Origin of the sequence: Janthinobacterium fluminis, from assembly GCF_028595325.1 — a bacterium.
GTDB lineage: Bacteria > Pseudomonadota > Gammaproteobacteria > Burkholderiales > Burkholderiaceae_D > Janthinobacterium > Janthinobacterium fluminis.
This window is the reverse complement of record NZ_JAQQXR010000001.1, coordinates 567,138-679,519: the sequence shown is the minus strand read 5'-3', so window position 1 is coordinate 679,519 and position 112,382 is coordinate 567,138. Positions and strand designations below refer to the sequence as shown.

Below are 112,382 nucleotides of genomic sequence, written 5' to 3'. Positions count from 1 at the left end.
CGGCATCTACAAGGCGCTGCACATCCTGTACGGCGACAAGTTGGCCGACGAATGGGTGGCGCTGCCCAACACCAACGCCGTGTTCGCCGGCCGCACGCCGTTGGCGCACATGCTCGGCGGCGGCCTGCTGGCCATGCAAACCGTGCGCAAACTGCTCGACGCCCGCCGCGGGGGCCTGTAACTTGGCCAAGCCCGCCCTGCCGCCGCTGACCGCGCTGCGCCAGTTCGACACCTGCCGCCTGATCCCGTCGCGCTTCGCCGGCACCGAAGACTCCGTGCTGGCCCCGCTCGCCGAAAACAACGCGCAACTGCGCGACCTGTTCGAGCTCGACAACGCCACCAACGCCCGCCTGATCGCCGAATCGGGCGGCGCCCCCGGCATCGGCGTCGACGAGCTGGTCTTCGGCGTGGCCAACTTCCGCATCATCAACGCCGCCTTCACCTACGCGCGGCCGGAGGGCAGCCGCTTCAACGACGGCGAGCGCGGCGCCTGGTACTGCGCCTTCGACGCCGCCACGGCGCTGGCCGAAATCACCTTCCACAAAACCGTCGAATACCAGGAAATCGGCCGCTTCGAGGACAGCGTCAGCTACCAGATGATGCTGGCCGACTTCACGGCCGGCTTCCACGACCTGCGCGGCCGGTCCGGCTACGCCGCCTGCCTCGACCCGGCCAGCTACATCGACTCGCAGCAACTGGCGGCGCGCCTGCTCGACGCCGGCTCGATGGGCCTGATTTTCCCCAGCGTGCGGCGCGCCGGCGGCGTCAACCTGGCCTGTTTCCGGCCCGCATTGGTGGGCAATGTTCGCAAAGGCGACGTCTATCGGTTAACATGGGAGGGAACGCCAACGCCGCGCGTCGCCATTGACTGAACGCGGCCGGCCCCCTATGACAGCAACCGAGTACAAGCATGCAAACCAAACCTGAAAACGACACCGACCTGCGCACCAAAGTGAACCGCGAAACGGCGCGCCTGCCGTGGAGCGAACTGGAAAAGCATTTCGCGGCCGGCAACGTCGTCTACGTCGCCAACGACCTCGACCTGGTCGACGTGGCCGTGCGCATTTCCCACGACGACAAGGCCACCATCGTCCAGTGGATGGCCGACGGCAAGGTGATGAAAGTGTCCGACCAGCAGGCGCTGCGCTGGCAAGAGGCCGAGGCCTCGCTGTGGGCCGTCGTCGTCAGCCCCTTCATCCTGGTGCAAGAGGAAAAACCCCGCGCGCAATAGGATCGCCGCGCGCCGACGCGCTTGATATTCCTGGAAAACTGACGAAGAATGACAAGAGGCGGCGGCAGCGCGCGCCAGGCGACTCAGGAGAAGCGGCATGACTATCCAACTGGACCACTTCATCGTACCGACGCACCATCAGATCGCCTCGGCGCGGCAACTGGCGGAACTGCTCGGCGTCGCCTGGGAGAAAACCAGCATCGGCCCCTTTTCCCCCGTCTACCTCAACGACGGCCTGACGCTCGACTTCCTCGAAACGGATGAGCCGTTTCCCGTCCATCACTACTGTTTCCGCGTCGGACAGGCGGAATTCGACGCCATTCTTGGGCGCATCCAGGCGGCCGGCATCCCGTACCGCAGCACGGTGCGCGGCCCCGACGACATGCAGATCAGCACCCAATTTGGCGGCAACAGCTTCTACTGGAACGAACCCGACGGACACCAGTGGGAGCTGTTGACCGTCAGCTACGCGCGGCCGCCAGCCTAAGCCCGGCACCGCTCGACAGCGGCGGCCATCCAGGCGCCTCACGCAACCATCAAGGCTCGGCCGGACGGTGCCGCAAGGCGTGCGCCGCCATCCGCAACTGCTGCTCGGCGCGCTCCGGATCGCGGCCGAAGCCCATCGTGCCGTCGCGCAAGCCCTGCGCCATCAACAGCGCCGCCGCCGGATACTCCAGCGCGGCCGCCTTCTCGACCCAGGCCCGGGCGGCGGCGTCGTCGCGGGCCACGCCATCGCCGCCGTAGAGCATATTCGCCAGGACAAACATCGCGGCGGGAAGCTGCGCCGCCGCGGCGGCCTCCAGATAACGCACGGCGGCGGCGCTGTCGCGCGCCGTCCCCATGCCGTTCTTGTGCATCAAGGCCAGATAATAGGCGGCGGCGGAACTGCCTTGCCGCGCCGCGCCGTCGAACAGCGCCAGCGCGCGGGGCCAGCCATCCGCCCCTCCCCGCAGATACACCTTGCCCTGCGCCAGATCGGCGGCCTGGTCGGCGCGGGCCGGCCCAACCGCCAGCGCGGCCAACAGCAATGCCAGCGCCGCCCGGCCGCGCGCGCTCATTTCGCCAGATCGACGCGATACAGGGCGAAACCCTTGCCCGCGCCATCGTCCGCCTGCAGCAGCGTGACATTATCCAGCCCGGCCGCCTGCGCCAGCGCCAGCACACCGGGCGCCGAATGGAACACCACCGGCCCCTTGGTCGCCACCGGCGCGAAACGCCAACTGCGTGCCGAACCGTTGCCGGCCCGCGTCAAATGCTTTGCCGCCGCAATATAGGCGATCAAGACCTCGCGGTTGTCGTCGGGCGAGGCCAGCACCGTCTTGCTGCCGTCCAGGCCGGGGAAATTTCCGCCGCCGCTGGCCCGGTAATTATTCGTCGCCACCAAAAACTCCTGTTCCGCCGCGACCGGCCGGCCCCGATAGCGCAAATCCTTGATGCGCCGGCCCGGCGCCTGCGTCACATCGATCAAATAACTGATGTCGGCGCTCGTCGGCGCATCGAAGTTATAACTGGGATGGGCGGGATTGACCAGCTCCTGCGGCGCGCTGCGCTGCGGGTCGATGGTATTGAAACGCTCCGCCGCCCGCTCCAGCCAGGCAGCCAAATCGGCGCCACTGAGTTTGACGCCATACAGCGAATTCGGATACAGATACAAATCGGCGGCATGGTTCAGCGCCACATTGCCCGCCTTGACATCGGTATAGTCGCCCACGCCGGCCGAACCGCTCTTGAACGGCGAGGACATCGACAACACCGGCAAATGCGCATACTGCGGCAAATTGGCGCGCACGTACCGGGCCAGGTACGCGCCCTGCGCCTGGTTCACCACCTCGATCGCGCTGACGTCGCCGACATCGGCGAAATACGAAGACATGCGGAAATCGGTGGCGCCAATCGGCGTCTGCACATAGCGTATCGTCTCGGCGTGCTCCTGCGCCACCAGCGCGGCGATCGCCGGATCGGGCGCGACAAAGCTCTTGTCGGCGCTCTGGATCGAACGCGCCTCGACCGTCGTCAGCCCCTTCTCGACGGCCCAAGCCTTGCCGTCGAAGCGCAAACGCAAGCCGATCACACCCAGATGCTTGCCCCACAAATTGGCCATCACCGTCGGCACGCCATGCACCGTGCCCTTGACCTTATCCACGCCGGGCAGGTTAAACTGCGGCACCGTGCTGGCCGGATCCGGAAACACCTGATGCGAATGGCCGATCAACATCGCATCGACCCCGGGCACCTGCGCCAGATAGAAATTACCGTTTTCCATAGACGGCGAATACGGGCTGTCATCCAGGCCGCCGTGCGAAATCGCCACCACCAGATCGGCGCCCTTCGCCCGCATCTCGGGAACATACTTCTGGGCCGTCTCGCGCAGCCCCTCCGTATACACCCGGCCCTCCAGCCAGCGCTTGTCCCAGGCCAGAATAGCCGGCGGCGCGAAACCGATAATGCCGACGCGGACCGTCGCGCTGAGCGGCGCGCCGTCCGGCCCCGTCGCGCTGACGCGCTTATCGATGATATGGTAAGGCGCGAACAGCGGCTGGCCGGTCTTGACGCTATACACATTCGCCAGCACCTGCGGAAACTGCGGCCCGGCGCAGCGCGGCTTGGCCGCCTCGACGCCGTCGACCTGAAACTGGCTGCCCGTCACCTGATTTAGAAACGGCAAACCATAATTGAACTCATGGTTACCGATACCGCTGCCGTCCACGCCCAGCGCATTCATCGCCTTATAAATAGCCAGCGTCTGATCGCAGCGCAGCGGCTGCACCAGCGCCTGATAATCGGCCAGCGCCGTGCCCTGGATCGCGTCGCCGTTATCGAACAACAGCGTATTGGCGAACTGCCGGCGCGCCTGGGCGATCAGCGCGGCGGTGCGCTCGATACCGATAGACGGTTCCGGGCGCAACTTATAGTAGTCATAACCGAGCACATTCGCGTGCAAATCCGTCGTCTCCAACAAAGCCAGCGTCGCGCTGCTGCCGACGGGCGCCGGCTGCGGCGGCAAAGCGCTGCAAGCGCACAGAAAAAGGGACAGCAAAGGCAGACAACGGCAACAACGCATAATCGAATCCGGGAAAGGAAAAATGACGGCAGCATAATACCAACATTGGGGTCAGGTCTAGACATGGCGGTTTTCGCCGAAAAACAACGCCTTTGCAATCCATTAACTGCATAAAAATCCAGAAAACCGCCATGTCTAGACCTGACCCCAGTCTTGCGCTCGCGTATAATGTAAGGTTTGATTTCACCATAGAAGACCGCCATCATGGAAGCCGAACGCATCAACTCCCTCTCCGCCCTGCTCGCCGATCTCACGACGCGCGAAGCCGAACTTCGGAGGTATCTTTGACTTCGATAAAAAGTCAGAGAAGCTTGAGCAGGTAAACGAGGAATTAGAGGATCCTACCGTCTGGAACGATCCGAAGCGCGCCCAGGATCTGGGCAAGGAAAAGAAGGCGCTGGAGGCGATCGTCTTCGCGCTGACCAAGGCCGACGCCGATCTGCGCGACACCGGCGATTTGTTCGCCATGGCGCGCGAGGAGCAGGACGACGACACGCTCGAAGCGATCATCGGCGACGTCGAGGACATCAAGAAGGTCATCGAGGGCATGGAGTTCCGCCGGATGTTCAACAATCCGATGGACCCGAACAACTGCTTTATCGACATCCAGGCCGGCGCCGGCGGCACCGAGGCGCAGGATTGGGCGTCGATGCTGTTGCGCCAGTATCTGCGCTATTGCGAGCGCAAGGGTTTCAAGGTCGAGATCCTGGAGCAGTCCGAGGGCGAGGTCGCCGGCATCAAGACCGCCACGCTGAAGGTCGAGGGCGATCACGCCTATGGCTTCCTGCGCACGGAAACCGGGGTCCATCGCCTGGTGCGCAAGTCGCCCTTCGATTCGGCCAACGGCCGCCACACCTCGTTCACCAGCCTGTTCGTCTACCCGGAGGTGGATGATTCGATCGAGATCGACGTCAATCCGGCCGATATCCGCGTCGACACCTATCGCGCGTCCGGCGCCGGCGGTCAGCACATCAACAAAACCGACTCCGCCGTCCGCATGACGCACGCGCCCACCGGCATCGTGGTGCAGTGCCAGAACGACCGCAGCCAGCACCGCAACCGCGCCGAGGCGATGGAGATGCTGAAGTCGCGCCTGTACGAGCACGAGCTGCGCAAGCGTATGAGCGAGCAGCAGAAGCTGGAAGACTCGAAGACCGACGTCGGCTGGGGCCACCAGATCCGCTCCTACGTGCTGGACCAGTCGCGCATCAAGGATTTGCGCACCGGTTTCGAGACGGGCAACACCAAGGGCGTGCTGGACGGCGATATCGACGAGTTCATCTCCGCCTCGCTCAAACAGGGCGTATAAGCGATGACTTCTCCGCAGCGCGCGTTCATCTTCGACATGGATGGCACGATCGTCGACAACATGGCTTTCCACACCCGCTCCTGGATGACGTTTTTCCAGCGCCGCGGCCATGCGCTCGACGCCGACGCCTTCTTCCTCAGCACGGCCGGCCGCCAGGGGCACGAGATCATCCGCAGCTACCTGGGCGAAAGCGTCAGCGACGCCGACCACGCGGCGCTGATGGCGGAGAAGGAGGCGGTCTACCGCGAGCTGTACGCGCCGCACCTGGCCACCGTGGCCGGTTTCGACGCGCTCATCGGCGCCGCCCGCGAGGACGGCGTCGCGCTGGTGGTCGGCACCGCCGCGCCCGACGAGAACATCGCCTTCACCCTGGACGGGCTGGACCTGCGGCGCCACTTCGACGCCATCGTCGGCGCCGCCGACGTCCGGCGCGGCAAGCCGAATCCGGACGTGTTCCTGATGGCGGCCGAGCGCGCCGGCGCCCTGCCCGAGCACTGCATCGTGTTCGAGGACGCGCCGCTGGGCGTGGAGGCGGCGCGCCGCGCCGGCATGCGCGCGGTGGTCCTGAGCACCACGCTGCCGGCCGAAGCCTTCGCCCAGTTCGACAACGTCATTTGCGTCGCCAGGGACTTCAGCGGGCTGTCGATCGCCAGCCTGTTCGCCAGCACCCCGGCCGCACCGATTATTTAATTACCTAAGACAGAACAACATGACAACGGATATCCAAGAACAAGCCGCAGCGCCGGACGAGAACAAAATCATCGCCGAGCGCCGCGCCAAGCTGGCCGCGCTGCGCGCCGAAGGCGTCGCCTTCCCGAACGATTTCCGCCCGCAGCACAAGGCCGCCGACCTGCATCTGCAGTACGGCGCCAAGACGCGCGAAGAACTGGAAGCCGAGCCGGTGACGGTGGTGCTGGCCGGCCGCATGATGCTGAAGCGCGAAGCCGGCAAAAAAGCCGCCTTCGCCACGCTGCAGGACGCCTCCGGCGCGAAGGCCGACGGCCGCATCCAGATTTACGCCACGCTCGACCTGACCGGCGAAGCGGCGATGGCCGCGCTGCACCACTACGACCTGGGCGACATCCTCGGCGTGACCGGCACGCTGTTCAAGACCAAGACCGACGAACTGACGGTCAAGGTCAGCGAACTGCGCCTGATCACCAAGTCGCTGCGTCCGCTGCCGGACAAATTCCACGGCCTGGCCGACCAGGAAACCAAGTACCGCCAGCGCTACGTCGACCTGATCATGAACGAAGACACGCGCCGCACCTTCAAGGCGCGCACCGCCGCCATCGCGTCGATCCGCCGCTTCATGGAAAAGAACGAGTTCATGGAAGTGGAAACGCCGATGCTGCACACCATCCCCGGCGGCGCGGCGGCCAAGCCCTTCACCACCCACCACAACGCGCTCGACATGCAGATGTTCCTGCGCATCGCGCCCGAGCTGTACCTGAAGCGCCTGGTGGTGGGCGGCTTTGACCGCGTCTTCGAGATCAACCGCAACTTCCGCAACGAAGGCGTGTCGATCCGTCACAATCCGGAATTCACGATGATGGAATTCTACGCCGCCTACACCGACTACAAGTGGTTGATGGACTTCACCGAGGCGGTCATCCGCCAGGCCGCCGTCGACGCCCACGGCACCGCGACGCTGACCTACGGCGGCCGCGAGCTGGACCTGGCCAAGCCCTTCCACCGCCTGACCATCGTCGGCGCGATCAACAAGTACGCGCCGCACTACACCAACGAGCAACTGCACGACGCCGAGTTCATCAAGGCCGAGCTGCTCAAGTTCGGCGTCAAGCCGCACGCGCACGCCGGCCTGGGCGCGCTGCAACTGGCGCTGTTCGAGGAAACGGCCGAGGCCCAGCTGTGGGAACCGACCTACATCATCGACTACCCGGTCGAAGTGTCGCCGCTGGCGCGCGCCTCGGACACGGTGGCCGGCATCACCGAGCGCTACGAACTGTTCATGGTCGGCCGCGAGATCGCCAACGGCTTCTCCGAGCTGAACGACGCCGAAGACCAGTCGGCGCGCTTCCTGGCGCAAGTGGCGGCCAAGGACGCCGGCGACGAAGAGGCGATGTTCTACGACGCCGACTACATCCGCGCGCTGGAATACGGCATGCCGCCGGCCGGCGGTTGCGGCATCGGCATCGACCGCCTGATCATGATCATCACCGACTCGCCGAACATCCGCGACGTGCTGCTGTTCCCGCACCTGCGCCGCGAAGAATAAACGCGACGCACATAAAAAAAGCCGTCCGGCGCAACCGGGCGGCTTTTTTACGCCCAGCAGTTACATTGGCGACATGCTTGCGCATCTTGCAAGCGCCGATGCGCGCGTGCTACACTGCGCGCTCACCCAAACGAGGACCGAAGACAAAGTGGACCAATAAGCCTTCCCGAAAAAACCATACCGCCCGGCCCTCAGGCGCGCCGGCGGCATTGATTGCCCATTTTTCCGGAGGTGCGGATGACTTATGTCTCGCGTCTGTCTTACCTGGCCGCCCTGCGCCAGCTCAGTTTTCAATTCGCCGACGGCTTTACGCTGTTCCATGCCGTCGACCTGACGATCGACCACACGCCGACAGGCATCGTGGGCCGTAACGGCCTGGGAAAAAGCGTACTCGGCCGCCTCATCGCGGGCCAACTCCAGCCGAGCTCCGGCAGCGTTGCGCGCAACGGCGCAATCGCCTACCTATCCCAGCACAGCCTTGCCGTTCCCGGCGAAACCGTGGCGCAACTGGCCGGCATGGCGGGAACCCTGGACGCCCTCGATCGCCTGGCGCGGGGCGCGGCCGACACGGACGACATCGAGCGCGTCGGCGAGCGCTGGGAGCTGGCCGGACAATTCCAGCAAGCCCTGTCCGACGCCGGCTTTCCCGGATTGCACGCGCGCTCCGCCGCGCATGGCCTGAGCGGCGGCCAGCGCGCGCGCATCGCCTTGCTGGGCGCCTTCCTGTCCGGCGCGGCCTTGCTGGTCCTCGATGAACCGAGCAACCACCTCGACGGCGCGGGGCGCGCCTGGCTGCTGGACATGCTCGGGCGCTGGCAAGGCGGCGTCGTCATCATCAGCCACGACCGGCACTTGCTGGCCCATGTGGGCCGCATCGTCGAAGTCACCCCCGCCGGCCTGCGCAACTACGGCGGCAACTACACGGCCTACCGGGCGCAACGGGCCAGCGAAGACGGCGCCGCCGTCGCCGCGCTCGACCATGCGCGCACCGAACAACGGCGACAACAACAGCGCCTGCAGCGCGAACACGACACGATACAGCGCCGCGCCGCCGTCTCGCGCAAGAACGCGGACACGGCCAACGTCTCCCGCCCCGAGCGCTACGGCATGAAGAATGCGGCCAAGGAAATCATGGGGCAGGTGCGCAAACAGCAGCAAACGCTCAAGGACGACTTGCGCATGCGCGTGCGCGAAGCGGCGGCGCGCGTGCTGGACAAGGAAGCGGTCCTGCTGTCGCTGCCGGAAGCTGGCGTTGCGTCGCACAAGCGCGTGCTCGAACTGAGCGGAGCGCGGCTGCCGTGGCTGGCCGAGCACGACCCCGCCGCGCGCATCGACTGGACCCTGAGCGGGCCGGCCCGGGTTGCCGTCACCGGCCCCAACGGCTGCGGCAAGACGACTTTGCTGCGCATGCTGGCGGGCGAACTGCTGCCCGAACACGGCCTATGCACGACCCACGTGCCCAGCGCCTACCTAGACCAGCAACTGGCGTCGCTGGACCCGGCGCTCTCGCTCATCGAACAACTCGCCGTCCTCGACACGCCGCTGCCGGAAAGCGAGCTGCGCACCCGGCTGGCGCTGCTGCGGCTCGACGCGATGCGCGTGACCCAGCCCATCGGCAAGCTCAGCGGCGGCGAACGCCTCAAAGCGGCCACCGCATGCGCGCTCTGGCGCAAGCACCCGGCCCAGCTACTGCTGCTCGACGAACCGAGCAACCACCTCGACCTTGAATCGATACTCGCATTCGAAGCGGCGCTGGCCGACTTCCCCGGCGCCATCGTCGTCGTTTCCCACGACGAGCACTTTCTCGCGGCACTGGGACTGACGCACCGCCTGCGCTGGACAGACAGCGGCTGGCGCTTCGAACTGGCGCCCGACGCCTAGCCGCAAAAAAGCTGGGGACAGACCACGATTTCCGAGAAAGCTTTCTCGGAAATCGTGGTCTGTCCCCAGCTGGTGGTTTACTGGATGACCCGGTAGCAAGGCGTGTAGGCCTTGCCCGCCAGTTTCATGCGGTGCTGCGCGACGAAGGAGGACAGCAAGGCGTCCATCGGCCCCATGATGGCGGCGTCGCCGTGGATTTCGAAGTGGCCGTATTTTTCGATGGCCCGTATGCCTTCGTCCTTGACGTTGCCCGCCACCACGCCCGAGAAGGCGCGCCGCAGGTTCGCCGCCAGCAAGTGCGTTTCCTGGTTCTTGTGCAGGCTCAGGTTGCGCATGTTTTCATGCGTCGGCGCGAACGGCCGCTGGAACTCGCGGTCGATCTTCAGCAGCCAGTTGAAGTAATAGGCGTCGCTGTGGGCCTTGCGGAATTCGCGGACTTGTTTAATGCCGTCCTGCATTTCGCGCGCCACCAGTTCCGGATCGTCGATGATGATCTTGTAGCGCAGTTGCGCGTCCGGCCCCAGCGTGTCGCTGATGAACTGGTTGATCTGGACGAAATACTCGCGCGACGTTTCCGGTCCCGTGAAGATCAGCGGGAAGGGCATGCCGGCGTTGTCCGGGTGCAGCAGGATGCCGAGAATGTACAGTATCTCCTCGGCCGTGCCGGCGCCGCCGGGGAAGACGACGATGCCGTGGCCGGCGCGCACGAAGGCTTCCAGGCGTTTTTCGATGTCCGGCATGATGACCAGGTCGTTGACGATGGGATTCGGCGATTCGGCGGCAATGATGCCCGGCTCGGTGATGCCCAGGTAGCGCCCCGTTTGCAGGCGCTGCTTGGCGTGGCCGATGGTGGCGCCCTTCATCGGGCCCTTCATCGCGCCCGGGCCGCAGCCGGTGCAGATGTCGAGGCCGCGCAAGCCCATCTGGTAGCCCACTTCCTTCGAGTAATTGTATTCGGCCCGGTTGATCGAGTGGCCGCCCCAGCAAACCACCAGGTTCGGGTTCAGCTGCGTCTGCAGCACGTTGGCGTTGCGCAGGATGTGGAACACGGCGTCCGTCACGCCCTCGGTCGTGGCCAGGTCGAATTTCGGGTTGCCCGTCACCTCGTCGCTGACGAAGATGATGTCGCGCAGCACGGCGAACAGGTGCTCGTGAATGCCCTTGATCATTTTGCCGTCGACGAAGGCGATCGCCGGCGCACCCTTGATTTCCAGCTTGATGCCGCGCTCGCGCTGGATGATGCTGATGTCGAAGGATTGATAGCGTTCCAGCAATTCCTTGCCGTCGTCGATGGTGCTGCCGCAATTGAGTACGGCCAGCGCGCAATTGCGGAAGGTGTTGTAGAGGCCGCCCTGACTGGTGTCGAGCAATTTATTCACTTCCGTTTTGGAGAGCACGTCCAGGCGGCCCTCCGGCGAAACCAGGGTATCGACAACGTCATGTTCCATGATGCGAAAATCCTTTAAGAATGCGATTCCGGAAGGCGCGGCGGTGCCCCGTCCCCCTTCCAGTGATGAGATTGCAATGCCAATATACGACAAGTCGGCCCGGTTGTGGCCCGCAAATGCGGAAAATACCCGGCCGCGCCGCCCGTCGTGGCCGCATTTGCAACGATATGATTAAGGCATTCTTGATTATGCAAAGGGAAATCTTCGCCTACGGCAATTTGTAGATTAGAATGCCTGCCTATTGGAACATTCCGGCGACAATGGTGCTTCAACAGAGCTTCCACCCCCGTCCGGTGCATCCATATTTTTTATCCACTATAAAAATTTTTCAGGAGAAACCGCATGAGCGGTGCTACTACGTCAACCAAGGAAGCCACCCTTCCCGAGTTTAAGCAGATTATGGGTCACCCTAGCCCACTGTGGATGTTGTTCATGACCGAGTTCTGGGAGCGCTTCGCGTTCTACGGCATTCGCTGGGCCCTGGTGCTCTACATCGTCGCCCAATTCCACGGCGGCGACGCCTCCGGCGAGGCCGTCGCCAACCTCACCTATGGCTCCTACCTGGCGCTGGTGTACGCCGGCGCCCTGTTCGGCGGCTACATCGCCGACCGCGTCATCGGTTACCAGCGCTCGATCCTGATCGGCGCCTGCTTCATGGCCATCGGCCTGTTCGCCATCTCGATCCCCGACCCGGACGTCTTCAAGCTGGGCCTGGCCACCATCATCGTCGGCAACGGCATGTTCAAGCCGAACATCTCGACCATGGTTGGCAAGCTCTACAGCACCGCCGACACGCGCCGCGACAGCGGTTTCACCATCTTCTACATGGGCATCAACATGGGCGCCTTCCTGGCCCCCCTGTTCACCCAGGTGTTGGCGCAACACATCTTCGGCAGCAACGGCATGCCCGCCTATAAGGTGGTGTTCATTTCGGCCGGCATCGGCATGCTGATCAGCCTGGTGTGGTTCGCCATCGGCCGCCGCTCGCTGCAAGGCATAGGCGCCCCGGAACCGCAAGCGCAAAGCCGCCTGCGCATGGCCTATGTGACCATCGGCGCGCTGGTCGTGATTCCGCTGGTGTACTTCCTGCTGGCCGTCGGCGCCACCAATCTGCAATATGTGCTGTCGGTGCTGTTCATCGGCCTGAGCGTCATGCTGCTGGTCGAAGGCATCAAAAACGGCAAGGTCGCGCGCGACAAGGTCATCGCCATGCTGCTCATTTTCACCTTCAACATCCTGTTCTGGATGTTCTTTGAGCAGGCCGGCAGCTCGTTCACCTTCCTGGCGGAAAACATCGTCGACCGCAAACTGGGCGGCTTCGTCTTCCCGACCGCCTGGTTCCAGAGCGTCAACTCGATCGCCATCATCGCCTTCGCGCCTGTCATCGCCTTCGTCTGGATCCTGCTGGGCCGCCGCGGCGCCAACCCGTCCATCCCGCGCAAATTCGGCCTGGGCCTGCTGGGCAACGCGGCCGCCTTCGGTTTGCTGATCTACGCGCTGTCGAACCTGGTCGACGTCGGCAATAAAATCCCCTTCTGGACCCTGTTCCTGGTCTACGTGATCCAGTCCATCGGCGAACTGTGCCTGTCCCCTATCGGCCTGTCGATGGTCACCAAACTGGCTCCTGTGCGCCTGGTTGGCCTGGGCATGGGCGGCTGGTTCCTGTCCACCGGCATCGGCAACAACCTGTCGGGCATCTTCGCCAGCTACGTCAGCGGCGAAAGCGGTCTGTCCGTGACGTCGGCGCTGGCCGGCTACACATCGGGCTTCTGGTCGCTGGCAATCGCCGGCGCGATCCTGTTCCTGATCGCACCGCTGATCAACAAACTGATGCACGGCGTCAAATAAACGCCGGCGCTACGCTGGAAACGACAACGGCGGCCTTTGCGGGCCGCCGTTTTTTTTGACTACTGCCAGGCGGCTATCCATGGCCCGCCCTTACTGCGGGGCGCCGCCCCCTGCCAAGCCGGCATCCGCCGTCCTCTTGCCGGCAACGCAGCGATAGCGTTGCCGGCCATCTGCGCAGCCTTGCAAATATCTAGCTTGCGCTTCGCCGCGCTTTCAATTAGCTCGGCGGCCCCTTCTTCAGTGAGGCCGAACCTAGCAATCGGAGCACTTTTTCGCGCTGCCGCTTGGTCAGCGCGTCAAGTTGGGCAAGGAGATTCTCGAAGTCTCGCGCGTTCATTTACTGCTCCCAAGGTCGTTCTCATATAAGTAAGACCTCGGCAGTTGGAAGCAGTTCCATACTTGGCGGGGACATAAGAAAAAAAATGCCGCTGAACCTGAGTTCAGCGGCATTTTTTACCTTGGCTGCGACCGGCTTACGCTGGCTTCTTCTCGCGCGCCACCCAATACAGCAACACCATGATAACGGCGTAAGGCAGCATCGACAGCGCGTCCGAGTTGATGCCCTCGTAGAACGGGTTGCTATGCTCGGCCCAGTTCGCCATCGCCTGGTCGAAGTTGGTCAGCACGCCCGCCGTGATGGCGATGATGATGCCGGCCAGCGCGCCGCCGGCGATGTAGCCGGACGCCAGCAGCACACCCGAGCTGCGGTCGCCGGCCGCCTGCTTCTGCTCCGCCGTCAGTTCGGCGTTGTGGCTCAGCTGGTTGTTACGGCGGTCCACCAGCCAGCGGATGCCGCCGCCGATGAAGATCGGCAGGGTCGAGGACAGCGGCAGGTAAACGCCGACGGAGAACGCCAGCGAGGCCACGCCGGCCATTTCCAGCACGACGGCGATCATCACGCCGAACAATACCAGCGTCCACGGCAGTTGCTGGTCGAGGATGCCTTTGATGATGTAGGACATCAACACGGCCTTGGGCGCGTCGTATTTCTTCACTTCCGTGCCGTCCGGACGCTTGTGGTAATTGCCATTAATGCCAGGATCGACCAGATACACCAGTTTGCCATCGTCGGCCACCAGGTATTTGCCGGCGGGGCCGCCGACAGTGTCGGTTTTTTGCCAGACTTTATAGGTCTTGCCGTCCGTTTCCGCCTGCGGGCCTTGCAACTGCGCCGTTTTCAGCAGCTTCGACGCATCCGTCGTCAAGCCCGGCGCCACATGGGCGGCCGGCACGTAGATGGTGCTGGCGTCATTGAGCTTGAGCAGGATGGGGCCGAGGATCAGCGCCGACGACAGCGCGCCGGCCAGGATCGCGTATTGCTGCAGGCGCGGCGTGGCGCCGACCAGGAAACCGGTTTTCAAGTCTTGCGAGGTGGTGCCGGCGTTGCTGGCGGCGATGCAGACGATGGCGCCGACGGACAGCGCGGTCACGTAGTACTGGCCGCCGGTCCACCCCATGATGAGGAAGATCAGGCAGGTGAACAGCAGCGTCGCCACGGCCATGCCGGAGATCGGGTTCGACGAGGAGCCGATTTCGCCGGTCAGGCGCGACGACACGGTGGCGAACAGGAAGCCGAACACGAGGATCAGCAGCGCGCCCAGCAGGTTCATGTGCAACGGCGTGGCGACGGTGATGACGGCCAGGATGGCCAGGCAGCCGATGATGACCCATTTCAATGGAATGTCTTGCTCGGTGCGCAGCGTCGACGCGGGCTTGCTGCCCTTGCCCATGCTGGCCAGGCCGACCGACAGGCTGCGCCAGATCATCGGCAGCGAACGGACCAGGCTGATCAAGCCGCCGGCGGCGACGGCGCCGGCGCCGATGTAGAGCACATAGGCGCCGCGCACGTCGTGCGGACCCATTTCGCTGATCAGCTTGGTGCCCGGGGACACCAGCACGGTCAGCTTGTCGCCGAAGAATTTAATCATCGGAATCAGCAGCAGGTAGGACAGCACGCCGCCGGCCGCCATCGTCGCGGCGATGCGCGGGCCGATGATGTAGCCGACGCCCAGCAGTTCGGGGGAAATCTCGGCGCCGATCGAGCCGGCCTTCAGCGGCGCGCCGAACTCGACGCCCGGCGTGTCCTTCCAGCCCTTGAACGAGACGTTGAACACCTTATACAACAGGCCGATGCCGAAGCCGCCGAAGATGATCTTGGCGCGGCGCTTCGCGTCCTGCGCGGCGGCCGAGTCCTTCTGGATGCTTTCGCCGGCGGCGATGCGCGAGCTGTCGGTGGCGGCCGCCTTCAGCACTTCGGCGCAGGCCGTACCTTCCGGAAACTTCAATTCCTTGTGCTGGTCGACGATCATCGTGCGGCGCATCGGGATCATCATCAGGATGCCGAGCAGGCCGCCGAGCACGCCGACGAGCATCACGCGGGAAATTTCCAGGTCGAAGCCGAGGATCAGGATGGCCGGCATGGTCACGCCCAGGCCGAAGGCGATCGACTCGCCGGCCGAGCCGGCCGTCTGCGTGATGCTGTTTTCCAAAATCGAGGAATCCTTGCCGCCGACCTTCTTGGCCAGGCCGAACAGGGTGATGGCGATGACGGCGACGGGAATCGAGGCGCTCACCGTCAAGCCCACCTTCAGCACCAGGTAGAGCGAGGAGGCGCCGAACACCATCCCCAGAATCACGCCCATCAACAGCGCGCGAAAGGTCATCTCCGGTAGTTGTGCCTCGGCCGGAATATACGGCCGTACAGACGTCGATAGTGCATCTTTTGGCATTGATCAATCCTCGTTAGTTATATTTTTTAGATCGAAAGCGGCAGCGCCGGCGGCGCGGGCGATTTCGTGCAGCCGAGACTATCGCACAAGCGTGCGGCGATGGAAAGCGTTTTTGCGCCGCCGTCCGGCCGCTGCGGAACGGCCGATTCTTTCGTCTATAATTGCCGCACCGTGCCCCGCACGCCCCCTTGAGAACCCACTTTGAGCGCTTCCCGCAACGCCCCCGTTTCCCGCCTGTCCAGCCGCGGCTTCATCCACCTCCTGGTGCTCGCCGGCGCCGCCGCCCTGCTCTGCGCCGCCCTGCTGGCCGCCTACCTGCTGCTGTTCGTCGCCCCGAAACTGCCGGCGCTCGACGTGATCACCGACTACCGCCCAAAGATTCCGCTGCGCATCTACACGGCCGACGGCGCGCTGATCGGCGAGTTCGGCGAGGAGCACCGCGACTTCGTCGCCATCAAGGACGTGCCGGAGATGATGAAGAAGGCGCTGCTGGCCATCGAGGACACGGAGTTCTATGCCCACAGCGGCATCAACTACGTGCGCGCGCTGGGCGCGGCCAAGGCCAATCTGGGCGGCGGCTCGCGCCAGGGCGGCTCGACCATCACGATGCAGGTCGCGCGCAATTTCTTTTTGACGCGAGACAAGGTGTATTCGCGCAAGATCAACGAAGTCATGCTGGCCTATAAAATCGAGGCGGCGCTCAGCAAGGACCAGATCCTCGAACTGTATATGAACCAGATCTACCTGGGCCAGCGCTCCTACGGCTTCGGCAGCGCCGCCCAGACCTACTTCGGCAAGCGCCTGCAGGAGCTGTCGATCGCCGAGATGGCGATGCTGGCCGGCCTGCCGCAAAATCCGGCACGCCACAACCCGGCCGTCAATCCGAAGCGCGCCAAGCAGCGCCAGCAACTGGTGCTGAAGCGCCTGCGCGCGCTCGACTACATCAGCGAGCCGCAATACCAGCAGGCGCTGGCCGAGCCGCTGCGGGTGAACCAGCGCGGCATGGAGTTCGACACCCACGCCGAATACGTCGCCGAGCTGGCGCGCCAGGCCGTGTTCGCCCAGTTCAAGGAAGAATCCTACACCAAGGGCATCAAGGTCTACACGACGATCCTGAAGGCCGACCAGGACGCCGCCTACGAGTCGCTGCGCCGCAACGTGCTGGCCTACGACCAGCGCCACGGCTACCGCGGCCCGGAAGCCTTCATCACGCTGCCGGACGCGGCCGAGGAGCGCGAAGACGCCATCGACGAGGCGCTGCTGAAGCGCCCCGCCAGCGACGGCCTGATCGCCGCCGTCGTCACCTCGGTGGCGCCGGGCAAGGTGACGGTCGACATCGGCGCCGGCGAGGACATTGCCATCCGCGGCAACGGCCTGCGCTTCGCCGCCGCCGCGCTGGCGCCGAACGCCAACGCCGCCATCAAGCTGCGTCCGGGCGCGCTGGTCCGCGTCAGCCAGAAGGACAGCAAGTTCTGGTCGATCACCCAGGTGCCGCAGGTGGCGGCGGCCTTCGTCTCGATCGACGCGGCCAGCGGCGCCTACCACGCGATGGTGGGCGGCTTCGACTACAAACTGCAGAAATTCAACCACGTGACCCAGGCCTGGCGCCAGCCCGGCTCCGCCTTCAAGCCCTTCGTTTATTCGGCGGCGCTGGAAAAGGGCTTTTCGCCGGCCACGCTGATCAGCGACGCGCCGCTGGAAATGAGCGGCCCGGACGCCGGCGGCCAGAACTGGCAGCCGCAGAACGACGACGGCAAGTTCGAGGGGCCGATCCGCATGCGCTACGCGCTGGCGCAGTCGAAGAACGTCGCCTCGGTGCGCATACTGCGCGCCGTCACGGTCCCCTTCACGCATAATTTCCTCGGGAAGTTCGGCTTCGACGCGGCCAAGCACCCGAGCAACCTGACGATGGCGCTGGGCACCGGCGCCGTCACGCCGGGGCAGATGGCAGGCGCCTACGCGCTGTTCGCCAACGGCGGCTTCCAGGTCCAGCCCTATTTGATCAGCCGCATCACCGACGCCCAGGGCGCGCTGCTCTCCGAAACCAAGGCGCCCGAGGCGGCCCAGGAAAGCGCGCGCGGGCTGGACGCGCGCAACGCCTATATGGTCGACAGCATGCTGCGCGACGTGGTGCGCTCGGGCACCGGCGCGGCGGCGACGCAGCGGCTGGGGCGCGCCGACATCGCCGGCAAGACCGGCACCACCAGCGACGCCATCGACGGCTGGTTCGCCGGCTATGGCGGCGGCATCGTCGGCGTGGCGTGGATGGGTTACGACGAGCCGAAGTCGCTGGGCGGACGCGAGTTCGGCTCCTCGGTGGCGCTGCCGATCTGGATCGACTACATGAAGACGGCGCTGGCCAAACGGCCGCAGGCGGAACGCGCCGTGCCGGCCGGTTTGAGCCGGGTCGACGGCGACTGGATGTACGACGAATTCATCGGCAACGGCGAGGTGCGCGCGCTCGACATCGCGCCGGCGGACATGCCGGCGCAGGCGACTCCGCTGGAAAGCAACTGAGGCGCCGCTCCGGCGGCCGCCCCCGGCCGCGCGCCTAAGGCGCCGCCGGCCCCAGGTAACTGCGCACCGCCAGCACCACGCTGTCGGCGAAGTCGTCAACATGCACCTTAGCCGCCCGGTACTTCCAGCGCTTCACATACCAATCCTGGAACAGCGCCAGGCAATGCGCCGCCAGCAAGGTCGGGTTGCCGGCCGGACGGGGTTCGATTTCCGCGATGACGTCGGCGATCAGGGTCTGCACGTACAGCTCGGAATTCTTCGCCATGCTGCGCTGCTCGGCCTGCAGCACGCGCGAATCCATGTAGACGAAGTAAAACCAGGGCTGCAGGATCTCCGACAGGTAGATCGAGGCGCGTATCAGCGCCTCCAGCCGGTCCAGCGGCACCGCCACATGGCTGAACACGGGCGGCATCTCGCGCGTGGCGTGGCACACCACATCCTCGATCATTTCCGCCAACTGGTCCTTGCTGGCGATGTAGCCGTACAGCCCGCCCATCGACAGCCCCGTCTCGCGGCACAGGTCGCGCAAGCTCATCGCCCGGAAACCGACGTCATTGGCCAGCCGGAAGGTCGCGCCGAAGATGCGCTCCAGATTCTCCAGCGCCGGCTTGCGCCGCTTCACGCCTATGCTCCCGGCATGGCGGTCCAGGATGTAGCTCCAGATGTTGTCGCCATTGAGCGGCGTCATGTGCTGAAAGTGCTCGAAGTTGAAATGGGTCGACAAGTGCATTCCCAAAAACGTTGGCGCGCGCGGCGGAGATAGTGATGCGCGGCACGATTATAGCTCAGGAAAACAACTGTTTAGCTTGTTAAGAAAATAAGGCCGGCGGATATTGCGGTGCGTCATGCTATTTGCATAAGGCGGTGCTACATTTTGAAAACCGAGCGTCCGCTTTATTTGTTTCCGCCGCCAGAGTGGAACGAAAAAATGCGGCCCCGGCGCCCCGGGCGGACACGGCTGCGGCCGCGGCAGGCCCGGGTTTCCAGCAGCATTCATGACACCATCACGGAGACAGCATGAAACAAGCTTTTTGGAAATATCTAGCCATTCCCCTCGCCGCCCTCGCCTTCCTGCCCGCCCCGTCCTGGGCGGCCGGCTACACCCAGACGAAGTACCCCATCGTCCTCGTCCACGGCCTGTTCGGCTTCGACAAACTGGGGCCGGTCGAATACTTCTACGGCATTCCGGCGGCGCTGCGCAGCGGCGGCGCCAGCGTCCACGTCACCTCCGTGTCGGCGGCCAACAGCAGCGAGGTACGCGGCGAGCAGTTGCTCAGCCAGGTCAGGCGCATCCTCGCGGCCACCGGCGCCGCCAAGGTCAACCTGATCGGCCACAGCCAGGGCAGCCCGACGGCGCGCTACGTCGCGTCGGTGCGGCCGGACCTGGTCGCCTCGGTGACCGGCGTGGGCGGCCCCAACAAGGGCTCGAAGGTGGCCGACGTCCTCATCGGCGCCGCGCCGAACGTGTCCGAGGCCATCGCCAAGGCCCTCGCCAGCCTGATCGACTTCCTGTCGGGCGGCGCGGGACTGCCGCAAAACGCCCATGCCGCGCTGACCTCGCTGAGCTCGGCCGGCAGCCTGGCCTTCAACAGCCGCCATCCGGAAGGCGTGCCAACCACGGCCTGCGGCGAAGGTGCCCACCAGGCCCGCGGCGTGTACTATTTTTCGTGGAGCGGCAACCAGCCCCGCACGAATATCCTGGACGGCAACGACGCCCTGCTGGCGCTGACCTCGCTGGTCTTCCCCGGCGCCAACGACGGCCTCGTCAGCACCTGCTCCAGCCACCTGGGACGCGTCATCCGCGACGATTACGCGATGAACCACCTCGATGAAGTCAACCAGCTGGTAGGCATCGTCAACCTCTTCGAAACGAGCCCCGTGACGGTGTTCCGCCAACAGGCGAACCGGCTGCAGGGCCTCGGACTGTAAGGGGGGGGCGGCGATGCGCACAAACGCGACAATTTTCCGGCTCGCCGTCCTGGCCGGCGCCGTCGGCGTGCTCTACATCACGCTGGCGCAACCGGAAGCGGCGCCGCCGCTTCCGCCCGCCGAAGCGGACCATTTCGCGTTTGTGCCGTCGATGGCCGGCACGCGGCCGGACGGCGAGCTGCGCGTCGACGCCGCCGACGGCCTGGTGGTGGACGCCGAGCTGGGCCACCTGTTCGATTACTACCTGGCCGGACTGGGCGAGAAGAGCATGGCGGAGGTCCGCGGCGGCATCGAGCGCGAGCTGGAGCGCCGCCTCAAGCCGGCGCCGGCCGCGGCGGCCAAGCGCCTGCTCGGCCACTACCTCGACTACAAGCGCGCGCTGGTCGGCGTCGAGCAGGCGCTGCCGCGCACCGGCGACCTGGCGCGGGCGGCGCGGGCGCGCATGGAGGCGATGCGGCAGTTGCGCCCGAGCTACTTCAGCGCGGCGGAAACGGCCGGCCTGTTCGGCGCCAGCGACGCGCGCGACGCCGACGCCCTGGCCCGCCTTGAAATCGGCCAGGATCCGTCGCTGGACGCGGCGCAAAAACAGCAAAAGCTGGCGCAACTGGAGCTGCGCCTGTCGCCCGCGCTGCGCGAAGAGCGCGAGGCGCCGGCGCGCATCCTCCACATCGAGGAATCGGTGCGCAATATGCGCGCCCAAGGGGCCGGCGACAATGAAGTCTACCGCGCGCGCGCGGCCGCGCTGTCGCCCGCGGCGGCGGACAGGCTGGCCGAACTGGACCGCGACGAGGCGGCGTGGCAAAGCCGCATCGACGCCTATCTGGCGCAACGGGCCGCCGGGATGGACGCGGCGGCGCTACAGCGGCTGCGCGACGCCCACTTCAAGCCGGACGAGCAGCGCCGCCTGGGCGCCTACGAGTGAAGAGCGGGAGCGCCGTCAAAACACTTCCCAGTCTTCCTCCTTGGCGGCATGCTGCTTGGTTCCGGACACCATCCGCAGCGCCGGTTTGGCGGCCGGCTTGGCGCGCGCCACCGGCGCCGCCGGCGGCGCTTTTTTCGCCGTCCCCGCGCGGGACGCCGCCATGCCGGCCGACACGCCGTCGAGCTTGAAGACGCCGACGACATCGGCCAGCTTGCCGGCCTGTTCCTGCAGCGACTCCGCCGCCGCGGCCGCCTCCTCGACCAGCGCCGCGTTCTGCTGCGTCACCTGGTCCATCTGGCCGATCGCCACATTAATCTGGTCGATACCGGAACTCTGCTCCTGCGTCGCCAGGCTGATCTCGGCCATGATGTCGGTCACGCGCTGCACGCTGGCGACGATTTCGCCCATCGTGCTGCCGGCCTCCGCCACCAGCTTGCTGCCGGCGCCGACCTTGTCGACGGAATCGCCGATCAGGGTCTTGATTTCCTTGGCCGCCGAGGCCGAGCGCTGCGCCAGATTGCGCACCTCCGAGGCGACGACGGCGAAACCGCGTCCCTGCTCGCCGGCCCGGGCCGCCTCGACGGCGGCGTTCAGGGCCAGGATATTCGTCTGAAAGGCGATGCCGTCGATGACGCTGATGATGTCGACGATTTTCTTGGCCGAGTCGTTGATCGACTCCATCGTGTCGACCACGCGGGCCACCACCTCGCCGCCCTTCACCGCCACGCCGGACGCCGTCGCCGCCAGCTGGTTCGCCTGCTGCGCGTTGTCGGCGTTTTGCCGCACCGTCGACGTCAGTTCCTCCATCGACGAGGCGGTTTCCTCCAGCGAGCTGGCCTGCTCCTCCGTGCGCGAGGACAGGTCCAGATTGCCGCTGGCGATCTGCGTCGACGCCGTGGCGATCGTGTCCGTGCCGCCGCGCACCTGCCCGACGATGCTGATCAGGCTATCGTTCATATCCTTCAGCGCCTGCAGCAACTGGCCGGTTTCCTCGGTTGTGCCGACCTCGATGCGGCTGGTCAGGTCGCCCGAGGCGACCGTCTGCGCCACCTTCACGGCCGTATTGATCGGCTCCGTGATGGTCTTGGTGATATAGAAGGCGCACGCGACGGCGACGGCGGCGGCCACCAGCGCCGAAATGAGCATCACCAGTTCGGAGCGGATCACGGCCGCGGCGCCGGCCTTGATGCTGGCCTGGGAGATGCCGTCATTGAGTTCGCTGATCTTGTTCAGCGAGCCCTCGGCCTTCGAGAACAGCGGCCGCGCCGCGTCGTACAGGCGGTAGAACTCGACGAACAAATCCTTTTGCTTTTGCTCGTCCTTGTTCTGCGCCAGCGCGGCGATGGTGGCGGCGACCTTCTCGTCGGCGCCCTTCCAGGCCGCCCACTCGTCGAGGAACTGCTTCCACATCACGGCTTCTTCGGGCGACTGCGGCAGCGGCTCGTATTTTTTCCAGCCCCGCTCGATACTGGCCCAGGCCTTCTGGCGCAGCCTGATGGCCTCGGCAAACTTATCCTGCGACTGGTAATTGTTTTCGTAGATGGCCGTCGTCAGCGTGGCGGCCGACACGGCGGTCTGGCCCTCGCTCATCGTCAGCAAGCCCTGGATGGACGGCAGGCGCACGACGCCGATTTCATTGACGGCCTCGCCCACGGTGGCGATGCCGGAATAACCGCTGAAACCGACCACGGCCAATGCGACCATCATGATGGCGACCAGCGTTGCCAGTTTCCATTTGATCAGTAAGTTCTTAAACATCATGCTACCCCTTCATATTATCTATCGATAAAGCTGGCGAAATACAAGCTTGCTTTTATGTGGAAAACGGGCTGCCGAGTTAGATTTGGAGAGAATTGGCGCACTCACAAATATCGTCTTTTAGTTGACGCCCGTCAATCTTTTTCTTTTCCCTTGTGTTACATAGCGCACAGATAAGGGCAAACGAAACATGTCCTGGAACGCCGGCGCCGGCCATTTCAGATAAGATAGCGGCCAAGAAAAACCACTTCCCGGGGCACAGATGGCCTACCAAATCGAACAAAAACTCGTCATCGGCATCGCCTCCAGCGCCCTGTTCGACCTCAGCGAATCGCACCAGATATATTTAGACAGCGGCGCCGAAGAATATCGAAAATACCAGGAACAGAATATCGATTCGATACTCGGGCGCGGCGTGGCCTTTCCATTCATCCGGCGTTTTTTAAGTATCAATAAACATTTCGCGCGCCAGGCGCCGGTCGAGGTAGTGCTGTTCTCGCGCAATTCGCCGGAAACCGGCTTGCGCGTGCTGCGCTCGATTGCCCATTACGGGCTGGACATATCGCGTGCCGCCTTCGTGACCGGGCAGTCGCCGTATACTTATCTGCCGGCGTTCAACGCCTCGCTGTTTTTGAGCGCGAACGAGGGAGACGTCCGTAATGCGCTGGCCAACAAGTTTCCGGCCGGCCTGGTGCTGCCCTCGCGCATCGAGGACGACGAAAACGACGGCGAACTGCGCGTCGCCTTCGATTTTGACGGCGTTATCGCCGACGACGAGGCCGAAACCGTCTTCAAGCGCAACAATGACGTTGAGGAATTCCACGCGCACGAAACCAAGCATGTCGCGACGCCGCACCAGCCGGGGCCATTGGCCGACCTGTTCCAGAAGCTGGCCGTGATGCAGCGGCTCGAGGAAAAGGCGCAACGGCGCGACCCCGCGTACAAGAAGATTTTGCGCATCGCCATCATCACGGCGCGCAACGCGCCCTCGCACGAGCGCGTCGTGACGACGCTGAAAAGCTGGGGCGTGTCGGCCAACGAGACATTTTTCCTTGGCGGCATGGACAAGGCGCGGGTGCTGGCCGTGTTCAAGCCGCACATCTTCTTCGACGACCAGCTCAGCCACCTGAAATCGGCCGGCGGCACGATTCCGATGGTGCACGTGCCGTTTGGCGTGGCCAATCTCGTCGCGCCGGCATGAGGCGCCGCCGGCCGAGCTAGGCTAGCGCGCGGGCGACGCGGAAGCCGACGATGTCGTTGCCGAGCACCGCGGAAAAACCGTTGCGCAAGGCCGAACGCAGGTAGCGCGGGTTGTACAGCCACGAGCCGCCGCGCAGGATGCGGCGGCTGGCGTCGCCGCCCTCTTCCCAGGCGCGGCCGTCGGCGGGCGCGCCCTCATAGTTGTCGTGCACGACGTCCTGCACCCATTCCCATACGTTGCCGTGCATATCGTACAAACCCCAGGGGTTGGGCGGAAAGTCGCCGGCCGCGCTGCTGCCGCCGCGATACTGCCCGCGCGCGCTGCCGTTGTAGGTGTAGTGGCCGTCGTAGTTGGCGTGCTCGGTGCTGATCTCGTCGCCGAAGCTGAACGCGGTCTTGCTGCCGGCGCGGCAAGCGTATTCCCACTCGGCCTCGCTGGGCAAGCGGTACACCTGGCCGGTCCGGCCGCTCAGCCACTCCAGATACAGCTGGGCGTCGTGCCAGCTGACGCCGACCACGGGATGGCGGTCGTTCTGCACGAAGCCGGGGTTTTCCCAATCCGTCTCGGACTGCGCCACCCAGCCGGTGGCGCGGACGAACTGGCGCCACTGGCCGACGCTGACCGGATGCCGCCCCAGCGCGAACGACTGCTCGATGCCGACCCAGTGCTGCGGCGTTTCGCGGTCCAGCCAGCTTTTTTGCGAGCCGGCCGCCATCGCGATCTTACGTTCGTGTTCGGGCGATCCCATCTGGAAGCGACCGGTCGGGATCAGCACCAGTTCCGGCCCTTTGCCGCTGCCGTCGAGGAAGCTGTCGCGCAGCACGCCGTCGGCGTCCGCCACCGGGCTGGCCGGCGTCGGCATCTGCCGCGCCAGCTCGGCCGCGGCGCGGCTGGCCAGTTCCTTGCGGGCGCGCTCCTGCTCGGCGCGGTAGGCCGCCTCGGCCTTCGCCTGCTGCGCCTTGCGCTGCTGCTCCTGGTGTTCCAGCAGCGCGGCGGCGGCGTCGGCCTCGCGGCGCGCGCGCAGTTGCTCGCGCAGCGTCTCCTTGCGCGCCTTGCGCGCCGCCTCCGCCTCAAGGTGGCGCCGGGCGTCCTGCGCCTTGCGCAACTGCTCCAGGCGCAGCTTCTCGGCGGCCGCCGCCTCGGCCTCGGCCTTGCGCTTGGCGGCCAGCTCCTGCTGGCGTTTTTTCTCGATCAGGCGCGCCTGCTCGGCCAGCGCCGCCACCTCCTTCTGCCGCTGCGCCTCGCGCGCGCGCGCCTGCTCGGCCTGCTCGGCCAGCTCCGCTTCGGACGGGCCGGCGGCGCGCTCCAGCTTGTCCAGCAGGGCCTGCACCGACGCCGGCCGCAGCTCCGCCGTCAGCGAGAAGCCGTTCTGCAGCACCTGCCACTGGGCCGCGTTCAAGCCGCCCGGCGCCGACGGCAAATGACCGGCGCCGCGCGTGTCGTCGAAGGGCATTTTCCCTTCCAGCATCTGGTAGACCATCACGGCAACGGCGTACACGTCCAGGCGCGGGCTCGGTTGGCGCTGGTGCGTGCCGGACTCCGGCGCCCGGTAACCGCTGGTGCCGGCGTTCGGCGTTTGCAACCCGATGCTGCTGCCGGCGTTGCGCACGCGCGAGGCGATGCCGAAGTCGAGCAGCTTGATGTCGCCCTTCTGCGTCAGGAAGACGTTGCCGGGCTTGATGTCGCGGTGCACCAGCTTGTGCTTTTCCCACGCATACGACAGCGCGTCGGCCACCGGCAGCAGCATCTGCCGCACCGTTTCCAGCGGCAGCGGCCCCTGCCGGCCCAGATAGTTGTCGAGGTCTTCGCCCTCCAGGCATTCCATGATGATGAAATAGCTGGAGGTGGCCGGGTCTTGCGCCCATTCGTAGACGCGCACGATGTGTTCGTGCGCCAGCTTGCGCGCCTGGGTCGCCTCCTCGATCAGCAGCTTGGCGTGGGTGGCGCTCTGCGTCAGTTGCGGCGGCAGGATTTTCAGCGCCACCATTTCGCTATTGCCCAACTCGGCGTGCGTGGCCAGGTCGGTGGCTTGCCAGACCTGGCCCATGCCGCCCTGCGCGATCAGGCGCTCCAGCCGGTAACGGCGGTTTTGCGGGCCGATTTCCTGCCCGGCCATCAGGCCCAGCTCGGTGCCCTGGCGCGGCGCGGCGGTGGCGGCGGGCGCAGGCGCGCCGGCCGCCGCCGGCGGCGCGTATTCGGCGTCGAGGATGGCGTTCTTGCGACTGTCGAATTCCTGCTGGCTGAGCAGGCCGTCGTCGTGCAGGGCGCGCAGTTCGCGGAGCTTGTCTCTGGCGGTTTGCATCATCAAGGCTGGTGGTTCGCTTCCATCATGGCTGCAGGGGCGCGCCGCAGGTGGCGCAGAATTTGTCGTCGGGGCCGGCCGGGTGGCCGTTGGCGCAGCGGCGCGCCGTTACGCCGTGGTGGTGGTGCACGGTGGCGCCGGCCTGGGCCACGCCCACGCCCAACTGCGCCTGCGCCGACAGCGCGTGGCTGTGCGCCGCGTTTTGCAGGTTGATCAGGTCGAGCTGGTGGCGTCTGTCCTTGTCGGCCTGCGCCTCCATATGGGCGCGCTCCTCCAGCACGCGCTCGTGCGCCATGCGCAGCGCGTCCAGCGGCGCGATGCTGTTCTCGGCGGCGGCGACGGCCGCCAGCGCATGGATCTGCTCGGCGCTCATGCCGGCCTGCACCTGGGTTTTCAGGATCTGCGCCAGCGCCGCCGCGTTCGGCGCGTCGGCCAGCGCCACCTTGCCGGTGTCGCTCAACTGGCCGATGGTTTCGATGCGCTCGATGTCGATGCGCGCCAGCTCGGCCGCGTGGGCCTGCCGCGCGATCAGCAGATCGTACTCGCCCTTCCAGCGCGCATAGTCCTGGTCGCGAGCCTGGGCCAGCGCCTGCAACTGGCGCTGCCACTGCGCCTCCTGCTCCTGCTGGCTGAGTATCTGGCGCTGTTCGTCGATGTCGAGCTGGTCGAGCTGGGTCTTGTGCTGGTTCTGCTGCAGCTGGCGGGCGTGGATGGCGTCGGCCTCGATGGTGCGCAGCAGCTTTTCATGCTGGGCGATGGCCTCCGCCTGCGCGCCGGCGCGCTTGAGCGCCTCGATCTTGTCGCCGACCTCGGCCACCTGCACCTGCGTCGCCGCGTCCTTGACGGCGTCGGCGCGCAGCAGATCGCGCTGCTGGCCCAGTTGCAGCTGGTCCTGCCACTCCTGCACGCGCTCGGCCTCGCGCTTGCGCGCCGCGCTTTCCAGCGCCGCGCCCTGCCAGCGCGCCTTGTGCTGCTCCGCCTCCATCTGCGCCTCGCGCTGGGCCGCCTCGGCCTGGCTCTGACGCAGCCGCGTCAGCTGGGCGCGGCGGTAAGCCTCGTCCTCGATCACCAGCGCCTGGGCGATCTGGTTGTCGATCTGCTGCAGGTGCAACTGGTGCGAAAAGCGCTGCTGGGCCAGTTGCATCTGCTCGCGCCCCGACTGCTGCGCCAGCTCCAGTTCGGTGCGCATCTTGATGCCGGCCAGCGCGCGCACATGCTGCCACCCGGCGGCGGCGTCGGCGCGCACGGCGTTCTGCTGCGCCAGCTCGTGCTCCAGCTCGGCCAGCGTGGCGCCGGCGCCGCGCTCCAACGCCTGCTTGCGCGACGTCGATTCGAGGATGCGGCCGTACAAATCGACCTGCCGCGCGCGGATCGCCTGCACCCGCTCGGCCTCCTGCTGCGCCAGCTCGGCCTTCTCGACGCTGGCGTCCTGGCGCAACTCGGCGCGGCGGTAATCGAGCCGCATAGTCTGTTCCTGGCGCCAGATGCCCTGCCACTCCTGCTCGTCGTAGAGCTGGTCGAGCTGCTTGACGTGCTCAAGCTGGGCGTGGCGCTCGTCGGCCACCAGCCACAAGGTGCCGACGCGGGCGCGGTTGGCATCGAATTTATCGTGACGCAGCGCCAGCGTGTCGACCCGCACGGCCGCCAGCCCGTACTGCGCCAGGCGCAGCTTGAGCGCGCCCTGCAGCCGCTCGTCGAGCTGCGCGCGCAGTTCGGCGTTGCCGGCCATGTCGCGCATCGAGCGCCCGCCGACGAACTCGCCGGCCAGCTGGCGCACCGAGGGCGCCAGCAGGTCGTGCAGGTGCTGCGTCGTCACGGTGCCCGGCGCGGTCATGAAATGCTGCGCGAAGGCGGCCACCTGCTCGACCTTGATGCTGACGGTGAAGCGCGCCGACACTTTCAGGTATTCGGCCGTGGCCAGATCGGCGAATTCGAACGCGACCGGCAGCGCCGTCATGCGCGTGATGAGGATTTCCGCGTGCTGGTCGCGCAGCAGGTGGTTCAAGCGGGTGAAAAAACCTTCGATTTCGTACTCGCCCTGCGGCACCTCGGTGGCCTTGTCGCCCTGCAGGATATAGGCGCGGCTGGCGGCCGGCACGCGCAGCGTCTTGTTGAAGACGCCGGACAGCTCGCGCACGCCGAAGAACACGGCCAGCTCATCGGCGGCCGGCACCCAGCGGTTCTCGCGCAGCACCGGCTCGCTGTGCGGCGCGCCCAAGGTCAGGCCGCAGGCGCCGCAGTAGCCCGACGCGTCGGCGTTCTTATGCTCGCACCGCGGGCACTTGACGCCGCCAAAACCAAACATTTGGAACATGTCAGACTCCTCATCTATTCATTTGCCGCCGGGCTGGCCCGCCGATTTTAGCAGGGGCACACCCGAATCACTAATGCGCACGCGTCAAATGACGCCGATACGCTCTATCCACGCCACCGAGGCGCCTTTTGCCTTCAGCCCGGCGGAAAAATCGCCGCCGCCATCGCGCCAGTCGGCCGGCAGCAGCACGCGGTCGCCCGCCACGGCCAGACGCAGTATCAAGTCGAGCTTCGGCGCGCGCCCCTCGACGCTGTCGACGCGGCCGGCGTGCCAGGCCGACGAACAGCCGCTGGCGATCACGCGCCCGCGCGGCACGAACTCGCGCCCGCGCGCCAGCCGGTCCGCCAGCACCAGCGCCAACTCGTAGGAACTGCCCTGGAAGCGCGTTTCGCCGAAGCGCACGACGGTGCGCCAGCGCCCCAGCGCGCGGCCGTCGAAGTGGCGCGCGCCGACCAGCGCCTGGCGCACCGCCAGCTGCGCCGCCAGATCCAGGCCCGGCACGGCGATCGCGCCCTCCTCGTCGTCGCCGGCTTGCGCCAGCGGGTGCACGCTGACCTCGACCCAGCACAGGCTGTCGTTGACGCCGCCGCTGTGCAGGGGGAACCAGGCGCGCGCGCCCGACACGCAGGCGGCCGGGTCGGTGTGGCCGCTCAGGCCGCCCAGGTGCGTCAGGCGCAGGCAGTGCGCGCCCGGGCTCGCGCCTTCGCCGCCGAGTATCAGCGCGGCCGCCTGCGGCAATGGCGCCACGGGCGCTTGCGGCGGACCGTCGACCTGCCCCAGGTGCCAGGCATCGGACCAGCCGCACGCGTACACGACGCCCTGGGCGCTCAGGTATTCGCCGCGCACCATGCGGTCGGCCAGCACGGCCGCCAGCTCCCAGTCGCGCTGCTGCGGCTGCGGCGCGATGTCCATGCTCAGCACCACCTGGTCGCGGCTGTCGAGGCGCGCCTCGGTGTGGCGCGCCAGGCGCACCACTTCCTGCATGCGCTCGCACGCGGCAGGCGCGCCCGCGACGGTGCACTTGACGTCGGCGCGGTTGCCGCGCGGGCGGCGCGTCGCCGTGACAGTCAGCACGCGCCCGTCGGCGAGCACGCAGCGGCATTCGGCGCTGTCCGGTAAATCGATCATGACGGTTCCTTGCGCTCGTCCTGCTGCAGCGCGGCGAACGGCGCGCGCCGCATGTCCAGGCAATGCTGCAGATTCGACAGGATGCGGTCGGCCTCGTCCAGCAGCGCCGGCAATTGCGCCGGCGCGGCCAGTTGCAGGCGCGCCAGCAGCGCCCAGCCCTCGTCCAGCGCGTGCGCGGCGGCGGCGCTTGCCGCCGTGCGGCGCGCCTGCTGGGCGGCGGCGAGGCGCTGGCCGGGCGCGGCCCATTCCAGCGACGGCATCGTCGCCACGCCGGCGCCGGCCAGGTCGAGGCGCTGCAGCAGCGCGCCGTGGGCCAGGAACAATGCCTGGCCGGGCGGCAGCGCCAGCAGACGCAGCGCGCTGGTGGCGGCCGGCAGTTCGAGGAACAGGCGGCGCAGCGACTGGGCGTCGCCGGCCGGCGGCTGCGGCGCCGCCGCGCCGGCCGGCACCGGTGCCGGCGCGACAGCGGCCGGCTGCGCGCGCGCCCGCAACATGGCGGCGAAATCGACGCGCTCGCCCAGGTCGGCCGGCAGGCAATCCTCGACGGTGACGCCGAAGCGGGTGTACAGCAACTGGTTCAGGCCGCCGCGAAACGCGTGCCACTCGTCCAGCGAGGTGCAAGGCGGCAGTTCCAGGTTGCCTTGGCTCAGTTCCAGTTGCAGCGCGGCTTGCAGGGCCGCGCCGAAACGCGCCAGCGCAAGGCGCGGTTCACCGTCCGCCTCGCTGAGCAGGAACAGGTCGAAGCGCTGCAGCGCGACGCGCGGATCGGCGGCATCGATGACAAACTGCAGCGACAAACCCAGCTCCGGCGCGGCCGCGAACGGCGTCAGATCGACGCTGTACGGGCCGGGGTGGAAGCACCAGGCGCGCTCGCCCCGCGCCAGCGCCACGCGCGCGGCCGTGCGCCGGCGCGCCTGGTTGGCGGCGTCGAAGATGACGAGCACGCCGCCTTCCGGGACGCTGTCGCCGTCGCCGAGCCGCAGCGCGATCACGCCCGCGTGGGCGCCCAGCGCGGCGCTGTCGGCGGCGCGCTGGGCCGGCCAGTTGAACAGTGCCATGTCAGGCCGGCGCCAGTTCGACGGCGAAGACGGCGCCGTACATATGGAAATGCGATGCCGGCGCTGTGTCGAAGGCCCAGCGGCACTCGCATTCGCCGTCGCCGTCAAGCCGGCCCTGCAGGATGACCGCGCCGCCGCCATCGACGACGCGCAACAAGGGCCGCTCACGCATCAGGCGCGCGGCAAACGGCGCCACGGCCGCCAGCTTCAGGATGATCTGCCAGCCATCGGCCTGCGCCAGGAAGTGCAGGCTCCAGCAGCCATCGTCGGTGCCCAGTTGTTCCAGGGCGGCGCCGTCCGCGGCGGCGCGCAGCATGCCGCCGCTGCCGTGCCAGGCGACTTCATTGGCCGCGGCCGCCGCGCCGCGGCGCCGCTCCAGCGTCAGGTGGCGGAAACGGCGCAGCGTCAGTGGCGACTGCGCCAGCGCGCGCCGCTCGTTCATCGTCAGCGCGCGCGAACCGTCGAGCGCGGCCAGCATCGTGGCGTCGGCCAGCATCAGGCGGTCGCCGTCCACCGCGCGCGCCAACAGCAGGCGCTCGCGCAGTTTGCCATCGACGGCCTTCGGACCTTGCTGCGTTTTCGCATTCACATCGTTCTCCTTGAATTTGTCGCCGCGTTCTCCGCCACGTTTGCCGCCTGCAGCCTGGCGATGGCCTGGTTGCGCCGCTTGCGCAGCGTCGGCATCGAAATCCGCTCCAGCGCCGCCAGTTGCTGCAGGGTCGGCAGCGCGCCGGTGGCGGGATCTCGCCATGCGTCTGGATAGGTATCGTCCGCGCCGCCGAGTATTTTCTGGTACACCGCCAGCCGGATCGGCAGCGACTCCTCCTTGAGCATCCGCAGCGCCCAGCTGCCGGCGTCCTGCGCCGCGCCCGCCAGTTCAATATAGCGGAGGGGCAGGGAAACGCCAGCGGCGGCGGCCTCGTCGCGCGCCGCCCGCTCCGGGCTGGCCGCCGCTTCGGGCGGCGCGGGCTCGTCCTCCTCCGGCGCGGCCTCGAATTCCTCGGGCTCGGCCGCCAGGATGCGGTCCTCGGCGCCGTCCGGCTCCGGCTCGCCCATCACGCGCCAGTAGTCCTCCAGCCACAGGGTGGCTTCGCCGGCGTCGCCCTGCCAGTCGTCGGCGCCGTCCAGATTGGCCGACAACTCCTCGTAGTCGCCGATCTCGGCCAGCATCGCCCCTATCGTCGCAGGATTGTTTTTCAGGCTGGCGAAGCGCTTCGAGCGGGTGTGCAAGGGGCCGGGCGCGCCGCCGAAGCGCTCCAGCGTCTCGCTCCAGCGTATCACCCACTCGGGCTTGCAGCCGGCCACCGACTTCATTTGCCGGGTTTCGATCGGCACGCCTTGCAGCGGCCGCCCGAGGATGGCGGCCACCTGCTCGCCATGCTGGTGCCAGCCGGCGAACAGCGCGGCGATCTCGTGATAGGCCGTGTCGAGCATGCGGTAGGTGTAGATCTTGTTCGGCGAGCAGGCGCGCCCCGACGCCACCTGGTAGCCGTCCGAGTCGACCTTGTCGCGCAGGCCGGCGTACATGTCGTTGACCTTCTTGCGCAGGATGCCGTCGGCGCCGGCGTCCAGCCAGAACGCGCCGGCGCGCTCCAGCGCCGCGACGAAACTGTCCCAGTAGCCGGGCTGGGCCTGCAGCTCATAGAGCAGGCTCAAGGCCAGCTCGGCGACGCTCTCGCCATAGCTGTTGCCGGCGGCGTCGGCGCGCGCGCCGCGGGCGCGCCGCAAGCCGGCCGACACGGCCTCGGTGTACCAGTCCAGCAGCGGCTCCGCGCCGCCGGCCAGCAATTGGCCGGCGGCGGCCTGTTTGAATACCTGTAAAGAGCACTGCCCAAGTAGTTTGCGTACTTGTTCCCAGCCGTGTTCCTGATATCTGGTGCCTGGCAGGCGCATAATTCCCTATTCATCAAAGCGCGCCGAAAGGCTTCGACGGACGCGTCGAAATCATGCCACATATCGACCTGCGCCATAGTCCGGTTTACAAGGCTATTTCGCCCTCTGTTCGGGCTTCTGCGCGAGCAGCGTGGACAGCACCGCCGCCACCACCGGCGCGGCGTGCTCGCCGCCGCTTCCCTCGGAGTGGCTGACAAAGGCCGCCACGGCGATGCGGTGCCGGCGTCCCGGCAGGCGCCCCGGCTCCAGCCAGCCGGTGAACCAGACCGTCGCCAGTTCGCGCCGGCTGCCGTCGGGCAGCGCCACGCTGGACGGCGAGGTGCCCGTTTTGCCGTACAGGCCGGGCCGCAGCGGCGCCAGCGCCGCCGCGCCGAACGCCCCGGCGGCGGTGCCGGCGTCGACGACGCCCTTCATGCCGGCGCGGATGCGGTCGAGGCGGATCGCCAGCGCCGGCGCCGCCGCCGTCTTGCTGTCGGCGCCGTCGAGCGCCAGCAACAGGCGCGGCGCCACCACCCTGCCCTGGCCGATGGCGGCCGAGGCCAGCGCCATTTGCAGCGGCGTCGTCTGCATGCGCAGGCCGATCGCCATCTGGCGCAACTCGTGGCGCGTGTGGATGGTGTCGATGTGCGACGGCGTCGCCTGCAGCGCGTCCCAGGCGGACCAGTTGAAGTCGTCCGGCAGCAAGCCGCCGTCCAGCCGCAGCGCCTGTTCAAAACCGAGCAGGTGGGCGGCGCCGACGATCGGGCGCACGCCGTCCAGCGCCGCCGGGTCGAGCGCCTGTAGGTCCGGCGCGCCGCCGTCGGGGCGGCCGAACAGGCTGCGGTCGCTCAATTCGCCGGTCCAGGCGAACCAGGTGTTCAGGCTGTAGGTCAGCGCCTGCGCCAGGCCGAGGCGGCCGTCCTGGGCGCGCCGGTCCAGGCTTTGCTCGCGGTAGTTGGTGATGTGGGCCAGGCGCGTGTCCTGCGGATAGGTGGCGGCGTCGGTCTGGAAGGCGAAGCCGCGCTGGCGCGCCACGCGGTTAATCGCCGGCAGCGGCTGCCCCGCCAACAGCGCCTCGACGGCGGGATCGTTTTGCGCCGCCAGTTCCAGGCCCAGCGCGCTGATGACCTTGAAGGTCGAGCCGGGACTCTGATGGGCGCCGCCGTCGTGCTGCAGCGCCGGCAGCCGCAGCGGGCTGCGCGCCGGGTTGGCCTGGTCGAAGTCGCGCACCTCGGCCCAGTTGTCGTCGTTGACGGCGCCCGCCCCGGCGCCGGCGGCGGCCAGCACGTCGCCCGTTTCCGCGTCGAGGAAGACCAGGCCGGCGCGGCGCCCCGGCGGCGGCGCGTGGCCGCCGGCGCAGGCGGCGCCGTCCCAGCGGCCGCGGCGCATGCCGACGCAGTCGAGCGCGCGCTGGCTCAGCGTCTGCAGCGCCAGGTCGAGCGACAGGCGCGCCGTCGCCGCCCGGGGCAAGCGCCCCAGCATGCCGGCCACGCTGCTGTGGTGCTGCGCGTTCAATCCCAGCAAAGGCGCCAGGCCGGCGGCCACGGCCGGCCCGGTCGGCGCGCCGTCGGCCCACAGCAGCGTGCCGTCGCGGTCGCGCAGCAGCACCGGCGCGACGCCGGGCGGCTTGGCCGGCGCCGCGCCGCCCGTTTCCAGCGCCTGCCACACCAGCTTGCCGCCGACCACGCGCAGGTGGCGGTATTGCTGGTCTTTCTGGCCGTTCAAGCTGGCCGCGTCGAGCGGACCCACGTCCAGGCGCAGCGCGCGCGCACCCGGCAAGGGCGTCAGGGTCAGCGCCTGCACCGCGTCCGGCGCCGGACAGGCGCGCCCGCTGCAGGCCGGCTGGGCGCGCACGCTCGCGCCCTCGACGGCGAGCAGGCGCCCGGCCAGCATCAGCGCAACCGGCGCCGCGCCGGCCGGCAGCGCCAGCGTCAAGCGCAGCGGCGCCGCGCCGCCCGCCTGCGGCTGCGCCACCCGCTGCCACGGCGCCCAGCCTTGCGGCAGCTCGGCGAACAGGCGCGCCGCCGCCGGCATGTGCGCCGTCGTCGCCACATCAAGCCCGCCCGCACTGGCCTGCCAGCGCCCGGCCGGGCCGGCGCCGGCGCCGGCGCGCCAGGCCAGCAGGCGCAACTCGTCGTTGAAGATGTCGATCTGCTGGCGCACATAGGCGCCGTCGGCCTGCTGGTATAAGCGCTTGATCAGCTTGGCGCCACCGGCGTCGAGCGGCACGCCGCTCCAGCCGGACAGCTCGACGGCGCGCCCGGATACGGGCGACGCCAGCCACTGCGGCAGGTCGCGCGGCGCCAGCTCGACCGCGCCGGCGGCGGACAGGCGCACCAGGCCGCGCGCCTGCAAATCGAGGAACAATGTCTGGTCCTCCAGGCCGGCGCGCGCCGCCTGCGGCACGCGGTAGGAACCGGGCGCGAGATAGGCGCTGACGGGTTTGCCGCGCGCCGGGAAGGCCGTCACCAGCGCCTTCGCCGCCGCGGCGCCGGGCGCGGCGCGATACAACTGCAGCAGCAGTTCGCCGGCCTGCGGGCAGGCGACGCTGGCGCGGCGCTCAAGGCGCAAGGCCGAGTCCGCGCCCCACATCAGCCAGCCGTGCTGGCGCAGCGCCACCTGGGCGCTGGCGGCTTCGACGATCTGCCCCAGGCTGGCGTCGCCGACCCAGCGCGCCCCGCCCTGCCCGCTGCGCCAGTTCAGTTGCAGCGGCTGGCTGTGCGGGTCGGCGAAGTCGGGCAGCGCCATGCCGCTGATCTGCACCTCGGGCATCGCGGCGCCCGCCGCCGCGCCGTCGCCGACCAGCAGCACATTGCGCAGCGTGACGGCGCCGGCCGCGCCGTCGTTGCGCGCCACCCAGCGGCGCACGTCGTCGAAGCGGTAGCCCAGACGCAGCGGCGACAGGCGCGGCCGGGACGGGTCGAGCAACTGGCTGCACAGGTCGACGCGCACCGGCTTGGCCGCCTGCATGCCGGCGGCGATCAGCAGAACGCCGCCATCTTCGCGCTGCAAGCTCAGCCCTGAACCGGCCGGCACGCTGAAGGCGGCGCCCGGCACGACTGCCTGATAGGTGCGCAAGGCGCGCGCCTCGTCGGGCGCGCGCGCCGCCACCGAACCCAGGTGGCGGGCGTGGCCGGCGATCAAGGCCGCGCCCGCCAGCGCCGCCAGCGCGCCGGCCAGGCCGAGCCGGAAACCCGCCCCACGCCAGGCCCGGCGCGGCGACGCGGCGGCGCCGGCGCGCAGATTGGCGGCGCGGCGGCGCGCGCGGCGGCGCTGGGCCAGACTCTGCGTCAGCGTGTGAATGAAGCTTGCCATCTGCCCCTCATGAGCGTGGAGTGAGCGCGTCCGGCACGGCGCCGGCGGTCTCTCCTTGCTTAGCGGAGGGCGGGGCAAAGCGCCGCCGGCACGCGCGCCCGATTCACGCCGTTTTTTTGCAGTTTATCCCGCAAAAAGCCCCACTTGTCGCAATCCCGTGGCGACGCGGGAAGCACATGGTTAAAGTGGACACATACCAACTCTCCACCCGAAAGGAAGCATCATGAAAGTGTTGAAAAATATGGAAATCGTCTTCACCGTCGCCGCCGCCCTGGCCTGCTCCGCCGCCTTCGTCAGCGTCATGCAGCCACAGGCTCCAGCCAGCGCCAGCGCGGCATTGAGCGCACCGGCCGCCAGCAGCACGGGCGAATACATGCCGGTCGTCGTCATCAGCGCAAAACGCATGACGCCAGCAGAAAAAAAGCAGTCGCTGATCGATGAGCGCAAACAGTCGCTGGTGGCGATCAACGAAAGCAAGGCTTGAGCGCGCCATGCCGCCTGGACGCCGCCGACGCGGGCCAGGCGGACAGCTGCCTGCGCCGCTGAGGGCAGCGCCCGCCAGCGCAGAAACGCCTGTACAGATTCTGTGTCAGTTGTAAAGAGTTGCTTCAATCCCGCCCAAGCGGCGAACGCCCCGCTATAGTCCATTTCACGCAACACGGAAATGGAGAACGCCATGAAACCCAGCCTATACGCCGCAGCCATGATCGCCATCAGCTCGGCCGCCTTCCTGCCAGCGCATGCGATGGCCCAGGTCGACGTCAGCATCCACGTCAGCAACGCCCCGCCGCCGCCGAAATTTGAAAGCGCACCGCCAGCGCGCCGCGGTTATGTGTGGGCGCCCGGATACTGGAACTGGGATGGCCACCGCCACGTATGGAGCGCCGGCCAGTGGCAGCCCGAGCGCGACGGCAGCCAGTACCGCGCCGCCGAATGGGTGCCGGAGCACAACGGCTGGCGCCTGAACCGGGGCGGCTGGATGGTCGTCCAGAGCCAGCCCGCGCGCGGCGACTACCTCCAGATCGCCCCGCCGCCGCCACGCCACGAGCGCATGCCGCGCGCGCGCCACGGCTACCTCTGGTCGCCGGGCTACTGGGAATGGCGCGGCCAACGCTACGCCTGGGTGCCCGGCGCGTGGCTCGCCGAGCGGCGCGGCTACGACTACAGGCAACCGAACTGGAGCCAGCGCGATGGCCACTGGTATATGGAGCCGGGCCGCTGGCATCGGCATGGCGGGCGCGGCGACCGCGACGGCGACGGCGTGCCGAACCGCCACGACCGCCACCCGGATAATCCGCGCCGCGATTAAGCGGACAGTCTGCAAGCGCCCTCTTCTGTATTACAATCCCGACACGATTTCACGCGCATCAGGGGTGTCGATGGAGGTTGCAGATATTAACTACGGTTCGGACCCGTCCGGCCTGGTCTGGGGTTTCCTGTTCGGCAGCGGCGCGCAGGTGCTGGCGCTCGACTCGGCCGCCGCGCGCGACTGGATACGCCAGCCCGAGCGGCGGCCCGGGGAATTCATCTGGCTGCATTTCAATCTGTCCAACGCGGCCAGCGAGAAATGGCTCACCAGCCATGTCAGCCTGGCCGAGGAATTTTACGAAACGCTGCACCAGGGCTCGCGCTCGACCCGCATCGAACTGGCCGAAAACACCCTGATCGCCGTCGTCAACGACGTGCTGCACAATTTTTCCTTCGAGGCGTCCGACATTTCGACGCTGTGGCTCAGCGTCACCGAGCGCATCGTCATCAGCGCCCGGCGCGCGCCGCTGCGCTCCATCGAGCGGCTGCGCCAGGCCGTCAAGAACGGCGAACCGATCCGCTCCCCCGTCGAGCTGCTGATCCACCTGCTGCGCGACCAGGCCGACGTGCTGGTCAACATCGTGCGCGACGCCGTCGCCCGCGTCGACGACATCGAGGACAAGCTGCTGGCCGGCCGCGTCATGCACAAGCGCGAAGACCTGGGCGCCTTGCGGCGCGTGCTGGTGCGGCTGCAGCGCCTGATGGCGCCGGAACCGGCCGCGCTGTTCCGCCTGCTGCTGCGCCCGCCCGTCTGGATCGCCGAACTCGACACGCAGGAGCTGCGCCAATCGACCGAGGAATTTTCCGTCGTACTCAGCGACATGTCCTCGCTGCAGGAGCGCATCAAATTGCTGCAGGAAGAGATCGCCGCCCGCGTCAACGAGCAAAACAACCGCAGCCTGTTCGTGCTGACCATCGTCACCGTGCTGGCCCTGCCGATCAACATCATCGCCGGCATGCTCGGCATGAACGTGGGCGGCATCCCGCTGGCCCAGCACCCGCACGGCTTCCTGATCATCGCCGTCATCGTCGTCACGTTCACGATCGTGGCCGGCTGGGTGGTGGTGCGCCTGCAAAGAAACCGCTAGGCAAGGGAGCATTTGCGATCACTAGACGACCGGTCTAATTTGCAGTATGATGCGATCCATGAGCACTGAATACAAAGACGTCCGCCAGCACATTCTCGACACGGGCATGGCCATCATCAGCGGCAAGGGTTACGCCGCCGTCGGCCTGAACGAGATATTGACGAGCGCGAATGTGCCGAAGGGCTCCTTCTACCACTACTTCAAGTCGAAGGAAGCGTTCGGCGAAGCCCTGCTGGACTATTACGTCACCAGCTACCTGGCCCATCTGGACGAGGTATTGCGGCCCGACGGCACCCCGGCGGCGCGGCGCCTGATGGCTTACTGGTCGCGCTGGCGCGACACGCAGTCGGACTGTTGCCCGGACGGCAAATGCCTGGTCGTGAAGCTGGCCGGCGAAGTGTCCGACATGTCCGAGGCGATGCGCCTGGCGCTGCTGCGCGGCACGACGCTGATCTGCGAGCGGCTGGCCGCCAGCATCGTCGAAGGCGTCGCGGACGGCTCGCTGCCCGGCCCCTACGATGCGCCGCACACGGCCGTGACGCTGTACCAGATGTGGCTGGGGGCTTCCCTGCTGACCAAGATCCGGCGCGACCGCAACGCGCTGGAGGCGGCCATGCTGGCCACGGCCGCCATGCTGAAACTGCCCGCCGACACGATTCACGCTTGATTTCCATCCCTGCCCCGGCGGGCCGCCACCAGCCCGCCCCGGCATTTTTTTACCGCAGCACTAGACGACCAGTCTAATTTTGGAGCGACACATGCAGAATTTTGAATTTTATAATCCGACCAAGATCGTCTTCGGCGCCGACACCATCGCCAAGCTGTCCACGCTGGTGCCGGAACATGCCCGCGTGCTGATCCTGTACGGCGGCGCCAGCGCCGAAAAAAACGGCACGCTGGCCGAAGTGCGAGCCGCGCTGGGCCAGCGCCATGTGCAGGAATTCGGCGGTATCGAGCCGAACCCCAGCTATGAAACGATGCTGCGCGCCGTGGAACAGCTGCGCCGCGAGAAACTCGACTTCCTGCTCGCCGTCGGCGGCGGCTCCGTCATCGACGGCAGCAAATTCGCCGCCGCCGCCGCGCTCTACGACGGCGAGCCATGGGAGATCATGCAAAGCTTCGGCAGCGCCGTCACGGCCGCGCTGCCTTTGGGCGTCGTGCTGACGCTGCCGGCGACCGGCTCGGAGATGAACAACGGCGGCGTCATCACGCGCAAGTCGATCCAGACCAAGCTGCCCTTCCACAGCAGCCACGTGTTCCCCCGCTTCTCCGTGCTCGACCCCAGCAAGACCTACACGCTGCCGGGCAAGCAGGTGGCCAACGGCATCGCCGACGCCTTCGTCCACATCGTCGAGCAATACCTGACCTATCCGGCCGGCGGCATGGCGCAGGACCGCTTCGCCGAAGGCTTGCTGCAAACCCTGGTCGAGATCGCGCCGCGGGCGCTGGCCCGGCCGGACGACTACGAAGTGCGCGCCAACCTGATGTGGGTGGCCTCGCTCGCCCTCAACGGCCTGATCGGCGCCGGCGTGCCGCAAGACTGGGCCACCCATTTGATCGGCCACGAGCTGACGGCGCTGTACGACATCGACCACGCCCGCACGCTGGCCATCGTGCTGCCGTCGCTGCTGCAGTCGCAGCGCGACGCCAAGCGCGCCAAGCTGCTGCAGTACGGCGCGCGGGTCTGGGGCATCGACGCCGGCGGCGAGGATGAGCGCATCACGGCGGCGATTCAACGCACCCGCGCCTTCTTCGAAAGCCTGGGCATCGGCACGCGCCTGTCCGACTACGGCCTGGGCCAGGAAGCGGTCGACGCCGTCGTCGCCCAGTTGCAGGCGCACGGCATGACGGCGCTGGGCGAGCACAAGAAAATCGACCTGGCCGCCAGCCGCGCCATCCTCCACGCCGCACTCTGATTCACCAACCGGCGGCCCGGGCGACAGCGCGGGCCGCCGCCACTCAGCCGATGCATCCACATCAGGACATGCCATGACACAAAGCAAACACAACAACCGCCACATCGTGTTGCATTCGCGCCCGCACGGCGCCCCGGACGCCAGTACCTTCGCGCTGCGCGACGGCGCCGTGCCGGCGCCCGCCGCCGGCCAGCTGCTGCTGCGCACCGTGTACCTGTCGCTCGACCCGTATATGCGCGGGCGCATCAGCGACGCGCCCTCCTACGCCGCCCCCGTCGAACTGGGCGCCGTGATGGTCGGCGCCACCGTCTCGCGCGTCGAAGCGTCGCGGCACCCCGACTATGCGCCGGGCGACCTGGTGCTCGGCTACAGCGGCTGGCAGGACTACGCGCTCTCCGACGGCGAAGGCTTGAGCAAGCTGGCCGCCGACATGGCGCAGCCCTCGGCCGCGCTGGGGGTGCTCGGCATGACCGGCTTCACCGCCTACATGGGGCTGCTCGACATCGGCCAGCCGCAAGCCGGCGACACCGTCGTCGTCGCCGCCGCCAGCGGCGCGGTCGGCTCCATCGTCGGCCAGATCGCCAAGCTCAAGGGCTGCCGCGTGGTCGGCATCGCCGGCGGCGCCGACAAGTGCAGCCACGTCGTCGACGAGCTGGGCTTCGACGCCTGCATCGACCACCGCGGCGCCGACCTGCCAGGCCGGCTGGCCGCCGCCTGCCCGGACGGCATCGACGTGTATTTTGAAAACGTCGGCGGCGCCGTGTTCGACGCCGTGCTGCCGCTGCTCAAGGTCGGCGCCCGCGTGCCCGTCTGCGGCCTGGTCGCCCACTACAACGACACGGCGCTGCCGGCGGGGCCGGACCGCACCGGCCTGCTCACGCGCGCCCTGCTGACCAAGCGCATCAAGATGCAGGGCTTCATCATTTTCGATTACTACGATCAGCGTTACGGCGAATTTGTCGCGCAGATGAACATCTGGCTCAAAGCGGGCCAGATCCGCTTCCGCGAAGATGTCGTGGACGGCCTGGAACACGCGCCGCAAGCCTTCACCGGCCTGCTCGCCGGGAAAAATTTCGGCAAACTCGTCGTTCGCCTGGCCGACCGCTAAACCCATTCATCGACAGGAGTATGGAAATGAACGTCTTGATGGTATTGACCTCGCACGAACGGCTCGGCGACACCGGCCACAAAACCGGCTTCTGGTTGGAGGAATTCGCCGCGCCCTACTACGTGCTCAAGGACGCCGGCGCCAGCATCACGCTGGCCTCGCCGCTGGGCGGCCAGCCGCCGCTGGACCCGAAAAGCGCGTCGCCGGAATCGCAGACTGCGGCCACGCGCCGCTTCCAGGCGGACGCGACGGCGCAAGCCCTGCTGGCCGACACCGCGCCGCTGGCCGGCGTCGACGCCGCCGGCTATGACGCCGTGTTCTACCCCGGCGGCCACGGCCCGCTGTGGGACTTGGCCGAAGACCGCGCGTCGATCGCGCTGATCGAAGCGATGCACGCGGCCGGCAAGCCGGTGGCGGCCGTCTGCCATGCGCCCGGCGTGCTGCGCCACGCCAAGGCGGCCGATGGCGCGCCGCTGGTCAAGGGAAAAAAAGTGACGGGCTTCGCCAACACGGAGGAGGACGCGGTCGGCCTGAGCAAGGTCGTGCCCTTCCTCGTCGAGGACATGCTCAAGGAAAACGGCGGCATCTATTCGAAGGGGGCCGACTGGCAAGCGTATGTATTGAGCGACGGTAGACTGGTCACCGGCCAGAATCCGGCGTCGTCGGCGGCGGCCGCCGAGGCTTTGCTCAAGCTGCTGTAAGACACCGCGCGTCCGGCCGAGGCCGGACGCCGGGGGAAATGCGCGGCGGATAAACAAATCCGCCCGCTCCCCGCCTGCCGCTCCGTTCGCATGGCTATAATCAAAGCTGATCGATTCAAACATCCACTTAGCCCCGGAGACACAGCAGACATGGCAGACCAGGAAATCGCGAAACACACGAAGAACGTCTTCAGCCTCGTCCCGCACAAGGAATACAGCGTCTGGCATAAAGTGCGCGAAATCGCCCAGGAAATACTCATCATCGTTTTCGCCGTCACCTTCAGTATCTGGCTGTACGGCGCCGGCGAGCATTATCGCGAACAGCAGCAGGTCAAAACCTTCCTGCTCGGCGTGAAGCGCGACTTGCAGAGCGACCTCGTGCGCATCAACGAAGTCATCGTCCACAATCGCAGCGTCGACGCCAACTTCCGCTACCTGGCAGCGCTCGACACAGCCACGCCGCCCACCCGGGGGCAGCTCGACGCGGCAATCCAGCAAGCCTATGCGACGCTTCACTTTACGCCGCAACTGAGCCGCTACGACGGCTTCAAGTCCGGCGGCAAGCTGAGCAACATCGAGGACGACGCCCTGCTGGAAAAACTCGTCGCGCTATACCAGCACAATGTGAAGCTGATCGATCTCTCGGAAAGCGCCTGGAACAAGCTCCATGATGATTTCATCGCCTACATCGACGCCGGCACCGACGCGGCCGGCGCCGGCGATCCACGCCAGAAGCTGCTGGCGGCGCCGAAAGGACGGCGCATATTGAGCGCTTTGCAGGCATCGCAGCAGCGCTACGACCGCTACCAGGCTTACGCCGACCTCGGCAAGCAGATCATCAAGGACATCGAGCTGGCCTACCCCGGCGCCGATGCCCGCCGCGCTGCGGCAAGATAGGCGCGCGACGATGCCGGAATTTGAGGAATTGATCGCCGCCGCCCACCACAGCGAGCGCGTGCGGGCGCGCCGGCTGGCGCGGCACGGCGCGATGCCGGAGCGGGACGCGCTGCGCCAGACGCTGGAACAGGCCGCCGGCACCCAGGGGCTGGCCGGCCTGCTGCGGGAACGCGCGCAGGAGCGCCTTGCCGAGGCCGGGCGGCGCGCCGCGCAAACGGCGCGCAAGGCCGAGGCGCTGGCCCGCAAGCGGGCCGGCAACGCCGCGCCGGCGACGGCCTGGCAAGCCTGGTTCGACGGTTCGGCGCAGCCGAATCCGGGCAGGATAGGCATAGGCGGCTTGCTCACCAGCCCCGCCGGGCGGCGCATTGAAATCAGCCGGCGCGCCGGCCACGGCAGCAGCAGCGAAGCCGAGTACAGCGCCTTGATCGCCTTGCTGGAAGCGGCCGTGCGCGAACGGCCGGCCGAATTACTGGTGTACGGCGACAGCCGCGTGGTCATCGACGACGTCAACCGGGTCACGGCGCCGGCCGCGTCGCTGGCGCCGCAGCGCGCCCGCGCCGACGCCCTGCTGGCGCGGCTGGGGCAGGTCACGCTGCGCTGGATTCCCCGGCACCGGAATGCCGAGGCGGACCGCTTGTCGCAACAGGGCGCCGCGCTGCCGGACGGCAGCGACGCTTAGCCGCCGTTGGCGATGCGCAGTTGCTGCCGCTGCGGCGCGCGCGCGGCGGATGCCATGCCGCGTGCCGCGGCCACGCCGGCGTCGCCGCGCAGCTTGAATACGCTGACCACTTGCGCCAGGCTCTCGGCCTGCACCTGCATCGATTCGGCCGCCGCGGCGGCCTCTTCCACCAACGCCGCGTTTTGCTGCGTCACCTGGTCCATCTGGCCGATCGCCTTGTGCACCTCCTCGATGCCGACGCTTTGCTCCGTGCTGGCGGCAGTGATTTCGGTGATGATGTCGCTGACGCGCTGCACGCTGGAGACGATGTCCTGCATCGTCAAGCCGGCTTCGGACACCAGCCTGCTGCCCTGATTGACCTGGTCCACCGAGTCGCCGATCAGGGTTTTGATTTCCTTCGCCGCCGAGGCCGAGCGCTGCGCCAGGTTGCGCACTTCCGAGGCGACGACGGCGAAACCGCGTCCCTGCTCGCCGGCCCTGGCCGCTTCGACGGCCGCGTTCAAGGCCAGGATATTGGTCTGGAAGGCGATGCCGTCGATCACCGAGATGATGTCGACGATTTTCTTCGAGGCGCCGTTGATCGACTCCATCGTGCCGACCACCTGGCTGACGACGGCGCCGCCCTTGACGGCCACCTGCGCCGCCGACGCCGCCAGCTGGTTGGCCTGGCGTGCGTTGTCGGCGTTGTTGCGCACCGTCGAGGTCAACTCCTCCATCGACGAGGCGGTTTCCTCCAGCGAGCTGGCCTGCTGCTCGGTGCGGGTCGACAAGTCCTGGTTGCCGGCGGCGATCTGGGTCGACGAGGTGGCGATGTTTTCGGTGCCGGTGCGCACCTCGGTGACGATCTTCAGCAGGCTGCCGTTCATGTCCTTCAAGGCGTGCAGCAACTGTCCCGTCTCGTCGCTGGTGCTGACCTCGATATCGGCGCTGAGGTCGCCGTCGGCGACGCGGCGGGCCACCTCGACGGCCGTGCGCAAGGGCACCACGATGCCGCGCGTCAGCAGCCAGGCGCAGACGGCGCCGAAGGCCAGCGCCAGCGTGGCCAGCGTCAGCAGCTGGTTGCGGCTGGCGGTGGCGACGCGGTCGATTTCACGGGCCGTCTTGTCGATCTCGCTGCGCTGCAGCAGCAGCAAATCCTGCACGGCCTTCTGGAAGGCGGCGGCGCCCGGCACGAAGGTGGTGCGGAACACCTGGTCGGCCTGCTCGACCTGGCCCTCGCCCTTCAGTTTCGACAGCGTGTCGCGCGACGCGATATAGGTCTTGCGGTGTTCGCCGATGCGCTTGAACACCTCGGTTTCCTCGGGGCCGCTGATGAGCGCCTCGATTTTCTTCTGCAGTTCGCCGGAGACGACGCTGGAAATGCGCGCCTCTTCCGCGAAGAAAGGCCCGAGCGAGGTGTCGGAACTACGCGCGATGGCGACGGTGCGGCGCACGCCGCTGTCGATCTTGCTGTACCAGTCGGCCACCATGCGTTCCTTGGCCAGCGGCACCTCCATCATCTCGCGCGTGGCGGCGGCGACGCCCGACAGGCGCCACACGCCGATGGCGGTGATGAGCATGGAGAATGCCAGGATCACGGCGAAACCGGCGGCGAGGCGCTTGCCGATGCTGATGTTATTCATAAAGTTCATGGGAAATCCTTATATTGAAAACAATACTGCGGCGTGCGGCCAGCGCGGCGCGCGGATGACGCGCAAGGAGGCGACGCGGGATGGCGTTGTGGCATGGGGAGCTGCGGGCGGCGGCGGGCCGTCCGGCAGGCGAGGCGCGCGGGGGCGCGCCCTGGGGGGCTGTGCATGGGGCGCAAGCCTGATGCTGGTCGCGGCGGCGGCCCGCGCGGGCCGCCGGGCGCTTACGCGGCGAGGCGCTCGATCAAGCCCATTTCCGGGCTCGACATCAGCTGGTCGATGTCGACCAGGATCAGCATGCGCTCGTCGAGCGTGCCCAGGCCGATCACGTAGTCGGTGTTGAGCGCGCCGCCCATGTCGGGCGCCTGCTTGATCTGCTCCGGCAACAGCGTGGTCACGTCGGAGACGCGGTCGACCACCATGCCGACGACGCGGGTGCCGATGTTGAGGATGATGACGACGGTGAACTGGTCGTAACTGGGCTCGCCCAGGTTGAACTTGATGCGCATGTCGACGATGGGCACGATGATGCCGCGCAGGTTGACGACGCCCTTGACGAAGGCCGGCGCATTGGCGATGCGGGTGGGCGATTCGTAGCTGCGGATCTCGCTCACTTTCTGGATGTCGATGCCGTACTCTTCCTGGCCCAGCGTGAAGGCCAGGTATTCGGCGGCCTTGGCCGGGGCGGCGTCGGAGTGGGCGGCGACGTGGCTGGCGGCCGCGTCCTGGTTGACGGTGGTCATGTTGAATCCCTTTAAGAGGCCGCTGGCGCGCGCCGCCGGCGTGCGGCGGCGGCACCTGGTGCAAGCCAGCTGCGATGAAAAAATAGAAATGAGGTATTGCAATTTGGCAATGTTACCTCAATTAAATTTTCTTTGCACCAAAAACTAATTCCACATGGCAATTACACAAGGCGCCGGCGCGCCCGCCGGCGCCGGCGCCGTCAATTCAGCAGCGTCTTCGGCGAGCCCGGAAACGCCGCGCTGAAGGGAAACTCCATATTGCAGGGAACGCCGCGGCACAGGCCCGGCTTGTACTTCGCCGCCATCAGCAGCGTCGCGGCGAAGCGGGTGGTTTTCTCGCCCGGCGAACTGAGTATCTCGACGGCGCTGGCGTCGCCCTTGCTGTCGACCCGCACCACCATCCTCAGCATCCCCGCCTCCGGCAGCCTGCCCTGCGCCTCGCGGATCGCCCGCTGGATCGCCGCCATACCGTTGGCCGGGAACGGCGGCTCGTCGTCGGCGGCCAGGCTGTCATAGGCCAGGCGCAGCGCGCGCCGCTCCTCCGGACTGTTGCCGGCGCCGCGGCGGTACGCCGGCGCGGCCGCCGCGGCGTCGCGGCGGACATGCGCGCCGACGCGCACCTCGCCGTCGCGCAACGTGAACTGGGCCGGCGTGTCGTCGATCGCGCTGGCTGGCTGGCAACACAGCACGAGCGCGCTGGCAAGCCAGGCGTAAATCCGCATGTTCGTTCCTTAAATAAATGGCATAAATCGGCCGACCTTACATTTTGCGCAATAATTACTGAATTTGCAAATCTATTTGACATGTCCCCGGCCGCGCGGGCGCCCCCCGCCTGCCGATAAAAAGGCGCAAATAGCCGGCCTCGGCGCGCTTGCGGCCCGGCATTTCATGCCACAATGGCGCCGCACCGATAAAAGTTAGCCAGGAAGAACCATGAATACATTGCTGAGCCACTGGCACCCGCGCCTGACGGCATTGGCCGGCCGCGCCCTCGACGAGGACGGCGCGCACGACCTCAACCACCTGCACCGGGTCTGGCGCAACGCCGCCATTCTGCTGGAAGAGCACGCCGGCGCCGACGCCCTGGTCGTGCTGGCGGCCTGCTATCTGCACGACCTCGTCAATCTGCCGAAGAACCATCCGGAGCGCCACCTGGCGTCGCGCCAGGCGGCCAGCCTGGCGCGCGCGCAACTGGCCGCGCTGGATTTTCCCGCCGACAAACTGGCCGGCGTCGCCCACGCCATCGAAACCCACAGTTTTTCCGCCGCCCTGACGCCGGAAACGCTGGAGGCGAAGATCGTCCAGGACGCCGACCGCATCGACGCGCTCGGCGCCGTCGGGCTGGCGCGCCTGTTCTACACGGGCGGGCGCATGGCGTGCGCGCTGGCGCACGCCGACGACCCGATGGCCCTGCACCGCGAGCTCGACGACCGCGCGTATGCGCTCGACCACATCGAAACCAAGCTGGCCACCTTGCCGGGCAAGATGCAGACGGCGGCCGGACGGCGCCTGGCGCACAGCCGCCTGGCCCTGCTGACCGCCTTCCGCGACGACTTCATCAACGAATGGGCCACCGACCCGGCCACGCCCTGAGCGCCGCCCGCCCCATGCATATGACCCCTGACACCCCTGGCGCGAGCGCGCCGCCGGCACCGGCCGGCAACCTCAACTTCATCCTCGTCTGCGTCTTCATCGACATGCTCGGCATCGGCCTCGTGGTGCCGGTGCTACCCATCCTGGTCGGCGATTTCGTCGCCGGCCGCGACGCCCAGGCGCTGTGGTACGGCATCCTGGCCGCCGTCTTCGGCCTGCTGCAATTCATCTGCATGCCGATGCTGGGCGCGATCAGCGACCGCGTCGGCCGCCGCCCCGTGCTGATGTACTCGATGGCCGGCATGTGCCTGAACTTCCTGGCCACCGGCTGGGCGCCCAACCTGGCCGGCCTGTTCCTCGGCCGCGTGATCGGCGGCATCTCGTCGGCCAGCATGTCGGTCGCCTCGGCCTACGCCTCCGACATCTCGACGCGCGAGAACCGCGCGAAAAGCTTCGGCAAGGTCGGCGCCGCCTTCGGCCTGGGCTTCATCTGCGGCCCGATGCTGGGCGGCCTGCTCGGCTCCGTCAACCTGCACCTGCCGTTTTTCGTCGCCGCCGCCCTGTCCGCCGCCAACCTCGTCTACGGCTACCTGTGCGTGCCCGAATCGCTGCCGCTGGACAAGCGCGCGCCGTTTACGCTGGCGAAGGTCAATCCCTTCGCGGCCCTGGGCCGGCTGGCCCGGCGCACCGAGGTGCGCGGCGTCGTGCTGGCCTTCGGCATCATGACCTTCGCCCAGATGATGCTGCAGTCGACGTGGGTGCTGTACACCCACTACCGCTTCAACTGGAGTCCGCGCGAAAACGGCATCGCCCTGTTCTGCGTCGGCCTGTGCGCCGCCGTCGTCCAGGCGGCGCTGCTGGGCGCGCTCATCAAGCGCTTCGGCGAGGTGCGCCTGGCGCTGCTGGGCATGGCCTCGGGCTGCATCACCTTCCTGCTGTACGGCCTGGCGACCGAGGGCTGGATGATGTATGTCTTCATCCTGTGCAATCTGCTGGCCTTCGCCGCCGGCCCCGCGCTGCAGGGCATCATCTCGAAATCGGCCGAGGCGCACGAGCAGGGCGAACTCATGGGCTCGCTGCAATCGATCAGCAGCCTCGGCGTCGTCGTCATGCCGCTGGTCGGCAGCGCCATCCTCGGCGAGGTCAGCCACCTGCCGGCCAACGACTGGCGCATCGGCAGCAGCTTTTTCGTCTGCGCGGCGATGCAGGCGCTGGCCATCGGCGTCGCCTGGCGCTACTTCGACGCGCAGCGGGCGGCGCGCCGCGCGCCGCAGTAAGCCCCCCGGCAACGCCCCGGCGTCGCCGGGGGCGACGGCATACTGCAACGCCATGTCGTTAAATCTTTGAATTTAACAACAAATCAGTGACAATATAGACAGAAGTTCCTGATTCCGCGTTCGCTGCATGATTGCACAAGGTATGAGACACTTTTCCCTCCTGTTACGCGCGCCCCTGCTGGCGCTGGGCCTGGCGGCGCCGCCGGGCGCCGGCGCCGACTGCTCGCGCGACATCGTCGTGCCGGTGGCGCCGATCGGTTTGAGCGTGATCGTCAACGGCGGCGCCGTCAGCGGCATCTACCCCGAGCTGCTGCGCAGCCTGGGCGCCAAGGCCGGCTGCAATTTCGTGTTTTCGGCCGTGCCGCGGGCGCGCCTGGAGGCCATGTTCGAGGCCGGCACGGCCGACCTGCTGCTACCCGCCACCGGCACGCCGCGGCGCGACCTGCACGGCCGCTTCGTGCCGCTGATGGGCAACCGGCCGATGCTGATCTCCGTGCAAAGCCCGCGCGCGCCCATCCTCAACGTCCAGGAACTGATCGAGCGGCGCGAAATGCGCATCGCGCTGGTGCGCGGCTACGACTACGGCGAAACCTACCAGGCGCTGGTGAAGGAACTGACCCGGCAGGGCCGCGTCTACCTGGAAGTGGACACGCTGTCGGTGGCGCGCCTGCTGCACGGCGGCTTCGCCGACGCCACCATCATGGCGCCGACCATTCTGTCGGGCACCATCATCGGCGACGCCCGCGTGCAGGGCATGGCCGACCGGCTACGCCTGGAGGCGCTGCCGGAACTGCCCTGGGGCCTGAGCGGCGCCTACATCTCCAAAAAATCGCTGACGCCGGAAGACCAGACGGCGCTGCGCGATCTGCTGGAGCGGGCCGCCAAGTCGGGCGCGCTGCTCGACAGCTTCCAGCGCCACTACCGGCCGGAAATCCTCTCGTCCAGCATCAGGCCGCGCTGACGGATGCCCGGCCATGTCGTCGCCATCGTACTGTTCGCCGCGCTGCTGCACGCCGGCTGGAACGCCATCGTCAAGGCGGGCAGCGACACCTTCCTGACGACGGTGCTGGTGGCCGTCGCTGCCGCCGTGCTGTCGGCCCTGGCCCTGCCCTTCGTGGCCGCGCCGGCGCCGGCCAGTTGGCCCTTCCTGCTGGCCTCGTCGCTGACGCAACTGGCCTATTACTCGCTGCTGGCGGCCGCCTACCGCAGCGGCGACATGAGCCACGCCTACCCGCTGATGCGCGGCAGCGCCCCGCTGCTGGTGGCGCTGGCCAGCGGGCCGCTGCTCGGCGAGCACCTGTCGGCACAGCAGATGCTGGCCGTGGCCTGCATCTGCGCCGGCATTTTCGGCCTGTATTTCGCCGTCGCCGGCAAGGGCGCGGCGGCGCGCCGCAGCACCGCCTTCGCCCTGTTCAACGCCGGCGTGATCGCCAGCTACACGCTGATCGACGGCATCGGCGTGCGCCAATCCGGCGCCCCGGCCGCCTACACGATGTGGATCTTCCTGCTGACCGGCTGCGGCCTGCTGGCCTGGACCCTGGCCACGCGCGGCGCCGCCCTGTTCGCCTATGCGCGCCGCGAATGGCGTCTTGGCGCGGTCGGCGGCGTCGGCACGCTCGCCTCATATGGCCTGGCGCTGTGGGCGATGACGCAGGCGCCGGTGGCGGCCATCGCGGCGCTGCGGGAAACGGCGATCCTGTTCGCGATCGGCATCGCCGCCGTCTTCCTGCGCGAAAAAATCAGCCTGCGGCGCTACGCGGCCATCGGCATGGTCGCCTGCGGCGCCGTGCTGATGCGGCTCGCTTAGCCGTCGCCGCGCGGCACGGCCAGGCCCTTAGCGCAGGAATTTGAACAGCACGGCGATCACGCCCGACTGCACGACCACGGTCGCAAACATCAAGAGCATCATCTCGGCCTTGCATTTGTCGATTTGCGCAAGGATTTTCAGCATCAGGCGCTCCTCCATTTGCGCCATATCGTGCCTCAGACTGAGCTCGACCGCGCTCAAGCGCGCATCCACCGCATCAATTTTTTGCGTCAGACGCACCTCGACCGCTTCGATTTTCTGCGTCAAACATATCTCGACATCCTTGATTTTCTGCGTCAACCGCAGATCGACATCCTCGATTTTCTGTGTCAAACGCAGATCGACCTCATCAATTTTCTGCGTCAAGCGCATCTCGACATCCTCGATTTTCTGCGTCAAACGCAGATCGACATCGTCAATTTTCTGCGTCAAACGCATCTCGGCATCCTCGATTTTCTGCGTCAAACGCAGATCGACATCGTCAATTTTTTGGCTCAACCTTGTTTCCACGCCCCCCAGATCATTTTTACTGGCAAGCAACTTCTCTATCGCATCGGCCAGGGCGTGCGCCGCCGCCTTCGCCTGCGTCTCGCTGAAGCCCCCCTCCTCCAGCCTTTCCGCATACAGCAGGGCATTAAAGCCATTTGGCATACAGCCTCCATTGAGCAGAGCCGGCAATACAAATTAGAGAAGAAACGACTGAACTTAGTTCCATTTGCCCTGTCCCGGCAATGATCTGACGCAAGCGCTTGACAGCGCGCCGCCAAACTGCAACCATACCGGCATGAAATTTATCGAAACACATCACGTATGCCTGCATTGGTGGTCCCGCACACAGCGCGCGGCCACTTCAATGTGATGTGATTTTTTATCAACGCCGCCTCGATTGGGTGGCGTTGTTGTTTGCGCGGCTTGGTTGGGGCGGCCGAAAGGAACCCCGATGAGCTTGCCAACCCAGCCTACCACCCCGTCCGTCATCCTGACCGGCGACCGCCCGACCGGTCCGCTTCACCTCGGCCATTTCGTCGGCAGCCTGCGCAACCGCGTCGCCTACCAGCACGATTATCAGCAATTCATCATGCTGGCCGACGCCCAGGCGCTGACCGACAATATGGACGACACCGGCAAGGTGCACCGCAACGTCGTCGAGGTGGCGCTGGACTACCTGGCCGTCGGCATCGACCCGAGCAAATCGACCATCCTGATCCAGTCGCAGATTCCGGAGCTGGCCGAGCTGACTTTTTACTATTTGAACATCGTCACCGTCGCGCGCCTGGAGCGCAACCCCACGGTCAAGGAAGAAATCCGCCTACGCGGCTTCGAGCGCGACATCCCGGCCGGCTTCCTGACCTATCCGGCCAGCCAGGCGGCCGACATCACCGCGTTCAAGGCGGCGCTGGTGCCGGTCGGCGAAGACCAGATTCCGATGATCGAGCAGACCAATGAAATCGTGCGCCGCTTCAACCGCGTCGCCGACCGCGACATCCTGGTCGAGTGCAAGGCGCTGGTGCCGGAAATCGGCCGCCTGCCCGGCATCGACGGCAAGGCGAAGATGAGCAAGTCGCTCGGCAACACCATCAACCTGGGCGCCACGGCCGATGAGATCCGCGCCGCCGTCAAGAAGGTCTACACCGACCCCTTGCACCTGCGCGTGCAAGACCCCGGCCACATCGAGGGCAACGTCGCCTTCACCTACCTCGACGCCTTCGACCTCGACCAGGCCGGCCTGGCCGAGATGAAAGCCCATTACCAGCGCGGCGGCCTGGGCGACAGCATCGTCAAGGCGCGGCTCGAAGCCTGCCTGCAGGAATTGCTGGCGCCGATACGCGCCCGCCGCGAGGAACTGGCCAAGGACCGCGGCTACATCATGCAAATCCTCAAGGAAGGTACGCTGAAGGCGCGCGAAGTGGCGGCCAGGACGGCCGACGAAGTCAAGGCGGCGCTGGGCCTGAGCTACTTCTAAACCGCTGGGGACAGACCACGATTTCCGAGAAACTATTGCTTGGAAATCGTGGTCTGTCCCCGAGTCGGGTAAAATGCCCGGTTCCGCCAGGCTTTTTTGCCGCCTTCCCCCATTCCGTGAGATCTCCGCATGCAAACCTTTATTATCGGCAAAGACGCCGCCCTCGAATCGACCATCGACACCATGCAGAAGAAGCTGGCGGCGCGCGGTTTCACACTGAATGAATCTTCGCTGCTGCACGAGGTGGACGGCATCTGGTCTACCCATATGAAGGACAACGATTGTCCGATGCTGTTCTCGAACGGCAAGGGCGCGACCGAGCTGGCCGCCCGCGCCAGCGCCTACGGCGAGTTCTTCGAGCGCCTCGGCACCCATTATTTCTGGACCCACTTCCACCTCGGCGCGACGCGCGCCAACCGCCCCTTCGTCCATTATCCGCAGGAGCGCTGGTTCGCCCCGACGGAAGACGGAAAGTGGCCGGCCGAGATGCTGAACCCGGAATTGCACGCCTTCTACAACCCGGAGGGCGACATCGACGGCGAAGTGCTGGTCGATTTGAACTCGGGCAACGTCGCGCGCGGCATCTGCACGCTGCCCTACACCCGCCTGCGCGACGACAGCCAGGCGTACATTCCCGTCAATATCATCGGCAACCTGTACGTCAGCAATGGCATGGCCGCCGGCAACACGCTGAAGGAAGCCCGCACCCAGGCCCTGTCGGAAATTTTCGAGCGCGCCATCAAGTACCGCATCATCGCCGAGGGCTTGTGCCTGCCGGAAGTGCCGGACGAGATCATCGCCCGCTTCCCGAACATCCAGGCCGGCATCGCCGGGCTGCGCAAGGCCGGCTTCGGCATCCTCGTCAAGGATGCCTCGCTGGGCGGCAAGTACCCGGTCATGAACGTGACGCTGGTGCATCCGAAGGACCAGGGCGTGTTCTCCAGCTACGGCGCGCACCCGCGCTTCGAGATCGCGCTGGAGCGGGCCATGACGGAATTGCTGCAGGGCCGCGCCCTCGATTCGCTGGAAGGCTTCCCCGAGCCGGGCTTCGACATGAGCGAGATCAACGCCGTCGCCAACCTGGAAATCCATTTCGTCGATTCGAGCGGCGTGATCAGCTGGAATTTCATGGGCGACACGCCGGACTTCCCCTTTGTCGACTGGAACTTCAGCAACACCACCGAGGAGGACTACGACTGGCTGGTCGGCTGCATCCACGGCGAAGGCAAGGACATCTATGTGTCCGACTTCAGCGAGCAAGGCGCGTACAGCTGCCGCATCCTGGTGCCGGGCATGTCGGAAATCTATCCGGTCGAAGATCTGGAGTGGGAAAACAATAGCATCGGCAACGCCATCCGTCCGCAACTGCTGCGTCTGCACGAGTTGAGCGAGGCGGAAGCCGAGGACTTGCTGGCCCACTTGCAGACGTCGAATTTGAACGACGAGCGGCCGTTGTGGGAAATCCTCGGCCTGGCCATTCCGCTGGGCACGCCCTGGAAGCAGTTGCGCATCGGCGAATTGAAAACGCTGCTGGCCCTGGCCATCGGCGACAAGGAGGCGATCCTCGAAGGTTGCGACTGGATCCACCACTTCAAGGATCTGGCGCCGGCGCGCCGCCTGGTGTACCGCTGCGTAGAAAGCATGCTCAACGTCGAGGACGTGGATAACTACCGCCGTTCGCTGGTGTTGCTGTACGGCGCGGAAACCGTGCGCCAGGCCGCGGCCCTGCTGGACCGCAGCGAGCGTTTCTTCGGCCTGGAAACCCTGGGCGAGGATATGCAAGGCAGCGCAATGCACCAAACGCTGCTGGCGGCCTACGACAAGCTGTTCGCGGCCGACCGCTAAGTTGCGCCGGGCGGGGCGGCAAGGCCCCGCCGCCCACCCAAGGCCGATGCCTGCCGGTATGGAGCATCGGCCTGTTCACATCGGAACGCCATGCCATATGTATCGATCGCCGCGTTCGCGCTGCTGTATCTGGGCGTCATGCTCAGTTGGGGGATATCGCACCTGGTCGCGGCCGCGTATCTGGCCGCCAGCGCGCTTTGCCTGATTCTCTATGCCGTCGACAAGTCCGCCGCCAAGGGCGGCCGGCGGCGCACCCCGGAACGCACCCTGCTGCTGTGCGGCCTCGCCTGCGGCTGGCCGGGCGCCGTGCTGGCGCAGCAATGGCTGCGCCACAAATCCAGCAAGAAATCGTTCCGGCTGAAATTCTGGGGCACGGTGGCGCTCAATGTCGCCGCCTTCGCGGCCTTGAACTACCTGGTGTCGGCGGCGTAGGCTGGCCGCCGGGGCACTAGGCCTGCTTCTTGAAGATCGGATCGACGATGAACTGCTGCGCCTTGATGCGCAAGTCGCGTTCCTCGTCCAGCTCGGCTTTGACGTCGGCCAACTCGGCGCGCTCGGCGTCGAGCTGCGCCCTGGCCGCCGCCAGCTCGCCCTCCACCCGCGTCATGCCCTCCAGACGCAGCTGCGCCTGGATCAGCTCGGCGCGCGCCAATTCGGCCGCCTCCTCCAGCCGCGGGATGTCTTCCAGCTTGAACTGCGCCTTGGCCAAGTCCATGCGCGCCTGCTCGGCGGCCGCCTCCAGCCGTGGCAAGCTTTCCAGGCGCAACTGCACCTTGGCCAGCTCCGTGCGGGCTTGCCCGGCCACCAGGCGTTCCCGCTCCAGTTCCTCTTTCAAGGTTTCCAGCTCGGCCGCCTGAGCGTCCAGCACTTCCAGCTGGCGCTCGTTTTCCGTCGCCAGGTCGGACGCCTCCAGTTGGTGCTCGGCCATTTCCGCCTCCAGCGCGCTGCTGCTGGCGCTCACTTCCTGGCCGACGAAGTCGAGGATCGCCTGCTGCAGCACCGGCGACAGGTCGGCGACGGCGGCCACCTGGCGTTGCGCGGCGGACTTGCGGCGTTGCAGCAGCTTGCTGATCGTTCCCAGGCAACCGCTATTGCCCATGTGCTCGCGCAAGGCCCGCGACGACAGTTTCACGCCTTGGGCCTGGAGGGCGTCGGCGGCGACGTTGACTTGCTCGGCGGTTACTTTGGCTTCACGTCCCATCATATTGTGCTCATCGTGTTTGGTTAACTGATGCCGCTATCTTATATAGGGCATCAAACAGCGTAAAGTTTTTCTCCACAAATATTGCAATTTCACAATAAAACAGCGTATTGCAGACACTTTCCTTGCGGGCGCGGCGGCGCGAACTTTCAGCCGACGCCGGTATCTGATAAGGATGGTACACCTCCAGAATGCTCGCATCGTTGCCAGCGGCGCAGGTCGCATCCGGATCGAAGTGGCCCGCCTCTACCGTTCGCGCTCCCTGCAAACGGCGATAGAAAGACAATTGTCGCGGCACCACGGCATCACCGCAGTGTATGCGAATCCGCTGACGGCGCGGGTGCTGATCCTGTTCGACCCGTCGCTGCAAACCGCCCTGCTGTTGGCAGAAATCGGCATATCTGCCGTTTCCCGCCAAGCGGACGCGTCCGTCCCTGCCGCCGTGGCGGCGCCGCCGCGCAGCCCGCCACGGGCGCAGCCCGGCTATGCGCCCTGGCACGGACGCGAGGCCGCCGCCGCGCTGGCGTTTTTCGGCAGCGCCGCGCGCCGCGGCCTGGCGCAGGACGAGGCCGAGCGGCGCCTGCGCCAAGGCCAGAATGTGCTGTCGAAAGCGGCGCCGGTGTCCTCGCTGGAGATTGCGCTAAACCAGTTCAAGAACCTGCCCTCGCTACTGCTCGGCGTATCCGCCCTCGTCTCCGTCGCCACCGGCGGCCTGCCCGAGGCGGCCGCCATCGCCGCCGTGCTGGTCTTAAACGGCGGCATCGGCTTCGTCACCGAACGGCGCGCCGAATCGACGATAGCCTCGCTGTCGGAACTGGTCGACGACGTCGTGCCCGTCCTGCGCGACGGCGCCGTGCGCCAGGTCGAGTCCGCGCACCTGGTGCCCGGCGACATACTGGTGCTGACGCCCGGCATCCGCATCGGCGCCGACGCCCGCCTGCTGCAAAGCAGCGACCTGTCCATCGACGAATCCGCGCTGACCGGCGAAAGCCTGCCGGCGCCGAAGGACAGCGCGCCGCTGCCCCCAGCCACGCCGCTGCCGGGACGCCGCAACATGGCCTACCGCGGCACCGCCGTGTCGGCGGGCAGCGGCTTGGCCCTGGTGGTGGGCACCGGCGACAACACGGAGGTCGGCGCCATCCAGGCACTGAGCACGGGCACGCGCCGGCCGAAGACGCCGATCCAGCGCCAGCTCGACCACTTGGGCAACCAGCTCGTCAAGGTCAGCGGCGCCATTTGCCTGGGCATCTTCGGCCTGGGCCTGCTGCGCGGCTACCACTGGCTGCACATCCTGAAGACCTCGACCTCGCTGGCCATCGCCGCGCTGCCGGAGGGCTTGCCGGCCGTCGCCACCACCTCGCTGGCGCGCGGCATCCGGCGCATGCGCGAACACCAGGTATTGATGCGCCGCCTGCACGCGGTCGAAACCATCGGCGCGATCCAGACGATCTGCCTGGACAAGACCGGCACGCTGACGCTGAACCGGATGTCGGCGGTGGCGCTGCGCAGCCACGCGCTGCAAGCCGACCGGACGCAAGCCGACTGGCCGGCCCGCGCGGCGGACGACGCCGGACGCGCCGAACTGGCGCGCCTGCTGCAAGTGTGCGTGCTGTGCAACCAGGCCGAGCTGCGGGAGACGCCCCCGCAGGACGCCGCGCCGAACGGCTCGGCGACGGAAAACGCGCTGCTGGAACTGGCCGCCGGCGCCGGCATCGGCGCGACGCCGCTGCGCCGGCACTTTCCGCTGCTACAGACGGAGCTGCGCATGGAGGGGCGCAATTACATGCGCACCCTGCACGCCATGCCGGACGCGGCGCGGCGCTTGATCGCCGTCAAGGGCAACCCGGCCGAGGTGCTGGATTTGTGCACGCACTATCTGGCCGGCGCGCAGGCGCTGGCCCTGGACGCCGGCGCCAGGAACGCCATTGCGCGGCAAAACGAAGGCATGGCGGAGCAACAGTTGCGCGTGCTGGGCTTCGCTTTCGCCGAAGCGCCGGCCGGCGCGGACGCCGCGCCGTTGACCTGGATCGGCCTGGTCGGCCTGGCCGACCCGCTGCGGCCGGGCGTCGAACGCGTCATCGCCAGTTTCCACGACGCCGGCATCCGCACGGTGATGCTGACGGGCGACCAGGCGGCCACCGCCTATGTGATCGGCCAGTCGCTGCACTTAAATAACGGCGACGCCTTGCACATCGTCGACGCCGAGCAACTGGAGGCGATCGCACCGCAACGGCTGCAGGCCCTGGCCGACAACGCCCACATCTTCTCGCGCGTCAGCCCGGCGCGCAAACTGCAAATCGTCCGCGCGCTGCAACGCGGCGGCAAGACCATTGCCATGACCGGCGACGGCATCAACGACGGCCCGGCCCTGCGCGCAGCCGACATCGGCATTGCGATGGGCGGCGGCACCGATGTCGCGCTGTCGGTCGCCGACGTCGTACTCAAGGGCGACCGCCTCGACACGCTGCTCGAAGCCGTGCGCCAGGGCCGCACCATTTCCAACAATATCCGCAAATCGCTGCATTTCCTGCTGTCGTCGAACCTGAGCGAGATACTGGCGGTGCTCGGCTCGGTGGCCCTGGGCAGCGGCCAGCCGCTAACGCCGGTCCAATTGCTGTGGCTAAACCTACTCAGCGACATGCTGCCGGCCATAGCCCTGGTGGCGGAACCGGCGGAGGGCGACGTAATGCAGCAGGCGCCGCGCGATCCGCAACGGCCCATCGTCGGCGCCGGGGAGTTGCGCCTGTATGCGCGCGAGGCGGGCTGGCTGGCCGGCGGCGCGCTGGGCGCCTACCTGGGCGGCGTCGCCTGCCACGGCGACGGCCGGCGCGCCGGCAGCATCGCGTTCAATGCGCTGGTGCTGGGGCAATTGCTGCATGCGCTGTCGTGCCGCTCGGAGCGCCGGCGGCTGTTTGCCGCTGCCGGCGCACCGCCGAATCATCACCTGTCGCTGGCCGTCGGGGCCTCGATCGGTCTGCAGGTGGCGGCGAATCTGCTGCCCGGCTTGCGCCGCGTGCTGGGCATCGCGCCTATGGGCGCGCTCGATGCGCTGCTGGCGCTGGCGGGTGCGGGGCTGCCGCTGCTGGTGAATGAGGCGGCGAAGCCGGCAACACCGCCAGACTGAGTCGGCTGCAAAAAGCCGGGGCCGGACACGCAGGGTCAGACCCCGAATTGGCGCAGCGGACCGGCTTTGCAGTGTCGGCTCGCCGGCTCAAGGATTGGCGGCGCCGCCGCTGCCACGCTGCTGCGGGGGCGGCCGTTGCCGCGCCGTGCCCGCGTGGACGGTGTCGTCGAGCGTCTCGCCCGTCGTCGCGGCGCCGGTCCGCGCCGCCTTGGCGCCGGCGTCGGCGCGCCCCATCGCGGCGTCGGCGATTTGCCGCACGCCGCCGACGACATCGACCATCAGGTCGGCCAGCGCGTGCACGGTGCGGCTGCCGACTTCGCCGGCGGCGCCGATCAAACCGCTGGCGCCGTCCCTGACCACCCCCGTCGCGTCAACGGCGAGCTCGCGCACGCCATGCACGAGGTCCTGCGCCAGATGGGTGGCGCCGCCAACCAGGCCGCTGCCAACGTCTTCCGTGGCCGAAATGGCCTGCCTGAGCACTTGGTGGGTGACGCCCACGGCGCCGCTGCCGGCCGCGCCGGCTGGCCGCAATGCGCTCTGGCCCGGATGAGGCCCGCTGGCGCCGTCCGGGCCGCCCGCCGAGGCGGCGCCCGGCTGGGCGCCGTCGCCGTATCCGGCGGCCGCGTCCGCAGCCGCCTCGCTGGTTTGCGTCAGGCGGCTTTTGTCGCCCGACTGCGCTTCACTACTTTTGATCTCGGCCATTTTTCACTCCTATTAGTTGCGGCGCGCCGCTTGCCCGGAGCGCCTTGGCAAGTTAATCGCCGTCCCCTTCGCCAACTCCGGCGGCGGCGTCCATGACGATGGTCACTCCGGCTTGCTGGAAGGTGCTGGTCGCGTACCAGAACGCGGTGACCGCGGGCACCATCAGCCGGCCGCGTATGCTTTGCAGCAGCCCGACGGCGGAAAACAGCACTCCCGCCATAAACATCGGGTTGAGCTCGCGCCCCGTGACCAGGTTAAGCGGGCGCGCCGGCAAGGCCGGCCGCATCCCGCCGGCCGCGCCGTCAAGATCGAACAGGGCTGGCGCGCCGGCCCGCCGCAATACTTCTTGCAGGTGGCCGTTGAACTCCAGCACGATGCTGCCGGCGAGCGCATTCGTCTTGACGTTGCGCACGCCTTCTAGTCCGGAAAAACGTCTCGATAGCAGCCGGAAGTAATCGTCGTCGCCGCGTTTCTCGGGGATGGACAGCCGCACCCTCCCCGGCAACTGGTGGACGACGACGGCGTTCGTACTCATGGCATCGCGCTGCCGTTGCCGACGCTGCGCACGCCATACTCGGGCGGCGCCGCGCCGCCGTCGGGCGGCCGCGCTTCCGTGGCCGCCACGTCGGCCGGCGCCGCCTCCTGGCGGGCCGCGGCCCCGCCGTGCCGCCCGGCGTCCTCGGCGCGCACTTCGGCAATCAAGTCTTCCATCGCCTCTCCGGCCATCGCCACCGTCTCGCGGCTCTTCTCATAGAACAACATGGCGCCACGGATCAGCGACTTGGCCAGCGGCCGTCCGAGCGTGGCCAGCACGGGGGTCAGGACGGGGGCCAGCACGGTCGCGGCCAAGGCCGCGCCGACGCCCACGGCGATATTGCTTTTCAAGATATCCATCGAGCACTCCTGTTTAGATGCATAAAAATTGGACAGGATTGCGCCGGCGATGTTCCCGCCCCGGACAAAAACTACAGCGCCTGCGCCAGCGCGTGCAGCAGCAGGCCGACCAGCCCGCCCACCAGGGTGCCATTGATGCGGATGTATTGCAGGTCCTTGCCGACGTGCAGCTCAATCTTGCGCGCCGCCGTGTCGGCGTCCCATTTGCGGATCGCGCGCCGGACCACCGAGACGATGACGTCGCGGCGTTCCACGATGGTGTCGGCCAGCACGGCGCGCAGCCACGCGTTCAGTTTGCGCCGCACCGCCGCGTCACCGGCCAGCGCCTTGCCGAACACGCGCACGGCCTGCTCGGCGCCGGCCGCCAGGCGCGAGTCGGGCGCGGCTGCGTCGGCCAGCAGACGTTGCCGGACATCTTGCCAGATCTGCCCGGCATAGCGGCGCAGCAGGGGGTGGCCCAGGCCGCTGCCTATCAACGCCTGCAACTTCTCCTCGTACTCGGCGGACGTCGCCAGCTTGGCGATCAACTCCTCGGTGGCGTCCTGGAAGCGCTCGCGCCACTCGCTGTCCTCGCCCTGGATTTCGCTGAGGATCGCCTGCACCCCCTCCATCAAGCGCTCGAACAATTTCTCGTCGATGGCCTTCGGCAGCCAGCGCGGACTGTTTTCGTGCACCTTCTGGCGGATATAAGGGCGGTTCTGCTCCAGCGCCCGGGCGGCGATGCCGAGTATGCGCTCCAGCAGGACGTGGTGCTGGCGTCCGGCCACCAGCACCGACAGCACCTGCGCCAGCAGCGGCGCGAACTTGACGTCCTTGAGCGCGCTAGCCAGGGCCGTGCGCATGAAGCGCGCGGCGTCCTCGTCCTCGACGAGGCGCAGTAGCGCGGGCACGGCGCCGGCCACCTGGGCGGCGACGGCGCCGGCATTGCCGCCCTGCCCCAGCCAGCGCGCGGCGACGCCGGCGAAGTCCACCTGCGCCAGCTCTTCGCGCACCAACTCGCCGGTAATGAAATTGTGTTCGAGGAAGCTGGCGATGTTGTCGCCTATCCGGTCCTTATTGCGCGCAATGATGGCCGTGTGGGGAATCGGCAGGCCGAGCGGATGGCGGAACAGCGCCGTGACGGCGAACCAGTCGGCCAGCGCGCCCACCATCGCCGCCTCGGCGAAGGCCGCAAGGTAGACCAGGTAGGGCCGCCCCGCCTGCAACAGGCGCGCCGCGAGGAACAGCGCCGCCATCAGCGCCAGCAGGCCGGTGGCGATGCGGCGCATCCGCTTCAATTGCGCAAGCTGATCCCGTTCTCGCATTCGCTGTCTTCAGTCGCTGCCTCCCTCCATCAGACAGGACCGGCGCGGCTTGGTTCGCGCTATTCCAGCATGCCCCGCTCGGCCAGCAAGTCCTGGACCAGTTCCAGGCGCAGCACCGGGTTTTCCTGGATCAGCAGGCGCTGGCGCTGGTCGATGCCGAGCGAGAGCAATTCGCACCAGCGGTTCGCCACCCAGCCGCACTCGTCGAGCAGGAAGGGCGGCGCCAGCGGCATCTGCGCGGCCGGGATCTGGCGCTGTTGCAGCGTGCGGATCAAGGCGCCCAGCGTGTCCGCGACGTTTTGCAGCTCGGGCGGAATCGGCACGGCCTTGTCCGGCCGTTGCAGGCTCACTTCGGCCATCCACAGACCGTTCTTCAGGCGCTCACTGCTGACGATGTGGAAGCGCTCGGCGCCGACGCATTGCACCTGCAGCAAGCCGGGCATGACCATCGACCAGTCGACCACGCGGGCCAGCGCGCCGGCGGCGCTCAATGTTTCCATCTGATCCGGTTTGCGCACCTCGCTGCCGTGGCGCAGCGCGACGACGCCGAAAGGCCGGTCGGCGGCGATGCATTGGCTCACCATGTCCAGATAGCGCACCTCGAACACTTGCAATGGCAGGTGGCCGCCGGGGAACAGGCCTGTGTTAAGGGGGAATAAGGGAATCGAGGCCATCGCCCATCATGGCACGAAAGGAAATTTCGTGCTGTGGGGACATGTTGGCGCGGCAGGCAGCGCAGCGATCCGCCGCTTGCCGCGCCGCCGCTTGTTACACGGCGCTGACGTCCAGCGGCGCGCCGCTGGCGGCAATGATGTCGTCCTTCGTCACGCCCGGCGCCAGCTCGATCAGCTTCAAGCCGGCCGGCGTGACTTCAATCACGCCCAGGTCGCTGATGATCAGGTCGACCACGCCGACGCCGGTCAGGGGCAAATCGCATTGCCGCAGCAATTTGTGCGAGGTCGAACCGTCCTTGGCCGTGGCGACGTGCTCCATCAGCACGACGACGCGCTTGACGCCGGCCACCAGATCCATGGCGCCGCCCATGCCCTTGACCATTTTCCCCGGAATCATCCAGTTGGCCAGATCGCCCTTTTCCGACACCTGCATCGCGCCCAGGATGGCCAGGTTGATCTTGCCGCCGCGGATCATGCCGAAGGAATCGGCCGAGCTGAAATAGGCGCTGCCCGGCAGCGCCGTCACGGTTTGCTTGCCGGCGTTGATCAGGTCCGCATCCACTTCCGCGTCGGTCGGGAAGGGGCCGATGCCCAGCAAGCCGTTCTCCGACTGCAGGAACACCTCGATATCGGCGGGCACATAGTTCGCCACCAGCGTCGGCAGGCCGATGCCCAAATTCACATAAAAGCCGTCCTGCAGCTCCCGCGCCGCGCGCGCGGCCATTTCATCACGAGTCCATGCCATAGTAATCTCCGTATTATTCTTAGTTGGCGCGCACGGTGCGCTGTTCGATGCGCTTTTCCGGATTCGCGTTGACGACGATGCGGTGCACGAAAATGCTCGGCGTGTGCACCTCGTCCGGATCGATCTCGCCGACCTCGACCAGCTTCTCCACTTCGACGATGGTGATCTTGCCGGCCATCGCCACGTTCGGGTTGAAGTTGCGCGCCGTCTTGCGGTACACCAGGTTGCCGGCGCGGTCGGCCATATAGGCTTTCACCAGCGACACGTCGGACACGAGGCTGCGCTCCATCACATATTGCTCGCCGTCGAATTCGCGGATTTCCTTGCCGTCGGCGACGATGGTGCCCACGCCCGTCTTGGTGAAGAAGGCGGGAATGCCGGCGCCGCCGGCGCGCAGCTTTTCCGCCAGCGTGCCCTGCGGCGTGAATTCCAGTTCCAGTTCGCCGGCCAGGTATTGGCGCGCGAATTCCTTGTTTTCACCGACATAGGAGGCGATCATCTTCTTGATCTGGCGCGTCGTCAGCAACTGGCCGAGGCCGAAGCCGTCCACGCCGGCGTTGTTGGAAATGGCGGTCAGATTGCTCACGCCGGAATCGCGCAGGGCGCCGATCAGGGCCTCGGGAATGCCACACAGGCCGAAACCGCCGACGGCGATGGTTTGGCCGTCTTTGACGATGCCGGCCAGCGCCGAGGCGGCGTCAGGATAAACTTTATTCATACGTGTCCCTCTTCTTTTGTTAAGCTGTGTCGCGTCTCGTGTGTCCGATTGCAGCGTATCAGCATAAAATACGACAAGGAAAAGCACAATACCGTAGAACTACCGGCCTCTTGCCCTTACCTTACAACAGAATTGATTTCGCGCAGATGAATGTTCCGCAAGCTATCGACTACGAGACCATTTTCCTGCACGCGCCGGTCGGCATGTGCATTTCGGAAAACCGCGTCATCCAGACCTGCAACGAGGCGCTGGCCGCCATGTTCGGCTATGCGCGCGCGCAGCTGGTCGGGCAGTCGTTCCGGGTGCTGTACCCGACGATGGACGAATTCCTGCGCACGGGCGACCGCATCATCCCCATCATGAACGCCAAGGGGCGCTATTCGGACGAGCGCATCATGCGCCGCGCCAACGAGGAATTATTCTGGTGCCATGTCAGCGGCCACGCCCTGGTGGCCAACCGGCCGCTGGGCGCCGGCATCTGGACCTTCGAGGACGTCAGCGAGAAGCGCCCGGTGACGGCCGAGCTGACGCCGCGCGAGCGGGAAATCGCCGCGCTGCTGGTCGAGGGCAAGACCAGCAAGCTGATCGCGCGGCAGATCGACCTGAGCCCGCGCACGGTGGAGATGCACCGCGCCAAACTGATGCGCAAGTTCGCCGCGGCCACCTCGTCGGAGCTGGTGCACAAACTCGTCGGGCTGCAATTGCCGCGCTGACGGCCGCGCGGCGCGCCTACAGCGCCGTCATGCCGCCGTCGGCCGAAATGATGGCGCCGTTGATGAAGTGCGCATCCTCGCCCGCCAGCAACAGCAGCAAGCCGTCCAGGTCTTCCGGCTTGCCCGGGCGCTTGTGCGGCAGCATCTCGATGAGCTTCTTGCCCTGCTCGCTGGCGAAATAGTCCTCGTTGATTTCCGTCGAGATGTAACCGGGGCAGATGGCGTTCGTGTTGATGCCGTACTTGCCCCACTCCACCGCCATCGCCTTGGTCATGTGCACCATGCCGGCCTTGCTCATGCAATACACGCCGATTTGCGGCAGCACGTGCAGCCCCGCCATCGAGGCGATGTTGATGATGCGGTGCTGCTTTTTCGGGTCGCCCTTGGCGCGCGCGATCATGCGCTTGGCCGTTTCCTGGGCGACGAAGAAGGAGCCGCGCAGATTCGTGTCCATGACGAAGGCGTAGTCTTCCGGCGTGACGTCGACCAGGCGCTGCGTCGTCGACACGCCGGAATTGTTGACGAGGATGTCGATGGCCCCCGCCTCCGTTTCGGCGTGGGCGATGGCCGACTTGATGCTGGCGTAGTCCGTCACGTCCAGCGCCACGACGTGGGCGGCGCCGCCGTCGGCCTCGATTTCCGCGCGCAGCTCCTTCAGGCGCTCGGTGCGGCGCGAGGCCAGCACCACTTGCGCGCCGGCCTGGGCCAGCACTTTCGCAAAACGTGCGCCCAGTCCGCTGGACGCGCCGGTGATCAGGGCAATCTTGCCCTCAAAATTCACTTCTATGCCCACGAGCTACTCCCTGTCTTGTTGTTCGATAAGGTCATGCCAGGGGGGCGACAAGGCCGCCGCCCCTGTGTCACAGTAAGCGCAATCATTACACAAATTGTCAGGATTAGATTGCGGCGTCTAATAATGTCCCTCAAAATGGCGCCAAAGTTGCAATCCGCGCCAAAAACAAGCACACTCGTGCTTAAATTTTCAATCACCACGACGAGACCATGACACAGCCTAATAATATTGTTGAACAATACGGCCCCCGCGACACGATGGAATACGACGTCGTCGTTGTCGGCGGCGGCCCCGCTGGCCTGGCTGCCGCCATCAAACTCAAGCAACTGGCCGCCGAGGCGGGCCGGGAAGTATCGGTCTGCGTGCTGGAAAAAGGCGGCGAGCTGGGCGCGCACATCCTGTCCGGCGCCATCATGGACCCGAAGGCGCTGACCGAGCTGATACCGAACTGGAAGGAGCTGGACGCGCCGCTGCACACGGAAGTGACGGAAGACCGCATTTTGTTCCTGACCGAAACGAAAGCCATCAAGACGCCGAACTTCGCCGTGCCGGCCTGCTTCGAGAACCACGGCAACTACATCGTCTCGCTGGGCAATGTGGTGCGCTGGATGGGCCAGCAGGCCGAGGCGCTGGGCGTGGAAATCTTCCCCGGCTTCCCCGCCGCCGAGATCCTCTACAACGACGACGGCTCCGTCAAGGGCGTGGCCACCGGCAACATGGGCGTCAAGCGCGACGGCCAGCCCGGCTCCGACTTCCAGCTGGGCATGGAATTGCACGCCAAGTACACGCTGTTCGCCGAGGGCGCGCGCGGCCACCTGGGCAAGCAGTTGATGGGCAAGTACGACTTGAACAAGGGCAAGGACCCGCAATCGTATGGCATCGGCATCAAGGAATTGTGGGAAATCGACCCGGCCAAGCACAAGGCCGGCCTGGTGATCCACTCGACCGGCTGGCCGCTCGACAGCAAGACCTATGGCGGCTCCTTCCTGTACCACCTGGAAAACAACCAGGTGATGGTCGGCTACGTCGTCGGCCTGAACTACGAGAACCCCTACATGTCGCCGTACGAGGAATTCCAGCGCTACAAGACCCATCCGGCCATCCGCACCTTCTTCGAGGGCGGCAAACGCATCTCCTACGGCGCGCGGGCGATCACGGCCGGCGGCCTGCAGTCGCTGCCGAAGCTGGTGTTCCCGGGCGGCGCCCTGGTCGGCTGCGACGCCGGCTTCCTCAACATGAGCCGCATCAAGGGCAGCCACGCGGCCATCAAGAGCGGCATGCTGGCGGCCGAAGCGGCGTTCGAGGCCCTCGGCCAGCAACGCCAGCACGACGAACTGGCCGCCTACCCCCTCGCCTTCGAGCAATCCTGGTTGCACGAGGAACTGCACGTGGCCCGCAACGTCAAGCCTTGGCTGAGCAAGGGCTTGTACCTGGGTAGCGTGATGACGGCCATCGACCAGATGATCTTGCGCGGCAAGGCGCCGTGGACCTTGCGCCACAGCCACGGCGACCACGAGTGCCTGAAGCCGGCGGCCCAGTGCAAGCCCATCGTCTATCCCAAGCCGGACGGCAAGCTGACCTTCGACAAGATGTCCTCGGTGTTCATCTCGAACACCAACCACGCCGAAGACCAGCCCATCCATCTGACGCTGAAGAATGCCAGCGTGCCGGTCGACGTCAACCTGGCCACCTACGCGGGGCCGGAGGCGCGCTACTGTCCGGCCGGCGTGTACGAGTTCGTCAAGGCCGAAGACGGCGCCGACCGCCTGCAGATCAATGCGCAGAACTGCGTGCACTGCAAGACCTGCGACATCAAGGACCCGACCCAGAACATCGTCTGGGTGACACCGGAGGGCGGCGGCGGGCCGAACTATCCGAATATGTAAGCGATTGTTGGCGGCGCGGCGCCCAGGCTGCGCCGCCCGGCACGCCTCTCCTGCTGCCTCATTTCCGCCTAGAAGACTCGCCAATATTTCCAGCGACCATTATTTCCATATAGTATTATTACGTTCCCTATAATATTAATTGGTAAATCATGCTGGATTTTAAATTTCACTTTCGCGCCGCCTTTGCCGTCCTCGCCTTCGCCACCGCGCAGGCAAGCGCCACCTCAATCCCCATCCTCAACGCCTCGTTCGAGGCGGACACGACTTACGGGGTGAGCGGAGGCCAGAACAAGTACACGGTCGGCTCGCCCGCCAACTGGAGCGCGGTGGGAACCAGCGGATATTGGCACCCCAGCGACTACCACTACGGCGGCGGCATGGGGACCAAACCCGCTCCTAACGTTCCCGATGGCGTCAACGTCGGATTCATCTTTGGCGGAGGATCGCTGTCGCAGACCCTGGGCGCAACGCTGACGAGCAACACCAGCTACACGCTGTCGCTTGCAGTGGGCCACCGCATCGGGTTAGGCCAGCCCAGCTATCTAATCGAACTGCTCGCCGGCGGCAAGGTCATCGCCAGCTTTGCCAATCCCATCCACCCCTCGTCGGGCAAGTTTGGCCTTGCAACCCTGAACTATGAATCCTCCGCGCACGAGGACTATGTTGGCCGCGCCCTCGGCATTCGCCTCAGCTCCCTGAGCTCGGCTGTGGAGTTTGACAAGATCGCGCTAAACGCAGTGTCAGCGGTGCCGGAAGCGCAGACCTACGCCATGCTGCTGACAGGCTTGGGCTTGCTGGGCTTCGTGCGCCGCCGTGGCGCGCGGGGCAAGGCCAACGCCTGCGCAAGGGTGTAAATAATTTTGTGTAGACGGTCATTTGGCAGGACACTGCCCCCCCAAAGGGGAATCAATGACCGTCGCAAAGCGTAACAAGCGGGCCAAGCCCGATCCGGTGTTGCTCAAACTGAGCCACCAGCCTGCCGGCCAACCACAAAAACCCGAAGACCTGATCGGTAAAAATGGCCTGCTCAAGCATCTCACCAAGATGCTGGTGGCGCGCGCCCTGGAGGTCGGGATGACCAACCACCAGGGCCACGACAAGAGCGGCCAAGTCTGCAACGACACCGCCAATACCCGCAACGACCATGGTGGCAAAACCCTCAAAGGCGATTTCGACGCACTGCCGCTCGATATCCCCCGCGACCGCCAAGACACATTAGCCCTGCAAATCGTCGGCAAGCACCAGACCCGCCGCCACGAACATTCCCGATGGCGTCAACGTCGGATTCATCTGGGCCGGAGGATCGCTGTCGCAGACCCTGGACGCGACGCTGATGAGCAACACCAACTACACGCTGTCGCTTGCAGTGGGCCAGCGCCTCGCGTCAAGCCCGCCCAACTGTCTAATCGAACTGCTCGCCGGCGGCAAGGTCATCGCCAGCTTTGCCAATCCCATCCAGCTCTCTCCGGGCAAGTTTGGCCTCGCAACCCTGAACTATGAGTCGTCCGCGCACGAAGACTATGTCGGCCGCGTGCTCGGCATTCGCCTCCGCGCCCTGAACGAGGCGGTGGAGTTTGACAAGATCGCGCTGAGCACGGTGTCGGCGGTGCCGGAAGCGCAGACTTACGCCATGCTGCTGGCGGGCTTAGGCTTGCTGGGCTTCGTGCGCCGCCGTGGCTCGCGTGGCAAAGCCAACGCCGGCGCTTAGCGCGTAGGCGACACGGCGCACGCAGCGGTGCGCCGCGCATCGGCCTGCCTCTTGAACGCCATAGGCATGGCGCCAAAATAGGCCGGCAAATGCCGCCTCCCCCATCCCGGCAACACAGCGCGGCAGCCGCTAGGCCCGCGCTGTTTATATTATGCGAAGCATCATTTCCCCGACTGCGGCAATGCCGCCGCTCAGCCTGTTTCTGGAGTAAGCTTGTAGTCCGATACGCGCAAAATGTTTCTATTATGCACTTCTAACGGTTACAATTCCCTCTGGCAAACTTTTCCCTCCCCTTCCATCCATGAGCGCCACCGTGCCCCAAGAATTGCCACTCGAAGCAGAATTACAAGAAGCCATTGCCCACCATCAGGCCGGACGCTTTGAGCAAGCCGAGACACGCTACCTCGACATCCTGAAGGCGCAGCCCTATCATGCCATCGCCAACCACAATATGGGTTTGCTGGCGGGACAAGTCGGGCAATATGCGGCGGGCTTGCCCTATCTGCGCCAGGCGCTGTCGGTCAACCCGGACGAGGGACAATTCTGGCTGTCCTATGCGGATGGCTTAATCAAGGCGGGTCAAGCCGGGGAGGCGCTGGACATTCTCGACAGCGCATATAAGCGCGGCCTCGACAATCCATCGTCGCAAGCTTTGCGCCTACAGGCCGAAACGGCAGTATCCGAGGCCGCCAAGGCACCGTCGGATGCCGAGATCGGGCACATTGTCGCCATTTACAACAGCGGCGACTACGTGCAACTGGAAGACGCCACCCGCGCGCTGCTGGCGCAGTATCCCGAGTCGGCATTCGCCTGGAGCGTGCTCGGTACCGCCTTGCAACTGCAGGGCAAAGATGCCTTGCAGGTCTTGCAAAAAACGGTGGAACTGGCCCCGTGCGACGCCGAAGCGCATGGCAATCTAGGCAATGCATGGCAAATGCACGGGCAATTCGAGCGCGCCGTCGATAGTTACTTACGGGCGCTGGACCTCAACCCCGACTTTGTCGAGGCCCATAGAAATCTGGGGCGTGCGCTGCATGTCCAACACCGCTTAGCCGATGCCGAGCAGAGTTACCGCCGCGCCTTGGCACTGCACCCCAGCTATGCCGTAGCGCATTTAAACCTGGGCAATGTATTGAGGGAGCAGGAAAAGTTTGAGGCGGCAATTGCCAGCTACCACGATGCGTTAAAGCTGATACCTGACAACGCCGAAGCGCACAGCCACTTAGCGCTTGCCCTGGAGGAAATTGGCCAACGCGAGCAAGCACTGGCATTCCACGAACGCTCCGTGGCACTGGACCCGGAATCGGAATTGGCATTACTCTATCTAAGCGATTGTTTAAGAAAGTTGCGCCGTTTCGATGAAGCGGCCAGTCTTCTGCAAAACGCGCTGGCGAAGAATCCTGGGAATGCTGAAATGCACAACAATCTCGGTCTGATCCTGCAAAACCATGGCAAGCTGGAAGAGGCAATCGCAGCCTACCAGCAGGCGGTGGATCTGGCGCCCGATTTTGCTATGGCATACTGCAACATGGGCGCGGCGCAACAAGCCCTCAAGCAATTTGACAAGGCACAAGCCAACTACCTGCGGGCGCTGGAAAACGAACCGCGATTTGTGCTCGCGCATTTCAACTTAGCAACTTGTTGGCGCGAACTAGGCCAGTACGACACTGCACTCGCCGGCTTTCAACAGGTGATCGCAATACAGCCCAATCACATCGAAGCCTATGTTAACATTGCCGGCCTCTTGGGGGATGCCGGCAGGATTGACGAGGCGATTGACAGCTGTCGCACGGCGCTTAGCATCAACCCCACCTTTGAAAAGGCCCACAGCAGCTTGCTCTTCATGCTGTCACACAGCATCCGCGCAAGTGCCGACTCCTTGTTTGCCGAGCATCAACGCTTTGGCGACGTATTCGAAGCGCCCTTAAGAGCAAGCTGGCCTGAGCACAGCAACTCCCGCGCTCCGGAACGCTGTCTGCAAGTGGGTTTTGTTTCAGGCGACTTCAATGATCATGCCGTCCCACACTTTGTCATCCCGATACTGGAGAATTTATGCCGTTCGCCCCGGCTGTCTTTACACGCATACTACAACTGCACGCGAGAAGACGCCGTCACCAAGCGGCTGCGCGGCCTGTTTCCCCATTGGCAGCAAGTCAGCGCGCTATCCGATGCGGAACTGGCGAAACAAATTGCCGAGGATGGCATTGATGTGCTGATCGATTTGTCCGGTCACACGGCGAAGCACCGCTTGTTGACTTTTACCCGCAAGCCGGCCCCCATACAAGCGAGCTGGATCGGCTATCCGGGCAGCACGGGCTTGCAGGCTGTAGATTACTTCCTGACAGACCGTTTCGTACTTCCGCCAGGCAGGTTTGAAAGCCAGTATACAGAAAAATTCGCCTATCTACCGGCGGCGTGGCCGTACTTGCCATCCTCAGACGCTCCAGAAGTGAACAGCCTGCCGGCTCTGGCGAACGGCTGCATTACGTTCGCCAGCTTCAACAGGACCACCAAACTCAGCCGCGAAGTCATCGCCCTATGGTCGCAACTACTACGCGCAGTCCCGACCTCCCGCATGTTGCTGGCGGCGATGCCGAAGGACGGAGTCCACGAACAATGGATCGAGTGGTTCGCCAGCGAAGGCATTAGCCAAGACCGCCTCAGCTTCCATCCCCGCACAAACGTGAAAGACTACCTGGCCCTGCATCTACAGGTCGACATCGCCCTCGATACTTTCCCATACACGGGGGGAACGACCACACTGAATGGTTTATGGATGGGCGTGCCGACGCTGACCCTCGCCGGCGACACCACCGCCGGCCGAACCAGTGCCGCGATTCTTGGACATGTGCAACTGGACGCCTTTGTCGCCGAGGACGCCGAGGATTTCGTCAAAAAAGGCGCTTACATTGCCAATGATCTGGCCCTGCTGGCGAGCATACGCGGCAGCGCCAGGCAATTGCTGGCCAACTCGGCCCTGGGCCAACCGGCCCTGATCGCGGCCGGACTGGAGGCAGCCTTGCGCGCCATGTGGCAGCGCTGGTGCGCAGGCTTGCCGGCCGCCTCCTTTGAAGTCGACCAACAAACCACGCGGAATACCCTGCCATGAAGCGAGATAACAGCACACCGATCTATGTTACGCAGCCGCTCCTGCCCGATTTACAGGATTTCATCCCCTATCTGGAAAGTATTTGGCAGAACAAGATCCTGACCAATGGCGGACCATTCCACCAGCAACTGGAACAGGCGCTGTGCGACTACTTGGGGGTAAAGCACATCTGCCTATTTGCCAATGGCACACTGGCGCTGATCACGGCCTTGCAGGCATTACGCATCACGGGCGAAGTCATCACCACGCCCTACTCCTTCGTCGCGACGGCGCATTCCCTGCTATGGAACGGCATCAAGCCCGTGTTTGCAGACATTGATCCGCAAACATTCAATTTGGACCCCGAGCGCGTCGAAGCGGCTATTACACCGCAAACGACCGCCATCCTACCGGTCCATTGTTATGGCCGTCCATGCAACGTCGAGCGCATACAGAAAATCGCCGACAATTACGGCCTGAAAGTTATCTATGACGCGGCGCACGCGTTCGGCGTGCGGCATCAGGGAGGCAGCGTGCTGAACTACGGCGACCTGTCGGTTCTGAGTTTTCATGCGACAAAGGTATTCAATACCTTTGAAGGCGGCGCCATCATTTGTCCGGATGCGAAAACCAAACAGCGGATCGACCACCTGAAGAATTTCGGTTTCGTCGACGAGGTCACTGTCGTTGCCCCGGGGATCAATGGAAAAATGAGTGAAATCAATGCCGCCTTCGGCCTGCTTCAGTTGCAACATGTCGACAAGGCATTGCAGCAGCGCCAGGCAATCGACGCGCGCTACCGCGCCAACCTGGCCGGGATAAAAGGCATACGCTGCATTTCGCCAGGTTTGGAGTCAGGGGCCAACCATGCCTACTTCCCCATTTTGGTGGAGCCCGAATTTCCCTTGAGTCGAGATGAGCTTTATCAGCACTTACGTGAAAACAATATTTTTTCCCGGCGCTATTTCCACCCATTGATTAGCGACTTTCCCATGTACCGCGGCATGCCCTCATCCGCACATGCCAATTTGCCAGTCGCCCGAACGGCTGCCGAGCAGGTGATTTGCCTGCCGCTCTACCCCACCCTGGACAACGCGCAAATTGAACTGATCACCGATACCATCGCCGCCAGCGCCAAAGTGTCGGCCACGCGCTGACATCGCGGCAGGCGAGGATTGGCAATGGATACTGCCGTGGCAATATATGCAGACACTATGTCGCCGCCCACATCTGACTATGTCTCTCAGAAAGAAGCTATGAATACATCTCAAAAAGCAATTCCTCCTTCGCAAGCGATTTTAATCTTCCCTAGCTGCATGCCACGTGCACTTGAATATTTACAGAAATGCCAGCGTGAAAATATCAACGTGATTGGTTCGTCTTCGCTGACTCACGATGTTTCCCGTGACAAATACCCCGACTGGTTCTATCTCCCCTACATTACGGATGCCGCGTTTCCCGACGCGTTACGGCAAGCCATTGCCACCTTCGACATTGGCGGAATTTACTGTCCGAACCCCGTGGCCTGGGACTTCCTGAACCTGGCGCTCGGCGAGATTGCCCCCCATGTAAGCCTGGTCAACGAAGCACCGACCGATGTGGAGTTAAGCAGATACCATCTGGCGCAAGCAACGGCCCGTTCATGGATTAGCGGACCGCTCTTTCTGGCAAGCGAACTGCCCGCCAAAGCAAGCATATCGCACATGGAACTGGCTTCCCTGTTCCGTCATGCCGACCAGATACCGGGGATGTGCGACCATGAAAAAGTATTCGCCCTCTGCGAAGTGGCACGCCACAGCGTCGCCGGCGACATCGTGGAAATCGGCAGTTGGTGGGGGAAGTCAGCCTTCGTCCTGGCCAGGCTGGCACTGTGCTACGACATAGGAAAACTGCTATGCGTTGATCCTTGGACCAGCGAAAATCTGGTGCAAAACGATGAAAGCGGCATGGTTGACCGCTTGTCGGCCCAAATGGATGCCGATGGCGCATTGGCAATATTTGAAATGAATTTACTTCCATACAATCAAAAACATATCAATTATCTCAGGATGCCGTCGACCGACGCGGCGCGCCGCTACCGGGACACGCATTGCGCCGCCACCAACACATTTGGCCGCACCGAGTACTGTGGCGGAATAGCAATACTGCACATCGACGGCAACCATGCCTATGACGCCGTAAAAGCCGATGTCGAGTCCTGGGCCGAGCACGTGGTGGCCGGCGGCTGGGTCATTTTCGACGATTATGTCTGGCCCTATGGCGACGGGCCGCAAAGGATTGGCGATGATTTCCTAATGCAACAACAAGATCGCATCGGCACGGCATTCGTGATGGGTACGGCATTGTTCGTCCAACTGGCGCGCCCTCCGCGCGCATCCTGAGCAGATTGCAAGGCAACCATGGGCCTGGCATGCCCATGGCTTACAGATAACGATCGCCCGCTTGCCGGTCGCGCACTTTTTTTGCTGGCACGCCGTAACTGACACAGAATGCCTCCACCGCGTGGAGCACCACAGCCCCTCCGCCGATCACGCTGTGCTCGCCGATCACAACACGGTCGAACACGACGGCGCCTATTCCCACTGCCGTGTAACTGCCGATTCGGCAATATCCGCCAGTTGTAACGCCAGGGGCGAGACTGGAAAAATCACTCATCACAGAATCATGGTCCAGCGACGCCTTGGTATTGACGATACATAAGCGCCCCAACTGGCAACATGGGCCAAGGACAGCCCCGGCCATGACGACCGTTCCCTCGCCAATCAGCACGGCTTTGCCGATGCTGGCGTTCGGATGCACCGCATTGACAAACCGCAGTTGCGGACAGGCCAGCGCGATTCGGGCCGCCACCGCCGCCCTGGCGTGATTATCGCCAATCGCGACAATCACGCCAGCCAAATCATGCTGGCGGACCAGGGCGGGCAGATCGTCCTCGGCGCCAAGAATGCTATATCCCAGCGTTTCCTCCCCTATCGGACGGAACGAGTCAAGCAAACCGACGATGGCGTAGCTGTTCTGCTGCTCAACAATATCGATAACGGCCTTAGCCTGCCCCGACGATCCCACCACGATAATATTGTCCATTTTGCCTTCTGAATACATAGAGGCCGCCACTCGGGGCAGTCGGTAGCGTAACGCCAAGTCCGGCGCGGACACAGTCTCGGGTATCGGCACACGGCACCACGCTCAAAAACGGCTCTTACTATAGCGACGAGTGTCGCGAACATCAAGCCATGTCCCCGCTCATTGGCCGGAAAACGTGGGCGTTGCGTTTGCAACGTAAAGTCGTCGTCGCCGCGTTCAAGCCTTGGAAGTGGAATAATCAAAAAAATTTCCATAAGGCATTTAATAAAGTGCCGGGGATGGTCGTCTTGTACTTGTGAGAGCGCAAAAAACCGTTGCTCCACACTGAACCCACCAAACCAGGAGTTACACCATGCTGAGCCTTCACACAAACACCGCCGCCCTGTCCGCACAAAACTCGATCTCCCGCACTCAGCAATCGCTGTCGACTTCGATGACGCGCCTGGGCACCGGCTTCCGTATCAACTCGGCAATGGATGACGCTGCCGGCCTGCAAATTGCAACCCGCCTGAAAGCGCAAACCAGCGGCATGGCAAAGGCCATGGAAAACACCCAGAACAGCACCTCGCTGCTGCAAACGGCCGAAGGCGCGTTCAGCGAAGTCTCCAACATGCTGGTTCGCATGAAAGACCTGGCAACGCAAGCAGCCGATGCATCGTCCAGCACAGCCGACAAAACCGCTATCCAGTCCGAATACGACGCACTGGGCCAGGAATTGTACAACGTCGTTACCAATACCCGTTTCGGCGGCAGCCTGCTGCTGGGTGATGGCGCGGCTGCGGCCAGCGGCACCCTGTCGACCAGCATGACCTTCCAGATCGGCGCGGGCGCCAGCGAAAAAATGACGTTTGACGCCTCCGCTACCCTGGCTAGCCTGAAGACCACTTTGTTTGCAGCCAGCGCCAACTATGCGGCCGCTGCAGTGGCTGGCGGCGAAGTCAGCAGCGGCACGTCGGCAAATGCCGCTATCGGCGCTCTGACCACTGCAATCAGCAGCGTCGGCGCGTTGCAATCGTCGATCGGTGCAGTAGCCAACCGTCTGGACCACATCAACACCAACTTGATGAACATCTCGACCAACACCAAGGCCGCTACCGGCCGCATCATGGACGTTGACTTCGCGACGGAAAGCTCGAAAATGACCTCCAGCCAAATGTTGCTGCAAGCCGGCACCGCAATGCTGAAACAAAGCAACAGCATGTCCTCGATGGTCATGTCCCTGCTGCAATAATGCTGCACTTTTCCTGACCTTCCGGGGTCAGGAAAAAACCCGGCCAACCGCTTTGCCGGTTGGCTTTTTTTTTACCCATGCCACATGGGAGAAAACCGATGGCGATAGAGCGCATTCCCCCGACAATCCCGCTGCTGCCGCAAATTACCCAGCGCCTCGACGTCAGCAACGCCACCCCGCTGGCGGCCGACATCGTGCGCCCGCTGGTGCCGCTCGGCCCCTACATGGCGGCGCCCCCCGACGGCGGCGCCGGCGCCCTGCCGCAGGCGCAGCAGCAAGCCTTCGCCAGCCTGGCCGCCACGGTCGGCCCGGACGCGACCCCGCACGACAGCAGCGCCATGCAGCAAAATCAACTATTCTTTTCGCGCCAACTGGTCTGGCAGGCGCCCAATCCGGCCACGCTGGCCTCGTCCTGGCGCGTGATGGTCAAGACCTATGGCGAGCAGTACGCAGCCCTGCAGGAGCAGGCGCGCGGCCAGCACGTGCCGGGCATGCTGCTGATGGCCGAACATCCGGCCGTGCTGCGCGAAGGCGCCCGCCCGCCGCTGGCGATGGACACCGAGGCCTGGCGCTTCGCCGTTTACGGCTGGGGCGGCCAAAGGCTGATGCTGCGCGTGCTCGCGCGCGACGATGACGAAGACGCCGGCGCGCCGAAGCGGCAGCGCGGCAAGGTGGCGCTGCGGCTGGAACTGCTGCTCGACGACATGGGCCGCGTGCTGGTGCAAATGGAGCCGGCGGGCGACGGCATCCTGCTCGACCTGGCGGCGGCCAATCCGGCCGCGCTGCTGCACGTGCGCCGGCTGCTGCCGCAACTGGCCGAGGCGATCGCCCGCTCCGGCCTGCGCGTGCTGCGCTGCCACATCAACCGCTCGCTGCAGGCGGGCGCGGTGCACAACAACTATCCCATGCAGGCCGCCGCGGCGGCGCTGTCGCTGCCGCTGTTCCGCGCGATGGCCGAGGTGGCGCTGTTGCTGACGCGGTCGGACGAGCACGCGGCGCCGGCGCCGCAGGAAACGGCGGCCACGCCCGAGCCGGCCGAACCGGAGCTGGAGCAGGTGCTGGAGCAGGCCCTGCTGGAAGCCGTGCCGGCGCCCATGAACCTGGAGCCGGACCTGGAACCCGATCCCGAGCTGGAAATGCAGATGGAATTGCAGCTGGAATGGGAATCGGAGGCGGCGCCGCAGACGGCGCCGTGACGACCCTTGCGCCGCACAGCAAAAAGCCGACCACGAGGTCGGCTTTTTTGTTTGCCGCATCCGTGGCGGCCCATCAAGCGGGTGCGGCTAGCCGACCGTGCCGATGATGCTCACTTCACGGTTTTCCGGAATTTCATTGTAGGACAGCACATGCAGGCCGGGTGCGAACAGGCGCGCGTAGCGGGCCAGCAGCGGCCGGATCTGCGGCAGCACCAGCAGCAGCGGCGGCGTCGCCTGCTGCTTCATCTGCTCGCGCGCCACCGGCATGTTCAGTTGCAGCTGCGACAGCAGGTGCGGGTCGATCGGGTAATTGTCGAGCGCCACCTTGCCGCCCTGGCGCGCCTGGTTCAGCGAACCGAGCAGCATATTCTCCAGGTCGCCGCCCAGGTTAAATGCCTGCATCTCGGTGCGCTGGCCGAACAGGCCGCTGACGATTTGCCGGCGCAGCGCGCAGCGCACCTCGGCCGCCAACAGGATGGGATCCTTGGTCGTTTCGGCGCTGTCGAGCAGGGTCGTGGCGATTTGCACGATATCCTTCAGCGACACATTTTCCGTCAACAACACGCGGAATACCCGCAGCAACTGGGTGTGCGTGAGCGCCTTGTCGAGCGCTCCGGCCAGCTTCGGCGACAAGGCCGTCAGGCGCTCCAGCAGGGCCGGCACGTCTTCATGCCGGAACAGCTCAGGCAGGTATTCGCGGACCACTTTCGACACGTGCGTGGCGATCACGCTGGGCGCCTCGATGACCTGGTAACCGAGGCCCAGGGCGTGGGCCTTCTGGCCCACCTCGATCCACGTCACCGGCATCGCATAGGCCGGCTCGATGCCGGGAATGCCGTCGAGCTGGCCGTAGACGTTGGGCGACGGGATCGCCATCAGGCGGTCGGCCATCACTTCGGCCTGGGCGACGATGCTGCCGTTGAGCACGATCGCGTACTGCGCGGGCTTCAGCGCCAGGTCGTCGCGCACGCCGATGGCCGGCAGCAGCAGGCCCAGCGCCTCGCTCAAGCTTTGCCGCACGCCGCGCACGCGCTTGGTCAGCGGCTCGCCCTGGCTCTTGTCTATCATGCCGACCAGCTTGTAGCCCAGCGTCACCGTCAGTTGCTGCACAGCCGGCAATTGCTGCCAGTCCAGCTCGGGCGCCCGGTCTTCGCGCAGCGCCGCCTCGATGGCCGCCATATTGCTCGGCTCGGCCTGCATCACCCGCTTGCTCAGGCGCCAGCCGACGAAGCCCAGCACGACCGCGAAGGTCATGAACATCAGCCACGGCATGCCCGGCACGACGGCCAGCACGACCATCATGCCGGAGGCGCTGAACATCACCGCCGGCGAGGTCAGCACCTGGCCCGCCACCTGCTGCTCGAAGTCGCCAGAGTCGCTGATGCGCGTGACCAGGATGGCCGCCGCCGCCGACAGCAGCAGCGCCGGGATCTGCGCCACCAGGCCGTCGCCGATGGTCAGCAACGCGTACTGGCGGAACGCGTCGCCGAAGGACAGGTCGTGCATGATCGAGCCGATGGCGACGCCGCCGACCATATTGATGATCAAGATCAGGATACTGGCGACGGCGTCGCCGCGCACGAACTTCGAGGCGCCGTCCATGGCGCCGTAGAAGTCGGCCTCGGCGGCCACGTCGAGGCGGCGCAACTGGGCCTTCTCCTGGTTGATCAGGCCGGCGTTGAGGTCGGCGTCGATGGCCATCTGCTTGCCCGGCAAGGCGTCCAGCGTGAAACGCGCCGACACTTCGGAGATGCGCTCGGCGCCCTTGGTGACGACGGCGAAGTTAATGATCATCAAGATCACGAAGACGACGATGCCGACCACGAAGTTGCCGCCGATGACGACATTGCCGAAGGCCTCGATCACCTGGCCGGCCGCGCCCGTGCCCGTGTGGCCGTGCAGCAGCACGACGCGGGTCGAGGCGACGTTCAGCGTCAGCCGCATCATCGTCGTCGCCAGGATCACCGTCGGGAACACGGAGAAGTCCAGCGGCCGCTTGGCCGAGACGCTGACGAGGATGACGATCAGGGCCAGCACGATGTTGAACGTGAACAGCACGTCGAGCAGCACCGGCGGCAGCGGCAAGATAATCATCGCCAAAATCACCAGCAGGAACAGTGGCGTAGCGAACTTGTGGCGGCGCATTTCAGCAACCACGCGGTTCAGTAAATTCATGTCGGCGAGACCTCACTCAGATGAGATGGAACGACCACCTCGTTGGGAAATTGTGGCTGGGCAGTGCGCTGCCCAGTGCGGAAAGCTTTCAATTGCAGCACGTAGTTCAGCACCTGCGAGACGGCCTGGTACAACTGCACCGGGATCTGCTGCTGCACCTGGCTGGTGTTGTAGATGGCCCGCGCCAGCGGCGCCAGTTCCAGCGTCTCGACGCCGTGCTCGCGCGCCACCTGGCGGATGTACAGGGCCATCTCGTCGACGCCCTTGGCGACGACGAAGGGCGCCTCGGCGCGGTCGGTGTCGTACTTCAGCGCGACGGCGTAATGTTCGGGATTGACGATGACGACGTCGGCCGTCGGCACCGTCTTGCGCACGCTGCGCCTGGCCAGTTGCTGCTGCAGTTGGCGGATGCGCTGGCGCACCTCGGGCCGCCCCTCGCTGCTCTTGTGCTCTTCCTTCAAATCCTGCTTGCTCATGCGCTGGCCCTTGGCGAAAAAGAAGGCCTGGGCCGGCACGTCGATCAGCGCGAAGAAGATGAACACCGAGCACAGCGCCATCAAGCCGTCCAGCATCAGGCCGGCGCCCTGGGTCAGGGCCTCCAGCATGGTCTGCTTCTGCAAGCCGACATAGTCCTGCAGCGAGGCGCGGCTGACGTGCACCAGCACCCAGCCCAGCACGCTCGCCTTGCCGATCGACACCAGCAAGTCGAAGCCGTGTTTTTGCGACACCAGGCGGCCCAGGTTCTTGGCCGGGCTCAGGCGCTCGAACTTCGGCATCCAGTTCTTCGTGCTGATGACCCAGCCGCCGGGGATCATCGAGCCGAGCACGATGGCCAGCGGCACGACGAACAGCGGCAGCAGCATCTTGATCAGCAGCGCCACGGCGCTGGCGAAAATGCCCGACAGCGTGTTTTCCAGCGCGCCCTCGCTGCCCAGCGGCACGAAGCTCATGGCGAACAATTCGCGGAAACCCTGCAGGTAGCCGGGCACCAGCCAGACCAGCAATTTCAGGCTGACGAGGATGCCGATGGCCGTCGACAGGTCGCGCGAGCGCACCACCTGGCCCTCTTCGCGGGCCTTCCTGAGCTTCTGGTGGGAAGCCTTTTCGGTTTTATCGCCGGTGCTCGATTCAGCCATGGCCAGCCACCCGCATTTGTTGCTGCAACATCTCCAGCACGCGATTCGTCATGCCGATGTAATGCTCGGGCACGAAACGGACGATCTGCGCCAGCATCAGCAGGCCGAACAGCGTGATGACGGAAAAACCCAGCGAGAACAGGTTCAGCGACGGCGCCACGCGGTTCAGGAAGCCGAAGCCCAGTTGCACCACCATCGTCGAAAAGACGATGGGGATGGCCAGCAGCATCGCCGCGGCGAACACCCAGGCGACATTGTAGGCCACCGTCTGCAGCAGCAGCGGGCCATAGCCCTGCCCCAGCGGCCAGGCCTGGAAGCTGGCGCCGACGACGCCGGCCAGCACCAAATGGCCGTCTATGCTGAAAAACACGATAATGCTGAGAATCGACAGCAGCGCCGAGACGACGTCCGAGGAATTGCCGTTGACGGGATCGTTCATGACGGCCATCGACAGGCCCATCTGGCTGGACACGAGGTAGCCGAGCACGGCGATGACGGACATGCTGAAATGGAAGGCCAGCCCCATCGCGCCGCCGATCACGGCCTGCTCGATGGTGGCGACGACGGCGTGCAGCGAGAACGGGTCGATGGCGATGACGCCCTTGCTCACCGGCAGCATCAGGATCGCCAGCACCAGGGCGATCAGCACGCGCACCGTCACCGGCGTGAGCGCGTCGCCGATCACCGGCGCCGCCGTCAGCATCGCCAGGATGCGGCAGAACGGCCACCACAAGGCCGTCAGCATCGGCAGCAGCTGGGTCAGTACGTCTTCCATGGCGGTGCCGCGCTAGCCGACCAGGGTGGCCGCGCGCTGGAAAATCGAAACGCAAAAATCCATCAGGTAGCCGGTCATCCAGCGCCCCAACAGTATCATCGCCAGCAGCGTCACCAGCAGGCGCGGCAAAAAGCTCATCGTCTGTTCGTTGATCTGCGTGGCGGCCTGCACCAGCGCCACCAGCAAGCCGGTGATCAGGCCGGGCACGACCAGCACCACGGCCAGCAGCATGACCAGGTGCAGGGCTTCGACGACCAGGTCGACGGCGACATCGGGAGTGAGCATCAGTAGGCCTGCACGCTGGTGACGAGGGTGTTGACGGTGAGGGTCCAGCCGTCGACGAGAACGAAGAGCAGCAGCTTGAACGGCAGCGAAATGACCAGCGGCGACAGCATCATCATCCCCATCGCCATCAGCACCGACGACACCACCAGGTCGATGACGAGGAAGGGAATGAACAGCAGGCAGCCGATCTGGAAGGCCGTCTTCAGCTCGCTGAGCACGAAGGCGGCCAGCTTCACCGTAAACGCGTGCTCCTCGGGCTTGGTGGCGGCCGGCTCGCCGGCCAGGTGGGCAACCTGCGCCAACGCCGCCTTGCTGGTCTGCGCCATCATGAAGCGCGACAGCGGTTTTTCGGCGATTTTCAAGGCTTCCTGCAAGCCGATCTTGTCCTGGTCGTAGGGCAGGAAGGCATTCGTCCAGATTTGCTCGCCGATGGGGCGCATCACCAGCAGCGTGAGGATCAGCGCGACGCCGGTGATGATGCGGCTGGGCAGGCCCTGCTGCAGGCCCAGGGCCTGGCGCAGCAGCGACAGCACGATGACGAAGCGGGTGAAACTGGTCATCATCATGACCAGCACGGGCAGCAGCCCGAGCAGGGTCATGACGATCAGGATCTGGGTCTTGACCGTCAAGTCCGTTTTCGCGCCCGGCACTATGCCGGCGAGCAAATCGGCGGCGCCGGCCGGCGCGGCCGCCAGGGCGCCCAGCAGCAGCGCGCCCAAGCCCGCCGCCGCCAGCGCACGGCGCCGCGCGGCGCCGGACAACGCCAGCGTCATGACGTCATCATGTCGAGGTTCAGGCCGTCCAGGTCGATCACCTTCAGGCCATAGTTTTCGCCGGCGACGACGACTTCGGCGCGGCCGATCGGCGTGCCGTTGACCTTGATCACCAGCGGTTCGCCGGCCAGCATGTCGAGTTCGATCACGCTGTCGGGGCCGATGGCCATCAATTCCTGCAGCGAAATGCGGGCCGAACCCACCTCCAGCGTCAGCGTGACGGGGATCTTGCGCATCATCTGCGGAATGTCGCGCCGCGTGCGCGTGGCCGTGACGTCGCTGACGTCGCTGACGTGGTCGATGATCATGTCTTCCGTGAGGTCGCCCAACATACCCTCATCTGGATTGGTTTCGTTCATATTCATAATTATTCGACATCTTCAAAGGAGGTTAAACAGAGCTTGCCCTTGTGTTCCGACACGGCGGCCGTGAACAGGCGCGAATCGGCCAGCATGACGTCGGTGCGGTTCAGGCTGACCGGTATGACGTCGCCGACGCGCAAGTCGAAGAGTGCGCCCAATTGCACTTCCTTGCTGACCAGGCGCCCTTCCAGCGTCACCTGCAGGCGCGAAGCCAGCGGGCGCACGCTCTTCAGCGCTTTTTTCGCCTGCTCGCGCTCGGGCAGCAAGCCGTGCAGCACGTCGGCCATGGCGGCCTTGTCGAGCGAAAACCAGAACTGGCCGCGGGCGCCGGCGGCGACGTCAGCCACCGTGACGGTGACGATCCAGCCGCCGCGGGCCGGATGCACGCCCGGCTGGGCGCGCAATTCGCCGACGGCCTCGGGCACGTCCTTGGCGACGGCGGCCAGGTTGTTGCGCACGCGGCTCAGCAGCGTCGCGACGAATTGTTGCCCAAGAACAACAGCAAGCCGCTCCTCCGTGGCCGTCACGCGCACGGCGTCCGGATCGGGCGCCTCGGCCGGCTTGGCGCCGCCGCGGCCGTAGCGGTAGTTGAGGACGTCCAGCAACACGGGACGCTCCAGCGCGAAGCCGACCTGCCCCGGCGCGTTGCCGAAACTGAGCCAGCGTCCGCCCGGCGCCTCGGCCTCGACGCGGCTGAAGGCCACCGTCTCGACCTGGTAGGCGCCCCAATAGCGCCGGCTCATCGGCAGGCGCATGGCGCCCGCCAAGTCTTCCCGCAACTGCGCCGCGAATACATGCAGCAGGTGGACGGGCCGTCCCAGCAGGCAGGAATCGAGGGTTTGATGCGGCAAGGGTTGATCTGTCTTTGTAATATTCGTCATGTAATGGTCATGTCAGATCATATCGGTCTCGATGCAATTATACGGATCGCGCGCAATTACGGTGGCACGTCTGGTGACCTGCCGGACCAATTTACGCATCGTAACTTAAAGTCAGATGATCTCGGAAGTAAACGATACATCAATTTGACAATTATTGCCACGCATCAATACCTAAACCCTAAAACACCCTTTACAATATAGTTGCCAAGAGGTAAGCTTACACGCATAGAATTCCCCATAGAGGGGGCCTCCGGGCGATAGCCTGGGACTGCCTTTAACTACTGATTTTAAAGTGAATTTTAATCGCCGCTGGCGCACAGCAGGTTTATGATAGGCAGGTCGCGGGCGGCACGGCAACACAAGCCGGTTGGCGCCGCGGCGATCCTGCCTCGAATACCTTTCTTTGCGTTTGGCCAACATACTGACAATCAAAACCGATCGGGTTCGCGCCCGCGAGTCGGCAATCAAAACGCGCCTTCCCCTGCCTGTCCCGGTCCGTCCGGCCGGCCGGCAAGGGCGGCAAATGTGGCAGCCAACATCAACTAGGGGTGACAAGATGGGCAATGAACTGGCGGGCTTGATCAAAGCGGATCTGGCGGCTTTAACGAACGATGCCCAAGGGCTGGCCGCGCTGCAGGTGGCGCCGGCGGCGCAACTGCACGGCGAGGCGCCCTCCGGCATGTCCTTCGCGCAAAGCCTCAAGGATGCCGTCGGCAAGGTCGACAACGACGACCGCCTGGCCGCCGAGCGCATGGCCGACGTCGACAGCGGCAAGAGCGGCGACCTGGTCGGCGCCATGCTGGCGAGCCAGGAGGCGAGCCTGTCGTTTTCCATGCTGATGCAAGTGCGCAACAAAGTGATGGGCGCCGTTGACGAACTCATCAAGCTGCCCCTGTAAGTCCACGCGAAAGACCACTACGTGATAAACACCCTCAAGTCCCTCTTCGCGCGCTGGCGCGCGTCCGGCCTGCCGGCCGCCTCGCCGGCGCTGCTGAAAACCCTCGCCCCCCTGCTGTTGCTGGCCGTGGGCCTGACGGCCATCGTCATGATGTATTTCTGGCGCGACCAGGCCAATTACAAACCGGTTTTCGGCACGCGCGAAAAAGTCGCCGTCACCGAAATGATGGGCGCCCTGGACGCCGAGCACATCGGCTACCGCCTGCACCCGGACACGGGCCAGGTGCTGGTGCCGGAAAGCCAGCTGGGCAAGGTGCGCATGATGCTGGCGTCGAAAGGCGTCACCGCGCAACTGCCGGCCGGCCTGGAATTGATGGACAAGAGCGATCCGCTGGGCGTGTCGCAATTCGTCCAGGATGTGCGCTTCCGCCGCGGCCTCGAAGGCGAGCTGGCGCAGAGCATCATGAGCCTGGACGCCATCGCCTCGGCCCGCGTCCACCTGTCGATCGCCAAATCCACCTCCTTCGTCTCCAGCGACGGCGAGAAGTCCTCGGCCTCCGTGGTGGTCGCCGTCAAGCCGGGCCGCACCCTGGCCACCGAGCAGATCGCCGCCGTCATCAACATGGTGGCCGGCAGCGTCGCCAGCCTGAGCCCGCAGCGCGTCAGCCTGGTAGACCAGGCCGGCAACTACCTGTCGGCCCACATCGACCTGAGCGACGGCTTCGACGCCGGCAACAACGGCAACGACAACGCCAAGCGCATCCAGGACGAGATCAAGCGCAATGTGCGCGAGCTGCTCGGCCCCGTCATCGGCGAAGACAATTTCAAGGTCAGCGTCACGGCCGCCGTCGACAACGACCGCGTCGAGGAAACCGTGGAGAAATACGGCGAAGCGCCGAAGGTGACCAGCGAGGCCACCCGCGAGGAGCAAGACCGCAACCGCATGGTGCTGGGCGTGCCCGGCACGTTGAGCAACCGGGCGCCGACCGCCGCCGTGCCGGCCCCGACGGCCGACCCAGCAGACCCCGCCGCGGCGGCCGCGGCCGCGCCGAAACCGGCCGACGAGGGCACGGCGCGCAAGAACGCCACCTCGCGCCAGTTCGCCTATGACCGCAGCATCACGCAAATCAAGCGCAGCCGCGGCCGCCTGCAGAAACTCAGCGTCGCCGTCGTCCTCAACAACGGCGCCGCGCCGAACGCGAAGAGCGGCTGGAACGCCGCCCAGCTGGCGGATATGGACAAGATGCTGCGCGGCGGCCTGGGCATCAACACCGAGCGCGGCGACGTGCTGGCCGTGTCCGCCCTCGCCTTCCCGGCCAAGCCGCCCGTGGCGCAGTGGTGGGAAGAACGCGACAACGTCGTCGACATGAGCAGCTGGGCCATGTACCTGGTCGGCGCGCTGCTGGGCTTCTTCCTCGTGCTGCGTCCGCTGCTGCGCCTGCTGACGGCGCGCCTGGCGCCGCCAATGATGCAGCCGGCCGACGCCAAGCTGGTGCACGCCGGCGCCAACGGCGCGGCCGGCGCCGGCGCCGCCAACGCGGCCGCCCTGGCCGCCCCTGGCGTGGCCGGCGCGCCACAGTTGCCTGGCATGGAGGCGCAAGCCAACGCGATGCCGGTCGTGCCGCTGCTGGAAAACTATGACTTGCCGCCGGCCGGCTCGGCCGTCGACGTCATGGTCGACCACTTGAAAGTGCTGGCAGAAAAGGAACCCGAACGGGTCGCGGAAGTCGTCAAACAATGGATGCAGAAAAATGGCCGAACTCAATAATATGAACGACAACGTCGATGACGGCACCGTGCTGACGCCGGTCGAACAGGCCGCCATTGTGCTGCTCAGCATAGGCGAGGAGCCGGCCGCGGCCGTGCTGCGCTGCCTGTCGCGCGAGGAATTGCTCGAAGTGACGCAGGTGATGTCGCGCATGAGCGGCATCAAGGTCGAATCCGTCAAGCACGCGATGCAAACCTTCTTCGACGACTACCGCCAGCAAAGCGGCGTGCACGGCGCCTCGCGCACTTATCTGAAGCGTTCGCTCGACCTGGCGCTGGGCAGCGACATCGCCAACAGTGTGCTCAACAATATTTACGGCGACGCCATCCGGCCGAAAATGGCCCGCCTGCAGTGGGCTTCGCCGAAGTGGCTGGCCGAATACATCGTCAACGAACACGTGCAGATGCAAGCCGTCTTCCTGGCCTTCCTGCCGCCGGCCCTGGCCGGCCAGATCCTCGACGCCCTGCCGCTGGACGGCCGCGACCTGGTGCTGCTGAACCTGGCGCGCCTGGACGAGATCGACCGCGACCTGCTGATCGAGCTCGACGAGCTGGTCGGCCGCTGCCTGGGCACGCTCGACACGCAGAGCACCAGCGTCGAGGGCATCCGCCAGGTGGCCGAGATCCTCAACCGCATGCCGGGCAACCGCGCCGCCCTGGTTGAACTGCTGCGCGCCCACGACCCGGAAGTGGTGTCGGAAATCGAGATGAGCATGTACGACTTCTTCATCCTGTCGCGCCAGAGCGAGGTGGCGATCACCCGCATCCTCGAGGACGTGCCGCTGGAGCTGTGGGCCATCGCCCTCAAGGGCGCCGAGCCGGCCGTGCGCGACGCCATCCTGAAGACCATGCCGCGCCGCCAGGCGCAAAGCTTCGAGGACATGATGCGCCGCTCCGGCCCCGTGCCGCTGTCGCGCATCGAGCAGACGCGCCAGGAAATCATGGCCACCGTCAAGGGCCTGGCCGACGCCGGCGAAATCGAGGTGCAACTGTTCGCCGAGGCGGTGGTCGAATGAAACACGCGTTCCGCTCCTACCGCTTTCCGCCGCTGTCGCAGTTCATCGCCGCCGGCCAGCGCTCCGAGGACACCGACGGCCAGTGGCAAGCCTCGGTGGCGGAGGGATTCGAGCAGGGCCAGCGCGACGGCTACGAGGTCGGCCTGGTGCGCGGCCAGCAGGACGGCTACGACGCCGGCCGCAGCGACGGCACGGCGCGCGGCCGCGAAGAGGGCCGCAACGAAACCCTGGTCACGCTGGACCGCCTGGCGCGCCCCGTCGACGCCATCCTGAAGAACCTGCGCCAGGTGCGCGCCGACTACCGCGCCGCGCAGCGCAAGGAAGTGGTCGACCTGGTCGCCAAGGTGGCGCGCCAGGTCATCCGCGCCGAGCTGGCCTTGCAACCCGTGCAACTGCTGGCCCTGGTCGACGAGACGCTGGCGTCGATGCCGCCGACGCGCGAGGAAATCGACGTCTTCCTCAATCCGGAAGAGCTGAAACGCATCAGCGAACTCGATCCGAAGCGCGCCAAGCGCTGGAACCTGATCGCCGACGCCCGCCTCGACGCCGGCGAATGCCGCATCAAGGCCGGCGACAACGAGGTCGACGCCGGCTGCCACCAGCGCCTGGCCGCCTGCATGGAACAGGTCAGCAACCACCTGCAACTGGCCGCCGAACACATCGACGAGGAAGTCAGCTGATGCTCGCCGATACGCTGCGCAATCTCGAGATCGGCGCCGTGCCGGTCGCCACGCCGACCGGCCGCCTGGTCGGGGCGTCGGGCTTGCTGCTCGAAAGCGCGGGCTGCCGCCTGCACACGGGCCAGCGTTGCCAAATTGAAACCGTGAACGGCGAGTGGCTGGACGCCCAGGTCGTCGGTTTCCGCGAAAAACTGTCTTACCTGATGCCGTTCAAGAAAGCCTCCGGCATGACCACGGGCGCCCGCGTGCTGCCCCTGCCCGACAAGGCCAGCCTGCAGATCGGCCCGTCCTGGCTGGGACGCATGGTCAACGGCCTGGGCGAGCCCATCGACGACCTCGGCCGCCTCGGCGGCGAGCACACGCTGGAAGTGACGCCGCCGCGCATCCACCCCCTGAAGAAAAAACCCGTCACCGAGCCGCTCGACGTCGGCGTGCGCGCCATCAACGCCATGCTCACGCTGGGCAAAGGCCAGCGCGTCGGCCTGATGGCCGGCAGCGGCGTCGGCAAGAGCGTCTTGCTGGGCATCATCACGCGGCAAACCGTCGCCGACGTCGTCGTCGTCGGCCTGATCGGCGAGCGCTCGCGCGAGGTGCGCGAATTCGTCGAAATGTCGCTGGGCCCCGAGGGCTTGAAAAAAGCCGTGCTGGTGATCGCCCCGGCCGACGAGTCGCCGCTGATGCGCATCATGGCCACCGAACTGTGCCACTCGATCGCCGCGCACTTCCGCGACCAGGGCAAGCACGTGCTGATGCTGGTCGACTCGCTGACCCGCTACGCGATGGCGCTGCGCGAAGTCGCCCTGGCGCTGGGCGAGCCGCCGGCCACGCGCGGCTACCCGCCGTCGGTGTTTTCGGCCCTGCCGCAACTGGTCGAGAGCGCCGGCAACGGCGAGCACGCGGACGGCAGCATGAGCGCCATCTACACCGTGCTGGCCGAGGGCGACGACCAGCAGGATCCGGTCGTCGACACGGCCCGCGCCATCCTCGACGGCCACATCGTGCTCACGCGCGAGCTGGCCGAACGGGGCCACTACCCGGCCATCGACATCGCCGCCTCGATCAGCCGCTGCATGGCCCAGGTCATCGAAACGCCGCATTTGCTGGCGGCGCGCGCGCTGAAGGCGTCGATGGCCCGCCACGCCCGCGTGCGCGACCTGATTCCGCTGGGCGCCTACGTGCCCGGCGCCGACCCGGTCACCGACCGGGCCGTCGACCTGCATCCGCACATCGAAGCCTTCCTGTGCCAGGGGACGAAGGAAGAAGCCCCCCTGGAGCCCTGCGTAGTCCAACTTGAAAAGATGATGGCATGACAAGCTCCCATACGATCAGAAACCTGACTACCCTGGTAACGCTGCGCAGCAACGAGCTGGAGCGTCTGCAAACCGACATGGCGGCCCAGACCCAGGTGCGCGAGCGCTACCAGAAGAACCTGGAACGCCTCACCGGCCTGTACACGGCCAGCGGCGCCAGCGGCGCCTTGCCGCTGGCCCTGTCCGTCAACTGCGGCAACTACAAGCAAGCCGTGATGGAAATGGTCGACACCCACCGCACCGATCTGCACCTACACGAGGCCAATATGGCCGTGGCCCAGCGGGTGCTGAACGCCGCCTGGGCCAAGCGCGAGGTGCTCGACCAGGTGTTGACGCAAAAACAAAAGGACGCCGACGTGTCCGTGCAGCGCCGCGACGCCAAGCGCCAGGACGAGCTGGCCACGCAATTCTGGTTCCGCGGACAGGGGAAGTAATGTTCTTGCAGAAATTATTTCAGTGGGGCACCTTTTTGGTCGCCTTGTACTCGGGTACACATTGATTTTCCCTCTTTTAGGAGTTTGACATGGCAACCGCACCAGTACCGTATGACGTGAACGCCTCGGCGAAGGCGTGGACCGACAAATACACCGTCGACCGCCAGGCGGCGCTCACGGCCCAGACGCAGATCGCGAATTCGCGCGTGAAGAGTCTGGCGCAACTGAAAACGGCGATCACGAGCTATCAAGACGCCTTGACGGCCATGTCGAAGCAGAAGACCATGCTGGCGCAGTCTGCCACCTTCAGCAACACGGCGCTGGGCAGCGCCACGGCCAGCCCTACGGCGGCCACCGGCACCTACAGCTTTTTCGTCGAAAGCCTGGCCAGCACCAACCAAATCTCCCTGGGCGGCCTGAGCGGCATGGCCACGCCGGCCAGCGGCTCGCTGACCCTCACGCTGGGCAACGGCAGCAATTTCTCGGTCGACCTGGCCGCCGCCGACAAGGATAACGCCGGCGGACTGACGCCGAAGGAAATCGCCGCCGCCATCAACGCCGAGCCGCACAACGCCTCCATGATAACGGCCTCCGTGATCACCATCGGCGGCGCCGAAAAACTGGTGCTGACTTCGGGCACAGGCGGCGTCGGCGGCGCCATTTCCCTGACCACCAGCGGCCTGGCGCCCGCCGACGCGGCGCTGGAATCGGCGCTGGAAGCGGTCCCGACGCAACTGGTGCCGGCCAAGGACGCCGTCATCTGGCTGGGCGCGCAAGGCACGGGCGCCAAGATCGAGCAAGGCAGCAACACTTTCACCGGCATCGACGGCGTCAGCATGACCCTCACCAAGGCCCAGGCCCCGGGCGATGCCCCGTTCACGCTGAGCGTGGGCGTCGACACCGCCGGCACAACGGCCAAGGTGCAGAGTTTTGTCGACGCGTTCAACAAGCTCAAAGGTCTGCTCGACTCGCTGACCGACCCCGGTTCCGTCGAAAAAGGCACCCTGCCCGGCCCCTTCGCCGAAGATAGCGGCATGCACGTGCTGCGCGACCAGATGGTCCGGACGCTGCGCGAGAACAACGTCGGCGCGCTGGCGACCTTCGGCCTCACGGGCAACCGCCAAGGCCTGCTGACCCTGGATGCGACCAAGCTGGCAGCCACCTTGAAAGTCAATCCTAGCGGACTCGACGCGGCCATCGGCAGCAACGCGGTAGGCGCGCCTAGCGGCGTGATCGGCAAGCTCAGCACCTTCCTGGGGCAATGGACCAAGGTGGGAACCGGCCAATTGACGCAGCGCAATGACTCCCTGTCTAAATTGCAAGCATCGCTGAACAAAAAACAGCTCGCTTTCGAAAAAGATTATATGACCATGTACAACAAGTATAAGATGGACTTTACCAAGTTGAACGATCTGAAATTCCAGATGGCCAGCAACACCGATATGTTCGACGCCCTGTTCGGCAGCAAAAACTAAGCGGCCCGCCCGCGCCGCGCTTTCACAGTGAGAAAACAATGCTAAACCATGATGCCTATAACAGTTACCATTCAGTCAATCTGGATGCGCAGACGGCGCGCGCCTCGCCAGTCGAACTGGTGTTGGTACTCACCGATGGCCTGCTGGAAGAGTTGGCGCGGGCGCGCGGCCACATCACCGGCCGCCGTTTCGAACACAAGGCGGCCAGCCTGAACAAGTGCATCGCCATCATCAATGGTTTATCGAGCTCGCTGGACTTCGACAACGGCGGCGAAGTCGTCGTCAATCTGGCCCGGCTGTACGATTACTGCGCGGCCCGCCTGTTCCGCGCCGGCATCGAACTCGACACCGGCATGATCGACGAGGTGGAGGTGCTGCTCAACACCATTAAGCAGGGATGGCTGGGCGTACAGGCAAAAAATGCCTAGGCGCCCCGCCATCGAGCGCTGGACGCTGGCTGTGCGCAGCGCCGGCGCCGAGGCCGACTGGGACGCGCTGGCCGCCGCCTGCGCCAGCCTGGCGCGCGAGCTGCCATTGCTGGCGGCGCGCGGCGCCTGGAGCGACGCCGAACGCGCGGCCTTGCAACAACTGCGCGCCGCCCACGCGCAAGCATTTCAGATTTGCTCGGACGAAAAAGAACGCCTGGGGGCATTCCTGGGCGACATGCAGGCAAATAAAGAGGGCAGGCTGGCCTACGCCCTCATTGGCGACACCGATTCGGACGGGATTTAAGTATGGGTATCAGTATGACGAGTATGAACATGAACAATAGCGCGGCCGCGACGGTTGCGAGCAACCCCGCGCCCGTCGCGGCGGCGGCGCTGCCGAAACCGCTCGCGCCTACGCCCGCGCCCGCGCCTACGCCTGCGTCTGCGCCCGCCCCCGGCAGCGCCGTGCCGGCCGGCGCCCTGTTTGCCCAGCTGCTCGGGCTGGCCACGCTGCCGGAGGCCGGCCCCGCCGCCGATAGCGAGGCCGGCGGCGACAGCGATAGCGACGGCGAAACGGCCGACACCGGCGCCGACGGCGCGGCCCCGGCCGCCCCCGACGCCAGCCTGCTGGGGGCCATGGCGCCGCCGCTGGCGCCGCCCGTGCCGACGCACGCCGCCCACATCCAGCTTGCCGCCCCAAGCGGCGAGACGCCCTCCGACGGCGGCGACGGCGCCGCTACCCAGGCCAATCCGGCCCTGACGATCACGCTGCACCCGGCCGCGATGGCCTTCAACGCCCAGGGCGCGCTGCTGCCGAACCGCGGCGCCGCGGCGCCTGCGGCGCTGCCGCAATCGGCCGACGCCGCCAGCGCCGCGGCCAGCGCCGCCAGCGCCACCACGGCGGCGGCCGACACCGGCGCCGCAGCCGCGTCTGCGCCCCGCCCCGCCACGCTGCCCGCCGACGCCGAGCGCCCCGCCATCAACCACGCCACCCCCGCCAACAGCTTCGGCGTGACCCTGGCCAACGCCAGCGGCGCCGCCTCCGGCGACACCGTCAAACTGGCCGGCCCGGCGCCGCAATGGCAAGCCACGCTGAAGGACGCGCTGGGCGAACGCCTCCAAGTGCAACTGTCGCGCAACAGCGAACACGCGGTGATCCGCCTCGACCCACCCAATCTGGGCCGCATCGAAATTTCGATCCGCCACAGCGCCGGCGCCTTGCAGGTGAATCTGAGCGCCTCGAACGGCGAAGTGCTGCGCCAGTTGCAAACGGTGGGCGAAAGCATGCGCCAGGATCTGTCGCAGCGCCAGTTCAGCGAGGTCGCCGTGCACGTCACGGCGACGCCGCGCAGCGCCGCCGGCCAGTCCTTCGGCGACGGCGACGCGCGCGGCCGCCAGCCGGGCCGCCAGCAGGACGACAACGAACCGGGCCGCGCCCTGGCCGACGCCGGCGCCCCGGCGTCCACCTTTGCATTGAACGACAGGGAGTAATCCGTAGATGAATAAAAATATGAAACTGATCGCCGGCTTCCTCATCGTCGCCATCGTCGGTGCCGGCGCGGCCGGCGGCGCGCTGTGGTGGTTGTACCTGAAAAAGCCGGCCCAGGCCGGCGGCGCCCACACCGAAACCGTCGAAGTGCAGCCGGCCACCGGCAAGCACGCGCGCAAATACCTGACGCTGGAAAAAGTCATCGTCATGCTGCGCCGCGCCCCCGGCGACACGGAATCGCACTACCTGTCGGCCGACCTGGTGATCACCACCACCGAGGAAAAGGAAAAACACACCAAGGATCATTTGCCGCTGATGCGCAGCATCGCCGTCAAAGCCCTGTCGAGCTATCCGATGGACAAGGCGCAGATGATGACGGTGGACCAGTTCGCCGAACAGATCAACACTGCATTCGACGCCAGTTATGCCAAGGAAAAGGCGGAAAAGCCGTTTTCCGAAGTCATGATCGGCAAGCTCATCATCGAATAAGCTGTGCTGCATACAGCGGGAGTCAACGTGGGCACTGAAGTGGCGTATCAAGAGCAGTACCCCGCAATCTATGGCGGCGCCGACGGCGCCGTGGCCGTGCTCAGCGTCGCCGAAGAGCAAAAGCACCTGCTCGCCTACGCGCCGCTGGTCAAGCGCATCGTGCGCCAGCTCAATTCCCAGGTGGCCGGCGCGATCGACCGCGACGACATGGAGCAGATCGGCCTGATGGGCCTGCTGGAGGCGCTGCGCCGCTACGGCGAACCGGACGCCGCCTTCGGCAGCTTCGCCAGCCTGCGCGTGCGCGGCGCCATCCTCGACGAGCTGCGGCGCCAGGATTGGCGCCCGCGCGCCGTGCGCCAGGAAAGCCACCGCCTGCGCGACAGCGTGCGGGCGCTGACGCGCAAGCTGGGCCGCGAGCCGGCCGAAAAAGAGATCATCGCCGCCCTGGGCATCACGGCCGAGGCCTACCAGGAATACCAGTTGGCGGAAAACGCCGAGCAGATCGGCAGTTTCGACGAGCTCCTGCAGGAAGGGATGGGCCAGGCCGACAGCGCCCCCAGCCCGGAGGAGCAATTGATGGTGCGGCGCAGCCTGGAACAGGCCCTGCGCGGCCTCGACGAGCGCGAGCAGCGCGTCGTGCAAATGTATTACGAGTTCGAATTGAGCTACAAGGAAATTGCCGCCGTGCTCGATTTGACGGACGCCCGCGTCTGCCAGCTCAACAAGGGTGCGCTGGGCAAAATGAAGGCCACGCTGCAGAGCGCCTGACAAGGGCATCGACGGCAAGTGGACAGGATAACAATGACGCAGAAAGGCAAAACAAGATGGTGATTATCGGTATCTTAATCGTGTTGGGGTGTGTATTCGGCGGTTTCGCCCTGATGGGCGGCACCGTGCACGCGATCTGGCAACCGATCGAGTTGGTCATCATCATAGGCGCCGGCCTCGGCGCCCTGGTGCTGGGCAACCCGAAGCATGTGCTCAGCGAAACCATGAACCAGATCCGCAAGATCGTCACGCACAAGAAGCAGGGTTCGGAGTTCCAGCGCCAGTTGCTGCTGCTCATGTATGAATTGCTGCAGACGGCCGCCGGCGGCCTGAAGGCCCTCGACGCCCACGTCGAGGCGCCGCGCGAGAGCCCGCTGTTCCAGCGCTACCCCCTCGTGCTGGAAGAGCCGAAGCTGCTCGCCTTCATCGTCGACAACTTCCGCCTGATGGCGATGGGCAAGATCAACGCCCACGAACTCGAGGGCGTGCTGGAGCAGGAGCTGGAGGCGATCCACGACGAATTGCTGCAACCGTCCAAATCGCTGCACAAGATCGCCGAGGCCATGCCCGGCTTCGGCATCCTGGCCGCCGTGCTGGGCATCGTCATGGCGATGAACTCGGTCGCCGACGGCGCCGACGCCGCCGAAATCTCGGAAAAAGTCGGCGCGGCCATGGTCGGCACCTTCATCGGCATCTTCTTCTGCTACGGCGTGCTCGATCCGATGTGCAATATGATGAAGCAACTGGTCGGCGAGGAAAGCTCGACGATGGAATGCGTCAAGGTCGTGCTGGTCACCCACGTGGCCGGCAAGCCGCCGCTGCTGGCCATCGATGCCGGGCGCCGCCTGGTGCAGCTGAACATCAAGCCGAGCTTCGCCCAGCTGGAAAGCTGGATCAACGCGCTGGAAGGCGCCGACGCCGCCGACGAACCGCCGCGCCGCACAGGAGACCGTCGTGCTAAAGCCGCATGACAAACATGAACAGGCGATCATCAAGCGCGCCGGCCGCAAGCACGAGGACGACGACCACGGCGGCGCCTGGAAGGTGGCCTTCGCCGACTTTTGCCTGGCCCTGCTGTCGCTGTTCCTCGTGCTGTGGCTGATGGCCGCGCGCGAGCAGCAGGCGATGAAGGAAATCATGATGGAGTCCAAGGGCAGCAAGGTCAGCGAAGGCCAGGGCGTGATGCCCGAGCAGAAAGGCGGCCCCCGCGGCAGCCTGATCGACCGCTTCCCCATGCCGCGCACCGGCAGCGGCAACGCCTCCGGCCCCGGCAAGCTGATGAGCGGCGGCGAGCTCGACCCGACCGACCGCGCCAAGACCAAGGTCAGTTACGAGTCGCCGGAAGACTTGGCGGCCCTGTCGCGCGCCCTCTCCAAGCTGAGCGCCGAAGCCGGCCTGACGAGCAACCTGGAATCCGTCGTCACGCCCTACGGCTTGCGCGTCATGCTGCACGACACGGACCGCCAGGGCATGTTCGTGCGCGGCAGCGCCGTGCCGACGGACCGTTTCCGCCGCCTGCTGCGCGAGATGGGTCCGCTGTTCGCGCAAATGGAAAACCAGATGTTGATCGTCGGCCACACCGATTCTGTACAATACGCCAATACGGACTTTGAATCGTTCTCGAACTGGACGCTGTCGAGCAACCGGGCCATGTCGGCGCGCGCCAATTTGTTGGCCGGCAGCATGAACCCGGAAAGCGTGCTGCAGGTCGTCGGCATGGCCGACCGCGCCCCCATCGACACGAAGAACGCGGCCGCCGGCGTGAACCGGCGCATCGAGTTGCTGATCCTCACGCGCGGCCAGGCCAACAGCATTGCCGCCATGTTCGGCGTGGCCGGCGCCACCGAGGCGCTGGGCAACGGCGTAGAGACGGCCACGCCGGACGCGGGCGAGCTCAAGCAGCTGCGCCAGCAACTGGCGCCGGTCCGGCCGGCGCCCCGGGGCGAGCGGGGGAGCGGCGAGCGTGCACATTAATTTTGGCGGGGTGGCTTGAGATGACGATTAACACCAAAGCGAGAGGCCAGCGTATGCGCGTGAACTCTGGAAATGCCATCGGCGAAACGGCCGCGCTGAAACGCGTCGCCGACGCCGCCCCTGCCGAGGCGGCCGCCGACGCCGGCGCCGCGGCCGGCCCGGCGCTGCAGTCCGTCGTGCTGCAGCCGGCGCTGGAGGCGCTGCGCCAGATGCCCGACGTCGACCACGAGCGCGTCGCCCAGTTGCGCGACGCCCTGGCCAAGGGCGAGCTGCCCTTCGACCCGTCCAAGCTGGCCGGCCTGATCCAGCGTTTCCACGGCGGCGAGTCGTGAGCAAGCTGACCCGCCAGCAAGCCCTGGCGCGCCTGGGCGCCGGCGTCGCCGAGGACGTCAGCGCCTACCAGGCCCTGCTGTTATTACTGGAAGAACAATTCGACGCCGCCCTGCACCACCGCAGCGCGCGCCTGGCGGCCTTGGGCGAGGACGTCGTCGCCGTCGTCGAGGCGATGGAGTTGCGCCGGCGCCAGCGCGTGGCGCTGGTGCGCGCCCTGCTCGGCGCCGAGGCGACGATGGCCCAGGCCATCGCCCTGTGCGAGGGCGAGGCCCGGGCCGGCATCGACGCCGGCTGGCGCGAGCTGGCCTTGCTGGCCACCGAATGCAAGCGCCGCAACCAACGCAACAACGATTTGCTGACCGACCAATACACAATCATGCAGCGCGTGCTGCAAGGTGAGGACCAGATTTATGCGCCACGCTGACATGTTTACGGCCGCCACCCGGCCCACCCAGGCCAGCGCGCCGACGCCGGCCGCGGCCAGCCCGGCGCGCGCCACCCTGCCCGCCGGCAACGCCAGCTTCGGCAGCGTCTTCCGCCAGGTGCAGCAAGACGTCGCCACCTTCATCAGCAAGGGCGACGGCGGTGCCGCGCCCGCCCTCAGCCCCGAGGGCCGCGTGCTGCTGGGACGCAGCCAGCCGGCCGGCGCCGCCCGCGCCGACGAGGCCGAGCTGGCCGAGCTGCAACAGCAATTTCTCGCCTCGATCAAGCCCTGGGCGGCCGAGGCCGGCCGCAAGCTCGGCGTCGCGCCCGACATCATCGCCGCCCACGCGGCGCTGGAATCGGGCTGGGGCCAGCGGCCGCTGCGCCAGGGCGACGGCGGCGACAGCAACAATCTGTTCGGCGTCAAGGCCGGCGGCCAGTGGCGCGGCGACGTCACCGCCGCGCTGACCACGGAGTACGAGGGCGGCGCGGCGCTGAAAAAGACCGAACGCTTCCGCAGCTATCCGGACCAGGCCAGCGCCTTCCGCGACTATGCCCAGGTCTTGCTGGACAATCCGCGCTACCGCGCCGCCATCGGCGCCGGCGACAATGCCGGCGCCTTCGCCCAGGGCCTGGCGCGCGGCGGCTATGCCACCGACCCGGCCTACGCCGACAAGCTGACGCGCCTGGCGACCCGGCTGCAGCGGGCCGGCACCGCGGCTCAGTCGGACGACTGAGCCGCCCCCGGCAGATCGACGGGTTCCACCGTGCCTGCCGCCACCACCCTGGCCCGTATCACATTGCCGCTGGCGGCGTTGCGCACGCGCACCACGGCGTCCAGGGCGCCCGCTTCCAGCGCCTCGCCCGCCATGCTCACCTCGACCTGGGCGCGCCGCGCGACGATGCGCACGGCCTCGCCCCGCTTCACCAGCGGCAAAGCGGCAAACTGGCTTTTACGCAACAACTCACCGGCCCGCAAACTGCGCCGGCTGGCCTGCCCCAGCAGCGCGGCCAGGTCGGCCACGCTGTCGGCGACGGCAGAAATGTCGCGCCGCTCCAACACCACCTCGTCGGCCGCCAGCGCCCTGCCGGCCGGCACGGGCACGCTGCTGACGGCCACCCGCGCCGTGATGGCGGCGCGCACGACAAATTCGTATTTCCACCCGGCCGCGCCGGGGCAGACGGCGGCGAAGCGCATGCGGTTCGGCAGGCGCACGTCGAGCGGCTCGACGGCGACGGCCCGGGCGCACGGCGCCAACACCCTGCCCGTCTGCGCCACGGCCACCTCGAACTGCGGTTCGAGCAGGCCGGCGGCGTCCGCCTGGCGTGTCAATTGTGCGCGCGCCGCCCGCTCAATGTGCGATATTATATTGTCGGCTGGCAATTCTGCGCGACCTGCACTACTATATAGGCTGGCAACACTTAGTAACAGGATGGGCAGTTGCGGGCGGCGGCGCGGCGGCGGTGGATAACAGGCACCGGCGGCGCTGTGCGCGTCGGAATTGAGCATGGATGTTTTACCTTAAACAAAAGTTTTGGCGCGGCTTGCCGTTAAGATGCGTATGGGCAGTATTTTACATGCCCGGCCCGCCGCCGCGGCACCATAGACGTTCACAGACAAAGGATGACCATGAGTATTAATTTCACCGAGGCGCTGGGGGTCCACGCCGACGCGCTGCATGTGCGCGCCGAGCGCACCCGCGTGCTGGCGTCGAACATCGCCAACGAAAATACTCCTGGCTTTCAAGCCAAGGACCTCGATTTCGCCGCCGTGCTGCAGCAGGCCCAGGACGGCGCCAAGGGCGAGCTGACGCTCGACGGCGACGCCGACCCGCTGTACCGCGTGCCCTACCACCCTAGCCGCGACGGCAACACCGTCGAAATCGGCGTCGAGCAGGCCGCGTTCTCGCAGAACGCCTCCGATTTCCAGGCCAGCCTGACCTTCGTCAACCTTAAACTGAGGGGCTTGGCGAAAGCCATCGCCGGACAATAAGCATGAGCTTTAAAGACATCTCGCAAATCGCCGGCTCGGCGATGGCGGCGCAAACGGTGCGCCTCAATACCATCGCCAGCAACCTGGCCAACGCCGACTCCGTCGCCGGCTCCGAGGGCGAAACCTACCGCGCCCGCAAACCCGTGTTCGCCGCCGTCGCCGCCGGCGGCGCCGACGGCTCGGCCAGCCGGGTCCAGGTGCTCGACGTCGTCGAAAGCGACGAACCGCTGCGCAAGGTCTACGAGCCGGGCCACCCGATGGCCAACGCCGACGGCATGGTGTTTTACCCGAACGTCAACCAGGTGGCCGAGATGACCGACATGATGTCGGCGTCGCGCGCCTTTGAAACGAATGTCGAAGTGCTGGGCCGCATCAAGGGCATGCAGCAGGCGCTCCTCAAACTCGGCGAATAAAGGTCTATTATGCAAACGAATCTGTTCAACGACACCAGCACCAACAAGGCGGCCGGCAACAACGCGGCCGTCACCCCCGCCGCCGACCAGGCCAGCAAGACCAGCGACATGTTTACCAAGCTGCTGGTGGCGCAGATCAAGAACCAGGATCCGCTGGCGCCCAGCGATCCCAGCCAGTTCGTCAACCAGTTGTCGCAGCTGAGCCAGACGGAAGCCCTGCAAAACCTCGCCAAGCTGACCACGGCCAACGCCAGCGTCATGCAAAGCATGCAGGTGATGGCCCTGGGCGCCCAGGTCGGCTCGAACGTCATGGTCGTCACCGACCGCGTCCAACTGGCCGGCAACAAGATCGAGGGCAACATCGCGCTGACCACGGCCAGCACCAAGACCACCGTCTTGCTGACGGGCGCGGACGGCGCCAGCCACGAAGTGCAACTGGGCGCCCGCGCGCCCGGCAACGTCAGCTTCACGCTGGACCCGGCCAAGCTCGGCCTGCCCGCGGGCAACTACAAAATCGCCGTCAAGACCAGCACCCCGGAAATACCGGAAGTGGAGATCGTCGGCAAACTCGACAGCGTGCGCCTGTCCGGCAACGGCGGCATGGTGCTGAAGGTGGCCAATGTCGGCGAGGTGGACCCGGGCGCCATCACGGCCTTCAACGGCAAATCGGCGACCCTGGCGTCGGCAAACTAATTCACTATTTCACCGAAAGGCAGACACCATGAGTTTCGACATCGCTTTGTCCGGCATCCAGGCCATCAACAACCAGTTGAACACCGTCAGTAACAACATCGCCAACGCCGGCACCTACGGCTTCAAGAGCAGCCGCGCCAACTTCTCGTCGATGTACGCGGGCGCCCAGGCCACCGGCGTGGAAGTCGGCTCGGTGACGCAGAACATCGGCCGCAACGGCGGCGTGCTCAACACCGGCCGCACGCTCGACGCGTCCATCAACGGCCGCGGCTTCTTCGTCTCGCGCGACAGCCAGAACACCCAGCTGTTCAGCCGCGTCGGCATCTTCAAGGCCAACAGCACCGGCTTCCTCGAAGACAGCGCCGGCAACAAGGTGCAGGGCTACGGCGTCAAGCCGGGCTCCTCCGTCCTGGGCGCGCTGGGCGACATCCAGGTGCCGACCGGGCAGATTCCCGCCGTCGCCTCCACCAAGATGGGGTATGTGGCGAATATGTCGCTGGAATGGACCGTGCCGGCCCTGCCCTTCAACCAGACCGACTTGACCACCTACAATATGTCGAAGCTGTCGGTGATCTACGACTCGCTCGGCGGCAAGCACAACATCACCCAGTATTTCACCAAGACGGCGCCCAACACCATCAAGGTCAACTACAGCATCGACAACGGCCCCGCGACGGCGACCTCGAACCTGACCTTCAACGCCTCGGGCGCGCTGACGTCGCCCCCCGTGGTCGGCGTGGTCGTGCCGACCACCAACGGCTCCATCAGCGGCGCGACGGTCAACATCAACTACACGGGCACCACCCAGTTCGCCGGCGAGGCGACCACCTCAGCCGACAGCCCGGACGGCTACGCCTCGGGCAGCTTCACCGGCGTCCAGCTCGATGAAAACGGCTCCGTCGTGGCCGCCTACACCAACGGCCAGAAGCAGACCATCGCCGTGCTGGCGCTGGCCAGCTTCCCCGACGAGGGCGCCCTGACGCCAGTCAACGACACCAGCTGGGTGGCCACGGCCACGGCCGGCACGCCCCTGTTCGACCGTCCCGGCACCGGCATGGCCGGCAAGCTGAGCGTGGCCACGCTGGAGCAGTCGAACGTCGACATCACCTCCGAGCTGGTGGGCCTGATGACGTCGCAGCGCAACTACCAGGCCAACTCGAAGGTCATCTCGACCGAGAGCGCGATGATGCAGTCGCTGATGCAAGCTCTTTAATCGAAGGAAGGCCAGGCACAATGGACGCCCTCATTTACACCGCCATGAGCGGAGCCGAACGGGCTCTGCGGGCGCAACAGGTACACGCCAACAATCTGGCGAACATGGAGACGGGCGGCTTCCGCGCCAACCTCGAAGTGGCCAGCGCCCAGTCGCTGAGCAACTACGGCTACGGCTACGACGGCCGGCACATGACGCAGATGCAGGCCAGCGCCATCGCGACGCGCTCCGGCGCCGTCAAGGAAACCGGCCGCGACCTCGACGTCGCCATCACCGGCCCCGGCTATCTGGCCGTGCAGTGGCAAAACGGCGAAGCCTACACCCGCGCCGGCGCCATCAACATCGACGAGACGGGCGCCCTGAGCATCAACGGCCACGCCCTGCTCGGCGAAGGCGGCCCCATCGTGCTGCCCGAGTACAGCAGCATGTCGATCGGCGGCGACGGCACGATTTCCATCCTGCCGCCCGGCGCCACGCAGATGCAGACGATCGACAAGATCAAGCTGGTCAACGCCGAGGCCGGCGAGCTGACGAAGAACGAGGCCGGCCTGATCGTCAGCCGCGGCGGCGAGCCGCTGCCGACCGACCCGGCCGTCAAGATGCGCGACCGCCACCTCGAAGGCAGCAACGTCTCGGCCGTCGAGGAGATGGTGGCGACGATGTCGCTGAACCGCAGCTTCGAGATCCAGATGAAGCTGTTCAAGGCCGCCGACTCCATGAATGAAACGGGCAACCGCCTGCTTGGTAGCTGAGGCCGCTTTGCGGCATCCATCCAGTTTTTGACAGAATAGATAAAAGGAGCACCCCATGAATCCAGCAATGTGGATCAGCAAAACCGGCGTCCAGGCCCAGGACGCCAAGCTGCAGGCGATCGCCAACAACCTGGCCAACGTCAACACCGTCGGCTTCAAGCGCGACCGCGTCGTCTTCGAGGACTTGTTCTACCAGGTCGAGCAGCAACCCGGCACCCAGCGCGCCGACAACACCCTGTCGCCGTCCGGCGTGCAACTGGGTAACGGCACGCACATGGTCGGCACGCAGAAGGTGTTCACCACCGGCAGCCTGCAGACGACCAGCCAGCAGCTCGACGTGGCCATCACCGGCAACGGCTTCCTGCAAGTGCGCCGCCCCAACGGCGAAGCCGCCTACACCCGCGCCGGCCAGCTGCAGATGGACGCCAACGGCATCCTGATCAACGCCCACGGCTTGCCGCTGGTGCCGCAGATCACCGTGCCCGTCAACGCCACCGCCATCACCATCGGCGAAAACGGCATGGTGTCGGCCACCGTCCCCGGCAACACCGGCGCGACGGAACTGGGCCAGCTGACGCTGACCCACTTCGTCAACCCCACCGGCCTGGTGGCGCTGGGTGAGAACCTGTTCCAGGAATCGGCCGCCAGCGGCACGCCGACCGAGGGCCGCCCCGGCGAGGGCGCGCTGGGCAAGCTGAAACAGGGCGCGCTGGAAGGCTCCAACGTCCAGGTCGTCGAGGAAATGGTCGACATGATCGCCGCCCAGCGCACCTACGAGATGAACACCAAGGTGCTGTCGGCCGCCGACAATATGCTGCAGTACCTGGCGCAAGCGGCACGCTGATGAAAACCGCACTGTGCGCCCTGCTGGCGCTGTCCCTGGCCGGCTGCGCCGGCATGGCGCCGCCGCCCGTGCGGCCCGGCCCGGACGACGACGCGCCGCCGGTGGCGCGCAGCCTGCCGCGCGGCGGCACCGCCGGCGGCGTCTTCCACGCCGACGCCGGCCTGTCGCTGACCTCGGACAGCCGCGCCTTCCGCGTCGGCGACATCGTCACCGTGACGCTGCAGGAAACCACCCAGGCCAGCAAGAAGGCCGGCACCACCTTCAACAAGGGCTCGACGACGGCTATCGCGCCCATCAGCGTGCTCGGCAAGACCCTGCCCAAGACCGGCATCGACATCAGCGGCGACCGCGGCTTCACGGGCGACTCGACCAGCACCCAGCAGAACGCGCTGAGCGGCGCCATCACCGTCATCGTCCAGGAAGTGCTGCCCAACGGCTTGCTCAAGGTCAGCGGCGAGAAGGTGCTGACGCTCAACCAGGGCGAGGAATTCGTGCGCCTGCGCGGCTACCTGCGCTCGGCCGACATCGACTCGAACAACCAGGTGTCGTCGCTGCGCATCGCCAACGCCCGCATCGCCTATTCGGCCCAGGGCACGCTGGCCGACGCCAACACGCCGGGCTGGCTGACGCGCTTCTTCGTCGGCCCGTGGATGCCGTTTTAAGGCGTCGTTTTTAAGGTGAACATATGAAATTGCGTTACTCCGCCCTCGCCGCGCTGGCCCTGCTGTCCGCCCTGATACAACCGGCCACGGCCGCCCAGGCCCTGCGCAACCTGGTCAGCATCGAAGGGGTGCGCGACAATCCGCTGGTCGGCTACGGCCTCGTGGTCGGTCTGAACGGCAGCGGCGACACCACCCAGGTGAAATTCTCCAGCCAGTCCGTCGTCAACATGCTCAAGCAGTTCGGCGTCAAGCTGCCCGACGGCGCCGAATCGAAAAGCAAGAACGTCGCCACCGTCATGGTCAGCGCCGTCTTCCCGCCCGGCTACCGGCGCGGCCAGGCCATCGACGTCACCGTCTCCTCGCTGGGCGACGCGAAAAGCCTGCGCGGCGGCACCCTGCTGCTGACGCCGCTGCGCGCGGCCGACAATGAAACCTACGCGCTGGCCCAGGGCAACCTGGTGGTCGGCGGCTTGAACGCGGCCGGCAAGAGCGGCTCCAGCGTCACCGTCAACACGCCGACGACGGGGCGCATCCCCAACGGCGCCAACATCGAGCGCGAGATCGGCAGCGACTTCTCGACCAAGCCGACGGTGACGCTGAACCTGCGCCACCCGAATTTCCAGACCGCCACCAACATCGTCGACGTCGTCAACCGCCGCTTCGGCCCCGTCGCCAGCACCAGCGACGCCACCAGCGTCGAGGTGATCGCGCCGGAAAACCCGACCCAGCGCGTGGCCTTCATGGCCAAGCTGGAGGCGCTGGCCATCGACATCGGCGCCGACAGCCCGAAAGTGGTGTTCAATTCGCGCACCGGCACCGTCGTCATCGCCGACGGCCTGCGCGTGCGCGCCGCCGCCGTCACCCACGGCTCGCTGAAGGTGGTCATTTCGGAAAGCTCGAACGTCAGCCAGCCGGCCCCGTTCGGCCGCGGCCAGACCACCGTCACGCCGCAATCCAAGGTCAGCGTCGACCAGGGCTCGGGACAGATGTTCCAGTGGCCGGCCGGCGCCAAGCTGCAATCGATCATCGACGTCGTCAACAGCCTGGGCGCCTCGCCCGACGACATCATGGCGATCCTCCAGGCCCTCGACCAGGCCGGCGCCATCGAAGGCGAACTGGTCGTCATTTAAAGGAATGCCATGAATCCGCTCTCCCGCTCCGCCACCGCCCCCCTCGCCGCCGCCGACGACGCCGCGGTGGCCGGCCCCGATCCCCGCTACGTCGCCAAGGCCACCCAGGCCGCCGTGCAGTTCGAGGGCTTCTTCATCGCCCACATGCTGCACCAGATGCGCGCCGGCACGCGCGAGATGGCCGGCGAGGACAGCGTCTTCAAGGACCCCGTCAACGCCGACATGCTCGACATGGCCGACACCATGGTGGCCGACAAGATGGCCAGCCAGCGCGCCTTCGGCATCGCCGACGCCATCCTGCGCCAGTTGCTGCCGCCGGCGCCGGCCGCGCCGCAGCAGCCGGCCGCCAGCCTGCCCGGCGCGGAAAAATCTGCGGCCGGCGTTTAATGCCCTAGCGCAATCGGTCGCCTGTAGCTAGTGACAGGAAAACGGGCTGCCCTTTGGCGCCTCCGCACAAATCGTTACCAAGAAAGAACATTACACGATGAGCATCATTAACAATGCGCTGAGCGGATCGCTGGCAGCCCAGGCCGGCGTCAACGCGGCCAGCCAAAATATTGCCAACCTGCAGACCAAGGGTTACACCCGCCAGGGCGTGCTGCTGGGCGCCGTGGCCGGCCGCAACGGCGTGATGTCGGCCGGCGACGGCGTCGAGGTGATGGGCCTGATCCGCTTCAGCGACAGCTACAAGAACCAGCAGATGTGGCGCGGCGCCTCCGAGCAAGGCTTGTACACCCAGACCCAGCCCTACCTGACCCAGCTGGAACGCATCATGGGCGACGACCTGTCGAGCATCAGCAACGGCGTCGACAGCTTCTTCAAGGCCCTCAACGCGGCCGGCGTCGATCCGACGTCGACCCCGCTGCGCCAGCAGATCGTCACGGCCGCCGACGCCATGAGCCAACATTTCAACAGCATCAACAGCGTCATGAACAACCAGTTGCTGTCGGTGCATCAGCAGCGCGACGCCATCATCCCGCAGGTGAACACGACCCTGGCCAGCATCGCCGCCCTGAACGGCAAGATCACCAGCGCCGGCGCCACCGGCACCAATGTGTCGACGCTGATCGACGCCCGCGACGAAGCCATCGACAGCCTCGCCTCGCAGATGTCGCTGGAAGTGATCGACCAGCCCGACGGCAGCCGCAACGTGGCCCTGAAGACGGGCCAACCCCTGGTCATCGGCAACATCGCCGGCTCGATGACGTCAGCGCTCGACGTCAGCAACCAGCAAGTGCTGAGCCTGACGTTCACGACCTCCACCTTCATCGTCGACAACGTCAGCGTCGGCGGCCAGCTCGGCGGCCTGGGCGGCTACGAACGCGACGTGCTGCGCCCCATGCAGCAGTCGGTGCAAGGCATCGCCCAGCAACTGGCCATCGACATCAACGCCCAACTGGCCGCCGGCATCACCATGGCCGGCGCCGCCGGCACGCCGCTGTTCGTCTTCAACGCCAGCAGCGCCAGCGTGCTCACCCTGACGCCCGGCTTCACGGCCGACAAGCTGGCGCTGGCCAAAGTCGGCGGCGGCCAGGGCGACAGCACCAATCTGCAGGCGCTGATCAAGATCAAGAACAACCCCGTGACGCTGCCGGGCATGAGCCCGATGCCGATCGGCGACGCCGACACCCAGCTGGTCGGCAAGCTGGCCATCACCAGCCAGAAAAACAAGGCCCTGCTGCAGACGGCGGTGACGGTGCGCAACCAGGCCGTGGCCGACTGGAAGGCGACCAGCGCCGTGAACAAAGACGAGGAAGGTGTCAACCTGCTGGAGTTCCAGAATATGTTCCAGGCAAATATGAAAGTCATTGCGGCGGCGAACCAGATGTTCGACGCCACGCTGGCAATGATGAGCTAAGGAGAGACCCATGCGCGTAGCCACCAGCCAGTTCCAAACCCTCATCAACACCTCGATCCAGACGAATCAGGAGCGCATCAGTTATCTGACCCAGCAAATGGCCTCGGGCATGCGCATCCAGCTGCCGTCGGACGACCCGATCAGCAGCGTGCGCGTGTCGCGCCTGACCCGCGAGCAATCCATCGTCGAGCAATATATCGACAATATCGCCTCCGTCAAGACGCGCCTGATGAAAAACGAGACTTCGCTGTCGAGCATCGTCGGCGACTTCGGCGAGATCCGCGACATGCTCGTGTGGGCGGCAAACGGCACCAACGCGCCGGCCGACCTCAACGCGATGACCACCTCGCTGACCGCCTATCGCGACAGTATTTTCTACACGGCCAACCTGAAGGACCAGGAAGGCCGCTTCATGTTTTCCGGCACGGCCACGAACACGGCGCCGCTGGTCCTGGCCGCCGGCACCTACACCTATGCAGGCAACACGGACACCCAGACGGTGGTGGTGGGCAACGGCGTCAACCAGGCCGCCAACGTCGACGTCAGCGGACTGGAAACGTCCCTCAACAAGCTCACCTTGGCGATCAACGCGCTGACCGCCCCCGGCGTCAACCCGAACGACCCCGCCGTGCGCGCGCTTGTCATTGACGCCATGAATGGCACCGACACCGCCATGGACAATATGTCCTCCAAGATCGCCACCTTCGGCGGCGCGCAAAACATCCTGACGACGCTGCAGAACAACCACGAAAATGTGTCGCTGTCGAACAAGATCGCGCGCAGCGACATCCAGAAAGCCGACATGGCCGAAGGCATGACCGAACTGAACGGCTACCAACTGGCCCTGCAGGCGACCTACAAGGCTTACGCCAAGATCGGCAACATGTCCCTGTTCGACGTCATCTGACCATCATGCAAATCGCCCAACTCAACCTACCCTCGGGAATCGCCTCCAGCGGCGCCGGCAGCGCCCGCGTCGTGGATGAGGCGGCCGTTACGCTCAACGGCAGCGGCAACGGCGCGGCGGCGACAGACGCGGCCGGCGCCGCGCCGGCGCCGCTGCGGCGCGGTCTGAGCAACTGGGACCACCAGTTGCAGGGCGATATCTCGAGCGCCCAGCAAGCCCTCGACTTCCTCGAACAAAGCACCAGCCAGTTGCAGGCGCTGAAAAGCGAGCTGGCCGCCAAGCTGGCCGCGCGCCAGGGCCGCGAAGGCCAGGTCGAGGCGCGCGTGCGCCAGTTCAGCAACACCTGGCGCTCGCGCCAGCGCGCCTCCGGCGGCACGCTCGACGCGCAACTGCAGTTCAACAGCCCGCCGCCGGCCACCCAGCAGTTCCGCGTGCGCGGCCTGAACCTGGCGAATCTGCAAAACGGCGCCCGCGAAGTGCTGGCCTTCTCCGTCGGCGGCGCCAGCCAGTCGCTGCGCTCGGTGAACATCGAACCGGGCCTGTCGGCCGAAGAAATCGTCCAGCGCTTCGACCGCGCGCTGGCACCGTCGAACATCCGCGTCAGCGCCGACGACGCCGGCGAACTGCTCTTCAGCACGGCGGAAGGCGACTGGCCGGGCGTGCGCGACACGCTGTCGGTGCGCGGCGGCGGCATCCGCTTCCCGACCGGGCAGATGAACCGGGTCAGCACCGAAGAGGCGGCGCCGGCGATCGCGCCGGACAACTGGGGCACGGAAGACATCGAGGCGCTGCGCAACACGCTGCAGCAGGTGATGCACGCGCTGGCGCAGATGCAGCAGGCGCGCGACACGGTGCGCCTGGCGCTGGCCGCGGCATCGAGCCGGGTCGCCACGGCGCAGCCGGCCGACGCCGCCGTCAGCATGGACCGGCTGGCGGCGAAATTCTCCGACCAGGCCACCAAGCCCGGCTACGAATCGCTGCTGGCGATCACCTCGGCCCTCGTCGGCATCAGCCGCGAGCGCGTGCTCTCGCTGCTGGGCCTGCGCTAAGGCGGGGGCAGGCGCGCCGCCCGCGCCATCAGCGCCAGTTGCGCGGCCGGCAAGGCCGGCGCGAACACATAACCCTGCGCATAGTCGCAACCGGCGGCGGCCAGCAAATCGCGCTGCGCCGCCGTCTCCACCCCCTCCGCCACGACATCGAGCCCCAGCTTGTGGGCCATCGCGATGATGGCCTCGCACAGCGCCAGGTCGGCCGAACCCGGCTGCAACTGGCGCACGAAGGACGGGTCGATCTTCAGGTAGTCGATGTCGAGTTTCCTCAGGCAGGACAGCGAAAAATAGCCGCTGCCGAAGTCGTCCAGCGCCACCTGCAAGCCCATCTCGCGGAACTGGCGCAGGCGCTCGATGACGGGCCGCCCCTCGTCCTGCAGCACGCCCTCGGTGATTTCGATGACGATCGAGCGCGCCGGCAAGCCCTGCTGCGCCAGATGGTCGATCCAGCCCTGGTAGAACGCGGCGTCGCTGCGGAATTCGACGGGCGACTTGTTGACGCAGATCTGGAAGCCGGGGCTCAGCTCGGCCTGCCAAGACTTCAATTGCAGCACGGCCTGGCGGAACACCCAGTCGCCGATCTCGACGATCAGGCCGGCCGAGATGGCGAACGGGAGGAATTCGCCGGGGCTGAGCAAGCCGCGCTCCGGATGGCGCCAGCGCAGCAGCGCCTCGGCCCGCTCGACGGTGCCGTTGCGCAGGCTGACGATGGGCTGGTAATGGATCTCGAACTGCTGGCCGGCCAGCGCCTCGCGCAAGTCCAGCACGGTGCGCAGCCGCAATTGCGCGGCCGCCTGCAAATCAGCCGTGAAATAGCTGTAGCGGTTGCGCCCGGCGCTCTTGGCCGCGTACATGGCCTGGTCGGCGTGGCGCATCAACTCCTCGATGTCGGGCGCGTCGGACGGATACAGGGCGATGCCGATGCTGGCCGACACCAGCGCCTGCTCGCCGTCGAGCTCGAACGGCCGGGCCAGCCGTCCCACCATCTCCTGCGCCACCCGCTCGACGCTGGTCAACTGGTCGAAGCCGGCCAGGATCACCGTGAACTCGTCGCCGCCCAGGCGCGCCACCGTGTCGCTGCCGCGCACGCACTCGACGATGCGGCGCGAGGCGCCGGCCAGCAACAGGTCGCCGCGGTCGTGGCCGAGGCGGTCGTTGACTTCCTTGAAGTGGTCGAGGTCGATGAACAGCAGCGCCACGAAACGGCCATGCCGGCCCGCCTTCTTCATCTCGTTCTTCAGGCGGTCGAGGAACATGTGGCGGTTCGGCAACGCCGTCAACTCGTCGAAATTGGCCTGCTGCCAGATGCGCGCCGACGACTCCTTGCGCTCGGTGATGTCGGTCACCAGCGCCAGCGCGCCCAGGTAGGCGCTCTCGCCGTCGAAGATGGGATTGGTCGCCAGCGTCGCCCACAGCTCGCTGCCGTCGCGGCGGATGAACTTGAACTCGTGGCGCTCGGCGATGCCCTGCTGGCGCCGCGCGATATTGCGCTCCAGCATGGCGCGGCCCTCGTCGTCCATGAAGGCCACCAGCGGCTTGTCGAGCATGTCCTCGATGCGGTAGCCCAGCATCTGCGCCATCTTCGGATTGACGAAACTGGTGCGCGCCGCCGCGTCGATTTCCCAAATGCCCTCCTCGGCGCTATGGACGATGCGGCGGAAGCGCTCCTCGCTGCGCTCCAGCGCCGCCAGCTTGCCTTCGGCCAGCTCCAGCACGACGCGGAAAGCCTGGCCGCTGCCATCTGCGCTGGCCAGCAAGGTTGCCGGGAAACCCTGGTCGTGGCGCCCGCGCGTCATCTGCAACTGGATGCGCTCGGGGTGGCTGCTGTTGAGCGCCAAGTGCACAAAACTGTCGAAGTCGCGCAGGAAGGGCGCGCTGATGAAGGAGCGGAAATGGTGCAGGCCCGGATGGTCGCGGGGAATGCCCAGCAGGTCGGCGCCCACCAGGTTCACCTGCAAAATCGTGGTATCGAAGGCCAGCACGAAATAGCCGACGGGCGCCAGCAGATAAATGTCGTTGAAATACGCCTGTTCGCGTTCGAAGCGCAGGCGCTCCGGGCTGAGCGGCACCTCGTCGAAGGAGGCCTCGGGCGCAAGCTCCGGCGTGCCCCCCATCGCGGCGATCACGGCATGATGTGCCTGGATCCCGGGCCGCGCATGCTGATCTTTGTCCATATCGTTCCTTCGGGCTCAAACCGCGGGGATCGTGGCGCGCCGCATGGGCGCGCGGGGGCAATCATGACACTGTAAGACTAGCATGCAAGCCTGCGGCTGTCGAGCGTGGCGCCACGGCTGGGGACAGACCACGATTTTCAAGGAATTATTCCTTGAAAATCGTGGTCTGTCCCCAGCTTTCGAATCATAGAGGACGGTGCCGCGCCGCGCCAGAGGCGCCGCCCTGACCCAGCGCAAGGCGGGCGCGTTGCGCCGCCGCGTCAGCGGGCCAGGCCGGGCGCGCGGCGCTTGACGCCGAAATGGTGGCCGACCACCAGCGTCGTGCTCGCCACCAGGCTGCTGAGGCCGGCGATCAACTGGATCAGCTTATCGTCCGGCAATATCCACAAGGAGGTGCCCGGCGCCGGACACTGGGTGGCGGCGCAAATCAGCGGCGCCACCCAGTCGGCGTCGGCCGTCACGTCGAGAATGACGGCGCCGTCGGCGCTGGTCTGCATGAAAATCTCGCCGCCCTCGGCCAGCGTGAAGCAGACGCCGTAACCGCTCTCCGTCGGCCGTATGTGCTCCTGCAAGCTGCGGTTGTGCTCCTCGATCCACAGCTCGACGTCATACACCGTTTCCAGGTGCTGCCACGGGCAGGGGCGGAAACGCGGCCGCTGCGGGGTATCGCTATCGTTGTCTGTTGCGCCTTGCATGATGGTCCCGAATCCAGATTGCCGCCGGCCGCGCGGCCAGCCAAAGCGACATTATCCCCTGTTCGGCGGCAACACGGCAAAAATCCCTGCAACGCCGGCGTGGCGCCGCGGTCCAAGGGACAGGTGCGCAGGGAGGCAGCATGCAAGGCAAGGAAATACGCTACCGGCCGGGCCATGGCGGCTACGTGTCGGAATTCACCCGCTTCATCGACGGCTTTCTCGCCGCCCATCCGGAAGTCGGGGCAAGCCAGCGGCACGGCTGGTACATCTACTGGGACCACAACGTCGACCTGGCCGAAGAGGAGCTGGCGCGCCGGGACAGCGTGCCGCCGAAGCCCTACTCCTACGACTAGGCGGGTCTGGGCCGGGTCAACCCTTCCAAGTGCGCTTCAAGCCCGTGTCGGCGTGAATCCAGCCGCCGCGCGGGCCGGCGCGGTAGTAAAAGCCGACGCC

Annotated in this window: 108 protein-coding genes and 1 pseudogene (2 of these 109 cut by a window edge); 70 read left to right on the top strand and 39 right to left on the bottom strand. The window is 66.1% G+C overall.

The features are described from left to right. From OIK44_RS03115 to OIK44_RS03100, 4 genes are all read left to right on the top strand, one after another. Positions 1-181: the final stretch of an antitoxin Xre/MbcA/ParS toxin-binding domain-containing protein gene (locus OIK44_RS03115; RefSeq protein WP_273669212.1), read on the top strand. 257 nt of this gene lie to the left of the window's left edge; only the last 181 of its 438 coding nucleotides appear in the window; its start codon lies off the left edge, out of view; the stop codon is at positions 179-181. Position 182: 1 nt separating this feature from the next. Next, on the top strand, positions 183-872 hold the full coding sequence (locus OIK44_RS03110; RefSeq protein WP_273669211.1) for an RES family NAD+ phosphorylase: 690 nt from the start codon (positions 183-185) through the stop codon (positions 870-872). A 38-nt stretch (positions 873-910) separates the two neighbouring features. Next, positions 911-1,231, top strand: a complete 321-nt coding sequence (locus OIK44_RS03105) for a DUF2288 domain-containing protein (protein ID WP_273669210.1) — start codon at positions 911-913, stop codon at positions 1,229-1,231. Positions 1,232-1,328: 97 nt separating this feature from the next. Continuing rightward, positions 1,329-1,718 carry a VOC family protein gene (locus OIK44_RS03100; RefSeq protein WP_273669209.1) on the top strand — a complete coding sequence of 130 codons (390 nt, stop codon included), beginning with the start codon at positions 1,329-1,331 and terminating at the stop codon, positions 1,716-1,718. A gap of 49 nt (positions 1,719-1,767) precedes the next feature. Here OIK44_RS03100 and OIK44_RS03095 read toward each other — a convergent pair whose 3' ends face one another. Both OIK44_RS03095 and OIK44_RS03090 read right to left on the bottom strand, forming a co-directional pair. Then, positions 1,768-2,289, bottom strand: a complete 522-nt coding sequence (locus OIK44_RS03095; RefSeq protein ID WP_273669208.1) for an SEL1-like repeat protein — start codon at positions 2,287-2,289, stop codon at positions 1,768-1,770. Continuing rightward, positions 2,286-4,292, bottom strand: a complete 2,007-nt coding sequence (locus tag OIK44_RS03090; RefSeq protein WP_273669207.1) for a bifunctional 2',3'-cyclic-nucleotide 2'-phosphodiesterase/3'-nucleotidase — start codon at positions 4,290-4,292, stop codon at positions 2,286-2,288. The genes OIK44_RS03095 and OIK44_RS03090 overlap by 4 nt, the downstream gene beginning before the upstream one ends. Before the next feature lie 204 nt (positions 4,293-4,496). On the opposite strand from OIK44_RS03090, the gene prfB reads away from it, so the two are divergent. From prfB to OIK44_RS03070, 4 genes are all read left to right on the top strand, one after another. Then, a protein-coding gene (gene prfB, locus OIK44_RS03085) for a peptide chain release factor 2 (protein ID WP_273669206.1) occupies positions 4,497-5,601 on the top strand; the annotation gives its coding sequence in 2 pieces (ribosomal slippage) (positions 4,497-4,577 and positions 4,579-5,601; 1,104 coding nt in all). Between the two features lie 3 nt (positions 5,602-5,604). After that, positions 5,605-6,291, top strand: a complete 687-nt coding sequence (locus OIK44_RS03080) for an HAD family hydrolase (protein ID WP_273669205.1) — start codon at positions 5,605-5,607, stop codon at positions 6,289-6,291. A gap of 19 nt (positions 6,292-6,310) precedes the next feature. Beyond that, positions 6,311-7,840 (top strand): lysine--tRNA ligase, encoded by a 1,530-nt coding sequence (gene lysS / locus OIK44_RS03075; RefSeq protein WP_273669204.1) that lies wholly within the window; start codon positions 6,311-6,313, stop codon positions 7,838-7,840. A 237-nt stretch (positions 7,841-8,077) separates the two neighbouring features. After that, positions 8,078-9,721 (top strand): ABC-F family ATP-binding cassette domain-containing protein, encoded by a 1,644-nt coding sequence (locus OIK44_RS03070; RefSeq protein ID WP_273669203.1) that lies wholly within the window; start codon positions 8,078-8,080, stop codon positions 9,719-9,721. Between the two features lie 77 nt (positions 9,722-9,798). On the opposite strand, the gene ppnN is transcribed toward OIK44_RS03070, so the two are convergent. Continuing rightward, positions 9,799-11,169, bottom strand: coding sequence for a nucleotide 5'-monophosphate nucleosidase PpnN (gene ppnN / locus OIK44_RS03065; protein ID WP_273669202.1), 1,371 nt, complete (start codon positions 11,167-11,169; stop codon positions 9,799-9,801). A gap of 342 nt (positions 11,170-11,511) precedes the next feature. Between ppnN and OIK44_RS03060 the strand changes: the two genes are divergently transcribed. Further along, positions 11,512-13,017: a peptide MFS transporter gene (locus OIK44_RS03060; protein WP_273669201.1), complete on the top strand. Its 1,506-nt coding sequence runs from the start codon at positions 11,512-11,514 to the stop codon at positions 13,015-13,017. Between the two features lie 473 nt (positions 13,018-13,490). Here the strand turns inward: OIK44_RS03060 and OIK44_RS03055 are convergent, their stop codons facing one another. Continuing rightward, positions 13,491-15,746, bottom strand: a complete 2,256-nt coding sequence (locus OIK44_RS03055; RefSeq protein WP_273669200.1) for an OPT family oligopeptide transporter — start codon at positions 15,744-15,746, stop codon at positions 13,491-13,493. Positions 15,747-15,947: 201 nt separating this feature from the next. Between OIK44_RS03055 and OIK44_RS03050 the strand changes: the two genes are divergently transcribed. Further along, entirely contained in the window at positions 15,948-18,263 is a 2,316-nt protein-coding gene (locus OIK44_RS03050) for a penicillin-binding protein 1A (RefSeq protein ID WP_273669199.1), read from the top strand. 34 nt (positions 18,264-18,297) lie between these two features. Here OIK44_RS03050 and OIK44_RS03045 read toward each other — a convergent pair whose 3' ends face one another. Then, the gene (locus OIK44_RS03045; protein ID WP_420213810.1) at positions 18,298-18,987 is read right to left on the bottom strand and encodes a TetR/AcrR family transcriptional regulator; all 690 of its coding nucleotides are present in this window, start codon (positions 18,985-18,987) and stop codon (positions 18,298-18,300) included. Between the two features lie 293 nt (positions 18,988-19,280). On the opposite strand from OIK44_RS03045, the gene OIK44_RS03040 reads away from it, so the two are divergent. Then, entirely contained in the window at positions 19,281-20,192 is a 912-nt protein-coding gene (locus OIK44_RS03040; protein ID WP_273669197.1) for a lipase family alpha/beta hydrolase, read from the top strand. A gap of 13 nt (positions 20,193-20,205) precedes the next feature. After that, a complete protein-coding gene (locus tag OIK44_RS03035; protein WP_273669196.1) occupies positions 20,206-21,114 on the top strand; it encodes a lipase secretion chaperone in 909 nt (302 codons plus the stop codon). A 15-nt stretch (positions 21,115-21,129) separates the two neighbouring features. Here OIK44_RS03035 and OIK44_RS03030 read toward each other — a convergent pair whose 3' ends face one another. Beyond that, positions 21,130-22,872, bottom strand: coding sequence for a methyl-accepting chemotaxis protein (locus tag OIK44_RS03030; protein WP_273669778.1), 1,743 nt, complete (start codon positions 22,870-22,872; stop codon positions 21,130-21,132). A gap of 262 nt (positions 22,873-23,134) precedes the next feature. Between OIK44_RS03030 and OIK44_RS03025 the strand changes: the two genes are divergently transcribed. After that, the gene (locus tag OIK44_RS03025) at positions 23,135-24,073 is read left to right on the top strand and encodes a 5'-nucleotidase (protein ID WP_273669194.1); all 939 of its coding nucleotides are present in this window, start codon (positions 23,135-23,137) and stop codon (positions 24,071-24,073) included. 16 nt (positions 24,074-24,089) lie between these two features. Here OIK44_RS03025 and OIK44_RS03020 read toward each other — a convergent pair whose 3' ends face one another. The 7 genes from OIK44_RS03020 to OIK44_RS02990 all read right to left on the bottom strand — a co-directional run bounded on the left by OIK44_RS03020 (position 24,090) and on the right by OIK44_RS02990 (position 36,062). After that, positions 24,090-26,378, bottom strand: coding sequence for a bifunctional serine/threonine-protein kinase/formylglycine-generating enzyme family protein (locus OIK44_RS03020; protein ID WP_273669193.1), 2,289 nt, complete (start codon positions 26,376-26,378; stop codon positions 24,090-24,092). A 22-nt stretch (positions 26,379-26,400) separates the two neighbouring features. Next, positions 26,401-28,689: a coiled-coil domain-containing protein gene (locus tag OIK44_RS03015; RefSeq protein ID WP_273669192.1), complete on the bottom strand. Its 2,289-nt coding sequence runs from the start codon at positions 28,687-28,689 to the stop codon at positions 26,401-26,403. Positions 28,690-28,773: 84 nt separating this feature from the next. After that, positions 28,774-29,817 carry a hypothetical protein gene (locus tag OIK44_RS03010; RefSeq protein WP_273669191.1) on the bottom strand — a complete coding sequence of 348 codons (1,044 nt, stop codon included), beginning with the start codon at positions 29,815-29,817 and terminating at the stop codon, positions 28,774-28,776. Next, the gene (locus OIK44_RS03005; RefSeq protein ID WP_273669190.1) at positions 29,814-30,875 is read right to left on the bottom strand and encodes a hypothetical protein; all 1,062 of its coding nucleotides are present in this window, start codon (positions 30,873-30,875) and stop codon (positions 29,814-29,816) included. The genes OIK44_RS03010 and OIK44_RS03005 overlap by 4 nt, the downstream gene beginning before the upstream one ends. 1 nt (position 30,876) lies before the next feature. Further along, a complete protein-coding gene (locus OIK44_RS03000) occupies positions 30,877-31,464 on the bottom strand; it encodes a hypothetical protein (RefSeq protein ID WP_273669189.1) in 588 nt (195 codons plus the stop codon). After that, entirely contained in the window at positions 31,461-32,768 is a 1,308-nt protein-coding gene (locus OIK44_RS02995; RefSeq protein ID WP_273669188.1) for a hypothetical protein, read from the bottom strand. Before OIK44_RS02995 ends, OIK44_RS03000 begins: the two co-directional genes overlap by 4 nt. 93 nt (positions 32,769-32,861) lie before the next feature. Next, the gene (locus OIK44_RS02990) at positions 32,862-36,062 is read right to left on the bottom strand and encodes a penicillin-binding transpeptidase domain-containing protein (protein ID WP_273669187.1); all 3,201 of its coding nucleotides are present in this window, start codon (positions 36,060-36,062) and stop codon (positions 32,862-32,864) included. Positions 36,063-36,285: 223 nt separating this feature from the next. On the opposite strand from OIK44_RS02990, the gene OIK44_RS02985 reads away from it, so the two are divergent. The 9 genes from OIK44_RS02985 to OIK44_RS02945 all read left to right on the top strand — a co-directional run bounded on the left by OIK44_RS02985 (position 36,286) and on the right by OIK44_RS02945 (position 43,759). Further along, positions 36,286-36,546: a hypothetical protein gene (locus OIK44_RS02985; protein WP_273669186.1), complete on the top strand. Its 261-nt coding sequence runs from the start codon at positions 36,286-36,288 to the stop codon at positions 36,544-36,546. 192 nt (positions 36,547-36,738) lie between these two features. Then, positions 36,739-37,371: a YXWGXW repeat-containing protein gene (locus tag OIK44_RS02980; RefSeq protein WP_273669185.1), complete on the top strand. Its 633-nt coding sequence runs from the start codon at positions 36,739-36,741 to the stop codon at positions 37,369-37,371. A gap of 70 nt (positions 37,372-37,441) precedes the next feature. After that, a complete protein-coding gene (locus OIK44_RS02975; RefSeq protein WP_273669184.1) occupies positions 37,442-38,458 on the top strand; it encodes a transporter in 1,017 nt (338 codons plus the stop codon). 58 nt (positions 38,459-38,516) lie between these two features. After that, positions 38,517-39,125 carry a TetR/AcrR family transcriptional regulator gene (locus OIK44_RS02970; protein WP_273669183.1) on the top strand — a complete coding sequence of 203 codons (609 nt, stop codon included), beginning with the start codon at positions 38,517-38,519 and terminating at the stop codon, positions 39,123-39,125. Between the two features lie 91 nt (positions 39,126-39,216). Beyond that, positions 39,217-40,374 (top strand): iron-containing alcohol dehydrogenase, encoded by a 1,158-nt coding sequence (locus tag OIK44_RS02965; RefSeq protein WP_273669182.1) that lies wholly within the window; start codon positions 39,217-39,219, stop codon positions 40,372-40,374. 73 nt (positions 40,375-40,447) lie between these two features. Continuing rightward, entirely contained in the window at positions 40,448-41,482 is a 1,035-nt protein-coding gene (locus tag OIK44_RS02960; protein ID WP_273669181.1) for an NADP-dependent oxidoreductase, read from the top strand. A 26-nt stretch (positions 41,483-41,508) separates the two neighbouring features. Continuing rightward, positions 41,509-42,183, top strand: coding sequence for a type 1 glutamine amidotransferase domain-containing protein (locus OIK44_RS02955; protein ID WP_273669180.1), 675 nt, complete (start codon positions 41,509-41,511; stop codon positions 42,181-42,183). A 150-nt stretch (positions 42,184-42,333) separates the two neighbouring features. After that, positions 42,334-43,080, top strand: coding sequence for a hypothetical protein (locus tag OIK44_RS02950; protein WP_273669179.1), 747 nt, complete (start codon positions 42,334-42,336; stop codon positions 43,078-43,080). 10 nt (positions 43,081-43,090) lie between these two features. Then, positions 43,091-43,759 carry a ribonuclease HI family protein gene (locus tag OIK44_RS02945; RefSeq protein WP_273669178.1) on the top strand — a complete coding sequence of 223 codons (669 nt, stop codon included), beginning with the start codon at positions 43,091-43,093 and terminating at the stop codon, positions 43,757-43,759. On the opposite strand, the gene OIK44_RS02940 is transcribed toward OIK44_RS02945, so the two are convergent. The 3 genes from OIK44_RS02940 to OIK44_RS02930 form a co-directional block, all read right to left on the bottom strand. Then, on the bottom strand, positions 43,756-45,390 hold the full coding sequence (locus OIK44_RS02940) for a methyl-accepting chemotaxis protein (RefSeq protein ID WP_273669177.1): 1,635 nt from the start codon (positions 45,388-45,390) through the stop codon (positions 43,756-43,758). The two genes, OIK44_RS02945 and OIK44_RS02940, sit on opposite strands and share 4 nt — an antisense overlap. A 221-nt stretch (positions 45,391-45,611) precedes the next feature. Next, positions 45,612-46,130 (bottom strand): chemotaxis protein CheW, encoded by a 519-nt coding sequence (locus OIK44_RS02935; RefSeq protein ID WP_273669176.1) that lies wholly within the window; start codon positions 46,128-46,130, stop codon positions 45,612-45,614. 200 nt (positions 46,131-46,330) lie between these two features. Next, entirely contained in the window at positions 46,331-46,852 is a 522-nt protein-coding gene (locus tag OIK44_RS02930; RefSeq protein ID WP_273669175.1) for a hypothetical protein, read from the bottom strand. Positions 46,853-47,063: 211 nt separating this feature from the next. Between OIK44_RS02930 and OIK44_RS02925 the strand changes: the two genes are divergently transcribed. The 4 genes from OIK44_RS02925 to OIK44_RS02910 all read left to right on the top strand — a co-directional run bounded on the left by OIK44_RS02925 (position 47,064) and on the right by OIK44_RS02910 (position 50,807). After that, positions 47,064-47,723, top strand: a complete 660-nt coding sequence (locus OIK44_RS02925) for an HD domain-containing protein (RefSeq protein ID WP_273669174.1) — start codon at positions 47,064-47,066, stop codon at positions 47,721-47,723. Between the two features lie 20 nt (positions 47,724-47,743). Then, a complete protein-coding gene (locus OIK44_RS02920; protein ID WP_420213822.1) occupies positions 47,744-49,000 on the top strand; it encodes an MFS transporter in 1,257 nt (418 codons plus the stop codon). A 142-nt stretch (positions 49,001-49,142) separates the two neighbouring features. Next, a complete protein-coding gene (locus tag OIK44_RS02915) occupies positions 49,143-49,961 on the top strand; it encodes a substrate-binding periplasmic protein (RefSeq protein WP_273669172.1) in 819 nt (272 codons plus the stop codon). Positions 49,962-49,964: 3 nt separating this feature from the next. Continuing rightward, on the top strand, positions 49,965-50,807 hold the full coding sequence (locus tag OIK44_RS02910; RefSeq protein WP_273669171.1) for an EamA family transporter: 843 nt from the start codon (positions 49,965-49,967) through the stop codon (positions 50,805-50,807). Positions 50,808-50,834: 27 nt separating this feature from the next. Here the strand turns inward: OIK44_RS02910 and OIK44_RS02905 are convergent, their stop codons facing one another. Continuing rightward, the gene (locus OIK44_RS02905) at positions 50,835-51,458 is read right to left on the bottom strand and encodes a hypothetical protein (protein WP_273669169.1); all 624 of its coding nucleotides are present in this window, start codon (positions 51,456-51,458) and stop codon (positions 50,835-50,837) included. Between the two features lie 289 nt (positions 51,459-51,747). On the opposite strand from OIK44_RS02905, the gene trpS reads away from it, so the two are divergent. From trpS to OIK44_RS02890, 3 genes are all read left to right on the top strand, one after another. Next, a complete protein-coding gene (gene trpS, locus OIK44_RS02900; RefSeq protein WP_273669168.1) occupies positions 51,748-52,770 on the top strand; it encodes a tryptophan--tRNA ligase in 1,023 nt (340 codons plus the stop codon). Between the two features lie 129 nt (positions 52,771-52,899). Continuing rightward, positions 52,900-54,615 carry a 30S ribosomal protein S12 methylthiotransferase accessory factor YcaO gene (gene ycaO / locus OIK44_RS02895; protein ID WP_273669167.1) on the top strand — a complete coding sequence of 572 codons (1,716 nt, stop codon included), beginning with the start codon at positions 52,900-52,902 and terminating at the stop codon, positions 54,613-54,615. Between the two features lie 90 nt (positions 54,616-54,705). Beyond that, positions 54,706-55,047: a DUF1294 domain-containing protein gene (locus OIK44_RS02890; protein ID WP_273669166.1), complete on the top strand. Its 342-nt coding sequence runs from the start codon at positions 54,706-54,708 to the stop codon at positions 55,045-55,047. A gap of 16 nt (positions 55,048-55,063) precedes the next feature. On the opposite strand, the gene OIK44_RS02885 is transcribed toward OIK44_RS02890, so the two are convergent. Both OIK44_RS02885 and OIK44_RS02880 read right to left on the bottom strand, forming a co-directional pair. After that, entirely contained in the window at positions 55,064-55,819 is a 756-nt protein-coding gene (locus tag OIK44_RS02885; RefSeq protein WP_273669165.1) for a DNA-binding protein, read from the bottom strand. A 7-nt stretch (positions 55,820-55,826) separates the two neighbouring features. Next, complete coding sequence (locus OIK44_RS02880; protein ID WP_273669164.1) at positions 55,827-56,102, bottom strand: hypothetical protein; 276 nt, start codon at positions 56,100-56,102, stop codon at positions 55,827-55,829. Here OIK44_RS02880 and OIK44_RS02875 point away from each other — a divergent pair, their 5' ends adjacent. After that, entirely contained in the window at positions 56,103-58,940 is a 2,838-nt protein-coding gene (locus OIK44_RS02875; protein ID WP_273669163.1) for a cation-translocating P-type ATPase, read from the top strand. Between the two features lie 87 nt (positions 58,941-59,027). On the opposite strand, the gene OIK44_RS02870 is transcribed toward OIK44_RS02875, so the two are convergent. The 7 genes from OIK44_RS02870 to OIK44_RS02840 all read right to left on the bottom strand — a co-directional run bounded on the left by OIK44_RS02870 (position 59,028) and on the right by OIK44_RS02840 (position 63,977). Continuing rightward, entirely contained in the window at positions 59,028-59,642 is a 615-nt protein-coding gene (locus tag OIK44_RS02870; RefSeq protein ID WP_273669162.1) for a hypothetical protein, read from the bottom strand. Positions 59,643-59,694: 52 nt separating this feature from the next. Next, the gene (locus OIK44_RS02865) at positions 59,695-60,177 is read right to left on the bottom strand and encodes an HMA2 domain-containing protein (protein ID WP_273669160.1); all 483 of its coding nucleotides are present in this window, start codon (positions 60,175-60,177) and stop codon (positions 59,695-59,697) included. Then, positions 60,174-60,536 carry a DUF5132 domain-containing protein gene (locus OIK44_RS02860; protein WP_273669159.1) on the bottom strand — a complete coding sequence of 121 codons (363 nt, stop codon included), beginning with the start codon at positions 60,534-60,536 and terminating at the stop codon, positions 60,174-60,176. Before OIK44_RS02860 ends, OIK44_RS02865 begins: the two co-directional genes overlap by 4 nt. A gap of 71 nt (positions 60,537-60,607) precedes the next feature. Continuing rightward, positions 60,608-61,840: a DUF445 domain-containing protein gene (locus OIK44_RS02855; RefSeq protein ID WP_273669158.1), complete on the bottom strand. Its 1,233-nt coding sequence runs from the start codon at positions 61,838-61,840 to the stop codon at positions 60,608-60,610. A gap of 59 nt (positions 61,841-61,899) precedes the next feature. Continuing rightward, positions 61,900-62,514 (bottom strand): LON peptidase substrate-binding domain-containing protein, encoded by a 615-nt coding sequence (locus OIK44_RS02850; protein ID WP_273669157.1) that lies wholly within the window; start codon positions 62,512-62,514, stop codon positions 61,900-61,902. Between the two features lie 94 nt (positions 62,515-62,608). Continuing rightward, positions 62,609-63,259: a 3-oxoacid CoA-transferase subunit B gene (locus tag OIK44_RS02845; RefSeq protein ID WP_273669156.1), complete on the bottom strand. Its 651-nt coding sequence runs from the start codon at positions 63,257-63,259 to the stop codon at positions 62,609-62,611. Between the two features lie 19 nt (positions 63,260-63,278). Further along, the gene (locus OIK44_RS02840) at positions 63,279-63,977 is read right to left on the bottom strand and encodes a CoA transferase subunit A (RefSeq protein WP_273669155.1); all 699 of its coding nucleotides are present in this window, start codon (positions 63,975-63,977) and stop codon (positions 63,279-63,281) included. 146 nt (positions 63,978-64,123) lie between these two features. Between OIK44_RS02840 and OIK44_RS02835 the strand changes: the two genes are divergently transcribed. Further along, the gene (locus OIK44_RS02835; protein ID WP_273669154.1) at positions 64,124-64,690 is read left to right on the top strand and encodes a LuxR C-terminal-related transcriptional regulator; all 567 of its coding nucleotides are present in this window, start codon (positions 64,124-64,126) and stop codon (positions 64,688-64,690) included. 16 nt (positions 64,691-64,706) lie between these two features. Here the strand turns inward: OIK44_RS02835 and OIK44_RS02830 are convergent, their stop codons facing one another. Beyond that, positions 64,707-65,483, bottom strand: a complete 777-nt coding sequence (locus OIK44_RS02830; RefSeq protein ID WP_273669153.1) for an SDR family oxidoreductase — start codon at positions 65,481-65,483, stop codon at positions 64,707-64,709. A gap of 209 nt (positions 65,484-65,692) precedes the next feature. Between OIK44_RS02830 and OIK44_RS02825 the strand changes: the two genes are divergently transcribed. From OIK44_RS02825 to OIK44_RS02795, 7 genes and pseudogenes are all read left to right on the top strand, one after another. Then, positions 65,693-67,369, top strand: a complete 1,677-nt coding sequence (locus tag OIK44_RS02825) for an electron transfer flavoprotein-ubiquinone oxidoreductase (RefSeq protein ID WP_273669152.1) — start codon at positions 65,693-65,695, stop codon at positions 67,367-67,369. A 149-nt stretch (positions 67,370-67,518) separates the two neighbouring features. Beyond that, positions 67,519-68,223: a PEP-CTERM sorting domain-containing protein gene (locus tag OIK44_RS02820; protein WP_273669151.1), complete on the top strand. Its 705-nt coding sequence runs from the start codon at positions 67,519-67,521 to the stop codon at positions 68,221-68,223. Between the two features lie 55 nt (positions 68,224-68,278). Further along, positions 68,279-68,620: pseudogene (locus OIK44_RS02815) on the top strand (transposase); the annotation flags it as partial. A gap of 10 nt (positions 68,621-68,630) precedes the next feature. Beyond that, positions 68,631-69,077 (top strand): PEP-CTERM sorting domain-containing protein, encoded by a 447-nt coding sequence (locus tag OIK44_RS02810; RefSeq protein ID WP_420213821.1) that lies wholly within the window; start codon positions 68,631-68,633, stop codon positions 69,075-69,077. Positions 69,078-69,378: 301 nt separating this feature from the next. Further along, positions 69,379-72,186 (top strand): tetratricopeptide repeat protein, encoded by a 2,808-nt coding sequence (locus OIK44_RS02805; protein WP_273669149.1) that lies wholly within the window; start codon positions 69,379-69,381, stop codon positions 72,184-72,186. After that, entirely contained in the window at positions 72,183-73,322 is a 1,140-nt protein-coding gene (locus OIK44_RS02800) for a DegT/DnrJ/EryC1/StrS family aminotransferase (RefSeq protein ID WP_273669148.1), read from the top strand. The genes OIK44_RS02805 and OIK44_RS02800 overlap by 4 nt, the downstream gene beginning before the upstream one ends. 99 nt (positions 73,323-73,421) lie before the next feature. Continuing rightward, a complete protein-coding gene (locus OIK44_RS02795) occupies positions 73,422-74,546 on the top strand; it encodes a class I SAM-dependent methyltransferase (RefSeq protein ID WP_273669147.1) in 1,125 nt (374 codons plus the stop codon). A 40-nt stretch (positions 74,547-74,586) separates the two neighbouring features. Here the strand turns inward: OIK44_RS02795 and OIK44_RS02790 are convergent, their stop codons facing one another. Continuing rightward, entirely contained in the window at positions 74,587-75,249 is a 663-nt protein-coding gene (locus tag OIK44_RS02790) for an acetyltransferase (protein ID WP_273669146.1), read from the bottom strand. Positions 75,250-75,601: 352 nt separating this feature from the next. Between OIK44_RS02790 and OIK44_RS02785 the strand changes: the two genes are divergently transcribed. Then, positions 75,602-76,480 (top strand): flagellin N-terminal helical domain-containing protein, encoded by an 879-nt coding sequence (locus OIK44_RS02785; RefSeq protein WP_273669145.1) that lies wholly within the window; start codon positions 75,602-75,604, stop codon positions 76,478-76,480. Between the two features lie 98 nt (positions 76,481-76,578). Next, complete coding sequence (locus OIK44_RS02780) at positions 76,579-77,676, top strand: hypothetical protein (RefSeq protein ID WP_273669144.1); 1,098 nt, start codon at positions 76,579-76,581, stop codon at positions 77,674-77,676. A gap of 87 nt (positions 77,677-77,763) precedes the next feature. Here OIK44_RS02780 and OIK44_RS02775 read toward each other — a convergent pair whose 3' ends face one another. The 7 genes from OIK44_RS02775 to OIK44_RS02745 are packed head-to-tail and all read right to left on the bottom strand — an operon-like array spanning position 77,764 to position 84,063. After that, positions 77,764-79,851, bottom strand: coding sequence for a flagellar biosynthesis protein FlhA (locus OIK44_RS02775; RefSeq protein WP_273669143.1), 2,088 nt, complete (start codon positions 79,849-79,851; stop codon positions 77,764-77,766). Continuing rightward, positions 79,848-80,987: a flagellar type III secretion system protein FlhB gene (gene flhB, locus OIK44_RS02770; RefSeq protein WP_273669142.1), complete on the bottom strand. Its 1,140-nt coding sequence runs from the start codon at positions 80,985-80,987 to the stop codon at positions 79,848-79,850. Before flhB ends, OIK44_RS02775 begins: the two co-directional genes overlap by 4 nt. Then, on the bottom strand, positions 80,980-81,762 hold the full coding sequence (locus tag OIK44_RS02765; protein ID WP_273669141.1) for a flagellar biosynthetic protein FliR: 783 nt from the start codon (positions 81,760-81,762) through the stop codon (positions 80,980-80,982). The genes flhB and OIK44_RS02765 overlap by 8 nt, the downstream gene beginning before the upstream one ends. A gap of 12 nt (positions 81,763-81,774) precedes the next feature. Further along, complete coding sequence (gene fliQ / locus OIK44_RS02760) at positions 81,775-82,047, bottom strand: flagellar biosynthesis protein FliQ (protein WP_273669140.1); 273 nt, start codon at positions 82,045-82,047, stop codon at positions 81,775-81,777. Then, positions 82,047-82,820 carry a flagellar type III secretion system pore protein FliP gene (fliP, locus tag OIK44_RS02755; protein ID WP_273669139.1) on the bottom strand — a complete coding sequence of 258 codons (774 nt, stop codon included), beginning with the start codon at positions 82,818-82,820 and terminating at the stop codon, positions 82,047-82,049. The genes fliQ and fliP overlap by 1 nt, the downstream gene beginning before the upstream one ends. Further along, positions 82,817-83,185: a FliM/FliN family flagellar motor switch protein gene (locus tag OIK44_RS02750; protein ID WP_273669138.1), complete on the bottom strand. Its 369-nt coding sequence runs from the start codon at positions 83,183-83,185 to the stop codon at positions 82,817-82,819. The genes fliP and OIK44_RS02750 overlap by 4 nt, the downstream gene beginning before the upstream one ends. Before the next feature lie 2 nt (positions 83,186-83,187). Further along, a complete protein-coding gene (locus tag OIK44_RS02745; protein WP_273669137.1) occupies positions 83,188-84,063 on the bottom strand; it encodes a FliM/FliN family flagellar motor switch protein in 876 nt (291 codons plus the stop codon). Positions 84,064-84,619: 556 nt separating this feature from the next. On the opposite strand from OIK44_RS02745, the gene fliE reads away from it, so the two are divergent. From fliE to flgJ, 17 genes are all read left to right on the top strand, one after another. Further along, positions 84,620-84,961 carry a flagellar hook-basal body complex protein FliE gene (gene fliE, locus OIK44_RS02740; RefSeq protein ID WP_273669135.1) on the top strand — a complete coding sequence of 114 codons (342 nt, stop codon included), beginning with the start codon at positions 84,620-84,622 and terminating at the stop codon, positions 84,959-84,961. Positions 84,962-84,982: 21 nt separating this feature from the next. Further along, complete coding sequence (gene fliF, locus OIK44_RS02735; RefSeq protein ID WP_273669134.1) at positions 84,983-86,728, top strand: flagellar basal-body MS-ring/collar protein FliF; 1,746 nt, start codon at positions 84,983-84,985, stop codon at positions 86,726-86,728. After that, on the top strand, positions 86,712-87,743 hold the full coding sequence (locus tag OIK44_RS02730; protein ID WP_273669133.1) for a flagellar motor switch protein FliG: 1,032 nt from the start codon (positions 86,712-86,714) through the stop codon (positions 87,741-87,743). The genes fliF and OIK44_RS02730 overlap by 17 nt, the downstream gene beginning before the upstream one ends. Next, a complete protein-coding gene (fliH, locus tag OIK44_RS02725; RefSeq protein WP_273669131.1) occupies positions 87,740-88,423 on the top strand; it encodes a flagellar assembly protein FliH in 684 nt (227 codons plus the stop codon). The genes OIK44_RS02730 and fliH overlap by 4 nt, the downstream gene beginning before the upstream one ends. Next, positions 88,423-89,733, top strand: coding sequence for a flagellar protein export ATPase FliI (gene fliI / locus OIK44_RS02720; protein WP_273669130.1), 1,311 nt, complete (start codon positions 88,423-88,425; stop codon positions 89,731-89,733). Before fliH ends, fliI begins: the two co-directional genes overlap by 1 nt. Continuing rightward, positions 89,730-90,167, top strand: a complete 438-nt coding sequence (locus OIK44_RS02715; RefSeq protein ID WP_273669129.1) for a flagellar export protein FliJ — start codon at positions 89,730-89,732, stop codon at positions 90,165-90,167. Before fliI ends, OIK44_RS02715 begins: the two co-directional genes overlap by 4 nt. 89 nt (positions 90,168-90,256) lie before the next feature. Further along, positions 90,257-91,642 (top strand): flagellar filament capping protein FliD, encoded by a 1,386-nt coding sequence (gene fliD, locus OIK44_RS02710; RefSeq protein ID WP_273669128.1) that lies wholly within the window; start codon positions 90,257-90,259, stop codon positions 91,640-91,642. Positions 91,643-91,680: 38 nt separating this feature from the next. After that, entirely contained in the window at positions 91,681-92,070 is a 390-nt protein-coding gene (gene fliS / locus OIK44_RS02705) for a flagellar export chaperone FliS (RefSeq protein ID WP_273669127.1), read from the top strand. Next, positions 92,063-92,374, top strand: a complete 312-nt coding sequence (locus OIK44_RS02700; RefSeq protein WP_273669126.1) for a hypothetical protein — start codon at positions 92,063-92,065, stop codon at positions 92,372-92,374. The genes fliS and OIK44_RS02700 overlap by 8 nt, the downstream gene beginning before the upstream one ends. 29 nt (positions 92,375-92,403) lie before the next feature. Next, on the top strand, positions 92,404-93,561 hold the full coding sequence (locus OIK44_RS02695) for a flagellar hook-length control protein FliK (protein WP_273669125.1): 1,158 nt from the start codon (positions 92,404-92,406) through the stop codon (positions 93,559-93,561). A gap of 19 nt (positions 93,562-93,580) precedes the next feature. After that, on the top strand, positions 93,581-94,048 hold the full coding sequence (locus OIK44_RS02690) for a flagellar basal body-associated FliL family protein (RefSeq protein WP_273669124.1): 468 nt from the start codon (positions 93,581-93,583) through the stop codon (positions 94,046-94,048). Positions 94,049-94,075: 27 nt separating this feature from the next. Continuing rightward, positions 94,076-94,816 carry a FliA/WhiG family RNA polymerase sigma factor gene (locus tag OIK44_RS02685; protein ID WP_420213809.1) on the top strand — a complete coding sequence of 247 codons (741 nt, stop codon included), beginning with the start codon at positions 94,076-94,078 and terminating at the stop codon, positions 94,814-94,816. Positions 94,817-94,872: 56 nt separating this feature from the next. Then, the gene (gene motA, locus OIK44_RS02680) at positions 94,873-95,787 is read left to right on the top strand and encodes a flagellar motor stator protein MotA (protein ID WP_273669123.1); all 915 of its coding nucleotides are present in this window, start codon (positions 94,873-94,875) and stop codon (positions 95,785-95,787) included. Continuing rightward, the gene (locus tag OIK44_RS02675; RefSeq protein WP_273669122.1) at positions 95,771-96,790 is read left to right on the top strand and encodes a flagellar motor protein MotB; all 1,020 of its coding nucleotides are present in this window, start codon (positions 95,771-95,773) and stop codon (positions 96,788-96,790) included. Before motA ends, OIK44_RS02675 begins: the two co-directional genes overlap by 17 nt. Positions 96,791-96,843: 53 nt before the next feature. Further along, the gene (gene flgM, locus OIK44_RS02670; RefSeq protein WP_273669121.1) at positions 96,844-97,122 is read left to right on the top strand and encodes a flagellar biosynthesis anti-sigma factor FlgM; all 279 of its coding nucleotides are present in this window, start codon (positions 96,844-96,846) and stop codon (positions 97,120-97,122) included. After that, entirely contained in the window at positions 97,119-97,547 is a 429-nt protein-coding gene (flgN, locus tag OIK44_RS02665) for a flagellar export chaperone FlgN (RefSeq protein ID WP_273669120.1), read from the top strand. Before flgM ends, flgN begins: the two co-directional genes overlap by 4 nt. Next, on the top strand, positions 97,534-98,283 hold the full coding sequence (flgJ, locus tag OIK44_RS02660; RefSeq protein ID WP_273669119.1) for a flagellar assembly peptidoglycan hydrolase FlgJ: 750 nt from the start codon (positions 97,534-97,536) through the stop codon (positions 98,281-98,283). The genes flgN and flgJ overlap by 14 nt, the downstream gene beginning before the upstream one ends. Here the strand turns inward: flgJ and flgA are convergent. After that, the gene (gene flgA / locus OIK44_RS02655; protein ID WP_273669118.1) at positions 98,268-98,879 is read right to left on the bottom strand and encodes a flagellar basal body P-ring formation chaperone FlgA; all 612 of its coding nucleotides are present in this window, start codon (positions 98,877-98,879) and stop codon (positions 98,268-98,270) included. The two genes, flgJ and flgA, sit on opposite strands and share 16 nt — an antisense overlap. A 297-nt stretch (positions 98,880-99,176) precedes the next feature. Between flgA and flgB the strand changes: the two genes are divergently transcribed. From flgB to OIK44_RS02595, 12 genes are all read left to right on the top strand, one after another. Beyond that, on the top strand, positions 99,177-99,539 hold the full coding sequence (gene flgB / locus OIK44_RS02650; protein WP_273669117.1) for a flagellar basal body rod protein FlgB: 363 nt from the start codon (positions 99,177-99,179) through the stop codon (positions 99,537-99,539). Between the two features lie 2 nt (positions 99,540-99,541). Further along, entirely contained in the window at positions 99,542-99,952 is a 411-nt protein-coding gene (gene flgC, locus OIK44_RS02645; protein WP_273669116.1) for a flagellar basal body rod protein FlgC, read from the top strand. 9 nt (positions 99,953-99,961) lie between these two features. Continuing rightward, positions 99,962-100,645, top strand: coding sequence for a flagellar hook capping FlgD N-terminal domain-containing protein (locus OIK44_RS02640; RefSeq protein WP_273669115.1), 684 nt, complete (start codon positions 99,962-99,964; stop codon positions 100,643-100,645). Between the two features lie 28 nt (positions 100,646-100,673). After that, the gene (locus OIK44_RS02635; protein WP_273669114.1) at positions 100,674-101,858 is read left to right on the top strand and encodes a flagellar hook protein FlgE; all 1,185 of its coding nucleotides are present in this window, start codon (positions 100,674-100,676) and stop codon (positions 101,856-101,858) included. 20 nt (positions 101,859-101,878) lie between these two features. Next, positions 101,879-102,610, top strand: coding sequence for a flagellar basal body rod protein FlgF (locus OIK44_RS02630; RefSeq protein ID WP_273669113.1), 732 nt, complete (start codon positions 101,879-101,881; stop codon positions 102,608-102,610). A 55-nt stretch (positions 102,611-102,665) separates the two neighbouring features. Further along, positions 102,666-103,454: a flagellar basal-body rod protein FlgG gene (gene flgG, locus OIK44_RS02625; RefSeq protein WP_273669112.1), complete on the top strand. Its 789-nt coding sequence runs from the start codon at positions 102,666-102,668 to the stop codon at positions 103,452-103,454. Further along, the gene (gene flgH / locus OIK44_RS02620; RefSeq protein WP_273669111.1) at positions 103,454-104,116 is read left to right on the top strand and encodes a flagellar basal body L-ring protein FlgH; all 663 of its coding nucleotides are present in this window, start codon (positions 103,454-103,456) and stop codon (positions 104,114-104,116) included. The genes flgG and flgH overlap by 1 nt, the downstream gene beginning before the upstream one ends. A gap of 23 nt (positions 104,117-104,139) precedes the next feature. Further along, the gene (locus tag OIK44_RS02615) at positions 104,140-105,246 is read left to right on the top strand and encodes a flagellar basal body P-ring protein FlgI (RefSeq protein ID WP_273669110.1); all 1,107 of its coding nucleotides are present in this window, start codon (positions 104,140-104,142) and stop codon (positions 105,244-105,246) included. 9 nt (positions 105,247-105,255) lie between these two features. Then, positions 105,256-105,633, top strand: a complete 378-nt coding sequence (locus OIK44_RS02610) for a rod-binding protein (protein WP_273669109.1) — start codon at positions 105,256-105,258, stop codon at positions 105,631-105,633. Between the two features lie 97 nt (positions 105,634-105,730). After that, positions 105,731-107,104: a flagellar hook-associated protein FlgK gene (gene flgK / locus OIK44_RS02605; protein ID WP_273669108.1), complete on the top strand. Its 1,374-nt coding sequence runs from the start codon at positions 105,731-105,733 to the stop codon at positions 107,102-107,104. Positions 107,105-107,114: 10 nt separating this feature from the next. Further along, positions 107,115-108,011: a flagellar hook-associated protein FlgL gene (flgL, locus tag OIK44_RS02600; protein WP_273669107.1), complete on the top strand. Its 897-nt coding sequence runs from the start codon at positions 107,115-107,117 to the stop codon at positions 108,009-108,011. 5 nt (positions 108,012-108,016) lie between these two features. After that, complete coding sequence (locus tag OIK44_RS02595) at positions 108,017-109,060, top strand: hypothetical protein (protein ID WP_273669106.1); 1,044 nt, start codon at positions 108,017-108,019, stop codon at positions 109,058-109,060. Here the strand turns inward: OIK44_RS02595 and OIK44_RS02590 are convergent. Together OIK44_RS02590 and OIK44_RS02585 are read right to left on the bottom strand one after the other, a co-directional pair. Further along, entirely contained in the window at positions 109,057-111,234 is a 2,178-nt protein-coding gene (locus tag OIK44_RS02590) for a putative bifunctional diguanylate cyclase/phosphodiesterase (protein ID WP_273669105.1), read from the bottom strand. The two genes, OIK44_RS02595 and OIK44_RS02590, sit on opposite strands and share 4 nt — an antisense overlap. Before the next feature lie 260 nt (positions 111,235-111,494). After that, positions 111,495-111,929 (bottom strand): hypothetical protein, encoded by a 435-nt coding sequence (locus OIK44_RS02585; protein ID WP_273669104.1) that lies wholly within the window; start codon positions 111,927-111,929, stop codon positions 111,495-111,497. 140 nt (positions 111,930-112,069) lie between these two features. Between OIK44_RS02585 and OIK44_RS02580 the strand changes: the two genes are divergently transcribed. Further along, positions 112,070-112,282 (top strand): DUF3460 family protein, encoded by a 213-nt coding sequence (locus OIK44_RS02580; protein ID WP_273669103.1) that lies wholly within the window; start codon positions 112,070-112,072, stop codon positions 112,280-112,282. 16 nt (positions 112,283-112,298) lie between these two features. Here the strand turns inward: OIK44_RS02580 and OIK44_RS02575 are convergent, their stop codons facing one another. Continuing rightward, positions 112,299-112,382 carry the end of a YcbK family protein gene (locus OIK44_RS02575; protein ID WP_273669102.1) on the bottom strand. Its footprint extends 648 nt past the window's final position, so the window shows 84 of its 732 coding nt (coding positions 649-732); its start codon lies off the right edge, out of view; the stop codon is at positions 112,299-112,301.

Bases quoted from the DNA above. Each gene is read 5' to 3' on its own strand.
- OIK44_RS03105 (WP_273669210.1), top strand. From the start codon at position 911: ATGCAAACCAAACCTGAAAACGACACCGACCTGCGCACCAAAGTGAAC.
- OIK44_RS03100 (WP_273669209.1), top strand. From the start codon at position 1,329: ATGACTATCCAACTGGACCACTTCATCGTACCGACGCACCATCAGATC.
- OIK44_RS03095 (WP_273669208.1), bottom strand. From the start codon at position 2,289: ATGAGCGCGCGCGGCCGGGCGGCGCTGGCATTGCTGTTGGCCGCGCTG.
- OIK44_RS03090 (WP_273669207.1), bottom strand. From the start codon at position 4,292: ATGCGTTGTTGCCGTTGTCTGCCTTTGCTGTCCCTTTTTCTGTGCGCT.
- OIK44_RS03080 (WP_273669205.1), top strand. From the start codon at position 5,605: ATGACTTCTCCGCAGCGCGCGTTCATCTTCGACATGGATGGCACGATC.
- lysS (WP_273669204.1), top strand. From the start codon at position 6,311: ATGACAACGGATATCCAAGAACAAGCCGCAGCGCCGGACGAGAACAAA.
- OIK44_RS03070 (WP_273669203.1), top strand. From the start codon at position 8,078: ATGACTTATGTCTCGCGTCTGTCTTACCTGGCCGCCCTGCGCCAGCTC.
- ppnN (WP_273669202.1), bottom strand. From the start codon at position 11,169: ATGGAACATGACGTTGTCGATACCCTGGTTTCGCCGGAGGGCCGCCTG.
- OIK44_RS03060 (WP_273669201.1), top strand. From the start codon at position 11,512: ATGAGCGGTGCTACTACGTCAACCAAGGAAGCCACCCTTCCCGAGTTT.
- OIK44_RS03055 (WP_273669200.1), bottom strand. From the start codon at position 15,746: ATGCCAAAAGATGCACTATCGACGTCTGTACGGCCGTATATTCCGGCC.
- OIK44_RS03040 (WP_273669197.1), top strand. From the start codon at position 19,281: ATGAAACAAGCTTTTTGGAAATATCTAGCCATTCCCCTCGCCGCCCTC.
- OIK44_RS03035 (WP_273669196.1), top strand. From the start codon at position 20,206: ATGCGCACAAACGCGACAATTTTCCGGCTCGCCGTCCTGGCCGGCGCC.
- OIK44_RS03030 (WP_273669778.1), bottom strand. From the start codon at position 22,872: ATGTTTAAGAACTTACTGATCAAATGGAAACTGGCAACGCTGGTCGCC.
- OIK44_RS03025 (WP_273669194.1), top strand. From the start codon at position 23,135: ATGGCCTACCAAATCGAACAAAAACTCGTCATCGGCATCGCCTCCAGC.
- OIK44_RS03020 (WP_273669193.1), bottom strand. From the start codon at position 26,378: ATGATGCAAACCGCCAGAGACAAGCTCCGCGAACTGCGCGCCCTGCAC.
- OIK44_RS03015 (WP_273669192.1), bottom strand. From the start codon at position 28,689: ATGTTCCAAATGTTTGGTTTTGGCGGCGTCAAGTGCCCGCGGTGCGAG.
- OIK44_RS03010 (WP_273669191.1), bottom strand. From the start codon at position 29,817: ATGATCGATTTACCGGACAGCGCCGAATGCCGCTGCGTGCTCGCCGAC.
- OIK44_RS03005 (WP_273669190.1), bottom strand. From the start codon at position 30,875: ATGGCACTGTTCAACTGGCCGGCCCAGCGCGCCGCCGACAGCGCCGCG.
- OIK44_RS02995 (WP_273669188.1), bottom strand. From the start codon at position 32,768: ATGCGCCTGCCAGGCACCAGATATCAGGAACACGGCTGGGAACAAGTA.
- OIK44_RS02990 (WP_273669187.1), bottom strand. From the start codon at position 36,062: ATGGCAAGCTTCATTCACACGCTGACGCAGAGTCTGGCCCAGCGCCGC.
- OIK44_RS02985 (WP_273669186.1), top strand. From the start codon at position 36,286: ATGAAAGTGTTGAAAAATATGGAAATCGTCTTCACCGTCGCCGCCGCC.
- OIK44_RS02980 (WP_273669185.1), top strand. From the start codon at position 36,739: ATGAAACCCAGCCTATACGCCGCAGCCATGATCGCCATCAGCTCGGCC.
- OIK44_RS02975 (WP_273669184.1), top strand. From the start codon at position 37,442: ATGGAGGTTGCAGATATTAACTACGGTTCGGACCCGTCCGGCCTGGTC.
- OIK44_RS02970 (WP_273669183.1), top strand. From the start codon at position 38,517: ATGAGCACTGAATACAAAGACGTCCGCCAGCACATTCTCGACACGGGC.
- OIK44_RS02965 (WP_273669182.1), top strand. From the start codon at position 39,217: ATGCAGAATTTTGAATTTTATAATCCGACCAAGATCGTCTTCGGCGCC.
- OIK44_RS02960 (WP_273669181.1), top strand. From the start codon at position 40,448: ATGACACAAAGCAAACACAACAACCGCCACATCGTGTTGCATTCGCGC.
- OIK44_RS02955 (WP_273669180.1), top strand. From the start codon at position 41,509: ATGAACGTCTTGATGGTATTGACCTCGCACGAACGGCTCGGCGACACC.
- OIK44_RS02950 (WP_273669179.1), top strand. From the start codon at position 42,334: ATGGCAGACCAGGAAATCGCGAAACACACGAAGAACGTCTTCAGCCTC.
- OIK44_RS02945 (WP_273669178.1), top strand. From the start codon at position 43,091: ATGCCGGAATTTGAGGAATTGATCGCCGCCGCCCACCACAGCGAGCGC.
- OIK44_RS02940 (WP_273669177.1), bottom strand. From the start codon at position 45,390: ATGAACTTTATGAATAACATCAGCATCGGCAAGCGCCTCGCCGCCGGT.
- OIK44_RS02935 (WP_273669176.1), bottom strand. From the start codon at position 46,130: ATGACCACCGTCAACCAGGACGCGGCCGCCAGCCACGTCGCCGCCCAC.
- OIK44_RS02930 (WP_273669175.1), bottom strand. From the start codon at position 46,852: ATGCGGATTTACGCCTGGCTTGCCAGCGCGCTCGTGCTGTGTTGCCAG.
- OIK44_RS02925 (WP_273669174.1), top strand. From the start codon at position 47,064: ATGAATACATTGCTGAGCCACTGGCACCCGCGCCTGACGGCATTGGCC.
- OIK44_RS02920 (WP_420213822.1), top strand. From the start codon at position 47,744: ATGACCCCTGACACCCCTGGCGCGAGCGCGCCGCCGGCACCGGCCGGC.
- OIK44_RS02915 (WP_273669172.1), top strand. From the start codon at position 49,143: ATGAGACACTTTTCCCTCCTGTTACGCGCGCCCCTGCTGGCGCTGGGC.
- OIK44_RS02910 (WP_273669171.1), top strand. From the start codon at position 49,965: ATGCCCGGCCATGTCGTCGCCATCGTACTGTTCGCCGCGCTGCTGCAC.
- OIK44_RS02905 (WP_273669169.1), bottom strand. From the start codon at position 51,458: ATGCCAAATGGCTTTAATGCCCTGCTGTATGCGGAAAGGCTGGAGGAG.
- trpS (WP_273669168.1), top strand. From the start codon at position 51,748: ATGAGCTTGCCAACCCAGCCTACCACCCCGTCCGTCATCCTGACCGGC.
- ycaO (WP_273669167.1), top strand. From the start codon at position 52,900: ATGCAAACCTTTATTATCGGCAAAGACGCCGCCCTCGAATCGACCATC.
- OIK44_RS02890 (WP_273669166.1), top strand. From the start codon at position 54,706: ATGCCATATGTATCGATCGCCGCGTTCGCGCTGCTGTATCTGGGCGTC.
- OIK44_RS02885 (WP_273669165.1), bottom strand. From the start codon at position 55,819: ATGATGGGACGTGAAGCCAAAGTAACCGCCGAGCAAGTCAACGTCGCC.
- OIK44_RS02870 (WP_273669162.1), bottom strand. From the start codon at position 59,642: ATGGCCGAGATCAAAAGTAGTGAAGCGCAGTCGGGCGACAAAAGCCGC.
- OIK44_RS02865 (WP_273669160.1), bottom strand. From the start codon at position 60,177: ATGAGTACGAACGCCGTCGTCGTCCACCAGTTGCCGGGGAGGGTGCGG.
- OIK44_RS02860 (WP_273669159.1), bottom strand. From the start codon at position 60,536: ATGGATATCTTGAAAAGCAATATCGCCGTGGGCGTCGGCGCGGCCTTG.
- OIK44_RS02855 (WP_273669158.1), bottom strand. From the start codon at position 61,840: ATGCGAGAACGGGATCAGCTTGCGCAATTGAAGCGGATGCGCCGCATC.
- OIK44_RS02850 (WP_273669157.1), bottom strand. From the start codon at position 62,514: ATGGCCTCGATTCCCTTATTCCCCCTTAACACAGGCCTGTTCCCCGGC.
- OIK44_RS02845 (WP_273669156.1), bottom strand. From the start codon at position 63,259: ATGGCATGGACTCGTGATGAAATGGCCGCGCGCGCGGCGCGGGAGCTG.
- OIK44_RS02840 (WP_273669155.1), bottom strand. From the start codon at position 63,977: ATGAATAAAGTTTATCCTGACGCCGCCTCGGCGCTGGCCGGCATCGTC.
- OIK44_RS02835 (WP_273669154.1), top strand. From the start codon at position 64,124: ATGAATGTTCCGCAAGCTATCGACTACGAGACCATTTTCCTGCACGCG.
- OIK44_RS02825 (WP_273669152.1), top strand. From the start codon at position 65,693: ATGACACAGCCTAATAATATTGTTGAACAATACGGCCCCCGCGACACG.
- OIK44_RS02820 (WP_273669151.1), top strand. From the start codon at position 67,519: ATGCTGGATTTTAAATTTCACTTTCGCGCCGCCTTTGCCGTCCTCGCC.
- OIK44_RS02805 (WP_273669149.1), top strand. From the start codon at position 69,379: ATGAGCGCCACCGTGCCCCAAGAATTGCCACTCGAAGCAGAATTACAA.
- OIK44_RS02800 (WP_273669148.1), top strand. From the start codon at position 72,183: ATGAAGCGAGATAACAGCACACCGATCTATGTTACGCAGCCGCTCCTG.
- OIK44_RS02795 (WP_273669147.1), top strand. From the start codon at position 73,422: ATGAATACATCTCAAAAAGCAATTCCTCCTTCGCAAGCGATTTTAATC.
- OIK44_RS02790 (WP_273669146.1), bottom strand. From the start codon at position 75,249: ATGGACAATATTATCGTGGTGGGATCGTCGGGGCAGGCTAAGGCCGTT.
- OIK44_RS02785 (WP_273669145.1), top strand. From the start codon at position 75,602: ATGCTGAGCCTTCACACAAACACCGCCGCCCTGTCCGCACAAAACTCG.
- OIK44_RS02780 (WP_273669144.1), top strand. From the start codon at position 76,579: ATGGCGATAGAGCGCATTCCCCCGACAATCCCGCTGCTGCCGCAAATT.
- OIK44_RS02775 (WP_273669143.1), bottom strand. From the start codon at position 79,851: ATGAATTTACTGAACCGCGTGGTTGCTGAAATGCGCCGCCACAAGTTC.
- flhB (WP_273669142.1), bottom strand. From the start codon at position 80,987: ATGGCTGAATCGAGCACCGGCGATAAAACCGAAAAGGCTTCCCACCAG.
- OIK44_RS02765 (WP_273669141.1), bottom strand. From the start codon at position 81,762: ATGGAAGACGTACTGACCCAGCTGCTGCCGATGCTGACGGCCTTGTGG.
- fliQ (WP_273669140.1), bottom strand. From the start codon at position 82,047: ATGCTCACTCCCGATGTCGCCGTCGACCTGGTCGTCGAAGCCCTGCAC.
- fliP (WP_273669139.1), bottom strand. From the start codon at position 82,820: ATGACGCTGGCGTTGTCCGGCGCCGCGCGGCGCCGTGCGCTGGCGGCG.
- OIK44_RS02750 (WP_273669138.1), bottom strand. From the start codon at position 83,185: ATGAATATGAACGAAACCAATCCAGATGAGGGTATGTTGGGCGACCTC.
- OIK44_RS02745 (WP_273669137.1), bottom strand. From the start codon at position 84,063: ATGACGAATATTACAAAGACAGATCAACCCTTGCCGCATCAAACCCTC.
- fliE (WP_273669135.1), top strand. From the start codon at position 84,620: ATGGGCAATGAACTGGCGGGCTTGATCAAAGCGGATCTGGCGGCTTTA.
- OIK44_RS02730 (WP_273669133.1), top strand. From the start codon at position 86,712: ATGGCCGAACTCAATAATATGAACGACAACGTCGATGACGGCACCGTG.
- fliH (WP_273669131.1), top strand. From the start codon at position 87,740: ATGAAACACGCGTTCCGCTCCTACCGCTTTCCGCCGCTGTCGCAGTTC.
- fliI (WP_273669130.1), top strand. From the start codon at position 88,423: ATGCTCGCCGATACGCTGCGCAATCTCGAGATCGGCGCCGTGCCGGTC.
- OIK44_RS02715 (WP_273669129.1), top strand. From the start codon at position 89,730: ATGACAAGCTCCCATACGATCAGAAACCTGACTACCCTGGTAACGCTG.
- fliD (WP_273669128.1), top strand. From the start codon at position 90,257: ATGGCAACCGCACCAGTACCGTATGACGTGAACGCCTCGGCGAAGGCG.
- fliS (WP_273669127.1), top strand. From the start codon at position 91,681: ATGCTAAACCATGATGCCTATAACAGTTACCATTCAGTCAATCTGGAT.
- OIK44_RS02700 (WP_273669126.1), top strand. From the start codon at position 92,063: ATGCCTAGGCGCCCCGCCATCGAGCGCTGGACGCTGGCTGTGCGCAGC.
- OIK44_RS02695 (WP_273669125.1), top strand. From the start codon at position 92,404: ATGAACAATAGCGCGGCCGCGACGGTTGCGAGCAACCCCGCGCCCGTC.
- OIK44_RS02690 (WP_273669124.1), top strand. From the start codon at position 93,581: ATGAAACTGATCGCCGGCTTCCTCATCGTCGCCATCGTCGGTGCCGGC.
- motA (WP_273669123.1), top strand. From the start codon at position 94,873: ATGGTGATTATCGGTATCTTAATCGTGTTGGGGTGTGTATTCGGCGGT.
- flgM (WP_273669121.1), top strand. From the start codon at position 96,844: ATGCGCGTGAACTCTGGAAATGCCATCGGCGAAACGGCCGCGCTGAAA.
- flgJ (WP_273669119.1), top strand. From the start codon at position 97,534: ATGCGCCACGCTGACATGTTTACGGCCGCCACCCGGCCCACCCAGGCC.
- flgB (WP_273669117.1), top strand. From the start codon at position 99,177: ATGAGTATTAATTTCACCGAGGCGCTGGGGGTCCACGCCGACGCGCTG.
- flgC (WP_273669116.1), top strand. From the start codon at position 99,542: ATGAGCTTTAAAGACATCTCGCAAATCGCCGGCTCGGCGATGGCGGCG.
- OIK44_RS02640 (WP_273669115.1), top strand. From the start codon at position 99,962: ATGCAAACGAATCTGTTCAACGACACCAGCACCAACAAGGCGGCCGGC.
- OIK44_RS02635 (WP_273669114.1), top strand. From the start codon at position 100,674: ATGAGTTTCGACATCGCTTTGTCCGGCATCCAGGCCATCAACAACCAG.
- OIK44_RS02630 (WP_273669113.1), top strand. From the start codon at position 101,879: ATGGACGCCCTCATTTACACCGCCATGAGCGGAGCCGAACGGGCTCTG.
- flgG (WP_273669112.1), top strand. From the start codon at position 102,666: ATGAATCCAGCAATGTGGATCAGCAAAACCGGCGTCCAGGCCCAGGAC.
- flgH (WP_273669111.1), top strand. From the start codon at position 103,454: ATGAAAACCGCACTGTGCGCCCTGCTGGCGCTGTCCCTGGCCGGCTGC.
- OIK44_RS02615 (WP_273669110.1), top strand. From the start codon at position 104,140: ATGAAATTGCGTTACTCCGCCCTCGCCGCGCTGGCCCTGCTGTCCGCC.
- OIK44_RS02610 (WP_273669109.1), top strand. From the start codon at position 105,256: ATGAATCCGCTCTCCCGCTCCGCCACCGCCCCCCTCGCCGCCGCCGAC.
- flgK (WP_273669108.1), top strand. From the start codon at position 105,731: ATGAGCATCATTAACAATGCGCTGAGCGGATCGCTGGCAGCCCAGGCC.
- flgL (WP_273669107.1), top strand. From the start codon at position 107,115: ATGCGCGTAGCCACCAGCCAGTTCCAAACCCTCATCAACACCTCGATC.
- OIK44_RS02595 (WP_273669106.1), top strand. From the start codon at position 108,017: ATGCAAATCGCCCAACTCAACCTACCCTCGGGAATCGCCTCCAGCGGC.
- OIK44_RS02590 (WP_273669105.1), bottom strand. From the start codon at position 111,234: ATGGACAAAGATCAGCATGCGCGGCCCGGGATCCAGGCACATCATGCC.
- OIK44_RS02585 (WP_273669104.1), bottom strand. From the start codon at position 111,929: ATGCAAGGCGCAACAGACAACGATAGCGATACCCCGCAGCGGCCGCGT.
- OIK44_RS02580 (WP_273669103.1), top strand. From the start codon at position 112,070: ATGCAAGGCAAGGAAATACGCTACCGGCCGGGCCATGGCGGCTACGTG.